The organism is Citrobacter sp. Cpo221, assembly GCF_030332345.1.
Taxonomy (GTDB): Bacteria; Pseudomonadota; Gammaproteobacteria; order Enterobacterales; family Enterobacteriaceae; genus Citrobacter; species Citrobacter portucalensis.
Genome location: NZ_JAOWIA010000049.1, coordinates 1 through 115,343 on the forward strand (window position 1 = coordinate 1; position 115,343 = coordinate 115,343).

Here is a 115,343-nt window from a genome sequence, read left to right on the forward strand (position 1 = left end):
GGAAGGTGCGAACAAGTTCCTGATATGAGATCATCATATTCATCCGGAGCGCATCCCAGAGGGACATCATGAGCCATCAACTCACCTTCGCCGATAGTGAATTCAGCACTAAGCGCCGTCAGACCCGAAAAGAGATTTTCCTCTCCCGCATGGAGCAGATTCTGCCATGGCAGAATATGACCGCTGTCATCGAGCCGTTTTATCCCAAGGCGGGCAATGGCCGACGGCCCTATCCGCTGGAGACCATGCTGCGTATTCACTGCATGCAGCATTGGTACAACCTGAGCGACGGTGCCATGGAAGATGCCCTGTACGAAATCGCCTCCATGCGCCTGTTTGCCCGATTATCCCTGGATAGCGCCCTGCCGGATCGCACCACCATCATGAATTTCCGCCACCTGCTCGAGCAGCATCAACTGGCCCGTCAATTGTTCAAGACCATCAATCGCTGGCTGGCCGAAGCAGGCGTCATGATGACCCAAGGCACTTTGGTGGATGCCACCATCATTGAGGCACCCAGCTCTACCAAGAACAAAGAGCAGCAACGCGATCCGGAGATGCATCAGACCAAGAAAGGCAATCAGTGGCACTTTGGCATGAAGGCCCACATTGGTGTCGATGCCAAGAGTGGCCTGACCCACAGCCTGGTCACCACCGCGGCCAACGAGCATGACCTCAATCAGCTGGGTAATCTGCTTCATGGAGAGGAGCAATTTGTCTCAGCCGATGCCGGCTACCAAGGAGCGCCACAGCGCGAGGAGCTGGCCGAGGTGGATGTGGACTGGCTGATCGCCGAGCGTCCCGGCAGGGTAAAAACCTTGAAGCAGCATCCGCGCAAGAACAAAACGGCCATCAACATCGAATACATGAAAGCCAGCATCCGTGCCAGGGTGGAGCACCCGTTTCGCATCATCAAGCGGCAGTTCGGCTTCGTGAAAGCCAGATACAAGGGGCTGCTGAAAAACGATAACCAACTGGCGATGTTATTCACCCTGGCCAACCTGTTTCGGGTGGACCAAATGATACGTCAGTGGGAGAGATCTCAGTAAAAACCGGAAATAACGCCAGAAATGGTGGAAAAAATAGCCTAAATAGGCTGATTCGATGTGTTTGCGGGAAAAAAATCGGCCCAGATCCGCGAAATTTTAATCAGCGAGTCAGCTTGGGAAGAAATGACCTGCTTATTCGCACCTTCCTTAGGTATTATATGTACTTTTTCCCCTGAATATCCCAACCTGTTGATAGCAATATTTTTATCGCCTTCATTGAGGACGATCAGTTCATCAGTAAAAAACTTCGCAAACCACTCTAAAAAAAGATATAGAAAATATGTTTTTTTAGACGTTGCAGCAGGGAAAGCATATCCATGCACTGTATGGATAACTTTCCGAACACCCGCAAATTTAGCTGCAATACGTCCAAGCACACCAGTTTTTGATGAGTGAGTATGAATTACATCAAAATTCTCTTTGCGTATCAATTTAAATAATGCTAACAGCGCCTTCAGATCCCTGACAATAGAAATCTCACGACAAAATTCTGGAATAGTATAGCAAGGAACATTAATTTCGTTTAACGCATCTGTCAATGGGCCTTCGTTTGCGCACACAAGCGAGTAATCAAAATCCCTCTTCAGGTGCATTATTTCATTAAGGCTGACTCGCTGTACACCACTTAACAATGGAAGTAATTGTACATGCAATATTTTAATTCGTTGTTGCATAAATAACAATACGCTCGACATTTGATAGTATATGAACTGGTAATTAAACCATAGATTCTACATTAGAACTCATCTTTGTATATTGATATCCAATGCTGTGTAATGTTTTGGAGAGAGAAAAGTCTCAATATTCGTTTACGATTATTTACGCCTATATTGTTTCGTTCTTCATGAGACAAGCCTAACGCAGTATTAATCTCATCCAGCAATCGAGATGGATTATTAATAGGTACAAGGAATTGTGTAGACCCCATGACTTCACTAACACCTCCGGCATCGGTTGCAATGACTACCCTGCCACAGGCCATAGCTTCAGCGACAACTAAACCGAATCCCTCCCACGCTGAAGAAAGAACAAAAATATCGCTAGCGGATAACCATCCTTCTACATTTTTTTGTATTCCCAACCAATGAACTCGATCTGATATTCCTAACTGCTGAGAAAGCGATATCAATTCATTTTTAAGCGGCCCCGCTCCAATTATCGCCAATTTTGTTTTATAAGCAGGATCTATTTTGGCGAAAGCATGGAGTAGATTAGGGTAATTTTTTGCAGTTGTTAATCTGCCAATTGCGATTAACAACTGCGTGTCCTCAGATATCCGTAGTTGATTACGTAGCCGCATACGTGAATCAGAAGAAAAGGTAAACCGATTAGTATCGATACCATTATAGACTAAAATCATGCTTTCCCGCTTTGCGGCTTTGGATTGTATGAAAGCTTCAACGGCTTCCTGGCTTACGTTGGTTGAAATATCAGCAAGGCGATCGGTGAGTCGATAAGCTAACATGCGAACTTTTCCACCCTCGTTAGTATTGTGTGCAGTACAAACTAAGCGCGGAATAGACAATGTTAAACGTAATAATCTTGCAAAGATATTAGCATGAACCATATGGCTATGAACAACATCAGGCTTTATTTTTTTTATGAGTTTCCGAGTCTTAATATATGCTTTGATAAATCCAAGAATTGTTTTATCCATACTAAGAGTAATAACCTTTACCTTTTCATTAGGAAAAACCTCTTGAATATTAACAAGTGAAATGATGGTAATGTCATGATTCAAATCAGCCAAAGCATTAGCAAGGCTACATACTTGCATCTCAGCGCCGCCCATTCCTAGCCCAGTAATGATCATAACTATTTTCATTTCATCTTCTCATATATGAAGCACTGAAAAAAACGAATCATCATCTTTATTTTTTTTATAATTTTTGTTTCGCGAAAAAATTGATCTGCATAAAAAACCCGAAAGCTATATGGATATTTTTTCAACTGTTTCTTGAAGGTTTTAGTAAGACCATCATCAAGAAACTCGGCTAAATAAATGACCTTGTTCGCGTTGAATCTAATCTTACTTTCATCCGTTATCTTATTCCAAATATATAATTCAGGAATAAACCTCTCATTTTTATAGAAAGGAAATGGATGTTGTAACATACTCCATTTTTTGAAACAGTAGGCTAAATCAGCTTGAAAAACACCACTTGCTTCAGTTGCATTCAAATAAATTATTGGTTCTTTAAAGTTAGGAGGAACACCCAAAATAGAACCTTCAAATGTTGCTTTTCTAAACCCGACACCAGAGAAAGAGATTTGTGTCTTTTCTGCTTCAACTATCTCAGCTATTAATGAACTTACCGCATCATTAGTTAATGCGTCATCACTATCCACAATAAATATATAATCAAATTGGCACAGTGGCACCCCCGTATTAATAGCACCAGGCTTACCTTTGTTTTGTTGATACAAATAATTAATTCGAATCTTGTTCTCGGAAATAAATGTATCAATTAAAATTCTAGACTCATCAACACTTCCATCATCCACAATTACCCATTCAAAATTCAAGCAATCTTGCGAACATAAAGAATCATATAATCTTTTTAAGGTATATTGTCGGTTGTAGGTCGGTGTCATAATTGAAATCATGCGTCAAACTTCCTTCGCAAAAAAAACTTTATCAAAAGCATTAAAAAGCTATTATTCAATGAAAACCTCCCTCGAATTAAATATTTCAACTGTGTTGACTTATTATTGGCATGACCAAATTTAATAAAACAGCGAAATATTTTTGCTCTTTTTGCGTCTAACCTATTCCCATAAGTTTCAAAAAAAGACTCTTTAACAATAAAATGTTTTTTAGAAAGCAGATAGTTTACTTCAGAATTAATTTTCCCAATTAATTTTTCAATTAGTTTTCCATTAAAACTTTTCATCCCAGTCACAGCCTTCGCGTGCTGGCGGTAAAGCATAAGCTTTTTGGGTAAAAAATAGACTTCACCAAGCGCATGAGCAGCCAAACTGGCAATATCATCATGAAGGTAGATCGCACCCTTATATTCTGATAAAAATTTAACCATTGCTTGGTTAAACATAATAGAACACCCTTGATACCCGCCATTAAAAAAAAGGAACCCACTTAGATCATTTGCATGGTTATGAGATATGCCACTAAAGTCAATGTCCCCGGTTTCATCAGAAAAAGCATACCCGTCAGCATACACAATAGAGGGATTATTGTTATCTGCCAAATTCACACTTTCGGCATATTCAACCATATCACTAATTTTATTTTCAAACCAAATATCATCTTGATCGCAAAAAATGGTATATTCAGAATCAGAATACTTAGCTAATGAAATAAAATTTTTCCCCGGCCCCTGACGAGATATATTGTTATTGACAAAATGAATCCTGGCATCCAAACACTCAAATTCTGTAATAATATCAATAGTGTTATCATTGGAACCATCATCCTGAATGAATAATTTCCATGACTTAAATTTTTGTTGTTGAAGAGAGAGCAATTGATTTCTTAGATGCTCGCCTCCGTTATATGTCGCCATCAATATAGTTACTGTTTTATTTTGCATATTACCGTGAATCGCCATAATAAAAACATAAAAAATAGTTTGATATTATCAGAAAGACTAGCTATTGGATTATTTGCAAAAAAAGAGGATACTTACAGCAAGTACAATATGATAACGAGTTAACTTTACTTCGCCAAAGCACAAATAAATGCAAAAAAACTCCGTATAACATAGCACCTAAATCTACACTATATAAAGAAAAGTCTTGGTAAACAGTTATATAGCATTGTATAACGTTAATTGGAACCGAAACATCAATATAATTGAGAACTGTCAGCATTGCTTCAACTACAGACAGCCCCATTTTATCTGTAACTGCATACAAAAATCTAAAAGTTTATTCCTCTGTACAGCTTCGAAAATTTTCTACAACGACTTCATTTTTTGAACAATAGTACTGTAAATTAGCGTTGAATGAGACGGTTCATCAATGGTTAAAATAAAACATATAGTAGCGTACCATATCAAAAATGTATAAGCTTTGATGGATGGAAATTAATAACATCATTAGAAGTGATTCATTCAATTACGCTTACCAGAAACCATGCGATACAATGCGAAATAAAGGCCAGAACAAATTAATTTTAATATAATTAGAAACACATCTAACTTTAGAAAATACTTCCATAACAGATATATATCATGGCTAACTAGCCCTTCTATTTGATGATGACCATTTTCATCTTATTAAGCTATAGTTATCTATCAAGCTTTCGGTCAATTAGAGACAATAATAAATAATCCACACCCATTCTTATTGTCCAAGCAATGGCTGCACCAATAATGCCGTGGTTTTTTATCAAATAAAATAACATTGCCAGATATGGTACTAATTCAAAAAGATGGATATAGGCCGTAATCCTTGCAAATCCACGCGATTGAATGCTTGCAAAAGGCACCTGAGCCAACGAGTTCAATACAAATCCAACTAGCAAAATAGACAGTACCATTGCTGATAATCCTGCAAACGCGGGTCCCATCCAAAGAGTCATCATCCAATTCCCTGCCACTAGTCCAATTAATAGCAACGGTAAAGTTATTAACAACAACAACAAGGTTACTATTTTTTTACTACGTCTTCTTTCAATTGCGTTGGTTGACGAACTTAACCGAGGGAATATGGCTCGGGCAAATGCTCCGGGGATAATACCTAATCTTGCTACAGCTTCAGATGGTGCTGTATAAAATGCAACAACTGCAGCACCTAGCTGGTTAGAAACGATAAACCTGTCAAAATAAGCCATCAGTGGACTAATGATATTACTGACTGTGATCCAACCTCCAAACATCAATAAACGTTTCAGCGTTGAGCCGCTAAAAAAAAGTTTCGATTGAATTATAATATTCTTACACAGAAAGAAAGCAAAAACCAAACAAAATAACCTTGATATAACCAATCCGATAATAGCGAATTCTAGAGTTGGGTGAATGTAAATAAAAACCACAGGTAATAAAGAAAGCAGTGAGCCAGTGATGGATTTATAAATATTAAGAATACCGAATCTTTCTTCTCCTTCAAGAATGGCTAACCATATCTGTGTCACAAGAAAGATTGGAATTGAAAGTGCTAAAATTTTTAAAGAATTCACAACATGCTGATGTAGAGCAGGACTAATCTTGAGTAGATCAGTAACCGTATCGCTAAAAAAATATAGTACCAGTGTTGCGATGACACCCATTATTATAACCAACAATGATGCCGTAGATATTATTTTCTTTTTTTCTTCCAACTCATCACGAAAAATAGATATTTCTCGGATGACAGCACGGGTTAACCCCACATCAAAAATACTGGCATAGCCTACTATTGCGAGTGCAAGAGTAAATATACCGAACATTTCCGCACCTAATACCCGCCCCAATAGTCCCAAAGCAGGAATAGTGATAATCGCAGGTACAATATACCCAGCAACATTCCAGATGCTATTTTTTATTATACTCATTCAAATAGCTCATTCACCGGAATAGTATTCAGCAGAGAAGCTCCCTCATCCTTAGGTGAGAGTTTCAAATCGACATTAATCGGCCACTGGATGTTGAGGTTAGGATCGTCATATCTGATGGCCCGTTCCGACTGCGATTTATAGTAGTTAGTGGTTTTATACACAAACTCAGCTGTCTCACTCAGCACCAAAAAACCGTGGGCAAATCCTTCAGGGATCCACAGCTGCCGCTTGTTATCAGCAGAAAGAGTGGCCCCAATCCACTGACCAAACGTGGTAGATGATTTACGAATATCGACTGCAATGTCATAGACTTCGCCTTCGATGCAGCGAACAAGTTTACCCTGAGCATATGGGGCTAACTGAAAGTGTAGCCCACGCAATACACCTTTACTAGATTTAGAGTGGTTATCTTGGACAAATTCAACTTTTCGTCCGATGGCATCCTCAAAAATACGTTGATTATAACTTTCGAAAAAGAAGCCACGATTGTCGCTAAATACCTTCGGTTCAAAAATCAATACGTCAGGAATAGCGGTTTTAATCACATTCATTACTTAGTAACCTTTAATCATTTTCAGCAGGTACTGACCATAAATATTTTTAGCGAGAGGGGCCGCCAGTTTTTTGACCTGCCCTGCATCAATAAAGCCTTTACGAAAGGCGATCTCTTCCGGACAGGAGACTTTCAGCCCCTGGCGTTCTTCTATGGTCTGGATAAAATTGCTAGCTTCGATCAGACTTTGATGTGTTCCTGTATCCAACCAAGCGTATCCACGGCCCATAATAGCTACAGATAGATCACCCTGCTCTAGGTAGAGCCGGTTGATATCGGTAATTTCCAATTCGCCTCGGGAAGACGGCTCTAGACACTTAGCCATATCCACTACCCGGTTGTCATAAAAGTAGAGACCTGTCACCGCGTAGTTACTTTTGGGTTCCAAGGGCTTCTCTTCAAGTGATATAGCTGTACCATCGCGATCAAATTCCACGACTCCATAACGCTCGGGATCGTTGACATGATAAGCAAAAACAGTCGCGCCACACTCTTTATTCAAGGCGGCCTCTAGCTGCTTAGGAAGATCATGTCCGTAGAAAATGTTATCACCTAGTACCAAGGCACAGTTATTGTCACCAATAAACTCTTCACCAATAATAAATGCCTGGGCTAGGCCATCCGGCGTCGGTTGTACTTTATACTGTATATTTAGTCCCCACTGGCTACCGTCGCCCAATAACTGTTCAAATCGCGGGGTATCCTGTGGGGTACTAATAATCAAGATGTCACGAATCCCTGCCAGCATCAGCGTGGAAAGCGGATAATAGATCATTGGCTTATCATAGATCGGCAGCAGTTGCTTGCTTACAGCCATAGTGACTGGATAAAGACGAGTTCCTGAGCCGCCAGCTAAAATAATCCCTTTACGCGTTTTCATTTCATCATCTCTTTGTGTACAAAATGCCCGCTCACGGGCATTAAAAAAGTTCAAATCGCCGTTGTCGTGAACAACTCATTCAGCATACGTTTTACACCAACGTCCCACTGCGGTAATACCAGATCAAAGTTATTCTGGAATTTGTCGGAGTTCAGGCGAGAATTTGTTGGGCGGCGCGCGAGTGTAGGATACGCACTGGTCGGCACCGCATTTAAATGGGTTAATGCCAGTTCAATTCCTGCTTTACGAGCTTCGTCGAACACCAGTGCAGCATAGTCATGCCAGGTCGTGGTTCCACCCGCAACCAGGTGGTAGAGTCCAGCCACGTCGGGTTTGTTCATCGCAACACGGATAGCATGCGCCGTACAGTCCGCAAGAAGTTCAGCCCCGGTTGGCGCACCGAACTGGTCGTTAATCACCGAAAGCTCTGCGCGCTCTTTTGCCAGTTTCAGCATCGTTTTCGCAAAATTATTACCTTTACCTGCATACACCCAGCTGGTTCTGAAAATCAAATGGTTGGCGCAGTGCGTCTGAAGCGCCTTTTCTCCCGCCAGTTTGGTTTCACCGTAGACATTAAGCGGCGCTGTAGCGTCCGTTTCGCGCCATGGTGTTTCGCCAGTGCCGGGAAAAACATAGTCCGTGGAGTAATGCACCACCCACGCCCCGATTTCTGCGGCAGCTCTGGCAATTGCCTCCACACTGGTCGCATTAAGCAACCGGGCAAATTCAACTTCGGACTCAGCCTTATCTACTGCCGTATGGGCTGCCGCGTTGACGATAACGTCAGGCCGGATACGGCGTACGGTGTCTGCCACACCTTGTGGATTACTAAAGTCACCACAATAGTCAGTCGAATGTACATCTAACGCAATCAGGTTCCCCAGCGGGGCTAGCGCACGTTGCAATTCCCAACCAACCTGGCCCGTTTTACCAAACAGCAGAATATTCATTACTGGCGTTCTCCGTAATTCTGTTCGATCCACGTCTTGTAGGCGCCGCTTTTCACATTCTCAACCCACTGCGTATTCGAGAGATACCATTCAACGGTCTTACGGATCCCGCTCTCAAAGGTTTCCTGCGGCTTCCACCCCAGTTCATTGCTGATTTTCGCTGCATCAATCGCATAGCGGCGATCGTGTCCTGGGCGGTCGGCTACGTAGGTAAGTTGATCGCGGTAAGAACCTTCTTTTGGCACTATTTCGTCCAACAAGTCGCAGATAGTATGGACCACGTCCAGATTTTTCTTCTCGTTATGGCCACCGATATTGTATGTTTCACCTACAATCCCCTGGGTCACTACGGTGTACAACGCTCGGGCGTGATCTTCGACATAAAGCCAGTCGCGAATCTGGTCGCCTTTGCCATAAATTGGCAATGCTTTACCTTCCAGCGCATTCAGAATCACCAGCGGGATTAGTTTTTCAGGGAAGTGATATGGCCCGTAGTTATTGGAACAGTTGGTGACAATTGTTGGGAAGCCATAGGTGCGCAACCATGCACGAACCAGATGATCGCTTGAGGCCTTTGAAGCAGAATATGGGCTACTCGGCGCATAAGCTGTCTTTTCAGTGAACAGAGGCAACACATTACCGGCAGCCACTTCATCTGGATGTGGCAGGTCGCCGTATACTTCATCTGTGGAGATATGATGGAAACGAAATGCCTGTTTTTTATCTGCATCCAGCTCGTTCCAGTAGCCACGAGCAGCTTCCAGCAGTACATAAGTACCGACGATATTCGTTTCGATAAACGCTGCTGGCCCTGTAATAGAGCGGTCAACATGACTTTCAGCTGCCAGATGCATCACCGCATCCGGTTGATGAGTGGCAAAAATACGCTCCATTGCCGCTTTATCACAGATATCCGCGTGTTCAAAATAATAGCGATTATTTTCGCTGACTTCGGCAAGAGATTCCAGGTTACCGGCGTAGGTTAGTTTATCAACATTAACAACGGTATCCTGAGTATTTTTAATAATATGACGAACTACTGCAGATCCAATGAAACCCGCTCCACCAGTAACTAGTATTTTCACGTTTAATTCCGAATATCGTTTATACGAATACTATTAATATGCTGGCACATAATGCACGTTTCTGGGCATTACGCACGCTACCGCCCCTGGCTTTGCAGCAACCAGAGCACTACTTGAATGATAATGATGTAACTAGCCCCCGCCAGTTAGCGCGAAGCTATCTAAAATTCAAACGCTAATTGTCTTACCAAATGCGACCAGAAACAAGAAAAAATCCAACAAAAAACAGATTAAACCTGGTAGGTTAACTTATTGTAATTCTTTGTTTTTATATGAAAAACGACAGTAACACTCCGCTGCATAAATCATAGGCGGTGGAATGTTAACTGCCGTTATTTTTTCTGGCTTACCGTCACAAAGACCTGTAAATCTCTACTCGCTCAGCAACTTCTCAATGCTCTTACGGAACTTCGGACCTTCCTTCAGGTTACGCAGCCCATACTTAACGAAAGCCTGCATATAGCCCATTTTCTTACCGCAGTCGTAGCTGTCGCCCGTCATCAACATGGCATCAACGGACTGTTTTTTTGCCAGCTCCGCGATGGCATCCGTTAACTGAATACGCCCCCAGGCACCTGGTTCGGTTTTTTCCAGCTCTGTCCAGATATCAGCCGAAAGCACATAGCGCCCTACAGCCATCAGATCGGAATCAAGCGTTTGCGGCTGATCCGGTTTTTCAATGAACTCAACGATACGGCTGACTTTACCTTCGTTGTCCAAAGCCTCTTTGGTTTGAATAACAGAGTATTCAGACAGATCACCTTCCATACGTTTAGCCAGCACCTGACTGCGCCCGGTTTCATTGAAACGTGCCACCATGGCAGCGAGGTTGTAGCGCAACGGATCCGCACTTGCGGTATCCAGAACGACGTCAGGTAATACCACGACAAACGGGTTATCGCCAATGATAGGGCGAGCACAAAGAATGGAATGCCCCAGACCCAGCAACTGAGCCTGACGAACGTTCATGATAGTCACGCCCGGAGGACAGATAGACTGAACCTCGGCTAATAACTGGCGCTTAACACGCTGCTCAAGGAGTGATTCGAGTTCGTAAGAGGTGTCGAAGTGGTTCTCAACTGCATTCTTAGACGCATGAGTCACCAGAACGATTTCTTTGATACCGGCAGCTACAATTTCGTCGACAATGTATTGAATCATCGGCTTGTCTACGATCGGCAGCATCTCTTTAGGGATTGCCTTCGTGGCAGGCAACATGTGCATCCCCAGACCCGCTACCGGAATAACTGCTTTCAAATTAATCATTAAGTCATTCACCTATTCAATTGTTGCTGAATTATAGCTTTTTAGCTTGTTTTAGCCAGTATGAATTACATTACTCCGATGCCGCGTATGTTACGCCGCTTAACTGCGGAATGCAGTAATCTTAATCCCAGGCGGGTACAACTTTTGCCAGGAATGGTCGCAAAGTTACCTCCTCTGCCCCGGCAGTCGAAAATTCACCGCTTCGACATTCACCACCTGATGGTTTACCCGATCGATGTCAACTGAACTTTGCCCGCTTTCGTTTACCGCATGGATATTCGCCAGTGATAACAAGGTATCCTGCTTAGCCATAAACTTGCCGCGCACATCCTGGCGTAGATCGAAGTGCATCTTGAGCGCGGGTCCTGTTGCGGATTGCTGCATCACTCTGATGTTACGTAAAAAAAGGTGCTGCGGTTGGTTGTGCAACTCAAGCGTGGCTCGCTTCATCTCCACGTTGGTGATGGCCACGAACGACGTTGCATTACCTGATGAGATCTGAATGCCGCGTAATTTATATTCAAGTTTTGTGTTATCCAGATGGATATTATTTAACTTAAAGTTCTGCGGAATGGATAAATATCGTCCTTTAATAACACCGTAGCCAATGAGCATACCTGCGCTATTTTCCATATTGATATTATCAATCACGAAATTATCGCATCCATAAATAGCGACCGTCGCATTATCAATGCCCGCTTTCTTACTAAAATCTGGGGTAATATTTCGTGCAGTGATATTACGAATGATAAAATGTTTGCCGTTCTCTACATGGACTAGCTGTCGACAGTCGGTACCGGTGATATTCGCCACGACAAAGTTTTTTACCGCCAGTTCATCGGGATAGGAATTGTCATAGGTACTGCCCGCCAGCCCGATGCCGATGCCCCAGTTCACGTTGCCATTGGTACAGTTAATACGTTCAATGACATGGTCAGAAATGAGGATGTTGCTGTCGTTTATCGCCACATTCCACTCAATGGCATCCCCCTGAAGATCGCTAAAACGGCAGTTTGTAATCTTTACGCCATCCATTCGGTTATGAAAGCCCTGACGCAGGATCCCATAGTTAGCGCGCGTGACGGTAATATCATTGATAACCAGATTGCGCATCAGCCTCGGTGTCTTACCGCCGATATAGACTTGCGTCACTGGCCCGAAACCACTCATGGCAATCCCTTTTATCACGCAATCCGAACCGCGCACATCGAGGGTAACATTCCTCAGGCTCCCGCCCTTCTCACCCACTACCCTGCATCCATCCTGCAGAACAAAGCGACCACGGCCATTGCCGCTGATTCTGCCTTGCAGGTGTAGCGTTTTGCCAGGGGGAATAACGATAGCGGTATTGAGATCCTTGCATTCCAGTTCTTTGGGTACGACTACCGTTTGTCCTTCTTTGAACGCCTGCCGGAATGAAGCGACCCAATCCTTTGGGTTGTAATCCTGAATGTTGACGCTGCCCGATGATTCAAGCGCCCGGACAACGGGAGTATGCAATACGACAAGCGCAGAGCCTGCCGTCAGAAAAGTACGGCGTGAGAGTTTGTTCTCTGACATACAACCTCGACTTACATCGTTTGCAGCAGACTGGCTAACTGTTTATTGATCGCTAACTGATTAAATTCAGTTTCAATTTTTTCGCGCGCACACTGCACAATCGGCTGTACCTGCTCACTGTCGAGCAGGCTAAATGCCGCTAAACGCTCTGCCAGTGCCTGCGCATCGTTTTCTGGTGCCAACCAGCCAGATTTACCCGACTCGACCAGCTCCGGGATCCCGCTGTGAACGGTAGAAATCACCGGAATACCCACCGCCATCGCCTCCATCAGCGCTACCGGGATCCCCTCCATATCGCCGTCTCTTCCGGTGATCGACGGCAGCAAAAATACATCCGCCTGCTCAAGCATCTCCTTTACCTGATGACTGGGCTTAAAGCCGGGCATCTCAATCACGTCATCGAGTTGATATTGCTCGATCAGCGTACGTAAACGACGCTCCCAAGGGCCGATACCCAGAATGCGATAACGAAATGAAACGCCCTGCTCTTTTAACTGACGACAGGCTTCGATGGCGACGTGCAGTCCTTTTTTCTCGGTTAACCGGGCGACAGAGATAATTTCCAGCGGTGCAGCTGGTGCTTTCAGTTGGCGAGGGGTAAAACGCGTCATGTCGATACCCATACGCGAAACCGCGATTTTTTGCGGCGGGCATCCCATGTTTTTTAAACGTCCGGCCCAGAGATTGCTGATGGGTAACATCAAATCTCCACGTTGAAACAGTTGCTGATACTCAGGGGTATAGCGGGTAAGCACATCCCGATGCGAAACATCGACGCCGTGAAAAACCGTGGCGATTTTTCCGCGGATCATCCCAAGCTCACGCAGCTTGGCGGCGGTTACGCCTGCCGGCCCAAAATGAGCAATAAAGACATCTGCCTGAAACGCCTGCGGATTCCCGCCGCAAATAGCCGCCAAAATCAGATTGCGCGCCTCCTCGCCATAGCGTGCAACATTAAGCGCCTTCCAGGTCGCTGCGCGGGTGAGACCGTGCAGAGCCGCCGCGGCCCTATATTTCAGCTTCGCCAGTTTGCTTTCCGGTTCATTGAGCAACCAGCGCGTTTTTTCACCCAGCCGGTAGGTATTAAATGAGGCATGCGTATTTTCAAGATCGCCCTTCTGCAAAGCGACAATCTCCACGTCGTAGCCCATATCGATAAATGCGGTTATCTGATTGAGTACAAAGGTCTCAGAAGAGAGCGGAAATTTAAGCAGGAAAAAGCCAATCTTCATTTTTCCCCCTCAATGCGCGTTAAAACCGACTGCACCATGTGTACCCCGCGTTCGCGTTCGCGTGTCACAGCGTCCCCAAGCCGTATGTTCAGTTCAGGTAACTGTCCGAGGGTATTGGCGACCTTTCCTTCCAGGCTACCATCGAGCAGGTGGCGAATATCGACAGCCATCTCCGGTAACCCCAACTGTTGCATAATCCCTGCCGATTTATGCTCGTAGTTAATGGCGATGGCAGGCGTCATAAAATTCATCGAGATGATGGCCGAGTGCAAGCGAGTACCCACCGTCAGATCGCATGCTCCCAGAATCTTCCCCATCTCCAGATCGTTAAGTTCATCCATCACCACGTGATATCGGGCCGGGTCGTTAACATACTGGCGCAGGTTTAACGCCACCATGCGATCATCTTTGTTGTAACTATCAATACCGGTGCAGGTTGACAGTGCAATCACCTGGTAACCTTCATCGAGGATGCGGTTCACCACCCCGGCAAAGGCTTGCTCATAGGCCTGCTGCGTTGTCCCCAGACGCTTATCAAAAGGGGCCAACTCACGTAATGTAATGGCAACGGTCTTCTGTTTAGCCGCCATATCTAACCAGTGCTGTACCGCATAACCTGGCTCAAAATCCTCATGATGATTGTCGACCAGCCAGGCCGTATCCACGCCTGTTTCAACTTTATCCGTGGTTATTTCGCTGCGCTTCATCAAATCAAGACTTACGGATTCACGTAAAATCAACGCATTACAGTGACCAAACACGTAGTTCGCCAGTTGATTAAACTGCTCATCCTGGAATGGCCCCACGCTGTGACCAATCATGTACAACGGTTTTTTCGCCATAAACGAACACAGGGCATGTTCAAACTGCGGTACGCCATACAGATCGACAAAGAACGATCCGCCGACCTGGATGATGGCGTCATAGCGCGACAGCAGACGAACAAAATCGGTAAAACCCTGGGCGATAGCGATATTGCGCAGATTACCGGAGTCGGTAACACGCGAGAGCAGTACCTGATGCTGATAGCGGCGACGCAGCACTTTCTTCACGCGCCCCATAACACCCGCTGCGTTGTTGTGTTGCTTCATCTGCGAATACAGCGGATCGCCCATCACCGGGCGGTTCAGCAACCATGAGGAGCTCACCGGGTAACGGCTCATAACATCCACTTCAGTCTCAGGACGCAACGCGTTAATGGCATCCAGCAAACCGCGCAGGATCGCGCTATCCCCTCGGTTCCCGCAGGTATGGTTGCCCAAAATTAATAGTTTCATTATGACCTCTTAAAGCGTTGTTCTTATCCTGCACGGAGCAAGGTTTTCATTTTTTCACTGCGACAGAGCTGGCGTTTTATTTCCACCACCAGCGGATGACGCGACAGCACCATCATTAGCGCAAACGCCAGCGCCCCTGCCGCTATCTGGCTCCCCAACAACACGCCCAACGACAGTTGCCCATGCAGCAACACACCCAGCGCATAACTCACCACAAGGGTTGGCAAGGAGAGATACAACGGCAGCCAAAGACTGAGCATGTACTGGCGGTAGCTGGGGCCAAGAACAGGTTTAATCATCACGAAATAGCTGAGGACTGTGTTAATCACCTGGACCAACAAAAAGCCCAGCGTCACGCCAATTGCCCCGGCCAGATGTCCACCGATGAAAATGGCGGGAATAAACAGAAAGGTTTTGAAAACATTGAATTTAAAGCTGATATCGACCCGCGCTTTCGCCATCAAAAGCGATCCTATTGGATTCCCCACCGAGCGCAGCAGCCCAACAATGCACAGCAGTTGCAGGATGGGGATAATGCCGTTCCACTTCTCGCCGAATACCAGCGGCACCACGTTATTCGACACCACCATCAGTCCCAGCAGCGCCGGGAAGTTGATAATCCCAACCACCGACAGCAGCTTGTAAAAATTCACCCGTAGCTTTTCGCTGTCATCCTGGATTTTGGCAAACGCCGGAAACAGCACGCGGGTGATAATCGGGTTCAGTTTGATCGGGGGGACAACCGCCACATTCCAGGCGAGATTGAATCCACCCGCCACGCCAGCTCCCAACGTGCGGGCTAAAACCAGCGTGGAAAGGTTGGTATTGATGTAATTGATAATGCTGTCTGCCGTCAGCCACGCACCAAAACGCAGATTCGACGAAACCGATGCCAGCGAAAAATGCAGCCCCGGACGGTAAATCCGGCGACCAAAATAGCCGAACAGCAGCGTGCGTAGCGAACTGTTCACCAGATACCCGAGAATGGCCGTCAGCGCGAGCGGCCAGAAATGGGCGCTGACTACGGTGAAGGTAAAACCGGCCAGCACCGAACTGGTTTCAATCATGCCAATTTTGTTGAAGGCCAGCTCTTTTTGCATCAGCGCGCGAAACTGCTGCCCGTGTGGTATCACCACAAACGCCAGTGATAAAGTTTTGATGAGCGGTGCCAGTTCTGGGTTGTTGAGCACATGGGCAATCGTCTCGCTCAGCAGAAACATCGCCACGCATACCACGATACCCAGCCCAACGTTGAGCCAGTACAGCGTGGTCAGTTCTAGATAGCCAATCTCTTTGCGCTGAATAATTGAGTTAGCGATACCAAAGTCAGACAGCGTATCGGCCAGCGCGATGATTACCAGCGCCACGGTTAACAACCCGAACTGGTGGTTATCAATAATCCGTGCCAGTACGGTCATCTGGATAAGCCCCAGACCAATGATGATCACCGTGGCAATCGCCGACCACTTTGCGCCGTTCAGCGTTTTTTCTCGTAAGCTCATGTTAATACGCCGCTTTGTTGACAAAGCCTTTGAATACCGTCAGAAAAACAATTTTGATATCGAACCACACGCTCCACTCGCGAATGTATTCGAGGTCAAATTCCACACGTTTTTCCATTTTTTCCAGCGTATCGGTTTCACCCCGCCAGCCGTTGATTTGCGCCCAGCCGGTAATCCCCGGTTTCACCTTATGGCGTAACATGTACCCCTCGATCAGTTGGCGATACTGTTCGTTATGCGCTACCGCATGCGGGCGTGGCCCGACGATAGACATGCCTCCGGTCAGCACGTTAATAAACTGCGGCAGTTCATCGAGCGACGTTCGGCGCAGGAAATTCCCCACAGGGGTAACGCGCGGATCGTTTTGCGTCGCCTGCGTCACCACCGCGTCGTTTTCCATCACTTTCATCGAACGAAACTTCCAGACTTTGATCGGTTTGCCGTCCATGCCATAGCGGGTCTGGCGGAAAATCACCGGTCCTTTGGAGGTCAGTTTTACCAGTAGCGCTATGCCACACAGCACCGGAGAAATAAGCAGCAGGATCAGCGAAGCCAGCACGATATCTTCCGCGCGCTTTAACAGACGATTAATCCCCGAGAGCGGCGTGTCATACAGCGGCACCACCGGTATGCCGTTCATCTCCTCAATTCGTGAATGCAGGATGTTGAAGGTAAAGACATCAGGAATAAGGATCACTGAACAGGTGGTGTCGGCCAGCTCGCGCACCAGTTTTTTTACGCTGGCGCCATCGCTCATCGACATGGCGATATAGACGTTGTGAATGCGTGAGGATTTGGCGTCGTCCACCAGTTGTTGCAGATTACCGGCCCAGTCGCGGGAGTTTTTCCCTGGGATAGGATCGTGATAGACCCCCGCCACTTCAAACCCCAACCACGGTTCATGGCGAAAGCTGTCCAGTAGCATTTGTCCGGCTGGCAGTTCCCCTGCCACCGCCACCCGGCGAGTGTTGTACCCGCGATTGCGCAACCATCCCGCGCCGTAGCGAATAAACGAGCGGCACAACACCAGGCCAACGCTGGATAGCAGATACCACGCCAGCCAGACGGCGAGACGGTTGTCAAAATCGTTATTAAAGGCGATCAGACCTGCGCAAAAAATCAGACTCAGCGTCCAGTTTTGCAGTAACAGCACCAGCTCAGTGGAAATTTTGACACCACGCCAGGAGCGATAAAAATCCGTTATGCCACCGAGCATCTGAAAAACGACCAGCGTGATCAGCGCCACCAGCAGGTGCATGTACAGGAAAGGCAAACCGCTTAATTCGCAGATTACCCACAACCCGCCAAACATGATGGTGATATCTGAAAAGCGTTGCACCATCGAAATTAACGACGCATTGGTTTTGGCGCGTTCGCGCTTTTTTAGATGTGTCATCGTGGTTCCTGTTAGTCACCCTTTGCCCAGCATCGGGCAAAGGAAGCACCAGCATTACTGATTCAGTAACGCCAGAAGAGTGCGCGTTCGCGCTTCCATCAACGGAATATCTCCGCGCGATTCCACGTTCAGGCGCACCACCGGTTCGGTATTGGATGAGCGTAAATTAAAGCGCCAGTCGACAAACGACATGCTGATACCGTCCGTTCTGTCCACCGACAACGCCTCACGGGAAAAATGCTGCTCCACGCGCGCAATCGCCGCCGTCGGCTCTGCCAGCGTACTGTTTATTTCTCCGCTCGCCGGGTAGGCCACCATCCGGCCACGAACCAGTTCGCCCAGCGATTGCCCTTTCAGAGACAGCAGCTCCGCCACCAGCAGCCACGGGATCATTCCGCTGTCGCAATAGGCAAAATCTCGGAAATAGTGGTGCGCGCTCATTTCACCGCCATAAATGGCATCTTCACGGCGCATCCGCTCTTTGATAAACGCGTGCCCGGTTTTAGACATCACCGGTTTACCGCCTGCCGCCGTCACCACATCCACGGTGTTCCAGGACAGGCGTGGGTCGTGGATAATTTTCGCCCCCGGATTCTTCTCCAGAAACGCTTCCGCCAGCAGGCCGACAATGTAGTAGCCTTCAATGAACTGACCTTTTTCATCGAACAGGAAGCAGCGGTCAAAATCACCGTCGAAGGCAATCCCCATATCCGCGCCGTGTTCAATCACTGCATTGCGCGTGTCGGCCCGGCATTCCGGCAGCAGAGGATTGGGAATACCGTTGGGGAAGTTGCCATCCGGCGTGTTGTGGATTTTGATGAACTCGACCGGCACGTCCAGCGCCTTAAAACGGGCTTCAATGGCGTCAACCACCGGACCTGCCGCGCCGTTGCCGGAATTGAGCACCAGCTTCATCGGTTTCAGGTTGGCGGGATTGATGTAACCCAGCAGGTGGTCAATGTAGGCATCACGGGTAGTAATGCGCTGGTAGCGGCCACGTTTTGTCTCATCAACCGCCGGGAAGTCATTGGCTTCCGCCAGGCACTGCACGTCGCGCAGACCGGTATCACCGCTGATGGGCCGTGCCCCTTCCCGCACCAGCTTCATGCCGTTGTAATCCATCGGATTATGGCTGGCGGTCACTTCAATACCGCCGTCAATGCCCAGGTGGAAAGTGGCAAAATAAATCTCTTCGGTGCCCGACATACCAATATCCAGCACATCCACGCCCGAATCCTGCAGTCCTTTCGCCAGCGCCAGCTTCAGCGTCTCACTGGTCAGGCGCACATCGCCGCCGAGGACAATCGTTTTTGGCTTCAGTAGCTCACCGTAAGCGCGGCCAATACGCCATGCGATACCTTCATTCAGCTCTTCGCCCAGCCTGCCACGAATATCGTAGGCTTTAAAACAGGTTAATTTCGTCATGATTTACCCTTCTTCAGGCAACAGTTAGCCCTCTCCTGACTGGAGATTTTTTTCAAAAAATGACTAACCGTTCGTTTGTAGGCCGGATAAGGCGTACACGCCGCCATCCGGCAACGATGATGTTGTGTTAAGCGCGCCCGTATCTGTCCGCAAACCGCACCACATCATCCTCATCGAGATAAGATCCGGAGCGCACTTCAATCAGATCGAGCGGGATTTTCCCCGGGTTCTCCAGGCAATGGGTCGCCCCCAGCGGAATATAGACAGACTCGTTTTCAGCGAGCAGTTTGATATCATCATTGATTGTCACCTTCGCGGTACCAGCCACCACAACCCAGTGTTCAGCCCGGTGATGATGCATCTGCACGGACAATCCCTCTCCGGGTTTAACGGTAATTCGCTTCACCTGGTAACGGTCTCCGGCATCAATAGAGTCGTACTTGCCCCATGGACGATAAACTTCACGGTGAATATGGTGTTCATGGCGTCCGTCAGCTTTAATTTGCTCCACCACTTTTTTGACGTCCTGCACCGCGTTGCGATCGGCTATCAGCACCGCATCTTTGGTCTGCACCACCACCAGATCCTTCACCCCGACGGTCGTCACCAGGCCAGACTCGGCATACACGTAGCTGTTTTCCGTTTTATGGCTAATGACGTCACCATGATGCACATTGCCTTCAGCGGTATGGGCGCTGATTTCCCACAATGATGACCAGGAGCCAACATCGCTCCAGCCTGCGTTCATGGGCATCACCACCGCATCGGCCGTACGTTCCATTACCGCATAGTCCACAGACTCTTCCGGGCAGGCGAGAAACGCCTGTTCATCAACGCGGATAAAATCAAGATCGGGGTCAACCGTACTCATGGCGTTTTCGCAGGCCTCAAGAATGTCGGGGCGATATTTTTTCAGTTCTTCCAGATAGCGCCCGGCCCGGAACAGAAACATGCCGCTGTTCCAGTAGTAGTCGCCGCTCGCCACGTAAGCCTGCGCGGTTTCCAGATTGGGCTTTTCAACAAACTGCGCCACCTGAAAAGCCACGGCGTCAGTATTGGATGGCGAAACCTCGCCGCGACGTATATAACCATAGCCGGTCTCCGGCTGGTCCGGCACGATGCCAAACGTCACCAGCTTACCCGCGCTGGCGTAGGGCGTTGCATTGCGAACCGCCTCGCGAAATGCCTCCTCGTCGGCAATCATGTGATCGGCCGCCAATACCAACAGCAGCGGATCTTCCCCCGGACTTTGACGTTTTGCCGCCAGCGCGGCCAGTGCTATCGCCGGTGCCGTATTGCGCCCGGCGGGTTCGAGAATAATATTCTCAGTCAGCTTGTGCAGTTGTCGTAGCTGTTCCGCCACAATGAAACGGTGTTGTTCATTACAGATAACCACCGGGCTTTCGCACTCCACGCCGTTCAGACGACAAATCGTTGTCTGCAGCATGGTGAAGTCGCCTTTCAGGCACAGGAACTGCTTTGGATACAACACGCGGGACAGAGGCCATAAACGGCTACCCGAGCCACCGGCCATCACCACCGGAAAGAGTTTGCTTTGACTCATCATGTACCCCGAATATCTGCAATAAATTGGCTCAGCACGTTTTCTTTATCCAACGTGCGTTCGGCATACTCACGTGCCACCGTGTTCACTTTTGGCATGGTTAACGCCTGTTGAATCCCGCCAACCAGCGCATTCATTGATTCAGGTTCGACACACACCGCGATGCCTGGGTGAGCGTCACACAGCTGACCCAACTCGGTCTCAGGTTCGGCGGTAATCACCGCGTTACCGCCAACGGCGAGGATATTGGTCAGTTTGGAGGGCAATACGGCATCCGCCGCACCGCGCTTTTGTACCACCAGATGGCAGTCCGCCATCTTGAGCAGCGCAGGCAGCGCGTCATAAGATTGCAGCGGAAAGAACATCACATTGTTCAGGCCGCGTTCACTAGACATACTCTCCAGCCGCGCTTTCCCCCCGCCCTGCCCGACAATCACAAACAGCCAGGGCTGTTCGCTCAACAGGGCCGCTGCGTCGATCACACTCTCCAGCCCTTGCTTTTCACCGATATTGCCTGAGTAGAGAATGATTTTTTTATCATCAGGCAAGCCCAGTTGCTGGAGCAACGCCAGAGCATCGGCATCGTTCACGTCACGAAAACGCGCTACTTCTGACCAGTTCGGAAAGAAAATGACCTTCTGTGCATCAACGCCCTTCTCCTGCGCTTTATTCATCATTGAGCGAGAAATGGTCGAAATATGATCCATATTCAACAGCCCACTGCGCTCAAAGGCGCTGGCCAGTTTTGCCACCGCGCCACGCTTGCCTTTGCCCGCCATGCCAAGCCCCAGCATGGCATCGACTTCGTAATCCTGAATATGCAGCAGCGTGCGCGCCCCGGACAGCTTCGCCAGCAGGCGCATGCCCGGCGTACAAAACAGCGTCGGCACTACCCCAATGATGCGATCCGGCTTCCAGCGGCGCTGCGCCAGCAACGGGAAGAAACTGCTCAGGGCAAAACTGCCTAAATGCAGCACGCGCTTGAGCGTAGAAGGCTGCTCAGGTACATACAGCGGGCAACGCCAGACGATGGCATCGCCTTCTTCACGACGGTAGCGCCAGGATGAGTAGCGACCGTTGACCTTCCACTGCGGATAATAAGGCGGCGCAGTGATCACCCGTACGTCATGCCCCTGTTGCGCCATCCACTCCACCATTTCACCGGTGTATTTACCGATACCGGTCAACTCCGGCGAATAGTTGATGCCATACACAAGGATCTTCATAGCCCGGGTACTCCGGCCTGACTCTTCTCACGGAAGTAAGCCCGGCTGTTGTCGTGCACATGGTCACTGGTCAGAATCTCTTCAATTGCCAGCCAGCGGTACGCGTCATGTTGAACGTCAGGCAGCTGCAGGTCGTTTTCCGATACCCGCAGACGAAATCCCAGCACGATGTAATGCGTTGAGAAATCTTCCCCGGAAAAGTTGTCGTCATAGAAGTGCTGCCAGACCCCGTAAAACTCTGCAGCGGACAGCGGTAAACGTAACCCCAGCTCAGCGTCAGTCAGCCGCTCAAAGGCCGCGCGCAGCGGTTCATCCTTTTGCACCCGACCGCCGGGCACGAACCAGTACCCCTGCGCCGGACGATTGAGGCGCTTGCCAAGCAGAAATTCGCCGTGGGCGTTTTCCACGATCAAATCGATGGAAATCAGCGGAGTTGAACGTACAACGGTGGCAAAATCCTCATGACGTAAAAACATGCTTACCCCCGGTAACGCTGCTGGTTTTCAAGGAACCACTGATATGTACTGGCAAGCCCCGCTTCCAGAGATATCTCGTGATACCAGCCCAACTGATGCAGACGCGTAACGTCGAGCAATTTGCGCGGCGTGCCGTCCGGTTTGCTGGCGTCAAACACCACGCGCCCCTTGTAACCCACAACCTGCGCGATGGTCTGGGCCAGTTCACGGATGGTGCAGTCCACGCCAGTGCCCACGTTGATATGCGACAGCATTGGTTGGGTATATTCCTGCAACACTTCCTGAGCCAGCTCCATCACGTGGATACTGGCCGCCGCCATATCGTCGACATGCAGAAATTCACGCATTGGCGTCCCGCTTCCCCACACCACCACATCCGGCGTATTTTGCTCGCGAGCCTCATGAAAGCGGCGCAGCAGAGCCGGGATCACATGCGAATTACTCGGATGAAAGTTGTCATGCGGTCCGTACAGATTGGTCGGCATCACCGAGCGATAATCACGGCCATACTGCCGGTTATACGATTCGCACAGCTTGATACCGGCAATTTTGGCAATCGCATACGGTTCATTGGTCGGTTCAAGAGTCCCCTGCAACAGTTCACTTTCAGCGATTGGCTGGGTGGCTTGCTTGGGATAAATACAGGATGACCCGAGAAACAACAGTTTATTCACGTTATGCAGATGCGCTGCATGAATAATGTTGCTCTCAATCATCATGTTTTCATAAATAAAATCAGCAGGATAAGTATTGTTTGCCACAATCCCCCCTACTTTTGCCGCCGCCAGATAAACCTGATCAAGGTGTTCAGTGGCGAAGAACGCCTGCACCGCACCGGCGTCCAGCAGATTAAGCTGGTCGCGGGTACGCAGCACCAGCTCTACGTTATTTCGCTGCGACAATTGTCTGACGATGGCGGCCCCCACCATCCCGCGATGGCCCGCCACAAAAATACGTTGTGTCTTCATCCTTAGTACTCCAGCGCGATAGCGACCTCGTAACCGTGCGACTTGAGCAGGGAATGTTTCTTCGCCGCATCAAGATCGTTGGCAACCATTTCCGAGATCATCTGGCGCAGTGTGATTTCCGGTTTCCAGCCCAGTTTTTCATGGGCTTTGGCCGGATCGCCCAGCAGCGTTTCCACCTCAGCCGGACGGAAGTAGCGCGGATCAACGGCAATCATGACATCCCCGGGTTTCACCCCCGGCGCATCGTGTCCGGTCACAGAAACCACGATGCCTTTCTCATTCACGCCCTCACCTTCAAAGCGCAATTTAATCCCCAGCTGAGCGGCCGCCATTTCTACAAACTGGCGCACGGAATACTGCACGCCGGTGGCAATCACGAAATCTTCCGGCTTATCCTGCTGCAGCATCATCCACTGCATCCTGACGTAATCTTTGGCATGCCCCCAATCGCGCAGTGAATCCATGTTGCCCAGGTACAAGCAAGACTCCAGCCCCTGAGCGATGTTGGCGATCGCCCGGGTAATTTTGCGAGTAACAAAGGTTTCGCCGCGGCGCGGAGACTCGTGGTTGAACAGAATGCCGTTACAGGCATACATCCCGTAAGACTCGCGGTAGTTGACGGTTATCCAGTAGGCGTACAGCTTGGCAACGGCATACGGCGAGCGCGGATAGAACGGCGTGCTCTCTTTCTGCGGGATTTCCTGTACCAGACCGTACAGCTCAGAGGTGGACGCCTGATAAAAACGGGTCTTTTTCTCCAGACCAAGGAAGCGGATCGCCTCCAGCAAACGCAAGGTGCCGATCGCATCAACGTCTGCGGTGTATTCCGGTGAATCAAACGACACCGCGACATGGCTCATGGCGCCCAGGTTATAGACCTCATCCGGTTGGACTTCCTGTAAAATACGGGTCAGGTTGGAGGAGTCGGTCAAATCGCCATAGTGCAGATGAAATTTGGGATTGCCTGAATGCGGATCCTGGTAGATGTGGTCCACACGTTCGGTGTTGAATGATGAAGCGCGACGCTTAATACCGTGTACTTCGTACCCTTTTTCCAGCAGGAGTTCTGCCAGGTAAGAACCATCCTGCCCGGTTACGCCAGTAATGAGAGCGACTTTTGACATGTTATAACCTCTTCAGTGATCCCCTCAGGGAGTAACTTTCTCGACGCGTTCGCGCGTGACTACTGCGGGATTTCCCCGACAAATGACATTTGCTGGCAGCGATTTAAATACGCTGCTTCGTGCTCCAACGACGGTGCCATCGCCAATCGTCACGCCAGGCGCGACAAAGACATCTGTCGCCAACCAGCATTTAGCGCCAACCACAATCGGCGTGGCGTTAATATCAAAATGTTGACTGGCATAATCATGACTCCCGGTGCATAAATAACTTTTTTGCGAAATAACCGCGTGGGCGCCAATCGTAATATCACCTAACGTATATAAAACCGCGTCGTCACCCACCCAGGCATAATCTCCCAGGGTTAATTTCCACGGATAAGTAATTCTTACTGAAGGCCGAATGACTACGTTTTTTCCTATTTTTGCGCCAAACATTCGTAATAAAAATGCACGCCAGCGATACATGACCTGTGGAGACCAGCGAAATAATGTTGCTTGCACTGCCCACCATAATTGCACTTTAATAGCGCCACCGCCGCGAAAACCTCCAGGCACTTCAAATCCGCTTAAATCTTGCATACTATGCCCTTACGTTTTCCCATATAAGGTTTTAGTTTTACCAGTTGTGCGCAGACGTAAATATTCTGACAATCCGGTCCAAAAACCTGGCATGTGTAATATCTGGCGCTGTACTTTTTTGGCATCCCGACACAATTCCAGATTATTCGTCGTTGACACTCCGCCCATGGAAAACTCCGATACCAACCCGCTCAGCTTTTTAAAAGCGTAACCGGACTTGTATAATTGGGCTGCCAACGCGTAATCAGACGATATTTTATATTGCAAATCATAATGCCAGACATTCAATCCTGAGAGCGGAAAGAATATCGCCTGATGGCTGGCGGGCAGGCTGTGATAAATATACCAACCTGGTTTTGCCCGGCGCTTAATTTTGTTGCCATTGCCGAAATCCAGCAACGCATCGCCAATGACCATGGTTTGGTCGCTCTGCGTTTTTAACTGGCGGATAAAATGTGCCGCATCCGCATGCAGAATATCCCCGGAGTTGAGGAACAACGCGAACCGCCCGCGCGCCATCGCGATACCTTTGTTCATCGCATCATAGATGCCGTTATCCGGCTCGCTAACAAACCGTAACCGGTGTTCCCCACTGAGCCCTTCAAGAAACGCCGGCGTACCATCCGAGGAGCCGCCATCAACAACAATCCACTCAAAACTGATATCACCCGCTTGCGCCAGATGTGCCAGCGATGCGTGAGTTTTGGCGATCCCTTCCAGATTGCGAAAGGCGACGGTAATGATACTGAGCAGCATGTGAGTTACCTCGCGATATTCAGCGCCTTGCGCAATATAAACGGACACACAATTAAAAACGCGTATTCCGGACTAAATACTGAACCTGTAAAAAACAGTGATAACGGCGTAAAAAGATAAAGCTGCACCCGATAATTCTGATTATCGCCAAACGCATTGATCATCATTTTCATGACCTTCCCCATGTACCATAGGGCTAATATCACCGCGAACCATGAAAAATAAATAATCAGCAGATACAAACCATTGTCTATTGTTTTACCGACATCTGCACCGTTAAAAATTCCGAATGACGCGACGTATTCATAAAGTGAGCCAAATCTCACTACGCCATCAACGTTCAGTAACGAATAACCGACCATCACTAATGGTCCTACGATACGATAATACGATGACGAACCTTCAGTTCCTAAATCACCAAGCCGCGTTGCGATGTACGGAAACGCAAATATCACACCAACTAAAAACACGCTTAATGAGATTATCGCCAGTGGTAGCTTCTTTTTTATCGCATCCTTATTCAGGTACTGGAACGCCCACTCCAGGAGATAAAACAAAATAAACGTCATTACCCCTGAAAACGATCCTGATAATATTATCCCTGCCAGAATCATAGCATCGGATTTAGGTGTTTTGATACCAAACTGTTTGATACTGAGCCAAATTGAGATTAACGCCAGAGCGAAGAATGCCGGTTCAAAATAGAGCGCAGTGGTACGTTTCCCACCAAACTTAATAAAGTTCAGAACATAGCTGTTACTGTAAATAAGATATTTCGAAATAACTTCCATTAAACTGCTGCCGCCGCTGAGAATTATCTGCGCCATTTCAACCGCAGCTAACCCCACCACCAGTCCCACCACCAGCCAGAAAAAACGCAAAATCTTAATATAGTTATGCGGTGAAATGGTTTTGAAGCGAATACTCCACACCATGCCAATAATCACCACGGTATAAACAAACAGCATCGCTGACGTTACGTACTTGCTGGCATCCAGTGATTGACCGAACAGGTAGTTAAACGCCGTCAGCCCGCCCCCCACGCCCAGTGCGATCATTAATTTTTTGATATTGATGCGCTCGACAAACAGCAACAGCAGAACGGGCAAGAACGTGACGATGGTTATCGGGAAGCTCTCGCCAAGCTGGGCAAGTTTGACGTTAACCAGCAGATAAAGCAGCGGTAGCACCAGATAGCTACAGATTCTGATAGAACGAGACATATTCCTCCAGCATCTGTTGCCCACTGTATGCCACCCGACTGCGCTGGCTGAACGCGGTAAGGGACGTGTCAAATACCGCCTGCGCAATGTCTGATTTTTTCAGCTGCACCAGCTGCAATACATCCGCTTCGCTGAACGTTTTGCCGCCTGATTTAGCCAGCACTTCCTGCGCGGCATCGCTGTGTGTAGCAATTACCGGTACGCCGATGGAAAGTGCTTCGCACAGAATCAGCGGGTAGTTATCGACACGGGAGCTGAACACCAGTCCATCCATCTGGTTAAGCGCACTCATCAACGTGCGCTTATCGCTCTCAAAACCGTGGTTGATGACGTTATCTCCCGCAAATGGCGAAAATTTGCCGAAGGTATGCAGCTCAATTTTGTCCCCAAGCGCGGCAATCGCTCGCACCAGTTGTTGACTGGTTTTGCCGTCATAGCGCAGGTCATGAGCCACCACGGCAATTTTCGGCCGACCGCTCTCCGCAGGCATCGCGGGCAGTTCGCCAAGAATGGCTTCAGTTGCCACATCAATGCCATTATTGATAATACGGCAGCGTCCCACACCATACAGGCTGTTGAATGCGTCGGCCACATGTTGACTGGGCGAGATAAACTGGCAACCCAGCGCCAACATGGCGCGAAACATCTGCCGCTTACCGGGCAACTGCTGATGGGCTTTATCGACTTTTACCGGCGGATAGTTGCTGAGCGTTGGGCATTTCTGACAGCCCGTTTTCCAGCCTTCGCAGCCATCGGTAAAGGCACAGCGCCCGGTCACGCTCCAGTGATCGTGCAGCGTCCAGACGAAAGTGATATCCGGTTTATGCGCCTTCACTTTTTGGCAAAAGGTCACCACCTCTTCCAGGTTCAACCAGTAGCTGTGCAACACGTGAAAATGCAGTACCAGCGGGCCGGAGGTGCGGGTAACTTCACGATATAACTTGTTGAGATTGCCAAACATGTCGCGGTTCGCGAAACGAAACAGCGCAATGTTCGCCGCCGACGTCAGGCGCGGCGTATATTTGATAACCTGCGGGAAATTCGCATGACTGGCGCTTTTTTTACCGCCTTTGCCATAGCCATAGACAAATCGCGACGACAGCCCTTTTTCCAGCGACCTCAGATGCAAATCTAACGCCACGCCTGCCGCCCCACCTTCTGCGAGTCGGACATTAAACTGTAATATCTTCATTTTATTACCTTCACCCGTGCCTTCTCACCCACGACCAGCGTATTGTCCGGGACGCTATCCACCACAACGCTCCCGGCGCCAATCGTCACGTTATCGCCAATAGCAACGTCGCCGAGCAGAGTGACATTGGCCCCCAACTCAACGCCGTTACCGATGACCGGACAGGATGGATCGTTGGCACCAAGATTGCCGATAGTGACGCCGTGGCGTAGGGTAAAATCATCCCCCGCCACCACGTGTTTATTGATAACCACCCCATAGCCATGATGGATGGTGAAACGACGACCAATTGATGCAGCAGCCTGAATTTCATAGCCAAACAGGCACTCGGTGATAAAGCGATACATCACCAGCACCGGGGCGGCCCACAGGTTGTTTATGATGTTTTTTTTACGCCAGACGGAGCAAAAATGGGCAATCCGATAGGCCGCCACCATGCAGCAGGGGCGCAGACTCCAACCGTTCGCGCGTAAATCTTCCAGCATAATTAGCGTCCTCGCAGTCCGTCGGCCAGACGCTTACTGTTGCGAACAGAAAGCAGCGTCAGCAGCGTGCGCCAGTTCATCCGTTTGTTGCGGATCTGATAGAGGGTAAACAACTGATATTTCTTGCTGGCCCGGTCAAATTTGCCTTTGTGCTTGCGGTAAAACTGAAAGTAGCCGGAGAATTTATTCGGCGATGAGGTAATACGCATCTCGCCGTGATTCACATGCAGGATCTGCGTCGCCTCTTTGACCTTCCACGGTTTGCCATACGCCACCACCATGCGCAGGAAGATGTCGTAATCCTGCGCCGCTTTCAGCGTGGTATCGAACAGGCATGCTTTAAACCGCCATGCCCAGGTAAATACCTGATTACCAATGATGTTGCGCTTATAAAACCTGCGGCGTGAATAAACGGACTTCGGATAGAGCGGCAGACTGGTCGGCTGCGAATACACTTCTCCCTCACAGACATAGTCATTGGCATACAGAAACGCCCGTGTGACCAGTTGATGCCGATACTGCAGGAACACGCTCAGGCGGTTCGGCGTCCATTCATCATCATCATCAATCCCCGTAATGTATTGCCCGTTGGCCTGCATAATGGCCTGATTACGCACCGCACAGGCCCCGGAGTTGGTGGAATTATGTGTATACGACACGCGCGGATCGTTGAGTTCCTCAACAAACTGCTGCAACTGCTCATATGAGGAAGAGCAATCATCCACAATGATCATCTCCCAGTGAGGGTAGTCCTGGCGCAACACCGATTTAATCGCCCGAATGGCCAGCTGCTGGCGGTTCCAGGTTGGCATATAAATTGAAATTAGCGGGTTTTCTGTCGTCATTTTCGTTTCCGGATAGATACGCTTTTGTAGGCCGGATAAGGCGTTTTTGCCGCATCCGGCAGGGTTGGTGATTTATTTCGCATCCGACGTATATTCGTATTCGTAGTAGCCGTAATCCTGATACCCGCTGGCACGACGGAAGATCGAGTTGAGGATCACCCCTTTCACCTGAATGCCATTTTGCTCGAAGCGACTCAGGCTGGTTTCCACCTCTTTCAGCGTGTTGACCGCATAACGCGCCACCATCAGCGTGGTGCCGACATGACGGCCAACAATCGCCGCATCGGTCACCGCCAGAATTGGTGGAGTGTCAATCAGCACCAGGTCATAGTGCGAGCTGGCCCAGGCAATCAGTTCGCCGAAACGCTCGCTCATCAGCAGCTCGGAAGGATTGGGAGGGATTTGACCGCGAGGGATCAGATCAAAATGCGGAATCGATGTCGGTTTGGCGCTGGATGAGATATCCCCTTTGCCGATGAGGATCTCAGACAGGCCGTTGTCGTTATTGGTCCCCAGCAGTTCGTGGGTATAGCCTTTGCGCATATCGCAGTCGATCAACAGCACGCGTTTATTGGTCTGGCTGATGACTGCCGCCAGGTTGGCGCAGACAAACGTTTTGCCAATCGACGGGCTGACGCCGGTCAGCATCAATACATTGTTACGCGCCTGCATCATGGCAAAGTGCAGGCTGGTACGCAGGCTGCGGACCGCTTCTATGGCGAGATCGGTTGGATTACCCACGGCCAACAGCTGGCTTTGCTTGTAGCGTTTCACACCTTTAATGGTCTGAACGTTATCACGTGCTTTTTGCCATTCGGACAGCGGAATACTGGCATACACGCTGATACCATGCTCTTCCAGTGCCTGCGGGCTTTCAATACCGCGATTAAACAGAGAACGCAGCAGTACGCCCACCACGGAAAGCATCAAACCGAGAATGATACTGCCGAGAATAATCAGCGCCGTTTTCGGCTTCAGTACGCCTGGCTGGGCAATCGCGGGATCGACAATGCGCACATCGCCGACCGTACTGGCCTCGGTAATCTTCAGTTCCTGTTGTTTGTTCAGCAACTGCATATAGACCTGCTGACCGGACTCCACATCACGCGTCAGGCGAACAATTTCCTGCTGTGTTTTCGGCATCGCCGTTACGCGCCCGTTCAGCTTACTTTTCTCATCTTCCAGCGCCTGACGTTTTTCCAGCAGCGTGCGGTACGCCGGATGCGCTTTGGTGAACAGCTTGGAAATCTCCGCTTCTTTAAAGGTCAGTTCATTCAGCTGAGCGTCAATGTTCACCATCGAATCCAGCACCGCTTTGGCTTCCAGCGGCAAATCCACGGAGTCTTTATCCTGACGGAAGGCGTTCAGCTTGTTTTCAGCAACGTCCAGCCGATTACGCACCTCAGGCAGTTGCTTTGCCAGAAACGCCAGACTTTTGGCGGCCTCTTCGGATTTACGTTCCACGTTTTGTTGCAGATAGTTGCGGGTAATACTGTCGAGGATCTGGCGGATTTGCTCGCGGTCTTCGCCGGTAAAGGTCAGGCTTAATACGCCGGTATCTTTGCCTGTTTCCGCTACCATCAGATTATTTTGCAGGGTGTTTATCATGCCCAGCGTGGAGAATTTGCTGACGGTAAATTGGCTCTCCGGGCTGGCATGAATTGCCTCAACCTGCATCGTCACGCCATCGTGTTCCAACACCTTGCCGACTTGCCCCCGGGCGCTAAAACCCCCGTCACTCACCAGTTGATAGCTTGTGTCATTCAGCACATTGAGCGTGAAGGTCTGTTCATTCATTGCCTTTGGCAGCATGAAGGTCGTCACGTTAACCGTTTCGTTCTGACGCCCCATCAGCCGATCCCAGCCCGCGCCAAAAATGGGGAACGTATCTTTGGTAACGGCGATATCAAGGTTGAGATCGTCTACCGTTTTCCCTAATACCAGTCGTGACTGAATGAGCTGAATTTCCGCTTCTGAGGCCGGAGGTTTGTTCGACAACGCCGAGCCAATATCCTGCACCAGTGAATTTCCGGTATTTTGCTCAATTTGCACCAGCGCGTCCGCACTGTAGATGGGTGTGGCGAACAACGTGTAGACCGCGGCACACAATGCAAAAGCCGTGGTAATGCCAAGAACCCACCAGCGGGCTTCCACCACCGTTGCGACCAAACGACCAATATCGATTTCATCATTGCCCGTTACCGGCGCAGCAGACTGTTTTACTTTTTCTGTCATTGTTTTCCCTGCTCTGCGTTCAGTGCCTGAGCCCATTGGCGGGCAGACCGTTCAAGTAATGCGTACACCGCGTCAAACGCATCACGGCTTTTACGATACGGATCGGGAATTTCGCGCTCGCTGTCCCAGTGCCCAAAAAGCATCACTTTGCCGCGCATCTCCGGCACCATTTCACACAGGGCAGAGATATGGCGCTTTTCCATGGTCAGGATCAGGTCATACTCCCGGCACATTCGTCCCGTGATCTGCCGGGCACAATGATTATCCAAGGACAAGTTGTGCGCCTGCGCCACGCTAATGGCGCACGGATCCGCGCCTTTCCCCACCAACGCCCCAAGACCGGCAGAAGAGACCGTTAACGCCGGATGAAATTGCCTTAACAAGCGCTCTGCCGTCGGGGAACGGCAAATGTTCCCCACACAGACAACTAAGATTTTGTTAAACATGATGATTACCAGTTGTGAAGGTCGCTGGCCGTGTCCGTCATATAGCGAACACCGCTAATAGTCGGCAGCAACTGATTGATCAAACGGTTCCAGCGAGCAACCGGCGCGGTAGTGACGTACACCACATCGTATGGCTGAAGTCGGAATGATGTTGCCATCACCAGCGACGTCGCATCGGACATATCAAGCTGATAGATATTGGCGATCTTGCCGTTGTTCCCGCCCTCGCCTTTCAATGGTCGAATAACGAAAATGCCGCTGGCGTTGGAGGTGGTCAGGTCAATACCTTCGGCATTGCCCAGCGCTTCGGTAAGCGTCATGCCGCTGAAGTCCATTTTGAGGGTGCTCTGTTTTTTCACTTCCCCCATTACGAAGACTTTCAGATCGTCATTACGCGGAACAAACAGAATGTCGCCAGGATAGAGCAGACGGTTCTGGCTCAGGTCGCCATTTTGCATCAGCGCTTGCAGTGAAATACGTTGCTCCTGCCCTTTATGAGTCAGCACAACGTTGCGCCAGTCTGCTGCCTCGGTGAGACCACCAGCGGCGTTAATGGCATCGAGAACGGTAAGCGGCACGTTGGTGATGGCCTGCTGGCCGGATTTGTTCACCTGCCCGGAGACATAGGCCTTCTGCGAGCGGAAAGCGGCGATATTAACGTCCACCTGCGGGTCAGCAATGTACTTCGCTAAGCGCCCGGTAATATCACTACGAATCTCTGCCAACGTTTTCCCTACCACGCTGACTTTGCCGATGTAGGGGTAAAACATGGTGCCATCAGGCTGCACCCAGTTGCCGGTATCGCTTGAGCTACGGTACTGCCCGGCTGGCGTGGTGAGTTCAGGATGGTCCCAGACGGTCACATTCAGGACATCCCCCGGGCCGACCCGGTACTGATATCCGGAAATCTCCTGGTCCAGCGACATATTAGGCTGTGCAACATTTGGTCGAGGACGTAATTGTTCGACCAGCCGTGGCGTGAGTGGATAAACATTCACCATGCGATCGATATCAAAATCAGCGTCCTGCTGTTTAATCACATCTTTGCCCATCGTAGACATATTGCTGCCCGGAAGCACGGTACAACCGTTTATCAAGATCACCGATACCAATACTGGCATCAATTTAAGTTTGGATTTCATCATTGATTATTTATCACTTTGGCAGAGTATTTATCACATGCAATCTAAATAGCGACTTCGCCTGTACGTATTTACCTTGCCGTTAATTGAAATGGAATTTAACTGGCATCAATCCTAAAAAAAATGTATTCATCTGCGGTCTCTTGACAGAATAATTTAGGCTTGTTTCAGGCGACCAGACACGCTACCGCCCCTGGCTTCACTAGCTACCAATGCACTGATTAATTTAGATTTTTATCTTCTCCTTTATTTTCATCACTTTTACAGCGTTAACGCATCGGGAATGGCGTCACTGATTGATGAGGAAATATTTATCTTTTGATTATTACCGCAAGAATTGTTGCAGCTATGCGAATATCAGGCAAGATAACAAACCGCCGATACCCGGCTTTTAAGATTAATATTAAGCGTCGGGTTTATATATTTTTAGGATTTTATTGATATTGACAATATTGATATAGAAATATTCCACCTGCGATATTTCCTAAATATGTTTAGATTAATAAAATCATTTCCTGTAGTTACATTAAGGCTATTATCCTGCGTTTGTTCTGATATAACCGACAGAGAAATCCCTTCTCGCCATTGCATTTTTCGCCAGTTTTACCCATGATCGAATTGTGACAATTGTCATACAACTATGGGTATAGCATTTACTATGGAATGGATTGCCGATCCGTCAATCTGGGCCGGACTGGTCACGTTAATCGTGATCGAACTTGTTCTTGGCATTGATAATCTTGTTTTTATTGCCATCCTCGCGGAGAAATTGCCTCCTGCCCAGCGGGATAAGGCGCGTATTACCGGGCTACTGCTGGCGATGGTTATGCGCCTGCTGCTGCTGGCATCAATATCCTGGCTGGTAACGCTGACCACGCCGCTGTTCAGCATTCGCGATCTCAGCTTCAGCGCCCGCGATCTGATCATGCTGTTCGGTGGTTTCTTCCTGCTGTTTAAAGCCACCATGGAGCTCAACGAACGGCTGGAAGGGAAAGACAGCGATAACCCCACCCAGCGTAAAGGCGCTAAGTTCTGGGGGGTGGTCGCGCAGATCGTGGTGCTGGACGCCATCTTCTCTCTGGATTCCGTCATTACCGCTGTTGGCATGGTCGATCACCTGGCGGTGATGATGGCGGCAGTCATTATTGCCATCAGCCTGATGTTGCTGGCCAGCAAGTCGCTGACGCGCTTTGTTAACAGCCATCCAACTATTGTTATTCTGTGTCTGAGCTTCCTGCTGATGATTGGTTTCAGTCTGGTGGCCGAAGGGTTTGGTTTCCATATCCCGAAAGGTTACCTGTACGCGGCCATCGGCTTCTCGGTCATGATCGAAGCATTGAACCAGTTGGCTATTTTTAACCGTCGTCGCTTCCTCTCAGCCAACCATACTCTGCGCCAGCGCACCGCCGAGGCGGTAATGCGACTGCTGAGCGGGCAAAAAGAAGATGCTGAACTGGATGCCGAAACCGCGGCGATGCTGGCGGATCATCATGAAGGTCAAATTTTTGCGCCTCAGGAGCGGCGGATGATTGAACGTGTGCTGAACTTCAATCAGCGTACCGTCAGCAGTATCATGACCTCGCGCCACGATATTGAACATATCGACCTCAATGCGCCCGAAGCAGAAATCCGCGCCTTACTGGAAAAAAACCAGCATACGCGTCTGGTGGTCACTGGCGAAGACGAGCAGGAGGAACTGCTGGGCGTGGTGCATGTCATCGATTTGCTGCAACAGTCTCTGCGCGGCGAGCCGCTCGACCTGCGCGTATTGATTCGCCAGCCGCTGGTGTTCCCAGAAACTCTGCCGCTGCTTCCGGCGCTTGAGCAGTTCCGTAATGCCCGCACGCATTTCGCGTTTGTAGCCGATGAATTTGGTTCCGTCGAAGGGATTGTGACGCTGAGTGATGTGATGGAAACCATCGCCGGCAATCTGCCAAACGAGGTAGAGGAAATCGACGCCCGCCATGATATTCAGAAAAACGCCGATGGTTCGTGGACCGCTAACGGACATATGCCGCTGGAAGACCTGGTGCAGTACGTCCCTATCCCGTTAGACGAAAAGCGTGAGTATCACACCATTGCCGGGCTGTTAATGGAGTATTTGCAGCGCATCCCGAAAACCGGGGAGGAAGTCCAGGTTGGCGACTATCGGCTAAAAACCCTGCAGGTGGAAAATCATCGCGTGCAAAAGGTCCAGCTGATACCGCTACACGGAGAAGAAGAGATGGATTACGAGGTGTAAGTCACGAGCCGGATGGGGCATTAGCCACCATCCGGCAATATGAATCAGAGCTTATCCAGCAACTTTTTAACATCTTTGCCGTTGCGGGAATCTTTATTGCGATCTGCCCAGTCATTCAGACGACGTTTTGCTTCATCCTGCAGATGCTTACGCAAAAGCTGATCAACTTGCAGACTGTAGTTCAGTGATTGCCACTGGCCATAGACCCTGAGAGGAACCGGGGTGGCCTTCAGGAAATTGATCAACTGACTTTCGCCATCCCAACCGCCCAGCACGCGAATGTTAAACAGCGTGTCGCAATTCTGCTTCACCAGATCTAACGTTCCTTTGCCGGTTAGCGCCAACATCGCGGACTCCCCTGCCATGTTATCCAGCGTCACCTCTCCGTTATCCAGCGTCATATCGGTTACAAAATGATCCAACCGGGTCACGTTATCGAGGTTTTGCTGAGATTTAACATCCCCACCGCTGCGTTCTACAGCCTGTTGAATCATCTGCTGGAAGTTCATCCCTTCCATTCGCGTATCGTTCATTTCGACATGAGCCTGCCCTTGCCAGCTATGGCGAAACGCCTGGGCATCAATATCTGAGCCGGAAAAATCCCCTGCCAGCGACAGCTTGCCGGTGAGTGCGATGGGGTAATCAAAGGCCTTCAAAATAGTGCCAATTTCCACACCTTCCAGGCGCGGATGAAAGACCGCTCGCGGTTCTCCCTTTCTGGCATCCAGCGTGCCGGGCAGTGAGATCAGCCCGCCATCACTTTTTCCCTGCAACTGCGCAATGTTCAGTAAGCCGAACCGGTTGTCTATTTTTGCCGAGACATTCTCAAACGCCATTTTTCGCCACAGCACTTTGTCAGCCTGCAAAGCGATGTCTGCCGAAAAACCCTTGAGTCCCTGATACGAAACGGCATCAACCTGGGAAGCAATGACGGGGCGCGCCAGCGTTGACTGACTCTGACCTTGCTGAACGTCACCTTTTGCTGTCGCCGCTGCGTCATGTTGTACGAGCAGGTTATCCAGATTGAGCTGACCAAATTTTAAGTCGACAGCCCATTCCGGTTTTTCCAACAAGGCCACATGTGCTTGCCCAGAGAAAGAAGAGTCATTAGCGGTCAAATTTATCTGGCTAAACGAAAGCTGTTTTTTCTCTTCCAGCCATTGCGCTTGAAGATGTCCCTGACCGTTGATTCCCTGCGGCGGCAGATCGGCCCCCTGCAGTTGCCAGCTTAACTGCGCAATATTCGCAGATAAGTTGTGCGGATAATCGGAGGCATCGACCGTGCCGTTAAAGGATAACGCGAGATCGCGCTGATCGCGGTTCACACGCCCGGAAAAATCAAACGTGCCGCGGTGCTGGCTATCTTGTTCCATCTCCAGACGAATATCACGAACGGTAACTTGTTCGTCGTCTTCATGCTGGAATACCAGAACACTGTCGGCAACCCGCAAACGAGCGATATCAAACGACCACCCTTTGTCTTCCGCCAGATCGGGCAACATATTGTCTTTTGGGGCAACGGGCGCATCTTTACCGCGCACCGCCTCAGTTTGCGGGGTCAGTTGAATCACTGCGCCTTTGAGCATCACCTGCTTCACGCTGAGCTGGTGGCTCAACAGCGGCCATAACGCAACGTCAAGGCGCATATTGTCGGCACGAACCAGAGGTTCGCTGGCACCTTCAGCCGTTAACACCACTCGCCCTGAGAGGATACTCAGTTGCGGCCATACGTGCCAACGCAGGGGGCCATCCAACTGCAGCTGATATCCGCTACGTGCGGCAACCTGCTTGACCATATACGCGCGGAAATCATTCGGATTCACCAACAGTACTAACGCAGAAAAGCCGGCCACCAGCACGACCAGAAGAATCATCAGCGTCGTCAGAAATCGTCTCATGCTATCCCCAATGGACTGAAAAACACTCAGTCTTTATCGATCCGGCTGGCAACGGCGCCCTGCTGGTCGCGATACTTCGCATCCTGACGACGGTTGTATGGTCGCGCTGCCGGACCAGAAAGCGGTTCGAAACTTAACGCGCCAATCGGCATGCCCGGACGCAAAGCCAGGGGTAATTTTCCGGAGTTGTAAAACTCCAGTACGATACAGCCAGACCAGCCCGGATCGATACGGTGTGCGGTGACGTGTACCATCAGTCCCAGACGAGCCAGCGAAGAACGGCCATCTAACCAACCGACGAGATCGGAAGGCAGCGTCACAGATTCAAATGTTACTGCCAGCGCAAGCTCACCCGGATGCAAGAAGAATGCCTCGCCGTCCTTGAGGACGATTTCATCACTCATCACGCGATCCAGCGCGGCACTGACTTCATCTTTCGGTCCGCTCAAATCGATATACGCCGCTGTATGACCGCGGAACGTACGGAATTTGTTGCCAAGACGCACATCTACCGTGGCGCCATTGATTCGCTCGACAGGAGGGCGTGGAGTGATCGACAGGCGACCTTCATCCAACCAGGCTTCAATATCTCGGTCACATAAACGCATGGCACTTTCTCCTTTCGTGCTTCAAACCCTTAATGCCAGGTGCGTTAAGGGTGAACCAGGTTATCACTGAACGGTACACAATTCGCTGAACTTATTCAAAGAACTGACTGATTTTAGCCTTCAGAATATCGATGGCGATGCGGTTTTTACCCCCGCGCGGCACAATGATGTCGGCGTATTGTTTTGAAGGCTCAATAAATTGCAGGAACATTGGGCGGACGGTTTTCTGGTATTGCGCCATCACCGAATCCATTGAACGACCACGTTCATTCACATCGCGCTTGATACGGCGCATCAGACAAATATCCAGCGGCGTATCAACAAAAATAGAAAAGTTCATCTCATCGCGCAAACGCGCATCCGTCAGCAGCAAAATGCCTTCCAGGATGATGACTTTCTTCGGTTCGATATGAATAGTGTCTTGCGTACGCGTGTGCTCAACATAGCTATAAACCGGCAGCTCAATGGCAGAGCCGCGTTTCAGCGTTTGCAGATGTTGAAACAGCAGGCTGTGGTCCATCGCGTTCGGATGGTCGTAGTTGGTTTTTACGCGTTCTTCCATCGACAGATGGCTTTGATCTTTGTAATAGCTGTCTTCGGGAATAACGCCAATATGTTCGTCACCGACTTGTTCACGCAATTCGCGATAAAGAGTACTGGCAATAAGGCTCTTGCCGGAAGCCGATGCGCCGGCAATGCCGATAATGACGCACTGATGGGACTGATCAGTCATAAATTTAGCGACCTGATTAACCTGGATGTAAGGAAGGGCGGCGCCGAAACGCCAAACGCGGCAATTATAGGGATTTCAGCGGCGCGATGCCACCCCAGGCTGCACCAATGCTGTCCCTGTCGCAAATTAAAATGGTCAGATTTAGAACAGCCGCTATATTTATTCACCTGCCTTAGGAATTAATAGCTTGGGAGTGTTAATTTATGAGCAGCTGGCGTATAAATTGTAAATTGTTTGTACTAGCATGATCCCAGATTAAATGTGATGCGTTCGGCATCTCTGCTGGGCGACAACGGCTATTTGGGTAGAGTGGTAATGAGTAAACAATCCCAACATGTTTTAGTTACCTTACCCCATCCTCTACTGCGCCTGGCCAGTTTAGGTCTGGTGGCTTTCATCTTTACGTTGTTTTCGCTGGAACTGTCACGTTACGGCGCACAGCTTGCACCGCTGTGGTTTCCAACCTCTATCATGATGGTGGCTTTTTACCGTCACGCGGGAAAGATGTGGCCAGGGATCGCGCTGGCTTGCTCATTCGGTAGCATCGGCGCCTCTTTACTTTTTTTCCCCGGACAGTCGCTTAATTTCTCCTATACGGTCATTAACATTATTGAGGCTGTTGTTGGCGCAATGTTATTGCGTAAACTGCTGCCCTGGTACAATCCCTTACAAAATTTGAATGACTGGGCGCGCCTGGCATTTGGTAGCGCGGTTGTTCCGCCACTGTTGGGCGGCATATTGATGTGGTTGTTGCTGCCGAAGGACACGTCATTAAATACCTTTCTCATTTGGGTACTGTCAGAATCCATTGGCGCACTGGCGTTGGTGCCGTTAGGTTTACTGTTTAAACCACATTACCTGTTGCGCCATCGCGACCCGCGATTATTGCTTGAGACCCTGATTACCCTGCTGGTGACCTTAACGCTCAGTTGGCTGTCCATGATGTACATTCCATGGCCATTTACCTGCGTTATTGTCCTGCTGATGTGGAGCGCTGTCCGTCTGCCGCGTATGGAGGCGTTTTTAATATTCCTCAGCACCGTGATGATGGTTTCGCTGATGCTGGCTGCCGACCCTTCGCTGCTTTACACCCCGAAACCGAACATGATGACGGACATCCCCTGGTTGCCGTTTTTGATGATCCTGTTGCCCGCTAATATGATGACCATGGTGATGTACGCGTTTCGAGCCGAACGCAAGCACATTTCAGAAAGCGAGTCACGCTTTCGTAACGCCATGGAATATTCCGCGATTGGCATGGCTTTAGTCGGTACCGAGGGGCAATGGTTACAGGCCAATAAAGCCTTGTGCCAGTTTCTGGGCTATAGCCAGGAGGAGTTACGTTCACTGACCTTCCAGCAATTGACCTGGCCGGAAGATTTGAACAACGACATTGAACAGCTGAACATGCTGGCACGCGGAGAGATTAATAGCTATTCCATGGAAAAACGCTATTACACCCGCGCAGGCGACGTCGTCTGGGCGTTGCTGGCGGTTTCGTTAGTGCGTCATAGCGACAATACCCCACTCTACTTTATTGCGCAGGTTGAGGACATTAACGACCTGAAGCATACCGAATGGATCAACAAACGGTTGATGGAGCGCATCACCCTCGCCAATGAAGCCGGGGGGATTGGGATTTGGGAATGGGAACTCCAGCCTGACGTGATCAGCTGGGATAAACGGATGTTCGATCTCTACGAAGTTCCTGCGCATATCAAGCCCAGTTGGCAAGTCTGGTATGAGTGCGTGGTACCCGAAGATCGTGAGTACGCCGAAAATGTGATTCGTGATTCACTGGCCGCACGGGCTCCGTTTAAGCTTGAGTTTCGTATCGCGGTAAAAGATGGCATACGCCATATCCGTTCGTTGGCCAACCGGGTACTGAATAAAGACGGTGAAGTTGAACGCTTGCTTGGTATCAATATGGATATGACCGAAGTCAAGCAGCTTAACGAAGCGCTGTATCAGGAAAAAGAGCGCCTGCACATTACGCTGGATTCAATCGGCGAAGCGGTGATTTGTATTGATGTCGATATGAACGTGACCTTTATGAATCCGGTCGCTGAGAAAATGAGCGGCTGGCAGCAGGACAGTGCCATCGGCATTCCGCTATTGACGGTACTACATATTACTTTTGGCGAGAACGGTCCGCTGATGGAAAATATCTACAGTGCTGACATGTCGCGTACGGCAATCGAACAGGAAGTGGTCCTGCATTGCCGTAACGGCAACAGTTATGACATTCAGTACAGCATCACGTCTCTCAGCACCCTCGACGGCGGCAGCATTGGCTCAGTGTTGGTTATTCAGGACGTCACAGAGTCACGGAAGATGCTCCGCCAGCTTAGCTACAGCGCCTCGCATGATGACCTGACGCAGTTGGCAAACCGGGTCAGTTTCGAAAACCATCTAAAACAATTGCTGCATTCGGTACACGATACGCACCAGCGTCATGTGCTGGTTTTTATCGATTTGGATCGTTTTAAAGCGGTGAACGACAGCGCGGGTCATGCCGCTGGCGATGCCCTGCTGCGTGAACTCTCAGCACTTATGCTCAGCATGTTGCGATCCAGCGATATGCTGGCGCGCCTGGGCGGCGACGAGTTTGGTCTGTTGCTACCGGATTGTAATATTGAAAGCGCCCGCTTTATTTCAGGTCGCGTCATCAGCGCCATTAATGATTACCACTTCATGTGGGAAGGCCGCTTACACCGTATTGGCGCCAGCGCAGGGATTACGCTCATTGATGAGAAAAACCATGTCGCGACCGATGTGATGTCTCAGGCCGATATTGCCTGTTATGCGGCGAAAAACAGTGGGCGTGGACGCGTCTGCGTTTATGAACCGCAGCAAAGCCAGGGTCATGACGCGTGTAGTCAACTGACATTGGATGAGCAAAGACACACCATTATGCACAACCCAATGCTGATGATCGCCAGAGGTGTGGCTTCCCCACGTATACCGGAGACGTTTAGCTTCTGGCTTCTCTCGCTTCGCTTAGGCACCGCTGAAGGTGAAGCCATTGAGGAGCAAGCCTTCCGCGCCGGGCTGGTCGATCCCGCGTTAAGCAAGGCGCTTGACCGTCGGGTATTTAGCGAGTTCTTCCAGAATGCTGCCCCAGCCGTCGCCAACAAGGGTCTCAGTATTGCCCTGCCCCTTTCCGCCGCCGGCCTGCTCAACACAGAACTTATCGATGAGCTGCTGGAGCACTTGCAACACAGTCCACTACCGCCGCGATTGCTGCATCTGACCGTTCCGGCAAGCGTCATCAAAACCAACCCAACGCAGGCGATATCCGCCCTGCATCGACTGCGTCAGTACGGTTGTCGAATTGTGTTAAGTCAGGTTGGTCGCGATTTAGAGCTTTTTGACAACCTGAAATATCACATTGTCGATTACCTGTTGCTCGACAGCGAGCTAAGTGCCAGCGCTCCCGGCAACCTGATCGACGAAATGTGGGTGTCCATTATCCAGGGTCATGCCAAGCGCCTGGACATAAAAACTATCGCCGGCCCGGTGCAGTTGCCACTCATCATGGATACGCTTTCTGGCATCGGTATTGATATGATTTATGGCGATATTATTGCCGATGCCCAACCGCTGGATCTGCTACTGAATACCAGTAATTTCGCCATCAACTGACGGCTGCCAGCCATCCGTATACCAGATATGCAACAGCGCATAGGAGCGCCAGGGTTTCCAGCGCTCTGCATACCGTCGGATCTGGGCCGGTGTCATGCCGGGAAAACGCTGCTTAATCAGATAATCATCCGGCAGAAAAACGTCCTTCGCCTGCCAGCCGCGCAGTGCAAAGTAGTTGGCGGTCCAGCGTCCTATCCCGGGAAACGTTTGTAGCTGCTTAACGCCTTGTTCGATATCGGTAGGGGCTGTTGTCGCGAGCGCTCCCTCAAGCATTGCGCGAGCCAGATGAATCAACGCTTCAGCGCGTTTGAGCGGCATTCCTAACGCTTTCAGGTGCAGCGGATCGGCATTGGCAAGCGCTTCCGGCGTAGGAAAACACACATACTCGGGTGCATCCTCCAGCGCTTCCCCGTAAGCATGCGCCACTTTCGCCGTCAGTTTCGCGGCCATCAATACGCTGACTAACTGCCCTAAAATCGCCCGCACCCCTTGCTCAAACGCATCGACACATCCCGGCAGGCGCAGTCCAGGACGCGCCGCACCGAGGCTACCCAGCGCGGCGATAATTTGCTGCGGGCAACAGCCAAGATCGAACAAGCGCGTTATTTTTGCCAGGCACTCGGAAGCTACCGGCTGTAACCCTGTGCTCAATGTCACGTGTAGCACGTTGGCGTGCAGATCCGGGACAACGCGCACCAGACCACGATGTCCCCCTACGGACAGGCTTCTGACATAATCCAGCTTTCCTACGGTTTCGACACCTTCCACCGCACGGGCGGCAAGAAACCCCAGCATCCAGGGCCAGTCATAAGGCGGTTGCCAGCTCAGCGTGAACATTCAGTTTTCCTTTTTACGCAAACCTACAGCATAAACGGTATTCAATCAGTACGCCTTGCTTTCATATTCCAGTTGTCGGGGCGTCAACTATTCGTTAAAGTCACGCCCCTTCTTCACTGGCATGGGGATTTTTACGGTGTTTATTGGTTTTGACTACGGTACGGCAAACTGTTCAGTGGCCGTTATGCGTGACGGGCAGCCTCACCTGCTCAAAATGGAAAATAACAGCACGCTGCTACCCTCAATGTTGTGCGCACCAACGCGCGAAGCGGTTAGCGAGTGGCTGTATCGCCATCACGACATCCCAACTACGGACGATGAAACGCAGGCGCTGCTTCGCCGCGCGATGCGCTACAACCGCGAAGAAGACATCGACGTTAACGCCAACAGCGTGCAGTTCGGTCTGGCATCGCTGGGTCAGTATATTGAAGACCCGGAAGAGGTGTACTTCGTTAAATCGCCAAAATCATTTTTGGGCGCCAGCGGTCTGAAGCCGCAGCAGGTTGCGCTGTTTGAAGATCTGGTCTGTGCAATGATGCTGCACATTCGCAACCAGGCGCAAAGCCAGCTGCCGGAAGCTATCACTCAGGCCGTGATTGGTCGTCCCATCAACTTCCAGGGATTAGGTGGCGATGACGCCAACACCCAGGCGCAGGGTATTCTTGAACGTGCGGCCAAACGCGCCGGTTTTCAGGATGTCGTCTTCCAGTACGAGCCGGTAGCGGCGGGACTGGATTACGAAGCGACGCTGCAGGAAGAAAAACGCGTGCTAGTGGTAGATATTGGCGGGGGTACGACTGACTGTTCACTGCTGCTGATGGGGCCGCAATGGCATCAGCGTGCCGATCGCGAAAACAGCCTGCTGGGACACAGTGGCTGCCGCGTAGGCGGGAACGATCTGGATATCGCGCTGGCGTTTAAACACCTGATGCCGCTGCTGGGTATGGGCGGTGAGACTGAAAAAGGTATCGCCTTACCGATTCTCCCCTGGTGGAACGCGGTCGCAATCAACGACGTTCCCGCGCAAAGTGATTTCTACAGCAGCGCCAATGGTCGTTTACTGAACGATCTTGTCCGCGACGCGAAAGAAGCCGATAAAGTCGCTTTTCTGCTTAAAGTCTGGCGCGAGCGTCTGAGCTACCGCCTGGTGCGCAGCGCAGAAGAGAGCAAAATCGCACTTTCCGACCAGACAATTGTAACGGCGGCGATACCGTTTATCAGCGACACGCTGGCAACCGATATCAGTCAACACGGACTGGAAGCTGCGCTCAATCAGCCCCTGACGCGTATTCTGGAGCAGGTTCAGCTGGCGCTGGACAACGCGCAGGAAAAACCGGACGTGATTTATCTGACCGGCGGCAGCGCGCGTTCACCGCTGATTAAAAAAGCCCTCGCCCAGCAGCTTCCGGGGATCCCGATCGCGGGTGGCGATGATTTCGGTTCAGTTACCGCCGGACTGGCCCGCTGGGCTGACGTTGTTTTCCGCTAAGCCACTCGCATGGTGAAAAGTGTGCATATTGACATCATCCTTGCTGTGGCTTATTTTCAGGAGTGAGGGTTAGGGAGGGTTTCCCCTCCCCCTGGTGTCTTAGTAAGCCGGTAAGCTAATGACTAAGAGTATCACCAGTATGATGACGTACTTCATCATAACCCTTTCCTTATTTTGGCCCCTTCCTCGGGAGGAGCTTTCCCGTTCCAGCGTCCCGCTGAAATCTCTGGCTTTCCTCCTTTTTGCCTTGTCAGCACTCTATCGCACAATTGCGCATTCGCTATCTTCACCACCGATTGTTGCGTAACGCCTCGCAAAGCCGCGTCAGCATTCAGACGAATCCCGACAGTGTTTCATAATTCCTCCATTTTTCTCCCTTGTTCACTGGCTAAACTAGTATCATTCCGCGAATCGTTTCAGGATGAGAAACTCATAACAATGAAAGGCAGTAATAAATCCCGCTGGGTGATAGCAATCGTGATCGTCGTGGCCGCCGTCGCCGCCATCTGGTTCTGGCAAAGCCGCAGTGCATCCCAGGGAACCGCACCGGGCGCGACCAAACCCGCGCAGCACACGGCGGGGTCAGGACGGCGTGGAATGCGCTCCGGACCGTTGGCTCCCGTGCAGGCTGCCACCGCCACCGAGGAAGCCGTGCCACGCTATCTGACAGGGCTGGGGACCGTTACTGCCGCAAATACCGCCACGGTGCGTAGTCGGGTGGATGGTCAACTCATCGCCTTACACTTTGAGGAAGGACAACAGGTGAAAGCCGGCGACCTGCTGGCAGAGATAGATCCCAGCCAGTTCAAAGTTGCTCTGGCTCAGGCGCAGGGACAACTGGCAAAAGATAAAGCCACGCTGGCGAATGCCCGTCGCGATCTTGCCCGCTATCAACAGTTGGTTAAAACCAATCTGGTCTCCCGCCAGGAACTGGATGCCCAGCAGGCACTGGTCAACGAGACGTTAGGCACAATCAAAGCGGATGAAGCCAGCGTCGCCAGCGCTCAGTTGCAGCTCGACTGGAGTCGGATAACCGCGCCTGTCGATGGTCGTGTCGGCCTGAAACAGGTCGATGTCGGTAACCAAATTTCCAGCGGCGATACCACCGGAATCGTCGTCATTACGCAAACGCATCCCATCGACCTGATATTTACTTTGCCTGAAAACGACATTGCTACCGTGTTGCAGGCACAAAAATCGGGGAGCCAGCTGAAGGTCGAAGCCTGGGACCGAACCAATTCGCAAAAGCTCAGCGAAGGCGTCCTGCTCAGTCTCGACAATCAGATTGATGCCACCACCGGAACAATCAAAGTTAAGGCTCGTTTTTCCAATCAGGATGATGCCTTATTCCCTAACCAGTTCGTTAACGCCCGCATGCTGGTCGACACACAACAAAATGCCGTTGTGATCCCAACTGCCGCCCTGCAGATGGGCAACGAAGGCCACTTTGTCTGGGTACTGAATAGCGATAACAAAGTGAGCAAACATCTGGTGAAACTGGGTATTCAGGATAGCCAAAAAGTGGTGATCGCCGCCGGGCTGTCTGCGGGCGATCGAGTCGTGACCGACGGTATCGATCGTCTGACGGAAGGCGCAAAAGTCGAAGTCGTTGAGGCGCACGACGCCTCTGTTTCCGATGAGAAAACAGCGCCACGCGGATACGGCAAAAAAGGAGCCAACTCCTGATGCAGGTGTTACCTCCGGACAGCACAGGCGGACCATCGCGCCTGTTTATTCTGCGCCCCGTCGCCACCACTCTGCTGATGGTCGCGATTTTGCTTGCCGGTATTATCGGCTATCGCTTCCTGCCAATCGCCGCCTTACCTGAAGTGGATTACCCCACGATTCAGGTCGTTACGCTCTACCCCGGCGCCAGCCCAGACGTCATGACCTCGGCGGTCACCGCACCGCTTGAACGTCAGTTCGGGCAGATGTCTGGCTTAAAACAGATGTCATCACAAAGTTCCGGTGGCGCATCGGTCGTTACGTTACAGTTTCAACTGACGCTCCCGTTGGATGTTGCCGAGCAGGAAGTTCAGGCCGCGATTAACGCCGCCACCAATTTATTACCCAGCGATCTCCCTAACCCTCCGGTCTACAGCAAGGTAAACCCGGCAGATCCGCCGATCATGACACTGGCGGTCACTTCCAGCGCCATGCCGATGACGCAGGTGGAAGATATGGTCGAAACCCGCGTCGCGCAGAAAATCTCTCAGGTATCCGGCGTGGGTCTGGTAACACTTTCCGGAGGGCAACGTCCGGCGGTCCGCGTGAAACTTAACGCTCAGGCCATTGCCGCACTCGGTCTGACCAGTGAAACCATCCGTACGGCCATTACCGGTGCCAACGTCAATTCAGCAAAAGGGAGTCTTGATGGCCCAACGCGTGCCGTTACCCTTTCAGCCAACGACCAGATGCAGTCCGCAGACGAATATCGTCAGCTCATTATTGCCTATAAAAACGGTGCGCCGGTTCGTTTGGGCGATGTCGCCACCGTCGAACAAGGAGCAGAAAACAGCTGGCTGGGCGCATGGGCCAATAAGCAACAAGCTATAGTGATGAATGTTCAGCGCCAACCTGGCGCGAACATCATCTCCACGGCAGACAGTATCCGCCAGATGCTGCCGCAGCTTACCGAAAGCCTGCCCAAATCGGTTAAGGTCAGCGTACTTTCCGATCGTACGACCAATATCCGTGCATCCGTAGCGGATACCCAATTTGAGTTGATGCTGGCGATTGCGCTGGTAGTCATGATTATCTACCTATTTTTGCGCAATATTCCGGCAACCATTATTCCTGCGGTCGCCGTACCGTTATCGTTAATCGGTACTTTCGCGGTGATGGTATTCCTCGATTTCTCCATCAACAACCTGACCCTCATGGCGCTAACCATTGCGACAGGTTTTGTGGTGGATGACGCTATCGTGGTTATCGAGAATATTTCACGCTATATCGAAAAAGGCGAAAAACCGCTGACTGCTGCCCTGAAGGGCGCGGGCGAGATTGGTTTTACCATCATCTCTCTGACATTTTCACTGATCGCCGTACTGATCCCACTGCTGTTTATGGGAGATATCGTAGGTCGATTGTTCCGTGAGTTCGCTGTGACGCTGGCCGTAGCGATTCTGATTTCCGCCGTTGTCTCGCTCACTCTTACGCCGATGATGTGCGCGCGTATGCTGAATCAGGCCTCATTACGTAAGCAAAACCGCTTCTCCCGTGCCTCAGAGCGAATGTTTGATCGCGTTATTGCCGGGTACGGACACTGGCTGGCGAAAGTGCTCAACCATCCGTGGCTCACGCTCAGCGTAGCGCTCGGCACGCTGGCGCTGAGCGTTATGCTATGGGTCTTTATCCCCAAAGGCTTCTTTCCGATCCAGGATAACGGCATTATCCAGGGAACGCTGCAGGCGCCACAGTCCAGCTCATTTGCCAGCATGGCCCAGCGCCAGCGTCAGGTTTCAGATGTCATTCTGAAAGATCCGGCAGTAGAAAGCCTGACCGCTTTTGTCGGTGTGGACGGCACTAATACGGCATTGAACAGCGCGCGCTTACAAATCAACCTTAAGCCGCTGGATGAACGCGACGATCGGGTGCAGAAAGTGATTGCGCGCCTACAGGACGCGGTTGACAGAGTTCCCGGCGTTGACCTTTATCTTCAGCCCACTCAGGACCTGACGATTGATACTCAGGTCAGCCGGACGCAATATCAGTTCACGCTGCAAGCGACATCCCTTGATGCCCTCAGCACCTGGGTTCCACAACTGATAGCAAAACTAAATCAGCTACCGCAACTGTCCGATGTCAGTAGCGACTGGCAGGACAAAGGGCTGGTGGCGTATGTGAACGTCAATCGCGACAGCGCCAGCCGTTTGGGCATCAGCATGTCAGATGTCGACAACGCCCTGTACAACGCTTTCGGCCAGCGACTGATTTCAACCATCTACACCCAGGCCAATCAGTATCGCGTGGTGTTAGAACATGACACCAACAATACACCGGGGCTTGCGGCACTGGATACAATACGTCTGACCAGTAGCGACGGTGGCATAGTACCGCTCAGCGCGATCGCCAGTATTGAACAACGTTTTGCTCCGCTGTCGATTAACCACCTCGATCAGTTCCCGGTCACCACCATCTCGTTCAACGTGCCAGACGAACATTCGCTGGGTGATGCGGTACAGGCCATTCTGGATACCGAAAAAACGCTTAACTTGCCCGCAAATATTACCACCCAGTTCCAGGGCAGTACGCTCGCTTTCCAGGCCGCGCTGGGAAATACCATCTGGTTGATTGTGGCTGCGGTTGTCGCGATGTATATCGTCCTCGGCGTGCTGTATGAGAGCTTTATTCACCCAATTACCATTCTCTCCACGCTGCCGACGGCGGGCGTCGGGGCGCTGCTGGCGTTAATGATTGCCGGCAGCGAACTGGACGTCATCGCGATTATCGGCATTATTTTGCTCATCGGTATCGTTAAGAAAAACGCCATCATGATGATCGACTTTGCCCTTGCCGCGGAGCGCGAACAGGGAATGTCACCACGCGATGCCATTTTCCAGGCTTGTCTGCTGCGTTTTCGCCCGATCCTGATGACTACACTGGCGGCACTGCTCGGCGCGTTGCCGCTGATGTTGAGTACCGGCGTGGGCGCAGAGTTACGTCGCCCATTAGGTATTGGCATGGTCGGTGGGCTGCTGGTGAGTCAGGTATTAACCCTGTTTACCACCCCGGTGATTTATCTGCTGTTTGACCGTCTGTCGTTGTACGTGAAAAGCCGCTTCCCGCGTCAGGAAGAGGAAGCGTAAATGAAATTTTTCGCGCTTTTCATTCATCGTCCAGTGGCGACCATTCTCATTTCGGTAGCCATCACCCTGTGCGGCATACTCGGATTTCGTCTGCTGCCGGTCGCTCCGCTGCCGCAGGTGGATTTTCCGGTGATCATGGTCAGCGCATCGTTACCGGGTGCCTCACCCGAAACGATGGCGTCCTCGGTCGCAACTCCGCTGGAGCGCTCGCTGGGGCGCATTGCGGGCGTGAACGAAATGACATCAAGCAGTTCACTTGGCAGTACACGTATTATTCTCGAATTCAAATTCGACCGTGACATCAATGGCGCGGCGCGGGACGTTCAGGCCGCGATTAACGCCGCGCAAAATCTGCTACCCAGCGGGATGCCGAGCCGACCAACATATCGCAAAGCCAACCCTTCCGATGCGCCAATCATGATCCTGACGCTAACATCGGACACGTACTCGCAAGGTGAATTGTACGATTTCGCATCAACCCAGCTGGCGCAGACCATCGCTCAAATCGACGGCGTGGGCGACGTGGACGTTGGAGGCAGCTCACTGCCTGCCGTGCGTGTAGGGCTTAATCCGCAGGCGCTGTTTAACCAGGGTGTGTCACTGGATGACGTGCGTAGCGCAATTGACAACGCCAACGTGCGTAAGCCGCAGGGTGCTATCGAGAATGATACTCACCGCTGGCAGGTCCAAACCAACGATGAGCTGAAAACCGCCGCCGAATACCAGCCGATCATCATCCACTACAATAACGGCGCGGCGGTGCGACTGGGCGACGTTGCGTCTGTAACCGACTCGGTGCAGGACGTACGCAACGCGGGGATGACCAATGCCAAACCGGCCATTCTGTTGATGATCCGCAAGCTACCGGAAGCCAATATCATTCAGACGGTAGACAGCATTCGCGCCAAATTACCGGAGCTACAAACGCTGGTACCGGCCGCCATCGATCTGCAAATCGCCCAGGACCGCTCGCCGACCATTCGCGCTTCACTGGAGGAAGTCGAACAGACGCTGATTATCTCCGTGGCGCTTGTTATCCTGGTGGTCTTTGTTTTCCTGCGCTCCGGGCGTGCGACGCTGATCCCCGCGGTAGCAGTCCCGGTCTCGCTGATCGGTACCTTTGCCGCCATGTATCTGTGCGGATTCAGCCTGAACAACCTGTCGTTGATGGCGTTAACCATTGCCACGGGATTTGTCGTCGATGACGCCATCGTGGTGCTGGAAAATATTGCCCGCCACCTGGAAGCAGGAATGAAGCCTCTCCAGGCAGCGTTACAGGGTACGCGCGAAGTGGGATTCACCGTGCTCTCCATGAGTCTGTCGCTGGTGGCGGTGTTCCTGCCACTGCTATTAATGGGCGGATTGCCTGGGCGCTTGCTGCGCGAATTTGCCGTCACGCTGTCGGTTGCTATCGGTATCTCGCTGCTGGTGTCGCTGACATTAACGCCAATGATGTGCGGCTGGATGCTCAAATCTAGCTCCCCGCGCGAACAGTCTCGCAAACGGGGTTTTGGTCGTGTGCTGGTGGCGCTGCAACAGAGTTACGGCACCTCGCTTAAATGGGTGCTGCACCATACGCGGCTGGTAGGCGTGGTGTTGCTTGGCACCATTGCGCTGAATATCTGGCTTTATATTTCCATCCCCAAAACCTTCTTCCCGGAGCAGGATACGGGTGTATTGATGGGTGGGATCCAGGCCGACCAGAGCATCTCATTTCAGGCCATGCGCGGAAAACTGCAGGACTTTATGAAGATCATCCGCGACGACCCAGCGGTGAATAACGTCACCGGTTTTACCGGTGGTTCGCGGGTTAACAGCGGGATGATGTTTATTACCCTCAAGCCACGCGATGAACGCCGTGAAACCGCTCAGCAGGTGATCGACCGCCTGCGCGTCGCGCTTTCAAAAGAGCCAGGTGCGAATCTGTTTTTAATGGCGGTGCAAGATATTCGCGTTGGTGGACGCCAGGCCAACGCCAGCTATCAATACACATTGCTGTCCGACGATCTCGCGGCGCTGCGTGAGTGGGAACCGAAGATCCGTAAGGCGCTTGCCGCCCTGCCCCAACTGGCAGACGTTAACTCCGATCAGCAGGACAATGGCGCGGAGATGAATCTGATTTACGATCGCGACACCATGTCTCGTCTGGGGATCGACGTGGCAGCCGCCAACAGCCTGTTGAATAATGCTTTCGGACAACGACAGATCTCAACCATCTATCAGCCGATGAACCAGTACAAAGTGGTGATGGAGGTCGATCGACGTTACACCGAGGACATCAGCGCACTGGACAAAATGTTCGTCATCAACAATAACGGTAAAGCGATCCCGTTATCATACTTTGCCAAATGGCAGCCGGCGAATGCGCCACTGTCTGTGAACCATCAGGGCTTGTCTGCCGCCTCAACCGTGTCGTTTAACCTGCCGACAGGTTCTTCACTGTCAGAAGCGACAGAGGCCATCAACAGAACCATGACCCAGCTCGGCGTCCCTTCCACGGTTCGCGGTAGCTTTGCCGGTACCGCACAGGTATTTCAGGACACGATGAATTCGCAGGTGATCCTGATTATCGCCGCCATCGCCACGGTCTATATCGTGCTGGGTATGCTGTATGAAAGCTATGTCCATCCGCTGACCATCCTCTCCACGCTACCTTCGGCTGGCGTCGGGGCGTTGCTGGCGCTGGAACTGTTCAATGCCCCGTTCAGCCTAATCGCCCTGATAGGGATCATGCTATTAATTGGCATTGTGAAGAAAAACGCCATCATGATGGTCGATTTTGCGCTGGAAGCTCAGAGAAACGGCAAGCTACAGCCGGAAGAAGCTATTTTCCAGGCCTGCCTGTTGCGCTTTCGCCCAATAATGATGACCACGCTGGCGGCGTTGTTTGGCGCGTTGCCGTTGGTGTTATCCGCAGGGGATGGCTCTGAACTGCGTCAGCCCTTGGGGATAACCATTGTCGGTGGGCTGGTCGTGAGCCAACTCCTGACGCTGTACACCACGCCCGTGGTCTATCTCTTTTTCGACCGTCTGCGTCTGCGTTTTTCGCGTAAAAACAGCAAACCGGTAGCAGAGTTATGACAGAACTTCCCGACAGCACCCGCTGGCAACTTTGGATTGTGGCATTTGGCTTTTTTATGCAGTCATTGGATACCACTATCGTTAACACCGCGCTTCCCTCGATGGCGGCAAGCCTCGGGGAAAGCCCGTTACACATGCATATGGTCATTGTGTCATATGTTTTAACTGTTGCCGTGATGCTGCCCGCCAGCGGATGGCTGGCGGACAAAGTTGGCGTGCGTAATATCTTCTTCACCGCCATCATCCTGTTTACGCTTGGCTCGCTGTTTTGCGCCGGGTCCAGCACGCTCAACGAGCTGGTGATGGCGCGCGTCTTACAAGGCGTTGGCGGCGCGATGATGGTGCCAGTCGGCAGGCTAACGGTGATGAAAATCGTCCCGCGTGAGCAATATATGGCGGCAATGACGTTTGTCACTTTACCCGGTCAAATCGGCCCGCTGCTGGGCCCAGCGTTAGGCGGGATTCTGGTTGAATACGCCTCCTGGCACTGGATATTTTTGATTAACATTCCGGTAGGCATTGTCGGCGCAATAGCGACGTTAATGCTGATGCCCAACTACACCATGCAAACCCGACGTTTCGACCTCTCAGGGTTCGCGATGCTGGCGGTCGGCATGGCGGTACTGACGCTGGCGCTCGATGGCAGCAAAGGAACCGGCCTCTCCAGTATCACGCTGGCGGCGCTGGTTATCTGCGGGGTATTGGCTATTGCGCTGTATCTGAAACACGCCCATCGTAATCCGCGTGCACTATTCAGCCTGAATCTGTTTCGCACACCAACCTTCTCGCTAGGTCTGTTCGGCAGTTTTGCCGGACGCATCGGCAGCGGCATGTTGCCGTTTATGACACCGGTGTTTTTACAGATTGGCCTCGGTTTTTCACCTTTTCATGCCGGGCTGATGATGATCCCGATGGTGCTGGGCAGTATGGGCATGAAGCGCATTGTGGTGCAGGTCGTGAACCGCTTTGGTTACCGTCGTGTGCTGATTACCACTACGCTTGGCCTTTCGCTGGTCAGTCTGTTGCTAATGACCACGGCACTGCTGGGCTGGTATTACGCCCTGCCCTTCGTGCTGTTTTTACAAGGAATGGTCAACTCAACGCGTTTTTCATCCATGAACACGCTTACGTTAAAAGATCTGCCTGACGATCTGGCCAGCAGCGGTAACAGCCTGCTGTCTATGATCATGCAGCTATCGATGAGTATTGGTGTGACCATCGCAGGCCTGCTGCTGGGCATATTCGGCCAACAGCATATCGCCATCGACAGCGGAAGTACGCATACCGTCTTTATGTATACCTGGCTGTGCATCGCCTTCATTATTGCGCTGCCCGCCATTATTTTTGCCCGCGTGCCGAACGACACGCAAACCAACGCGGTGATTTCACGGCGCAAAAGGAGCACCTGATGAAGTTCTGGCGGCCCGGTATCACCGGCAAACTGTTTCTGGCAATTTTCGCCACCTGCATTGTGTTGCTGATCAGCATGCACTGGGCCGTACGCATTAGCTTCGAACGTGGTTTTATTGACTATATCAAGCACGGCAACGAGCAGCGGCTGCAAATGCTCAGCGACGCATTAAGCGAGCAGTACGAGCAGCACGGCAACTGGAGATTCTTACGCAATAACGATCGTTTTGTTTTCCAGATCCTGCGCTCTTTTGAACACGATAACGACGATGATAAACCGGGCCCAGGCATGCCGCCACACGGCTGGCGTACACAGTTTTGGGTTGTCGACCAAAATGCCCGCGTGCTGGTCGGCCCGCGCGGCCCAGTTCCTCGCGACGGCATGCGCCATCCCATACGCGTTAACGGTAGCGAAGTGGGCGCCGTGATCGCCTCTCCTGTAGAACGCTTAACGCGGAATACGGATATCAATTTCGACATGCAGCAAAGACGATCCAGTTGGCTTATCGTTGCGCTCTCCACGATCCTGGCCGCGCTGGCGACGTTTACGCTGGCGCGCAGCCTGCTGGCCCCGGTTAAGCGGTTGGTGGAAGGCACGCACAAACTGGCAGCGGGCGATTTCACCACTCGCGTTACGCCAACCAGTACGGATGAGCTGGGCAAGCTGGCGCAGGACTTCAACCAGCTCGCCAGTACGTTGGAAAAAAACCAGCAGATGCGTCGTGACTTTATGGCCGATATTTCTCACGAACTGCGTACGCCGTTGGCGGTGTTGCGCGGTGAACTGGAGGCCATTCAGGATGGCGTACGCCAGTTTACCCCTGACTCCGTTGCCTCGTTGCAGGCTGAAGTCGGTACGCTCACCAAACTGGTTGACGACCTTCATCAGCTCTCCATGTCAGATGAAGGCGCGCTGGCCTATCAGAAAACATCGCTGGACCTCATCCCCCTATTGGAAGTGGCAAGCGGCGCATTTCGTGAACGCTTCGCCAGCCGTGGATTGACCATACAGCTTTCGCTCCCCGACAGCATGACGGTATTTGGTGACAGGGATCGTCTGATGCAGCTGTTCAACAACCTGCTGGAAAACAGTCTGCGCTACACCGATAGCGGTGGCGGGTTGCATATCAGCGCCGAACAACGCGAACGCATGGTGTTATTAACCTTCGCAGATTCCGCTCCTGGCGTAAGTGACGAGCAGTTACAGAAGCTGTTTGAACGATTTTATCGCACCGAAGGCTCGCGCAACCGCGCCAGCGGAGGTTCCGGGTTGGGGCTGGCGATTTGCGTCAATATCGTACAGGCGCATAATGGTCTGATTCGTGCCGCCCATTCGCCTTTTGGTGGGGTTAGCATTACAGTAGAGTTACCGCTGGAACGCGATTTACAGAGAGATGTATGACTGAGTTACCCATTGATGAAAACACACCGCGTATTCTGATCGTGGAAGATGAGCCTAAGCTGGGGCAACTGCTGATCGACTACCTGCGGGCAGCGAGCTATGCCCCTACGCTGATCAACCACGGCGACCTTGTTCTGCCTTACGTGCGCCAAACGCCGCCCGATCTGATCTTGTTGGATCTGATGCTGCCCGGTACCGACGGTCTGACTCTGTGTCGGGAAATCCGCCGCTTCTCAGAAGTCCCCATCATGATGGTAACCGCTAAAATCGAAGAGATTGATCGCCTGCTGGGGCTGGAGATCGGTGCTGATGATTATATTTGTAAACCTTACAGCCCGCGTGAAGTTGTCGCGCGCGTAAAAACGATCCTGCGCCGATGCAAACCGCAGCGCGAACTGCAACAAATGGATGCAGAAAGCCCGCTTATCGTCGATGAAGGCCGTTTTCAGGCCTCCTGGCGTGGGAAGATGCTCGATTTAACGCCCGCCGAATTCCGCTTACTTAAAACGTTGTCACATGAGCCGGGAAAAGTGTTCTCCCGTGAACAGTTGCTCAATCATCTCTATGACGATTACCGCGTCGTTACCGACCGCACCATCGACAGCCATATTAAGAACCTGCGACGCAAGCTGGAGTCGCTGGATGCCGAGCAGTCGTTTATCCGCGCGGTCTATGGCGTGGGGTATCGCTGGGAAGCCGACGCCTGCCGAATTGCTTAAACTCTCCTGCCCTTCAGGGCTCCGTGAGCCCTGGTAACTAGCAACTCTCCAAATATCGCTCATACTGTTTCTGACAATACTGTCGTCAATAACTGTTTGATATAAAACTTTTAATCAAGGAGTTCATATGGCTGGTTGGTTTGAATTAAGTAAGAGTAGCGATGATCAGTACCGCTTTGTTCTTAAAGCTGGGAACGGGGAAATAATCCTTACCAGTGAGCTTTACACTACAAAAGGCGCTGCAGAAAAAGGGATCGCATCTGTCCAGGCTAACAGCCCTCTGGATGAGCGTTATGAGAAAAAAACAGCGGCTAATGGCAAATTACATTTCAACCTGAAAGCTGCAAACCACCAGATTATTGGTAGCAGTCAACTGTATGCGAATGAACAGTCACGCGAGACCGGTATTGCTTCAGTTAAGACCAATGGTGCCAGTCAGACGATAAAAGATAAGACCTGATAATTACTCGCTCAGCCGGGTAACGCAACGCTGTCGCCCGGCGTTTTTCTTTACCTGACTTCCTCGCAGCGCTACAATGCCCGCCCTTAATATGGGGGCACTCCCCTAACCGCCTCATTGAGTGAGGCGAGTCTGACCTGTCATCAGAACGAGAAAATTATGTTTAAACCGGAACTCCTTTCCCCGGCGGGAACGCTGAAAAACATGCGTTACGCTTTCGCCTATGGCGCAGACGCTGTGTATGCGGGCCAACCGCGTTACTCACTGCGCGTACGCAACAACGAATTCAACCACGAAAACCTGCAGCTCGGCATTAATGAAGCTCATGAACTGGGTAAAAAATTCTATGTGGTGGTTAACATTGCCCCACACAATGCCAAGCTGAAGACCTTCATTCGTGATCTGAAACCGGTGGTGGAAATGGGGCCGGATGCACTGATCATGTCAGACCCTGGTCTGATTATGCTGGTGCGCGAAAACTTCCCTGACATGGACATTCACCTTTCAGTACAGGCTAACGCCGTAAACTGGGCGACGGTGAAATTCTGGAAGCAGATGGGGCTGACCCGCGTGATCCTCTCCCGCGAGCTGTCGCTGGAAGAAATCGAAGAGATCCGCACTCAGGTGCCGGATATGGAGCTTGAGATCTTCGTTCACGGTGCGCTGTGTATGGCCTACTCCGGCCGTTGCCTGCTTTCTGGCTATATCAACAAACGTGACCCTAACCAAGGTACCTGCACCAATGCCTGCCGCTGGGAATACAACGTGCAGGAAGGCAAAGAAGACGTGGTGGGCAATATCGTGCATAAGTACGAGCCTATCCCGGTACAAAACGTTGAGCCTACGCTGGGTATTGGCGCACCGACAGACAAAGTCTTTATGATCGAAGAAGCCCAGCGCCCGGGCGAGTACATGACCGCGTTCGAAGACGAACACGGCACTTACATCATGAATTCGAAGGATTTGCGTGCCATTGCCCACGTTGAACGTCTGACGCAGATGGGTGTGCATTCCCTGAAGATCGAAGGCCGCACCAAGTCATACTATTACTGTGCACGTACCGCGCAGGTCTATCGTAAAGCCATTGATGATGCCGCAGCCGGTAAACCGTTCGACCCGCAACTGCTGGAAACGCTGGAAGGTCTGGCGCATCGTGGTTACACCGAAGGATTCCTGCGCCGCCATACGCATGACGACTATCAGAACTACGAATACGGCTTCTCAGTTTCCGAGCGTCAGCAGTTTGTCGGCGAGTTTACCGGCGAACGGAAAGGTGAACTGGCAGCCGTACTGGTGAAAAACAAATTCACCGTCGGCGACAGCCTGGAGCTGATGACCCCACAGGGCAACATCAACTTTACCCTCGAACAGATGGAAAACGCGAAAGGCGAAGCGATGCCGGTTGCGCCGGGCGATGGTTACACCGTGTGGATGCCTGTACCGGAGGATATCGATCTGAATTATGCATTGTTGATGCGTAATTTTACCGGTGAGTCCACGCGCGACCCGCATGCTAAGTAGTTAATTACGGTTATTTTTCAGCGTTCGGAAGATTCTTAGAAATCGATCACATACCGTTTCGTTCATTAAGGGTATTATCCCCTCCGCTGAAAAACATAACCCATAAATGCTAGCTGTACCAGGAACCACCTCCTTAGCCTGCGTAATCTCCCTTACGCAGGCTTATTTTTTGCCTGCCGTTTAAACTCCTCTAAATATCCCAATTCAAATCACTTTTATCAGGCGAAAAAAAACCGGGCATTACGCCCGGCTGATTAGGTGATTAAAGATTAATGTGCAGCTTCTGGCTTGTGCTTTTGCGCACTCTGGAAACCATAAGTCAGCTCATTTTTCTCTTTATCCAGCGCAACGGTCACCTGGCCACCATCCACCAGCGAACCGAACAGCAGTTCGTTAGCCAATGGTTTTTTCAGGTTATCCTGGACAACACGCGTCATTGGACGTGCGCCCATTGCGCGGTCATAGCCTTTCTCTGCCAGCCAGTCACGTGCTTCCTGGCTCACTTCCAGAGAGACACCTTTCTGATCCAGCTGAACCTGAAGCTCGACGATAAACTTATCAACAACCTGATGAATCACCTCGGTAGAGAGATGATCAAACCAGATAATGTTGTCGAGGCGGTTACGGAATTCCGGCGTAAACACTTTTTTGATTTCGCCCATTGCATCAGTACTATTGTCCTGATGAATCAACCCAATCGATTTACGCTCAGTTTCACGCACACCGGCGTTGGTGGTCATGACCAGCACCACATTGCGGAAATCCGCTTTACGCCCGTTATTGTCGGTCAGCGTGCCGTTATCCATCACCTGCAACAGCAGGTTAAAGACATCCGGGTGTGCTTTTTCGATTTCATCCAGCAGCAGTACCGCATGCGGATGCTTAATAACAGCATCGGTCAGCAAACCGCCCTGGTCGAAACCGACATACCCCGGAGGCGCACCAATCAGGCGGCTGACGGTGTGGCGTTCCATATATTCGGACATATCAAAACGCAGCAGTTCAATGCCGAGTGCTTTGGACAACTGCACCGTGACTTCGGTCTTACCGACGCCAGTTGGTCCGGCAAACAGGAACGAACCGACCGGTTTATGCTCGTGTCCCAGACCGGCACGGCTCATTTTGATCGCTTCAGTCAGCGCCTCAATGGCTTTATCTTGTCCGAATACCAGCATTTTCAGACGGTTGCCCAGGTTTTTCAGCGTGTCGCGATCGCTCTGCGAAACGCTCTTCTCCGGGATCCGCGCAATGCGGGCCACAACGGACTCGATATCCGCCACGTTGACGGTTTTCTTGCGCTTGCTGACCGGCATCAGACGCGCACGCGCGCCCGCCTCATCAATCACGTCAATCGCTTTATCCGGCAGATGACGATCGTTAATGTATTTCACCGCCAGTTCGACCGCTGCACGCACCGCTTTGGCGGTATAGCGGACGTCATGGTGCGCTTCGTATTTCGGCTTCAGACCGTTGATGATCTGCACGGTCTCTTCTACCGATGGCTCAGTGACATCGATTTTCTGGAAACGGCGCGCTAAGGCACGATCCTTTTCAAAGATATTGCTGAATTCCTGATAGGTTGTGGACCCTATCACACGAATCTTCCCGCTGGAGAGCAGCGGCTTGATCAGGTTAGCCGCATCCACCTGGCCGCCCGATGCCGCACCCGCACCGATAATGGTGTGGATCTCATCGATAAACAGAATGCTGTTAGTATCCTGTTCCAGCTGTTTCAACAGCGCCTTAAAGCGTTTTTCAAAATCACCGCGATATTTGGTGCCTGCCAGCAGCGAGCCGATATCCAGGGAGTAAAGAGTACAATCAGCCATAATTTCAGGCACATCACCCTGGACGATACGCCAGGCGAGACCTTCGGCAATGGCGGTTTTACCGACACCAGACTCTCCCACCAGCAGCGGGTTGTTTTTTCTGCGACGGCACAGTACCTGAATGGCGCGCTCCAGCTCTTTGTCCCGGCCAATGAGCGGATCAATTCCGCCCACTCGGGCAAGCTGGTTAAGGTTAGTCGTGAAGTTTTCCATACGGTCCTCCCCGCCAGCTTGCTCTTCGTTATTTGGCTGATTCCCAGAGTCAGAAGACTGGCTGGGTTCGTCTTTGCGCGTGCCATGAGAAATAAAATTCACCACATCAAGACGACTTACTTCATGCTTACGCAGCAGATAAGCCGCCTGAGATTCCTGCTCGCTGAAGATAGCGACCAGCACATTTGCGCCGGTAACTTCATTGCGCCCGGAGGACTGAACATGAAAGACCGCGCGTTGCAGTACACGCTGAAAACTCAACGTTGGCTGCGTGTCGCGCTCTTCCTCACTGGCAGGCAATACAGGTGTGGTCTGTTCAATGAAGGCTTCGAGTTCCTGACGGAGCGCCACCAGATCCACAGAACACGCTTCCAGCGCTTCGCGGGCCGATGGGTTACTGAGCAACGCCAGTAACAAGTGCTCGACGGTCATAAACTCATGTCGGTGCTCGCGCGCTCTGGCGAAAGCCATGTTTAAACTGAGTTCCAGTTCTTGATTGAGCATAGGCACCTCCCCCAATGTTTATGCCTGCATTCAGGCTTTTTCCAGCGTACACAGCAACGGATGCTCGTTCTCCCTCGCATATTTGTTCACCATCGCTACTTTGGTTTCAGCCACTTCGGCAGTGAACACACCGCAGATAGCTTTACCTTGATAGTGAACTGCAAGCATCAGTTGCGTTGCACGTTCTACATCATAAGAAAAGAATTTTTGTAACACGTCAATAACAAACTCCATCGGAGTGTAATCATCATTGACTAATATCACTTTATACATAGATGGCGGTTTTAGCGCGTCGCGCAATTTGTCTTCCGCCAGCAGATCGAAATCCAGCCAGTCGTTCGTCTTACCCATTGTCAGTCGTCATCTTCAGTTACGGTTTCCGGCAGAAAATCTTGCCGCTGACAAGCAGCCTATGCGCACAATCAATCTACCTCAAGTATTAGATAACTATCATCTATTAGTGCCATCCGCGACATCTGTCACATAACCGACAATAGCGTTAACTGCTTCAAATTTTGATGCATTTTTACCCTATTCCGTCTGTATGGCGCTTGACGCCCCGCCTGATTTCTCTAAATTGTAGTTTCGAGAGTTGGCGAGGTTTTGAACAGCCCCCACTCCGCCACCGGTTCATTCCATCTTACTTATATAAGATTTACGAAGGATGTCGAAGTATGGAAACGGGTACTGTTAAGTGGTTCAACAACGCCAAAGGGTTTGGTTTCATTTGCCCCGAAGGCGGCGGCGAAGATATTTTCGCCCATTACTCCACCATTCAGATGGATGGTTACAGAACGCTAAAAGCCGGACAGTCTGTCCAGTTTGATGTCCACCAGGGGCCAAAAGGCAATCATGCCAGTGTCATCGTGCCTGTCATTGAAGCAGAAGCTGTCGCATAGCTCTTCTGTCTCATTGTGTACATCCCGCAGTCAAAATGCCAGCCCTTGCGGCTGGCATTTTTATCTCTGTGGCATTATTCCCGCGCCAGAGCATCTACCGGATCCAGACGTGCCGCATTCCGCGCCGGTAGCCAGCCAAACAACACCCCGGTTGCAGTCGAACACAGGAAAGCCGTCAACAGCGCGACGGGTGAAAATCCAATTTCCCAGCCCGGCAGAAATAGCTGTAGCGTAAAGGCGATCAGCATCGACAGGCTAATGCCCAACGCGCCGCCAACCAGACACACCAACACTGCTTCAATTAAGAACTGTTGCAGCACGTCACTGGCGCGAGCGCCAACCGCCATACGAATGCCAATCTCACGCGTTCGTTCGGTTACCGAAACCAGCATAATATTCATCACGCCAATCCCACCGACCACCAGCGAAATCACCGCCACCAGCGTCAGGAAGAGTTGTAATGTACGTGTGGTCTTTTCGGCGGTTTTCAAGATACCGTCCATATTCCAGGTGAAGAAATCCTTCTTACCGTGGCGCAACGTCAACAGTCGGGTCAGTTGCTGTTCGGCTTGGGCACTGTCAAAACCATCCTTCACCCGCACGGTGATCGAGTTCAGCCACGACTGTCCCATTATGCGCCCGGACATAGTGCTGTAAGGCAGCCAGACACGCAGGATCTTGCTACTGCCAAACATCGACTGTTTCTCTTCTGCAACACCAATCACCGTGGCAGGCATATTCCCCACCAGCACGACCTCGCCAACAACTTTCGCTTTGTTGGGGAACAACTGACGACGGGTATTGCTGTCGAGCACCACCACCTGAGCACGCCCCGCCAGTTGCTCGGCGTTAAAGGTGGTCCCTTCGCTAAATGTCATGCCGTAGACGTTGAAATAGTCGCCGCTAACGCCATTAGCACTGGCAGCAACATCGATGTTGCCATAGCGTAACCGCAGGTTCTTCGACACTGCAGGCGTTACTGAACTGACCCAGGGCTGCTTCTGTAGCGCCGTCAAATCGTCATACTTCAACGCCTGTTGATATTGCGGATCGTCGTCGCCGAAATCTTTGCCTGGATAGATATCAATGGTGTTAGTACCAATAGCGCGAATATCTGCCAGTACCAGCTGTTTAGCCGCATCGCCTACCACCACAATCGACACCACCGAAGCAATACCGATGATGATCCCAAGCATGGTCAGAAGCGTTCGCATTTTATTCGCGGCCATTGCCAGCCAGGCCATGGTAAGCGCTTCACGAAAACCGCTGACAAATTGGCTCCAGCCGGATGCCGTTTTCACCGTTGGCTCCGCGATATCGCGTCCGCCAGAGGGTTTCTGTGGCGGTGGATTGCGCACAATCTCGCCGTCACGAATTTCAATGACCCGTTCGGCCTGCGCGGCGACCTGGCTGTCGTGAGTAACGATAATTACCGTATGCCCGCGATCGCGCAGCTGATGCAAAATCGCCATCACCTCTTCGCCGGAATGGCTATCCAGTGCACCGGTGGGTTCGTCGGCAAGAATAACCTGCCCCCCGTTCATCAGCGCACGCGCGATACTGACCCGCTGCTGCTGACCACCGGAAAGCTGGGAAGGTTGATAGTCAACCCGGTCACCCAACCCCAGCCGCTGGAGTAATTCCTGCGCACGCGCCAGGCGCTGCTTACGTTCAGTGCCAGCGTAGACCGCGGGTACCTCAACGTTTTGTGCGGCGGTTAAATGCGACAGCAGGTGATAGCGCTGGAAGATAAAACCAAAATGCTCACGACGGAGTTGCGCTAGCGCATCGCTATCCAGCGTAGAGACATCGCGTCCGGCAACGCGATACGTACCGCTGGTTGGCTTATCCAGACAGCCGAGAATGTTCATCAGCGTCGATTTACCCGAACCCGACGCCCCGACAATCGCCACCATTTCCCCGGCCTGAATGCTCAAGGATACGTCCTTCAACACCTCAACCTGGCCTTCACCTGACGGATAGCTGCGGCGGATATGGCTCAGCTCAAGCAATGCTGTCATTTTGCAGCTCCAGCGTTGCCCTCACCGGTAATGACTTCATCCCCCTCTTCCAGCCCTTTCACGATCTCCACATCGGTGTCATTACGCGCGCCGATAACCACTTCACGTTCGCGGGTTTCGCCGTTACGCAGCAGCCTGACGTTATAACGATTATTGCCAATAGGATCGCCCAGAGCCGACAGCGGGATGGTCAGGACATTTTTGACATCCGTGAGCTGGATATGGACCTGCGCGGTCATATCCAGACGCAGGATCCCTTTCGGGTTTGGAACTTCGAAGCGGGCATAGTAGAAAATCGCATCATTCACTTTCTCTGGCGTCGGAAGAACATCTTTGAGTTTACCTTCATAGCGTGTTTGCGGATCGCCCAGCACGGTAAACCAGGCCTTTTGCCCTGGATGCAGGTGAATTACATCAGCCTCAGAAACCTGCGCTTTTACCAGCATGGTGCTCATATCCGCCAGCGTCAGAATATTAGGGGCCTGCTGGGCGGCAATAACGGTTTGCCCTTGCAGCGTAGTAATTTGCGTTACTTCGCCAGCCATTGGCGCAACGATGCGGGTGTAATCAAGGTTGGTTTTTGCCGTATCGAGTGAGGCCTGATTACGTTTAATTTGCGCGTCAATTGTGCCAATTTGCGCCTGTTTGACCGCCATTTCGGTGGCCGCCGTGTCGAGATCCTGCTGTGAAACAGCCTGGGTTTTCGCCAGCTGTTGTTGGCGGGAAAGAGTAACCCGCGCCAGCTTCCACTCAGCTTCGGCTTGTAAACGCTGGGCGCGCAATTCCATCAGCGTTGCTTCAACCTCTTTGATTTGGTTTTGCGCCTGTTCAGGATCGATAACGCCGAGCAACTGATCCTTTTTTACTTTATCGCCAATCGCAACCGACAGCGTTTTTAACTGCCCGCTGACCTGCGCCCCGACGTCAACTTTACGCAGCGCATCCAGCTTACCGGTAGCCAACACGCTTTGCTGCAGATCGCCAGGACGAACAATTAATGTTTGATACTGAGGTAAAGGCGCATTAAGCGTTCGCCAAAGTGCAATTACCGCCACAATAAGGATGATGGCGAACAGAAAATAGCGTTTTTTGATTTTTCCCTTGAGCTTCATAAATGTCCCAATTCCCCCAATACGTCCACCAGAGTGGAGTGCTAAACATCAACGTTAAATAAATCGCCGTTGAAAAGCGCAAGAATAACAGAGTTATTGATGAATGGTTAAGATCCGCTGTGCTGAAATTAGTACAAGGGTATCAATCGGATTTATATTATGAGCCAGCTAACTGAAAGCACTTTTCATTCTTCAAAACCAGTTACAAGTTTTAGCCTCTTTTGTAGCCTGATGACCGGACATTGGCGCCCCGGACAATTTTGGCATCAGCGTAGCTTTCGTCGTAAGTTTTTGTTGCGCTCAGCGCTTATGCCGCGATTAACGCGTGAATGGATGACCGAGTTGGCGCAATGGCCTGACCTTGATAGCATACTTGCACGCCAGCCACGATTGCCGGTTCGTTTGCATCGCGCCTATCTCGCGAAAAATCTTGACCACAAAACGAAACTGGATGCCGTGCGTTATCATTACAATGCTATCCGTAGCTTTTTTTCAGCCACTGAATTTAAGAATTATTTAAGTGAAGATGGATTACAACTAGCACAAATTGAGGGAAAAAATAGCGAAGTATTTAGCGTAATAATGACTTCATTCATCATACTGGATAAAGAAGGTGAAAGCACCATTCTGGTACGCAATTGCACTGGCGAGACTTTAGCGGAAATGACGTTTACGCTGTGCAATTATGAAGGGAGCAGTACACTGTTTATTGGCGGGTTACAGGGAGGCAGCCGATTACTGCCACATGAAGAAATTCAAAAAGCGACCAAATCATGCCATGGGATTTTCCCAAAACGTATTGTGATGGAAGCCATTTGCTGTTTTGCGGAACAATTAAATATCGAACAAATTCTGGCTGTAAGCAATGAACAGCATATTTTTCGCAGCCCGCGCTACGACGATAAAAACAAGGTAATCCTTTCCGACTACAACACTTTTTGGGAGTCGGTTGGCGGTGAGTGTGACAGCAACGGGTACTATCATATTCCGCGCACGCTGGCGCGAAAAAGCGAGGCGGATATTGCGAGCAAAAAACGCGCAGAATACCGCCGCCGCTATCAGCTACTGGACAGCATCCATTCGCAGCTGTCGTCGATGTTTCGCCACTAATCCGCTCTGCCGCGTGCCAGCCACAGCACGCGGGAAAACATTTTTCGCAGCAGCGTTGGCACCGCATCAACGCCCCGCCGCCCGGCTTCCATCGCTACCTCGATCGCCAGATCCGGTTTTGACGACCGATGAATCGCCTTGGAGATTATTTTGCGCATATTCATAGGCACGTTCTCCGGAATTTGCGCCACCCGGTGAAAGACGTCAGCAAACCCCTGGCGATACATAAAGTGTTCCATATCCAGTGCGGGGAGCATGGTCAAATGCTCGCGCTCTTCCTCTCTGTCGTCATTCAATAAGCTACGTACCGTGGCCGCGTACTTTTTCCCGGCTTCATCTCCATCGACCAGCACATGCCACTCTATTCCCATCCGGCGGGCGAATTTAACCAGCGGCTTAAGACCGGACTGGGCAAATTCAATGACTTTAATCCCTTCCGCATCAAAGTGGTGTCCGCACTGGCGGGCCAGTTCGTTAATCACCCAGGTTTCCGTTTCACCTTCCACCAGCAGCCAGCAGCGGGCAAACAACGATGACGCACGATTAAAACGAATATGAAATGCGATTCGCCGACCGTCTTCTGCACTGATCCCACCCGGTCCCAGCCGCCAGGCGGCGACGCGGGATGATTCACGCACCAGACGAACAACATGTTCAACAGGCGTAAGGGACAGCAGCTCACCGGAGTTGGTGGTCGCCACTCGCTGCAGAGGCAGTAAATTCAACAAGTGCCAGGCCACCGACAGCATGATCGGATGTAAACGCGTTTCTGGATCTTCCACCAGCAATAAAGGTCGGGCGTCTTTATCCAGCCTTAGCGTGCCTTTGGCCTGCAACAAGGTCGAAAACAGGCCCAACAGAATAACCCGGTGCGTACGTCCGCCGGGTTTATCAATCATGCGGTTAATAATGTCCAGATAGCGCCAGCTCCGTTGTTCGTTATTGGAGCGACGGCGCATCAGACGGTAGCGGGACTGGCCAGCCCCCTGCTCGGAAAAATAGTGCTCCAACAGCTGTACCATGGCCGATAAACCCTGACGGATCTGCCCGTCTGTCAGGTTTTGCGGCCGGGTAGCCAGCTCACGCGCCAGAAAATCCAGTTGGCGGGCGGTGACTTCGACATCCGCCGAATCTGGCACCGTACCGTTGCGGATCCGTCGCATAAATCGCGCGTCACGCAGACGCAGTACCGGCATCAGGCGCACGAGGTGTCGCGCCTGATCGTTAATGTCATCGAGAGGTAATGGATGGCCGTCGCCGTCAAGAAAACTGCGCAAGGTCAGAACGCTACCGTCATCCGCACACTCGCCTTCCAGGCGATAAAAAATGCGGTGATAGCCATCCTGGCACGGCGTCCAGCTGGCTTCCAGAGGACGATAGCGACGCACCCGGTGACGACCTGGTTGGGATTCACGAAACGTCAGGATAATGTGCAGGTGGTGTTCCCGGCCCTGTATATCACCCGGCGGGAACCAGAAATCCTCGCGGACAAAATGATACAGGTCTGACTCCGGCGACAGCAGCAGGGTCAAGGCATCCAGCAGACTGGATTTACCCCACGCGTTCTCCCCAATCAGCACGTTGCTCTGCTCCAGCATCAACGACAGACGGTTAATACCACGAAATCCAACAATCTCAACGCGTTCGAGAATCATATAGCCTCCGGAAATGCTAACTTTTTCCTTCAAGTTATCAGGAGTATAACGGCAAGCGGGCGCTCAGGACACCCGGTATGATCAGGAGGTTAGTAGCAGAAATTGAAAAATATAAGAATATTCTTCTTATGTTTTCCTCGGAATATTATTTCAGAACTCAATCATCACCTTTTCCTAATTGAACTATGCTTCATTCATCCAATATTCATAAAGGAATAACAACATATTGCCTTAAATCAAATTTTTTCATCAATTTAACTGGCGAAGGGATGATGTTTTTTTCTAAAATACCCGCTCTTTCATCATCGTCCCTTTTTAGCGATGAATTACCGGGCAAGGAACTCGAACCCGGAACTTTTAATTGAGGTGGTTATGTTCAGGAAATTAGCAGCTGAATTCTTCGGTACGTTTTGGCTCGTCTTTGGCGGGTGCGGTAGCGCAATACTGGCCGCAGCATTCCCGGAGTTGGGTATTGGATTTGCCGGTGTCGCGCTGGCATTCGGCCTGACAGTATTAACCATGGCATTCGCTGTGGGTCATATTTCCGGTGGACACTTTAACCCAGCGGTAACCTTCGGTTTATGGGCTGGCGGTCGCTTCCCGGCAAAAGACGTTATTGGTTACGTTATTGCTCAGGTTGTGGGCGGTATTGTTGCAGCTGCGGCCCTGTATCTTATTGCCAGCGGTAAAGCTGGTTTTGATGCAACGGCCAGTGGTTTTGCTTCGAACGGCTTTGGTGAACATTCACCAGGCGGTTATTCCATGCTTTCTGCCGTCGTCATTGAAATTATTCTGACCGCAGGTTTCTTATTAGTGATCCACGGCGCGACCGATAAACATGCTCCGGCAGGTTTTGCACCTATCGCAATTGGTCTGGCGTTAACACTGATTCACTTGATCAGTATTCCGGTCACCAACACTTCCGTAAACCCGGCACGTAGTACCGCAGTCGCCATCTTCCAGGGCGGCTGGGCACTGCAACAATTGTGGTTCTTCTGGGTTATGCCGATCATCGGTGGGGTACTCGGCGGTCTTATTTACCGCACTCTGCTGGAAAAACGCGATTAATCGCTAACAAAAAGACCTGACTATTGTCAGGTCTTTTTTCTCCACGCTATATTTCCTTTTATTTGCAACTTTACTCCTCTCTTTGCATTGAGTAGTGTGTGCTAGCGCATTTCGTCTTACTTCTCAGCAAGGATCTGATTTTCATGTTTTCAGGGCTGTTAATCATTCTGGTTCCCCTTATTGTGGGCTACCTTATTCCGCTCCGGCACAGGACTGCATTACAACTTATCAATCGCCTGTTAAGCTGGATCGTCTACCTTATTCTCTTTTTTATGGGTATTAGCCTGGCGTTTCTGGATAATCTCGCCAGCAACCTGTTAGCCATTCTTCATTATTCTGCGGTCAGCGTGACAGTCATTATACTGTGTAATATTGCGGCGCTGTTCTGGCTGGAGCGTTCGCTGCCCTGGAGACACAACCACAAGCAAGAAAAGCTCCCCTCGCGAATTGCAATGGCGCTTGAGTCGCTTCAGCTTTGCGGCGTCGTCGTCGTCGGTTTCCTGCTCGGCCTCACTGGGCTTCCCATTCTGCAGCATGCCACCGAAGCCAGCGAATATACGTTAATCTTTTTACTGTTCCTGGTGGGGATTCAACTGCGCAACAGCGGCATGACCTTAAAGCAAATTGTGCTAAACCGTCGGGGGATGATCGTGGCCGTCGTCGTCGTCGCCAGTTCGATGCTGGCGGGGGTTATCAATGCCTTGATCCTCGGTCTGCCGCTGAAAACCGCGCTGGCGATGGCATCGGGTTTTGGCTGGTATTCCCTGTCCGGTATTCTGTTAACCGAATCGTTCGGGCCCGTAATTGGTAGTGCCGCCTTCTTTAACGACCTGGCCCGTGAGCTGATCGCCATTATGTTGATTCCAGGAATGGTGGGCCGCAGCCGCTCTACCGCGCTGGGATTATGCGGCGCGACATCAATGGATTTCACCCTGCCCGTTTTACAACGCAGCGGCGGTCTGGAAATGGTCCCGGCAGCCATCGTCCACGGCTTTATTCTGAGTCTTTTAGTGCCTCTGCTGATGGCGTTTTTCTCCGCCTGACGCCCGGGCAAATACCTCTCTGGCGGTAGTCAGCTACCGCCAAAATTGCGCTAAATCAATCTCCCTGCAAGTAGTAGCAGAAATCCCTTTTATCCCTACGCGCACAGGCATAACCTTAAACATGTATATTAAATATAACTTTAAAAGGTGTGACCATGTTTTGTGTGCAATGTGAACAAACCATCCGTACTCCGGCAGGAAACGGCTGCTCTTACGCGCAGGGTATGTGCGGTAAAACGGCTGAAACCTCCGATTTGCAGGATCTGCTGATTGCTTCCCTACAAGGTCTGTCTGCATGGGCTGTTAAAGCACGTGAATACGGCATCATCGACCATGAGGTTGATAACTTTGCTCCGCGTGCGTTCTTCTCCACGCTGACTAACGTTAACTTCGATTCCCCGCGTATTGTTGGCTATGCCCGTGAAGCTATCGCCATGCGCGACGCCCTGAAAGCGCAATGCCTGAACATCGATGCGAATGCGGCGGTCGCCAACCCAATGGCCGATCTGCAACTGGTCAGCGACGATCTGGGCGACCTGCAACGTCAGGCCGCTGAATTTACCCCGAACAAAGACAAAGCAACCATCGGCGAGAACATTCTCGGCCTGCGCCTGCTGTGTCTGTACGGCCTGAAAGGTGCGGCAGCTTACATGGAGCACGCGCACGTTCTTGGTCAGTACGACAACGATATCTATGCTCAGTACCACAAAATCATGGCGTGGCTGGGTACCTGGCCTTCCGATATGAACGCTCTGTTGGAGTGTTCAATGGAAATCGGCCAGATGAACTTCAAAGTAATGAGCATTCTGGATGCCGGTGAAACCACCAAATACGGTCACCCGACCCCGACCCAGGTCAACGTAAAAGCAACCGAAGGTAAGTGCATCCTGATCTCCGGTCACGACCTGAAAGATCTGTACAACCTGCTGGAGCAGACCGAAGGTACCGGTGTTAACGTCTATACCCACGGTGAAATGCTGCCGGCACACGGCTACCCGGAACTGCGTAAGTTCAAACACCTGATCGGTAACTACGGCAGCGGTTGGCAGAACCAGCAGGTAGAGTTTGCCCGCTTCCCAGGTCCGATCGTCATGACCTCTAACTGCATCATCGACCCGACCGTTGGCGCGTACGACGACCGTATCTGGACCCGTAGCATCGTCGGTTGGCCGGGTGTCAGCCACCTCGAAGGCGACAACTTCGGTCCGGTTATCGCTCAGGCACAGCAGATGGCTGGCTTCCCGTACAGCGAAATCCCGCACCTGATCACCGTAGGTTTCGGTCGTCAGACCCTGCTGGGCGCTGCTGATACCCTGATCGACCTGGTGAGCCGCGAAAAACTGCGTCACATATTCCTGGTTGGCGGTTGTGACGGTGCACGTGGTGAACGTAACTACTTCACCGACTTCGCCACCAGCGTGCCGGATGACTGCCTGATCCTGACCCTTGCTTGCGGTAAATACCGTTTCAACAAACTGGAGTTCGGCGATATCGAAGGTCTGCCGCGTCTGGTGGATGCCGGTCAGTGTAACGATGCTTACTCTGCCATCATCCTGGCGGTAACCCTGGCTGAGAAACTGGGCTGTGGCGTGAACGATCTGCCGCTGTCTCTGGTGCTCTCCTGGTTCGAACAGAAAGCGATTGTTATTCTGCTGACCCTGCTGTCTCTGGGCGTGAAAAACATCGTCACTGGCCCGACTGCACCTGGTTTCTTCACACCGGATCTGCTGGCAGTTCTCAACGAGAAATTTGGTCTGCGTTCCGTGACCACCGTTGAAGAAGACATGAAGCAACTGCTGAGCGCGTAAGGAGTAAAGAATGACAATGCCAACTCATCAGTGCCCATGGCGGATGCAGGTTCACCACATCCATCAGGAAACGCCGGATGTATGGACAATTTCGTTGCTGTGCCACGATTATTATCCTTACCGCGCCGGGCAGTATGCACTGGTCAGCGTACGTAATTCAGCGGATACGCTGCGTGCTTACACCATTTCTTCAACGCCGGGCGTTAGCGAGTACATCACGTTGACCATCCGCCGGATTGACGATGGCGCAGGTTCACAGTGGCTAACCCGCGACGTGAAGCGCGGCGACTATATCTGGCTGTCGGATGCAATGGGTGAGTTCACCTGTGAAGATAAAGCGGAAGACAAGTTCCTGATGCTGGCCGCCGGCTGTGGTGTCACGCCAATCATGTCAATGCGTCGCTGGTTGGCAAAGTACCGCCCACAAGCGGATGTACAGGTAATCTTTAACGTTCGCTCGCCGCAAGATGTCATTTTTGCCGACGAGTGGCGCGAATATCCGGTGACATTAGTTGCTGAAAACAATGCCACAGAAGGTTTTGTTTCCGGCCGACTGACGACTGAACTGCTGAAAAGCGTACCGGATCTGACCTCGCGTACCGTGATGACCTGTGGCCCGGCACCGTATATGGATCTGGTCGAGAAAGAAGTCAAAGCGCTGGGCGTGACGCGCTTCTTTAAGGAGCAGTTCTTCACACCTGTTGCCGAAGCCGCCACCAGCGGTCTGAAGTTTACCAAGCTACAGCCGGCGAAAGAGTTCTACGCGCCGGTGGGCAGTACGCTGCTGGATGCGCTGGAAAGCAACAAGGTTCCGGTTGTCGCCGCATGCCGTGCAGGCGTTTGCGGCTGCTGCAAAACCAAAGTGGTTGACGGTAACTACACGGTCAGCAGCACCATGACGCTGACCGACGCAGAAATCGCTGAAGGTTATGTGCTGGCTTGTTCCTGTCATCCGCAGGGTGATTTAGTGCTGGCGTAATTGGCCGGTATCTGATGTACAAAAGGCTGCCTGGCTGTACCGGGTGGCCTTTTTTTATGCTGTCAGGCGTTGAAAAATTCTGATGTTTTCACTCTCCCCGCAAATTATCGACCACACTTACCCTGCGCAGATTAAACATAATCCCCGACTAGCACGTCGAACTTTCTACAAGGATCCCCATGAAAAAAGTGGCTATTGTCGGCGTCGGTCCCACCGGGATTTATACGTTTCATGCCCTGGTTGAGCGCGGTGAACCGCTGGAAATAGAGCTTTACGAGCAAGCTGAAGAGGCGGGCGTTGGCATGCCTTACAATAGCAACAACAACGCAGACCACATGCTGGCAAATATAGCCAGCATTGAGATCCCGCCGATCTATATCAGTTATCTGACGTGGCTTCAGAATCAAAGTGATGACTATCTGGCCCAGTTTCAGATTGAACGCGCGTCTTTGCATGAGCGGCAATTTTTACCCCGCGTGATCCTCGGCGACTATTATCGCGATCGTTTCTTAGCCATTGTCGAGAAAGCGCAACAAGCCGGTTTCACGATTCGCGTACATGAATCAAGCGAAGTCACCGACCTGCGAGCAGACCCGAATGGGGTTTCTTTGTGGATCAACCACGCGTCACAGCCCGTTGAGGTGGATTTCGCCGCTATCGCCACTGGTCATCTGTGGCCTGAAACGGATGCTCAGGCACGCAAATTTTTCCCCAGTCCGTGGACCGGTCTGATGGACGCGCAGATTGGTGCTTGCCGGGTAGGGATTCTGGGCACCTCGTTAAGTGCTATCGACGCCGCGATGGCTGTGGCCAGTCAGCATGGCACCTTCACTACCAATACCGACCATTCACTGCAATTCACACCTAAATCCGACAGTCAAAACCTGAAACTGACCCTGATGTCGCGCAGCGGGGTACTGCCTGAAGCGGATTTTTACTGCCCCCTTCCGTATGAATCGCTGAATATCGCGACGCCAGAAGCGATTGAAGATGCCATTGCCCATGGCCAAAACGGATTACTGGATCGCATCTTTCAGCTTATGGCGCAACAACTGCAAGACGCAGCGCCAGGCTGGTGCCAACAGGTGGCGCTTGCGACGCTTAACGCCGACACGTTCCCCGAAGTCTATTTCGCCGACAGGCTCAGACATGACCCTTTTGACTGGGCAAGACGTAACCTGGTAGAAGTTGAGCGCAACAAGCAAAAACAACATACCGTCGCCTGGCGCTATACCTTGCTGCGCCTGCACGAGATTATTGAGGAGATAGTCCCTCATCTTGATACCCGCGACGAAAAACGTTTCAGGTGCGGACTGGCGCGGGTATTTATTGATAACTATGCGGCAATCCCGTCAGAGTCAGTTCGCCGAATGCTGGCGCTGCACGAAGCCGGGCTGATTGAGATCCTCGCGCTTGGCACAGATTATGAGCGTATGAATGAACAGGAAATGACGGTAATTTCCCACCACGGTCAGCGCAGCGAATTTGATGTGTTTATTGACGCCCGAGGACAACGGGCATTGCAGAGCAAAGATATCCCATTCCCAACGCTACGCGATCAACTGCTGGCCTGTGGCGATGAGATCCCGGATGTCGGCGAAGATTACACGCTGCAAGCGCCGGAAAACGCCCGCAATCGCATCGCTTTTGGCGGGCTGCCGTGGTTGATGCACGATCGTCCGTTTATTCAGGGATTAGTGGTCAGCGCTGAAATAGGCGCCGCGATGGCAAGGGCATTGACGCAGCGAGCGCTGAGACGTCGGCACAAACTATGGAACAGTGACGACATAGATTAGCGACAGATTGAACGACGAGGCGGAGCAATGCTACGCTTTCCCGCCTCGGTATTGACTCTCAGATGGTAACTATCGCCAGGCTGAATTTCCGGCAACGGAGTAACGCCCCGCCCCCAAAAACGCCACGGCCAGCGCGCCGATGAAGAAATAAACCAGACTTTCAATCGCCCATGCACCGGTTTTATCCAGTGTCCAGGTTTCGCCCATCCCGACCATCAGCCATGCCACAACCATCGTAAACGCCAGCCCCAACGCCGCCGGACGCGTCAGGATGCCAAGAATAATCAGGCACGGTGCCACGACCTCTCCCAACAGAACGCCATACGCAATAAAGCCAGGGAAACCTTTCGCGATCAACATACCGCTGATGCCATCAATACCCGCAAAGAGTTTATGCAGCCCATGAAACAGCATCAGCCCACCGACGGCAAAGCGTAACAATAACTTGCCAAAATCTTCGTGAGTCAATACTCGGTTAACTGAATTTAATAGTTTTATAACCATTTGAATTTATTCCTTGTTTCACCATGTCCAATAACAAACTACGCTTAATACAGGTTAAATGAAACCTGCCGGAAATAAGGGGGAAATGAGAAGCATAACTATTATCTTCATCTAAACTTGTAACCGGTATCACATTAGAGGAGAAGGAAAACCATGAAACAAACGGTTGCCGCTTTTATTGCTAAAACACTCGAACAGGCTGGCGTAAAACGCATTTGGGGTGTAACGGGTGACTCGCTAAATGGTCTGAGTGACAGTCTGAATCGTATGGGAACAATTGACTGGATGCCAACCCGTCATGAAGAGGTTGCAGCCTTCGCCGCGGGCGCTGAAGCGCAGTTAACGGGCGAGCTGGCTGTCTGTGCAGGCTCGTGTGGGCCAGGCAACCTGCACCTGATTAATGGGCTGTTTGATTGTCACCGTAACCACGTTCCGGTACTGGCAATCGCCGCACATATTCCCTCCAGTGAAATAGGCAGCGGTTATTTTCAGGAGACCCACCCGCAAGAGTTGTTCCGTGAATGTAGCCACTATTGCGAGCTGGTTTCCAGCCCAGAACAGATCCCACAGGTGCTGGCAATTGCCATGCGTAAGGCGGTGCTCAACCGTGGCGTTTCCGTGGTGGTTTTACCTGGTGATGTGGCGCTAAAGCCTGCGCCTGAAAGCGCCACCACGCACTGGTATCATGCGCCGCTCCCGGTGGTGACTCCACAAGAAGAAGAGCTGAAAAAACTGGCGGAACTGCTGCGCTACTCCAGCAATATCGCCCTGATGTGCGGTAGTGGCTGCGCCGGTGCGCATAAAGAACTGGTTGAGTTTGCGGCTAAAATCAAAGCGCCGATTGTTCACGCCCTGCGTGGTAAAGAGCATGTTGAGTACGATAACCCCTATGACGTGGGAATGACCGGGCTGATTGGCTTTTCATCCGGCTTCCATACCATGATGAATGCCGACACACTTATCCTGCTTGGCACCCAGTTCCCCTATCGCCCGTTCTACCCCACCGACGCCAAAATTATTCAGATTGATATCAATCCGGCGAGCATTGGCGCGCACAGTAAAGTTGATATGGCGCTGGTAGGCGATATTAAATCCACTCTCCGTGCCCTACTGCCGCTGGTGGAGGAAAAAACCGAGCGGCAGTTCCTGGACAAAGCGCTGGAGCACTATCGCGAGGCGCGCAAAGGGCTGGATGATTTAGCCAAACCCAGCGATAAAGCCATTCACCCGCAGTATCTGGCGCAGCAGATCAGCCACTTTGCCGCTGACGATGCCATCTTTACCTGCGACGTTGGCACGCCAACGGTGTGGGCAGCACGCTATCTGAAAATGAACGGCAAACGTCGCCTGCTCGGATCGTTTAACCACGGGTCGATGGCGAATGCCATGCCGCAGGCACTCGGCGCACAAGCCACAGAACCAGGACGCCAGGTTGTGGCAATGTGCGGTGACGGCGGCTTTAGCATGCTGATGGGAGACTTTCTGTCGGTTGTCCAGATGAAGCTGCCGGTGAAGATTATTGTCTTCAACAACAGCGTGCTGGGATTTGTCGCAATGGAGATGAAAGCGGGCGGTTATCTGACCGACGGCACCGAACTGCACGACACCAACTTCGCGCGTATTGCCGAAGCCTGCGGCATTACAGGCATTCGCGTGGAAAAATCCTCAGAGGTTGATGAAGCGCTACAAAGGGCGATGTCGATTGACGGCCCGGTGCTGGTCGATGTGGTCGTGGCGAAAGAAGAGCTGGCGATCCCGCCGCAGATCAAACTCGAACAGGCCAAAGGTTTTAGCCTGTATATGCTGCGCGCAATCATCAGCGGACGCGGTGATGAAGTGATCGAACTGGCGAAAACGAACTGGCTCAGGTAAAACATCCTTATTAAATCACACACAAAATCATTCATGAGGCATCTAGGCGGCTAGCCCGAAAATCCCCAGGAGCATAGGTATACTATGTGACTGGGGTTTAAGGGTGCGGCCAACGCCGAAGCAGCTTGAAGGATGAAGTGTAATAAGGAGACACCATGATTGATTTACGCAGTGATACCGTCACCCGGCCGAGTCGCGCCATGCTGGAAGAGATGATGGCAGCCCCGGTCGGGGATGACGTGTATGGAGACGACCCTACCGTTAACGCCCTCCAGCAATACGCCGCAGAGCTTTCTGGTAAAGAAGCTGCTATTTTCTTACCTACCGGTACTCAGGCTAACCTGGTGGCGCTGCTCAGCCATTGTCAGCGTGGCGAAGAGTACATTGCCGGTCAGCGCGCACATAACTATCTCTACGAAGCAGGTGGCGCAGCGGTGCTCGGTAGCATTCAACCGCAGCCTATCGACGCCGCACCGGATGGCTCCCTGCCGCTGGACAAAGTGGCTGCAAAAATCAAAGTGGACGATATCCATTTTGCCCGCACCCGCTTGCTCAGCCTGGAAAATACCCACAACGGCAAAGTGCTGCCGCGCGCGTATCTGAAAGACGCCTGGGAATTCACCCGCGAGCGTAATCTTGCCCTGCACGTCGACGGCGCACGTATTTTTAACGCCATCGTCGCCTACGGCTGTGAACTTAAAGATGTCACGCAATACTGTGATTCGTTCACCATTTGCCTCTCCAAAGGCCTCGGCACCCCCGTTGGTTCACTGCTGGTCGGCAGCCACGAGTACATCAAACGCGCTATTCGCTGGCGCAAAATGACCGGCGGCGGAATGCGTCAGGCCGGTATTCTGGCAGCAGCCGGACTGTATGCGCTGAAAAATAACGTGGCGCGTTTGCAGGAAGACCATGACAACGCCGCCTGGATGGCGGAGCAGCTGCGCGAAGCAGGGGCGGACGTCATGCGCCACGACACAAATATGCTGTTTGTTCGCGTTGGCGAAGAGCACGCTGCCGCGCTGGGAGAATATATGAAAGCGCAAGGCGTGCTGATTAACGCCTCCCCAATTGTGCGCCTGGTGATGCACCTGGACGTATCGCGTGAACAACTTGCTGAAGTCGTCGCCCACTGGCGCGCTTTTTTAACCCAATAAGGAGATGGGCGTGCCGCAACGGATTTTGGTTCTTGGCGCCAGTGGCTACATTGGTCAGCATTTGGTACAGGCGCTCAGTCAGCAAGGGCATCAGGTGTTGGCTGCGGCACGTCGCATTGAACGGCTGGAAAAGCAGCAACTGCCCAATGTCAGTTGCCACAAGGTCGATTTGAATTGGCCAGAAAACCTCACCCCGCTGCTGACGGGTGTTGATACGGTTTATTATCTGGTTCATGGTATGGGCGAAGGCGGTGATTTTATCGCCCACGAACGTCAGGTGGCGATGAACGTGCGCGATGCGCTGCGTAATACGCCAGTTAAACAGCTTATTTTCCTGAGCTCATTGCAGGCTCCCCGGCATGAACAATCCGATCATCTGCGTGCGCGACAGATAACCGCAGACACCCTGCGCGAGTCAGGCGTGCCAATGACGGAATTGCGCGCGGGCATTATCGTGGGAGCGGGTTCCGCTGCCTTTGAAGTCATGCGCGATATGGTTTACAACCTGCCGGTTCTCACCCCTCCACGCTGGGTACGCTCGCGTACCACACCTATCGCGCTGGAGAATTTAATGTACTACCTGGTGGCGTTGCTGGATCATCCCACACAGCATCACCGCGTCCTCGAAGCCGCCGGGCCGCAGGTGTTGAGCTATCAGGAACAGTTCGAGCATTTTATGGCGGTCAGCGGTAAACATCGCCTGCTCATCCCCATCCCCTTCCCTACCCGCTGGATTTCGGTCTGGTTTTTGAACGTCATTACGTCAGTGCCGCCGACCACGGCCAAAGCGCTGATCCAGGGCTTAAAACACGACCTGCTGGCTGATGACACCGAATTACGTGCGCTGATCCCGCAAAAGCTGATTGCCTTTGATGACGCGGTGCGCAGCACCTTGAAGGAAGAAGAGAAGCTGGTCAACTCCAGCGACTGGGGTTACGACGCACAGGCGTTTGCCCGCTGGCGTCCAGAATATGGCTATTTTGCTAAACAAGCTGGCTTTAGCGTTGAAACCTCCGCCAGCAAAAAGGCTCTGTGGCAGGTTGTGAATCGACTCGGCGGCAAAGAAGGCTATTTCTTTGGCAATATTCTATGGAAGACGCGCGCGGCGTTGGACCTGCTGGTCGGCCATAAGCTGGCAAAAGGTCGTCCCAAACACCCACTATTGCAAGTTGGCGATACCGTTGATAGCTGGAAAGTCATCATCGTTGAGCCGGAGAAACAGCTGACGCTGCTGTTTGGGATGAAAGCGCCGGGACTGGGTCGCCTGAGCTTCACACTGGAAGATAAAGGTGACCACCGACGCATTGATGTACGCGCGTGGTGGCATCCGCACGGTATGCCTGGCCTCTTCTACTGGCTGTTGATGATCCCCGCCCACCTGTTCATTTTCAGGGGGATGGCGAAGCGTATAGCCAAACTTGCAGAACAAATCACAGACTAATGATAAAAAGAGCCTGTATTCTTTCATGTTTCCCATTGCATACAGGCGTATTTCACGGAAGAATGCGCACGACGTTTTTTAAACACAGTGGATTGATATGAAGGTACTGGTTACCGGAGCCACCAGCGGCTTGGGCCGAAACGCGGTTGAGTTTTTATGCAGCAAAGGCGTCAGCGTCAGAGCCACCGGTCGCAACGAAGCGATGGGCAAGCTGCTGGAGAAAATGGGCGCAGAGTTTGTGCATGCGGATTTGACCGAGCTGGTCTCTTCGCAAGCAAAAGTGATGCTTGCCGGCATTGACACACTGTGGCACTGCTCCAGTTTCACCTCTCCATGGGGAACTCAGGAAGCTTTTGATCTGGCCAACGTTCGTGCTACCCGCCGTCTGGGCGAGTGGGCCGTAGCCTGGGGCGTACGTAACTTTATTCATATCTCCTCTCCGTCGCTGTATTTTGATTATCACCATCATCGCGATATCAAAGAAGACTTCCGTCCCCATCGCTTCGCCAATGAATTCGCCCGCAGCAAAGCGGCTGGAGAAGAGGTGATTGCGCTGCTCGCCCAGGCCAATCCGCAGACTCGCTTTACTGTCTTGCGCCCGCAAAGCTTGTTCGGACCTCACGATAAAGTCTTTATTCCCCGCCTCGCCCATATGATGTACCACTACGGCAGTATCCTGTTGCCGCACGGCGGGAGTGCGCTGGTGGATATGACCTATTACGAGAACGCAGTTCACGCGATGTGGCTGGCGAGTCAGGAAGCCTGCGATAAGCTGCCGTCGGGTCGTGCGTACAATATAACCAACGGTGAACATCGCACCCTGCGCAGTATTGTGCAGAAACTTATCGACGAGCTGAATATTGACTGCCGTATCCGCTCCGTGCCCTACCCGATGCTGGACATGATTGCCCGCAGCATGGAGCGCTTAGGCAATAAATCGGCGAAAGAGCCAAAGCTTACGCATTACGGCGTTTCGAAGCTAAATTTTGACTTTACGCTGGATACCAGCCGCGCTCAGGAAGAGTTAGGTTATCAGCCCGTTGTGACGCTGGATGAAGGGATTGAGCGTACCGCGGCCTGGCTGCGCGACCACGGTAAGCTGCCGCGTTAGGCTGATATCCATTGCAGGGTGGCGGCACAAGCGCCACAAATACCTGCCAAATTAACCGTAGGCCTGATAAGCGAAGCGCCATCAGGCATTGGTGTCTGCGTTAACCCTGCCCGTATTTCTCCAGTAACGCTTCGGCAATCGCCTGCGTTTCCGCGTCCGCCACGCCATTCCACAACGTCGGGCGGAAGTGCATCTGGAACGCCATAATCACCCGCTGCTGTTCACGCGGCGTCATCTCGGGTTTTACCTCATAGCCATAGCGTGACAGTAGATCGAGCAATGACGCGGTTTCTACCGGCGTATGGGGCGCTCGTCCGGCGAGATAAAATGCCACACGCTGAGCATCCGGCCATGCGCCAATGCCCTGAACGGCCAGTGCTTGCCACGGAAACAGCGGACCGGGATCGTCCTTACGCTGCGGCGCAATGTCTGCATGAGCCACCACGTTTTGCGGTTTTATGTCGTAGCGGGCGATGATATCTTTCGCCAATGGGACTAACGCCTGAATCTGCGCGGGCTCAAACGGCGCAAAATACTTGCTGCCCGCTGATTTTTGCCAGCCGCGGTTTTCCAGCTCAATGCCAATTGAGGTATCGTTAATACGCGTAGCGCCGCGCCAGAAGCTAATCCCCGCATGCCAGGCCAGATCTTTTTCCGGCACCAGTTGCCAGATACGCGGCTTACCATGGTAAAGCGGCGGCACTGCTGGGATCAAATAGTGCGAACTGACGTTTTTATCGGTCAGCGTAGCCAGAGAAGAGTCAAAATCATCGGCCGTGTAATGGATAACCAGCACTTTAATGCGCGGATAAGCAGCCTGTGCCTGTCGGCGGGTATCTAACTGATACCCGTCTTTGTCGACAATCCCTTTTTCGCCAGCACATCCCACCAGCAACAGCGTAAATGCCAGCAGACACAACAGACGTTTCATCGGCGAGTTTTCACCGCGGTACCGCTGACGCTCACCATCAGCATGCTACCGTCTTTGCCTACGGTTTCGTAATCGATATCGATACCGACCACCGCATCAGCACCCAGCGCTTTCGCCTGTTCGCCCAGCTCCTGAAAAGCAATTTCACGCGCTTTACGCAGCTCTTTTTCATACGCACCGGAGCGACCACCGACAATATCGCGAATGCCGGCGAAGAAATCGCGGAAGATATTCGCGCCTAAAATGGCTTCACCGGTAACAACACCGCAGTATTCCACGATGCTCTGTCCTTCCAGCGTAGGGGTTGTCGAAAACTGCATGGTTAATCTCCTTTTTGCGCTAAGAGCACGATCTCAAAAGCATTATCGAACCGATCCACTATCATTGAAAGGATATATTCTATCAACGTAGAACACTAATCGTAGAAAGCTAATAAGGAAATCATTATGCGCTACTCGAAACTCTCTCTGCTGGTTCCCTGTGCACTTCTTCTCAGCGCCTGTACTACCGTGACGCCGGTCTATAAAGATAACGGCACACGTAGTGGTTCATGCATAGAAGGTGGGCCAGACAGCGTGGCTCAACAATTCTATGATTACCGTATTCAGCATCGAAACAATGACATTACCGCCCTTCGTCCGTACCTGAGCGACAATCTGGCTAAACTGCTGACCGACGCCAGCCGCGATAATGCACACCGCGACCTGTTTAACAGCGATCCGTTCTCCAGTCGCGCTACGTTACCAGACAGCGCCAGTGTCGCTAGCGCATCGACTATTCCGAATAGTGATGCACGCAACATTCCACTGCGCGTAGAGCTGAAACAGGGTGACCAAAGCTGGCGTGATGAAGTGCTGATGATCCGTGAAGGTCAGTGCTGGGTCGTTGATGATGTACGCTATCTGGGCGGCAGCGTACACGCGCCAGCCGGGACGTTGCGCCAGTCTGTCGAAAACCGCTAACCGCCCCATTCACCCGCTTAAATCATAACCCCCATAAATTGTCTGGCATTCTGCATAGAATGCCGACAATTATTCTTACCCACTGGTGACCTCGCTATTTTGTGCTATGTTTAGAGAAGAATGCGGTTTGCATTTAACTTTTAACGCATAAATATTGCATAACTATTCTGTCAAAGGTAGTATCTGCGGCTTCAATAGCTATCAGACTGCCAGTATCGAGTGTCAATGAGTATTCAATTAAACGGCATTAACTGCTTCTACGGCGCACATCAGGCGCTGTTCGATATCACGCTGGATTGCCCTCAGGGTGAAACACTGGTGTTACTTGGCCCAAGTGGAGCCGGGAAAAGCTCGCTGCTGCGCGTACTCAACCTGCTTGAGATGCCGCGCTCGGGCACGCTCTCTATTGCGGGCAACCGTTTCGACTTCACGAAGACCCCGTCAGATAAAGCCATTCGGGATCTGCGTCAGAACGTGGGCATGGTCTTTCAGCAATATAATCTCTGGCCGCATCTCACGGTGGTGCAGAACCTGATTGAAGCGCCCTGCCGCGTACTGGGTCTGACAAAAGAGCAAGCGATGGCGCGCGCCGAGAAACTGCTGGAACGTCTGCGCCTCAAGCCTTACAGCGATCGTTACCCATTACATCTTTCCGGTGGCCAGCAACAGCGTGTAGCCATTGCCCGCGCGTTGATGATGGAGCCGCAGGTGCTGCTGTTTGATGAACCGACCGCCGCGCTTGACCCGGAAATTACCGCCCAAATCGTCAGCATCATTCGCGAACTGGCGGAAACCAATATTACTCAGGTGATCGTCACCCACGAAGTGGAAGTTGCACGTAAAACGGCCAGTCGTGTGGTGTATATGGAAAACGGTCACATCGTCGAGTTTGGGGATGCGAGCTGCTTTGCCAACCCGCAAACCGAAGCGTTTAAAAACTATCTTTCTCACTAAGATTCGGGACAATACAATGAAAAAAGTTCTGATTGCCGCGCTAATCGCAGGTTTTAGTCTTTCCGCTACCGCAGCCCAAACCATTCGTTTCGCCACCGAAGCGTCTTATCCTCCGTTTGAATCTATCGATGCGAATAACAAGATCGTAGGTTTTGACGTTGATCTGGCAAACGCGCTGTGTAAAGAGATTGACGCTACTTGTACCTTCACCAATCAGGCCTTCGACAGCCTGATTCCGAGCCTGAAATTCCGTCGTTTTGACGCGGTGATGGCCGGTATGGACATCACGCCTGAGCGTGAAAAACAGGTGCTGTTCACCACCCCTTACTACGACAACTCTGCGCTGTTTGTGGGCCAGCAGGGTAAATACACCAGCATCGACCAGCTGAAAGGTAAAAAAGTCGGCGTTCAAAACGGTACCACGCACCAGAAATTCATCATGGATAAACATCCGGAAGTGACCACTGTGCCGTATGACAGCTACCAGAATGCCAAACTCGATCTGCAAAACGGTCGTATTGACGGCGTCTTTGGTGATACCGCAGTAGTAACCGAGTGGCTGAAAGACAATCCTAAGCTTGCCGCGGTTGGTGACAAAGTCACGGATAAAGATTACTTCGGTACAGGTCTGGGCATCGCGGTACGCCAGGGCAATACCGAGCTGCAGCAGAAATTTAACGCTGCGCTGGAAAAAGTGAAGAAAGATGGGACTTACGAGACCATCTACAACAAATGGTTCCAGAAGTAATATTTGATGAATGAATTTTTTCCTTTAGCAAGCGCCGCCGGGATGACCGTCGGCCTTGCCGTTTGTGCGCTGATCATTGGCCTTGCACTCGCCATGTTTTTTGCCGTCTGGGAGTCAGTAAAATGGCGCCCGGTGGCATGGGCGGGCTCGGCCCTGGTCACCATCCTGCGCGGTCTGCCAGAAATCCTGGTGGTTCTGTTTATCTATTTCGGTTCCTCACAATTGCTGCTGACGCTGGCCGATGGCTTTACGATCAATCTCGGGTTTGTACAAATCCCGGTTCAGATGCAGATCGAAAACTTCGACGTCAGCCCGTTCCTGTGCGGTGTCATTGCACTGTCATTATTGTACGCCGCTTACGCGTCGCAAACGCTGCGTGGCGCGCTGAAGGCCGTGCCACTCGGACAATGGGAATCAGGTCAGGCGTTGGGTTTGTCTAAAGCCGCGATCTTCTTTCGTCTGGTGATGCCGCAGATGTGGCGTCATGCCTTACCGGGACTGGGTAACCAGTGGCTGGTATTGCTGAAAGATACCGCGCTGGTCAGCCTTATCAGCGTGAACGATCTGATGTTGCAAACCAAGAGTATTGCCACCCGCACCCAGGAGCCGTTTACCTGGTACATTGTGGCGGCCGCTATTTACCTGGTGATTACGCTGGTGAGTCAGTACATTCTCAAACGCATTGACCTGCGCACGACACGTTTTGAGCGGAGACCAGGCTGATGCTTGAGTATTTACCTGAATTGTTGAAAGGGCTGCATACCAGCCTGACGCTGACGGTCGCCTCCATCGTGGTTGCTCTGGTGCTGGCGCTAATCTTCACCGTCATCCTGACGCTGAAAACGCCGGTGCTGGTGTGGCTGGTACGCGCGTATATCACGCTGTTTACCGGTACACCGCTGCTGGTGCAAATCTTCCTGATCTACTACGGACCTGGACAGTTTCCGGCATTGCAAGAATATCCGGTACTGTGGCATCTGCTCTCTGAACCCTGGTTATGCGCCTTAATTGCGCTGTCGTTAAACAGTGCGGCCTACACTACGCAACTGTTCTACGGCGCTATTCGTGCAATCCCGGAAGGCCAGTGGCAGTCCTGCGGAGCGTTAGGGATGAGCAAAAAGGATACGCTGGCGATTCTGTTGCCGTATGCCTTTAAACGCGCCCTCTCCTCGTATTCCAACGAAGTGGTGCTGGTATTTAAAAGTACCTCACTGGCTTACACTATCACGCTGATGGAAGTCATGGGCTATAGCCAGCTGCTGTACGGTCGTACTTATGACGTTATGGTCTTCGGTGCCGCGGGTGTGATTTACCTGATCGTCAACGGCTTGCTGACGCTGATGATGCGCTTAATCGAACGTAAAGCGCTGGCGTTTGAACACCGGAATTAAGCATATGCCTGATGGCGCTACGCTTATCAGGCCTACGGTTCATGCACCTTTTGTAGGCCGGATAAGGTGCTAGCACCGCCATCCGGCAAATGTGCATAAGTAAAAAACATAAAGACGGACAACAACCTAAATTGTCCGTCTTTTTTCATACCAATAAAAATACTTAATCATTTTTATTGCATATAAATTCATTAAATGGCATTGTTACTCCACGCCGCAGACACGGTAATAATCATAAGATTGACAGACGGGAGTTCCACCATGAAAAAGTTAGTACTGGCCGCATTACTTGCTACTTTCGCCGCTGGCGCCTCAGCTGCTGATAAAATTAGTTTCGGTGTATCAGCCACATATCCGCCATTTGAATCACTGGACGCAAGCAATAAAATTGTCGGTTTTGACATCGACCTGGCAACGGCGCTGTGCAAACAAATGCAGGCAGAATGTACTTTCACCAATCACGCTTTCGACAGCCTGATCCCCGCGCTGAAATTCAAGAAATATGATGCGGTAATTTCCGGAATGGATATCACACCTGAGCGTAGCAAGCAGGTTGCATTTACTCAGCCTTACTATGCCAACTCCGCGCTGGTGATTGCGAAAAAAGACACCTATAAAACCTTTGCCGACCTGAAAGGTAAGCGCATCGGTATGGAAAACGGCACCACCCATCAGAAATACCTGCAGGATAAACATCCTGAGGTGAAAACTGTGGCCTATGATAGCTATCAGAATGCGATTATCGACCTGAAAAATGGCCGTATTGATGGCGTATTTGGCGATACTGCAGTGGTTAACGAATGGCTGAAAACCAACCCGCAGTTAGGCGTCGCCACTGACAAAGTAACCGATCCGCAATATTTCGGTACTGGCCTTGGCATCGCGGTTCGCCCGGATAACAAAGCCCTGCTGGAAAAACTGAACAGCGCGCTGGCGGCCATCAAAGCTGACGGCACGTACCAGAAAATCAGCGACCAATGGTTCCCGCAGTAACGTCTGCTCAATCTGAAAAGCCGCGCTCTGCGGCTTTTTTTATCTCTTCGCCTGCGCTTTCAGTCAGTTCTTACGCCATAAATGCTTTCCTGGCATACACTTGTTAAAACGAAAAAAGTGAGGCAAACGGATGATAGCGTTCCCTGCCAGTTTACTGATCCTCAATGGAAAAAGTGCTGATAATCTCCCCCTGCGTGATGCCATTGCGAAGCTTCGCGATGAAGGCGTGGAAATCCATGTTCGCGTGACCTGGGAAAAAGGCGATGCCCAACGCTACGTTGATGAAGCTCGTCAGCTAGGCGTTGCTACGGTGATAGCCGGCGGCGGTGACGGCACCATCAACGAAGTCTCGACGGCGCTGATTCAGTCGCAGGGCGGCAATATTCCGGCGCTGGGTATTTTACCGTTGGGAACGGCGAATGACTTTGCCACCAGCGTTGGTATACCCGATGACCTTGATAAGGCGTTAAAGCTGGCTATCGCTGCAAATGCGACTGCAATCGATATGGTACAGGTCAACGATAAAACCTGTTTTATCAACATGGCGACCGGCGGGTTTGGCACTCGCATCACCACCGAAACGCCGGAAAAACTCAAGGCCGCATTGGGCGGTGTATCGTATTTTATTCACGGATTAATGCGCATGGATACGCTCAAGCCCGACATCTGTGACATTCGTGGAGAAGATTTTCACTGGCAGGGTAAGGCGCTGGTGATTGGTATCGGTAATGGTCGCCAGGCCGGTGGTGGGCAACAGCTTTGCCCGACGGCGCTGATCAACGACGGCCTGCTGCAACTGCGCATTTTTACCGGCGAGGAACTACTGCCAGGACTGCTTTCGGCGTTAACGCAATCCGAAGATAACCCTAACATTATTGACGGCGCATCGTCATGGTTTGATATCCGCGCCCCACACGAAATTACCTTTAATCTCGATGGCGAACCGCTCAGCGGACAAGAGTTTCATATTGAAATCCTGCCCGCTGCGCTACGTTGCAGACTGCCGCCGGGTTGTCCGCTGTTGCGCTAACCCAACGACAATCCGAGGGATCAGGCAATAGTGACTTTGCTGTCCAGATAAACGTCCTGTACGGCGTTAATCAACTTAACGCCGTCGGCCATGGTTTTCTTGAACGCTTTACGTCCCAGAATCAACCCCATGCCGCCCGCACGTTTGTTAATCACCGCTGTACGCACTGCATCGCTCAGGTCGGTGTCGCCGCCGGCCGCCCCGCCAGAGTTAATTAATCCGGCGCGCCCCATATAACAGTTCGCCAGTTGATAACGCACCAGGTCAATTGGATTCTCACTGGTCAACTTGGTGTAAACGCGATCGTCGGTGTAGCCAAAATTAACCGCTTTATACCCGCCGTTATTTTCCGCCATTTTCTGCTTAACGATATCCGCTCCGATAGTGGCAGCCAGATGGTTAGCCTGCCCGGTAAGATCGGCGGAAACATGGTAATCCACGCCATCTTTTTTAAACGCGGAGTTACGCAGATACGCCCACAGCACGGTAACCATACCCAACTCATGGGCGCGCTCAAACGCTGCTGAAATCTCTTCAATCTGGCGGCGAGATTCCTCAGAACCGAAATAGATGGTTGCCCCTACCGCAACCGCGCCCATATTAAACGCCTGCTCTACGCTGGCATACAGCGTCTGGTCAAAGGTATTCGGATAGCTCAGCGTTTCGTTGTGGTTAATTTTGACCAGGAACGGAATGCGGTGCGCGTAGCGACGGGAAACAGAAGCCAGCACGCCATAGGTCGATGCCACGCAGTTGCATCCTGCTTCGATAGCCAATTCCACAATATTCTTCGGATCAAAGTACAGCGGGTTAGCGGCAAACGAAGCCCCAGCAGAATGCTCTACCCCCTGATCCACCGGTAGGATCGACAGATACCCTGTCCCGGCAAGTCGCCCCGTGTTATACAGCGTCTGCATATTACGCAGCACGGCAGGCGGCCGATTGTTATCCACCATTACGCGATCGACGTAATCATGTCCAGGCAGGTAAAGTTGGTCAGAAGGAATGGTCATACAACGATGCTGTAAAAGGCTGTCGGCATCTTTGCCAAGCAACTGCGCAATATCAGTCATAGCTATGCTCCCGTAAGTTCCGGTTTAAAACCGGAATATGGATTGTCCTGACCCGCCTTTTTGCGGGCAGCATTAAGCCTGGTACCGACTGCGCTTTTTTTCCATCTTTAGCGCACTTTTCAGCAACTTCTGCTGGCTCGATTCAGGAAAAAATAATGTTAAGACGGTCAAAGTTTAATCTCAAAGGTATTTTAAAGGTATTATTGAATGGTACTATCAGCGCGTACCTTACCTGTCATGAAGGATTTAAAGATGAAAACTACAGTTAAGCTGTCGTTCATGATGTTTGTAGAGTGGTTTATCTGGGGCGCCTGGTTTGTACCACTGTGGCTGTGGCTGAGTAAAAGTGGCTTTAGTGCCGGAGAGATAGGCTGGTCCTACGCCTGCACCGCCATTGCGGCGATCCTGTCGCCCATTCTGGTCGGTTCAATCACTGATCGTTTTTTCTCCGCGCAAAAAGTACTGGCGGTGTTGATGTTCGTCGGCGCTATTCTGATGTACTTCGCCGCCCAGCAAACCACCTTCAGCGGATTCTTCCCGCTGTTACTGGCCTATTCGTTGACCTATATGCCGACGATTGCGCTGACCAACAGTATTGCTTTTGCCAACGTACCGGATGTTGAACGTGATTTCCCGCGCATCCGCGTGATGGGCACCATTGGCTGGATTGCCTCCGGTTTGGCCTGCGGTTTCTTACCGCAAATGCTTGGCTATAACGACATCTCACCCACCAATATTCCCCTGCTTATCACTGCCGGAAGCTCCGCATTGTTAGGTGTTTTTGCCTTCTTTTTACCGGATACGCCGCCAAAAAGTACCGGCAAAATGGATTTCAAAGTTATGCTGGGTCTGGATGCGCTGATCCTGCTGCGCGATAAGAACTTCCTCGTCTTCTTCTTTTGCTCTTTCCTGTTTGCGATGCCACTGGCGTTCTATTACATCTTCGCCAACGGCTATCTGACAGAAGTCGGAATGAAAAACTCCACCGGCTGGATGACGCTGGGCCAGTTCTCTGAAATCTTCTTCATGCTGGCGCTACCGTTTTTCACCAAACGCTTTGGTATTAAAAAGGTGTTGTTGCTTGGTCTTATTACTGCGGCGATCCGCTACGGATTTTTCGTTTACGGCGGTGCGGAAGAATATTTCACTTACGCCCTGCTGTTTCTCGGCATTCTGCTGCACGGCGTCAGTTACGACTTCTATTACGTCACGGCTTACATCTATGTCGATAAAAAAGCGCCGGTCCACATGCGCACCGCAGCGCAAGGGCTTATCACCCTCTGCTGTCAGGGATTCGGCAGCCTGCTCGGGTACCGTCTGGGCGGCGTGATGATGGAAAAAATGTTTGCTTATCAGGAGTCCGTGAATGGTCTCACCTTTAACTGGGCTGGCATGTGGGGATTTGGCGCGGTCATGATTGCCATCATTGCCGTGTTGTTCATGATTTTCTTTCGCGAATCAGACAAAGAAATCACCGCCATTAAGGTGGACGATCGCGATATAGCGTTGAAACAAGGGGAAGTAAAATGAAAGCAGAACGTATTCTCGGTGCTCTTTATGGGCAGGCGTTAGGGGATGCGATGGGCATGCCGTCGGAACTGTGGCCAAGAACCCGGGTAAAAGCACACTTCGGTTGGATCGACCGTTTTTTGCCCGGCCCTGCGGAAAATAATGCCGCCTGCTATTTTAACCAAGCGGAGTTCACTGATGACACGTCCATGGCACTGTGTCTGGCAGATGCCCTGCTTGAGTGCGACGGCGAAATTGTGCCTGACGTTATTGGTCGCAATATTCTGGCCTGGGCCGAGCAGTTTGATGCCTTTAATAAAAACGTGCTCGGCCCGACCTCGAAAATTGCGTTGAAAGCTATTCGTGACGGTAAACCGGTCGCCGAACTGGAAAACAACGGCGTGACCAATGGCGCGGCAATGCGCGTTTCCCCGCTGGGATGCCTGCTGCCCGCTCGCAATCTTGATGCCTTTATCGATGATGTGGCATTGGCCTCCAGCCCGACGCATAAATCGGATCTGGCTATCGCGGGAGCCGTTGTCGTCGCGTGGGCGGTATCGCGCGCCATCGACGGAGGGACATGGCCGGAGATTGTCGACGCGCTACCTGCCATTGCCCTGCATGCGCAGCAAAAACGAATCACTACCTTTAGCGCATCGCTTTGTGCACGCCTTGAACTGGCGCTGAAAATCGTGCGTAACGCCGATGGCGTCGAGTCCGCCAGCGAGCAGCTGTATCAGGTTGTAGGTGCCGGAACCAGCACCATTGAGTCCGTGCCTTGCGCCATCGCCATGGTTGAACTGGCGCAGACCGATCCTAACCGCTGCGCCATTCTGTGCGCGAACCTCGGCGGCGATACCGACACCATCGGGGCGATGGCAACCGCCATTTGTGGTGCATTACACGGCGTGAGCGCGATCAACCCAGCATTGAAGCAGGAGTTGGATGCGGTTAATCAGTTGGACTTTACCCGCTACGCCAGTGGGTTAATGCGACTGCGTGAGCAGCGGGAGGCGCTATGAGCAACACGCATCTGCAACAACTTCTCTCGCAGTTACGTACACAGCGGCCAGTAACGGTGGTGGGTGCGGCGGTGATTGATGTCATTGCCGATGCGTATGCCCTCCCCTGGCGCGGCTGTGACATCGAGCTCAAGCAGCAAGGTGTTAACGTTGGCGGCTGCGCACTCAATATCGCCGTCACGCTTAAGCGTTTAGGTATCGATGCCTGCAATGCTCTACCGCTGGGTCAGGGAGTGTGGGCCGACATTATCCGCAACCGGATGGCAAAAGAGGGACTGCACAGCCGGATCGACAATGCCGAAGGCGATAACGGCTGGTGTCTGGCGCTGGTGGAGCCGGATGGCGAGCGTACCTTTATGTCTTTTAGCGGCGTTGAGAATCAGTGGAATGCCGCCTGGCTGGCACAGCTGGATATCCCGCGTCATAGCCTGGTGTATCTTTCGGGTTATCAGCTGGCGTCCCCGTGCGGTGAATTGCTGGTGCAATGGCTGGAAGGTCTGGAAGAGGTGACACCGTTTATCGATTTTGGCCCGCGCATCGGCGACATTCCTGAGCCTTTACTGGCAAGAATTATGGCCTGCCGTCCGCTGGTGTCACTTAATCGTCAGGAGGCGGAAATTGCTGCCGAGCGGTTTGCATTGAGTCAGGATGTGGAAGGTTTTGGCGCAGAATGGGTGCAGCGTTTCACCGCACCGGTGGTCGTGCGTCACGATAAAGACGGCGCATGGTATTTCAGCGCACAGACATCCGGCTGCGTACCAGCATTTGCAACGGCGGTCATTGATACCATTGGCGCAGGTGACAGCCACGCTGGCGGCATGCTGGCTGGGCTGGCGGCTGGCTGGACGCTGGCCGACTCAGTGCTGTTAGGTAACGCGGTGGCGTCCTGGGTAGTTGGGCATCGCGGCGGCGATTGCGCCCCGTCGCGCGAGGAACTACTCCTCGCACACAAAGACGTATAGATCGCTACGACAGTAACTGATGCTGTATTCAATAGGCCGTTGCTGCTGGTCAAGCGCTACCTGCTTGATCACCAGTACCGGCACTTTGCTATCCATTTGAATGTGCGCCTGGAACTCTGCGTCAGGCATTCTGGCGCTAACGCGTGAGCGCGTGCGCTGTGGGAAAATATGCTGGCTACGAAAATAGTCATACAGCGAAACACCGATGGCATCCACATCATGAATTAGGTGTGCGGGTACCCAGGACTCTTCAATAGAAACAGCGTCTTCGTCAACGTAACGAATGCGTTTGAGCAAGAAGACATCACTCCCCACGGCGACAGCCAACTGCTGGGCCACCTCTTCCGGGCAAGGCACAATGCGCTTGTTGACCCACAGCGTATCCGGTTTTTTACCGCGCAACACCACCTGCTGAGAAAAACCGCGCGCTTCTTTAAGCGAATACTCGAAGATATTATTAATTTGCGTTCCATAACCGCGGGCACGTGTTACTACACCTTCTTCTTCCAGGGCCTGCATCGCCTTGCGTACCGTAATCCGAGAAACGCCGGTCAACTGGCTGAGGTCGCGCTCGCCGGGCAGGATATTGCCGTGCTCCAGGATCCCACTGCGCACAGCATTCTTCACCGTCTGCGCAAATTTCATATACAGCGGCGTGTTATCCGCCGCTGAAATACGTTCATTCAGTTGTGCGATAAGCTGGGTATGCGCTTGTTCCATTTATCTTTTTCCTGGCCGCCGTTTCTGCAGCCAGTATACCCATTACCACCACGCGTGGAAATGATGGACCGGACCGATTCCTTCGCCAACTTCCAGCGTGTCGGCCTGTGCCAGCGCCGCTGAAAGCCACAGTTTGGCTTCCTGTACGGTATCGGCCCAGTTGTTATGGCGCGGACGCAGGGCTGCCAACGCCGCCGATAGCGTACAACCGGTGCCATGGGTATTTTTGGTCATCACCCTTGGTGCGGTAAAACGCTGCTCACCATCGCGAGTAAAGAGCCAGTCGGGGCTTTGTGCATCATCCAGATGACCGCCCTTCATCAACACCGCCTCGCAGCCCAACGCCCGTAGCGCCCTTCCCTGCTCTAACATCTCCTGCTCAGTCTGCGCATGCGATGCCCCGAGCAACGCCGCCGCTTCCGGTAAATTAGGGGTGATAATCGAAACCTGCGGCAGCAAACGGGTACGCAGCGTTTCTACCGCCGAGGGAGACAGCAACGGATCGCCGCTTTTCGCCAACATCACCGTGTCCAGCACCACATTTTGTACCCGATGGCGACGTAAACGTTCGGCGACAGCTTCGACAATGTCCGTCTCCGCCAACATACCGATTTTAGTCGTATCAATACGCACATCACTCAACACCGAATCCAGCTGCGCGGCGACAAAATCAGGTTCAATACGATACACCGACTGCACCCCGCGCGTATTTTGCGCCACCAACGCCGTGATAACCGAACAGCCGTAAGCACCCAGCGCCGAGAAGGTTTTTAAATCAGCCTGAATACCCGCGCCACCGCTTGGGTCGGTTCCGGCGATCGTTAATGCGTTAATCCGTTTCATGCTTGCTCCTGGCGTTCAGGTTATAGAGGGCGTCGAGAAATGCCGGGACAAAGCTGCCCGGTCCGTTTGATTGCTCGGTGGCGATTTGCCCGGCCTGTTTCATCCAACTACAGGCGGAGGCGACGTTATCAAGTCGGTCACCACACAAGGCACAACTGGCCGCAACAACCGCTGAAAGAGCACATCCGGTGCCCACCACGCGAGTCATCAACGGGTCACCACCGTCAACGCGGACGGTACGCTGACCATCGGTGACGTAATCCACTTCGCCGGTAACAACGACAATGGTCCCAACCTGACGAGCCAGCGCCTGCGCTGCCGGAAGCGCAGCGACAGCCGTATCGGTTGTATCCACGCCGCGTCCACCACCGTTCATGCCGGCCAGAGCAAGTATTTCCGAAGCGTTGCCACGAATAGCAGCAGGCTGTAGTGACAATAATTCCAGGCAGAAGCGGCGGCGAAACTCAAGCGCACCTACGGCAACGGGATCGAGCGTCCACGGGGTTTTAGCATGATGAGCCTGCTTAACTGCGGCACGCATCGCCGCGGCCCGTTCCCGAGTTAAGGTGCCGACATTAACCAGCAATGCACAGGCAATAGCGGCGAATTGGCTGGCTTCCTCAGGCTCGATCACCATCGCAGGCGATGCGCCCAGCGCCAGTAATGTATTGGCAGTAAAGCTTTGCACGACCTCATTGGTCATACAGTGTGTGAGCGGGGATAAGGTTCTAAATTGGTGCAAAGTGTGAGCCGCGAGTGCGCGGCTGTGCAGGTCAGGCTGCATGGTTCAGCTCCTGCCCGCGCGAAGAAGGGACACGAGCAGTGTCAGACTTCCCTACGCTGGCATTATCCAGATCAGGTGGTACGGGTATTTCTCAGCCTTCACCAGAAGGGCACCCCGAGTCGTTGAAACACAAACGTAATATGCTGGTTTCAGTAACAGGATACTGCCTGTGCTTAACGATGTAAATTGGCGCACTCCCCACTCCCGCAGTGAAACTACTGGTCAAGGTTGCTGCAATTCTGTACTTTCATTTACACTTTTTACGAAATGACTGGAGTGATCACAAAATAGTGCTTGTCAGACATCCGGTATGCCAGGAATGATACATGACTGATTTTGATGACCCGAAGAGGTAGAGAGGATGGGTATGAAGAATAAAATGTTGCTGGGTGCACTTCTGCTTGCAAGCAGCGTCGTCTGGGCCGCACCAGCTGCAACAGCTGCCCCCACCGGTATCGATAAGTATGAACTGAGCAGCTTTATTGCTGACTTCACCCATTTCAAACCCGGTGACAAGGTTCCACCACTGTATCTCACCGAAGAATACACCATTAAACAGTGGAATCTGCGCAACCTGCCCGCGCCGACGGCAGGCACCCACTGGACCTACATGGGCGGCGCATATGTGCTGGTCAACGATGCCGATGCTAAGATCATTAAAGCCTACGACGGCGAGATTTTTTATCATCGGTAAAAAAACGCACCCAGTATAGTTGGGTGCGTAAATTTCTTGCTTTACTTACTTTTTAATTATAGTCAATAACGACCTTTACCCGACTCATTGTTTCTCCCGCAGTGACTTTCCCTGCATACGTTCTGGTGCGGGCGTAAATATTGATTGGTACTATATTCGCTTTCACATCGCCAGATCGATACAGGTTACTTCTGCCATAACCAATACTCGTTGAACCGTCCATTGATAACTGAAATCCTACCGACCCTGCGCTATTCGCCGCAGTACCATAATCGTTGGTCAGGGTCATTGAATCCTCCGCCAATGGACTCATCGGTTCAAAATAAAATAACAGATTATCAGGTGTAAACTTCAGATTCCCAGCCCCACTGGCCTGACAGGTGAATATTACCGGGTGAAGCTCAAATTTTTTCTTATCAAGATCATTAATATTTATCCTTCCCAGATCAATTTCCTGATTACCAAAATAGCAGGTTGTGATATCGACCATAATCGTGACATTTAAATTATAATTTAATTTTTTTGAACTACAGTTATTCTCATTTCCCTGACAGTATTCAAGGCTCAACTCAGTAACGAGAGGGATCGTCGCACCAGGGGCGATGATCGTTGCGGCCCCGCGGTCTGGGGCCTCAACAATTGAATAGTTCAGAACTAAACCCGCCATATCAAAAAAATCTGACAATGTATACTTTGCTTTATTTGCAACAATATCCTTTGCTTGATAACTCACAGAAAAGGAAACAATGTAATATTTACTGCCTACCTTAAAAGCATATTCACTGCTATGCAAGATGGCCATTGCGGCCTTCAACCATGCCTTCTCCTGTGACTTACAGTCCAGTACAACAGTGCCATCCTGGCCAGAAGCAAAAACACCACCATCAAGTACACCGGACATCGCATCTGGGGTGAAAGAATATGCTCCCGTAATATTTGGTGGAGGAACAAAATCACATTTATCAGCCTGTGCCCAAAAAGAGCATAATGTTAATACCGTTAACAGTATCCATCTCATCATCATTATCCTTTTACTGGCATGAGTATGTCTTACTGGCATCAATTTCCTGATTGAAGGAGATTGTGCAGTAACGTCCTTGTTGTTTATCAATGGCAACTTTGATTTTTGCAGGCACGTCATTAGTACGAATAAACAACATACTGCCTTGCCCAACCAGACCAATGTTTTCGCCCTGTTCGCTTTCGACCTCATAACCAAAGGTTAATGGTGATCCATCCGAGCGCAATGCTTTAAAGTACCAGGGTTTACGCTGGTCGGTATCAAATTGCGCTTTGACCACTGCCCCACGATATGGAGCAACACTTTTACGGTTACCCTGTAATTCTGTTTCGCTATTGGTATTAGAGACATCCAGTGTCAGCATATTCTCACGGTATGCACTCATACCATCATATACCACCGTACCTTTACTGTTTGTCTCCCGATATTTCTGCCCATTGATATAAGCGCCTTCAAGTCCGGGGGCGTCTACGATGGCGAAAGTCTCAGAAAGGTGGTTTGCCAGGTTTATACCGCCAGCCCATGCCACAATCCCACCGGAGATACTGCCACTGCTTTGTTTATATTTTGTGGATTGACTATAACTACCGTTAACCGTTGCAACAGGAGCACGCCACGTCACATTTGCCCCTGCGCTGGTTTCGCTGTCTTGTCGTTGATGGCTCAGGTTTACACCATAGTTAAATTGATCGCGATCGCCTGCGATCCCACTAATACCGGTATTATTTGATGCAAAACCATCATCATCAAATGTGGTCGAGTTAGAGAGATATACCTGTCGCCGTGGCGAGGATATACCATCTCCCCAGTTAAAGGGTATGGAGATAAAGATGTTGAAACGTTTATCTTCATTATGATCTTCATCGTAGGTTTGGCTAGCTGAAAGCGTATAGCTAATCCGTTGCCAACTATTGGTGTAGCTCAGTTGATAATCTTTATTACTACCGCTACGTCCCCAGTAGTCACGCCATAATGTGCTTAATGATACGGATCCCCACCCCTCAGGAAGCGATTGATTGATGTTGGCTGTAAAACTGTTTTTACGACCGAAATCATACTGATAATAATCAGCAATATCGTAGACATCATTTTCATCACGATGATAACTGTTTTTATTATTCGCCCATACGTGATCGTTAAATGTACGATAGTCACGAGAAGAATATCGGTATGCCGCTAAACCAAATCGCGTCCCTGTCTGCGTAAGATATTTATTCCACGCAACCTGGTAACTCTGGTCATCAAAAACGTCACCATTATCCTGTTTACTATGTGACTGCGTGGCGTCAAAAGAAACAGCGCCAATGCGCGTATTCCAGCCTGTTCCCAGCGTAAAGGCATTATAGTTATCCCCTAGCATTGTGCCGCCATACAGCGTTAATAGATTATTAAAGCCATACTGATAACTGGCCTGAACGAAATCACTTTGGTTGCTGGCACCTTCAATATGGCTGCGACCCGCGACAAAATCATACTTTGACACGCCAGGCTGCAACATATTGGGTACGGAGGAATAAGGAACCAGATAGGTCGTAACCGTTCCATCCGCTTCCTTTACACTCACGTCAAGATCTGCGCCCCCACCAGCTAACTGTAAATCAGCAATCGAGAAGGGGCCCGGCGGTACCTCTTTTTGATAGACAACAAAACCATTTTGTTCAATAGTGACAAGGGCATTACTTTGTGCAATCCCTTGAACTAACGGCGTAAAATTCTGTTTTGAGTTTGGGAGCATCTGCATATCACGATATAAGCGTACCCCGCGAAACCGCACGGTATCAAAAATATCTGATGATGTGTACATATCGCCCGCGCGCAATGTGCCCAAAATTTCCGGGATCCCGCGCTCCAAATAGAGAGTATTACTCTTCCACTCACCATTACTATCATCAGTCTTATTGTAACTGGCATCAGAATGTAGTTGCCAACCTAATAAATTCAATCCGCTATTAAAACGAGCAAAAGTATTTTTACTGTTACCGGAGTCTTTATAATCGCTATAGTATTGGCTCACATAATAGGACGTATACAGCGCATTAATCCCCCGATCCCAGTTTTCAGGCTCGACGTAACCGTATTCAAGTTCATTGACGAAAGCCTGCGGGACATTGAGATCAAGGCGAAATCGGCTCACATCAAAAGTCGCCCCCCCCCCTGAAGTGCAGTTTTTAAAGGTACACATTGTGCATCTTTATCGACTTTAATCCCTTCAGACTTAATCCCAAGACGATGAACGAGATCCCACGTCAAACACGTGTCATCAGGTTCATCTTTGACATTCAATTCATATTTCCCACGCCATTGGTTGTTAAGATAAATATCTAGATCATAGGTTCCGGAAATCGGTTTTTCACCATCAAATCTAAAGTCACTGACCTTTTCACCCTTTAATCCCCCCATCATAAAATGGGTATCAAATGTTTCTTCTTCAGCAAATAGTTGACCCGAGAACAACAGAAAAAATATCGCGGAAGCAAGTGGAGTTATCCTTAACATGGCCACACCTCATATTATTTAACTCTGATCGTATCGCTAACATAATTACCGCGATCATCAATAATAGTCACAACATACTGATTGCTGCCATTGTTTCTCAGTTGGAGAAGTTGACTGGATAATGGTGGCAATAAAATAGTTTTACCATTTAACTGAACTTTGTTCGCTTCAATCTTGGGGATGGTAATCCAGTTCGCAGTAGCATTATTTAAATTTAACCCGCCATTGCCGCGAGAAAAACTTAACTTTTTAATGCTATTTTGTGTGACCGACTCAATACCCTTAGGTCGGTACAGCATTTTTAATCTGTTCTGCATGGCAAATTTTAGCGTATTCTTCCCATCTTGATTATTTGTATTTGGGGGTATATCCAGCACATTAAAATAAAAAAGACTTTCTTTATCATTTGGTAAGTTATTGGCGATTTTTTTGATTTTTATTTGCTGACCTGAATTACCTTTAACACGGATAACCGGCGGAGTCAGCAAAAATGGTACATCTATTTTTTCCGGAGGTAATGTAGTATCGCCATCATCAATCCAGGATTGTACCAGTGATGCCCTGGTACTCTCATTCATCAACTGAACGACAATTTCTTTTTGATCAGCCGGATAAATAACACGGGTGCCATAAATCACGATATCAGCGTGTGCCGGGAGCGTCAGTGCTATCAGGCCTGAAAGTAAAATCCGTTTCATAATACACTACCTTATTGATAGCGCTATATTGTCGAGTCATCCCGACAATATAGCCATTTAGAATTAATCAGTTTCAACAGTAAATTTTATCGTAGATTTTACATCGCCAGCTTTAACAACCTGAGCCAGTCGCGCCCATCGCGCATCAAATTTCAAGGTGTACTTGACACCTTCATTTCCAATGGACTCACCTTTCAACTCGCTAACATCCACAACCTGGTCGTTCTTGTTGATATTAACGAAACTCGTGGCGGTGTTATAAAAATCAACAGCGAACCCTACGCCGGTAGTATCGCCACCATCATCCTGTAATAATCCCGGATATTCCGAGAATTTAGTTGGTGAAAAGGTAATATTTTTCAACTCTACCGTAGACGGACAAATAATTTCAATTGAATCTGCATCGGTATTCCACACTTTTGTACTGCTAACAGCGCCGATACCAATTTTATACACATCAGAAGTTGAAATTGTACCCATGTCAATAATTGCAGAGTCACCACCATTGGAATTAAAATGACAAGATGACCCTTCTACTGTCGCTTGAATGATTAACTGTCCCTCATCAGTAATTTCAGCAGCATGTGCCATACCGACAGATAAAAATGGTAACATCGCCAAAGAAATAATGGATCTTTTCATAGGTCATTCCTTATTAATTTTAATAAACACATCCTTTTAACAACTTCGAAATCAAAATGTCACGAGAATAATTTTGACGCAATGTGAAATGATGTTTTATTTGATTTAACGCAAATTTCACTAAGCATTATTTAAGCATAAGATAATACTTATTTAAGTAATTCACGATAATAATAAATAACGGAAAGTAAATGTAATAGAAGGGAAAATTAAAGAGGCGGCAGTATTACGCTGGGTAAAACTGCCGTTTGACAAGATTCATTCTGAGGTCATTAATCGTAGGTATTGAGCACTATTTGCCGTGTCGTATCACCCGGTAACATCACACGTTGCGTATTGACACCCCGGTAGTTTGGTTTGTCGCTTCCAACCGTCAATCGAACCGCATCTGCCTGGCAATCATTTTGAGGCTCGCCACCTGTCATATCGATATGGCAGGTGGACTCAACAACATGCCCGATGATTGTTAACTTTCCATCGATTGTATCAGAAGCCAAAGCCTGCAAACTCATTCCATAAGCCAGAGTAATAACTCCCAAGAATAAACTTTTCTTCATTGTGTTCATTATTCCTGTAATGGTTGGGAAACAGCGTACAAGCCGCCTGCACTGAGTATTATCAGTTAACTCCCCTATTTGAACCAATTGAAATTGTAGATTAATGGGATAGATTTGATCAATTGTAATGATGCATTGAGGTGATTTATTCGGAAAAAGGCATGAATTATAAACGCAGAATGAACAATGTCGTAAGATTTTTAAATTTAATATATTCACCGCATCAATAACATATTGATGCGGTGAATATATGTAACGCAATAAATTACACCGCGCGGAAGGCAATCTCGCCCGGAATAACCTCTCCCTGCCAGTAGAGCTGTGCAGCCACTCGTCCTGCCAGATCGCGGTAAATAGCAGTAAATTCGCTATCAGGACGGCTAATCACCGTCGGCGTACCACGATCGAGGTCCTCACGCAGAGAAATATGCAGCGGCATCTGTCCCAGCAGTTGAGTGTGATACTGCTCGGCCAACTTCTGTGCCCCACCGGTACCGAAGATCGGTTCATGGTGACCGCAGTTGCTGCAAATATGCATACTCATATTCTCAACAACACCCAGTACCGGCACTTCGACTTTTTCGAACATCACGATGCCCTTTTTCGCATCGATCAGCGCGATATCCTGCGGCGTAGTGACAACAACCGCGCCCGTTACCGGAATGTTCTGCGCCAGCGTCAGCTGGATGTCACCGGTGCCCGGCGGCATATCCAGTACCAGATAATCAAGATCCGGCCATAAAGTTTCCTGCAACATCTGCAGCAGCGCTTTGCTGGCCATCGGGCCGCGCCATACCATCGCGTTATCGTCAGTGACCAGATAACCAATGGAGTTCGTTGCCAGACCATGAGACATGATCGGTGCCATGTGGGTACCATCTGGCGAGGTTGGACGCTGGTTTTCCGCGCCAAGCATTGTCGGGATAGACGGACCATAAATATCGGCGTCCAGAATCCCTACCTTCGCCCCTTCTGCAGCCAGCGCCAGCGCCAGGTTCACGGCGGTAGAGGATTTACCCACGCCACCTTTACCTGAACTGACGGCGATGATGTTTTTCACACCATTAATACCCGGCTGGTTTTTCACGCGTTTCAGCGTCGCGATGTTATGCGACAGTTTCCAGTCGATCGCTTTCGCACCGGTAATACGCAGCAGATCGGCGCTACATTGCTCTTTTAAGTCCTCAAACGCGCTATGCCAGACAAACGGCATGACCAGCTCAACGTGCAACGTGTCATCCATCCAGGCGACGTGGTGCAACGCTTTAAGCGTCGTCAGATTATGCTTCAGGGTTGAATGCTGAAAATTCGCCAGCGTCCCGGCAACCATGGCGCGCAGGGTCTCTGGTGATTTGGCCTGGGATTGTGCGTTCATCCCGACTCCTTTTTGTTGTTCTGAAAATACGATAGTCACCAGGTAGTTTACTCCAACCGCAACAATTATTCATTTACGGATAAATGCCCTTATCGCTTGGCGCAGTAATTACCATTTTGGTACTATCAAAGCCCTTTTCACTACAAAAGAAGTAATTGCCCACTATGACTCAAGTCGCGAAGAAAATTCTGGTAACGTGCGCGCTGCCGTACGCCAACGGCTCAATCCACCTCGGCCATATGCTGGAGCACATCCAGGCTGATGTCTGGGTCCGTTACCAGCGAATGCGCGGCCACCAGGTTAACTTCATCTGCGCGGACGACGCACACGGTACGCCAATCATGCTGAAAGCACAGCAGCTTGGGATCACGCCAGAGCAGATGATCGGTGAAATGAGTCAGGAGCATCAGACTGATTTTGCAGGTTTTGACATCAGCTACGACAACTACCACTCGACGCACAGCGAAGAGAACCGTGAGTTGTCTGAGCTGATTTATACTCGCCTGAAGGAGAACGGTTTTATTAAGAACCGCACAATCTCCCAGCTTTACGATCCGGAAAAAGGCATGTTCTTGCCGGACCGTTTCGTTAAAGGCACCTGCCCGAAATGTAAGTCTCCGGATCAGTACGGCGATAACTGTGAAGTCTGCGGCGCAACCTACAGCCCGACCGAACTTATCGAGCCGAAATCCGTCGTGTCTGGCGCAACGCCGGTGATGCGTGACTCCGAACACTTCTTCTTTGATCTGCCGTCATTCAGCGAAATGCTGCAGGCGTGGACACGCAGCGGCGCGTTACAGGAGCAGGTCGCCAACAAAATGCAGGAATGGTTCGAATCCGGCCTGCAACAGTGGGATATCTCTCGCGATTCCCCGTACTTCGGTTTTGAAATCCCGAATGCGCCTGGCAAGTACTTCTATGTCTGGCTGGACGCGCCAATTGGCTATATGGGTTCATTCAAAAACCTGTGCGATAAGCGCGGTGACACCACCAGTTTTGACGAATACTGGAAGAAAGATTCCGACGCCGAGCTGTATCACTTCATCGGTAAAGATATCGTTTACTTCCACAGCCTGTTCTGGCCTGCCATGCTGGAAGGCAGCAACTTCCGTAAGCCGACCAACCTGTTTGTACACGGTTATGTGACGGTGAACGGCGCGAAGATGTCCAAATCTCGCGGCACCTTCATTAAGGCCAGCACCTGGCTGAAGCACTTCGATGCCGACAGCCTGCGCTACTACTACACCGCGAAGCTTTCTTCACGTATTGATGACATCGACCTGAACCTGGAAGACTTTGTCCAGCGCGTTAACGCCGATATCGTCAACAAAGTAGTCAACCTGGCATCCCGTAACGCCGGCTTTATTGCTAAGCGTTTTGACGGCGTTCTGGCGGCTGAGCTGGCCGACCCGGCGCTGTATAAAACCTTCACCGACGCCGCAGCGGTGATTGGCGAAGCATGGGAAAGCCGCGAATTTGGTAAAGCGATCCGTGAAATCATGGCGCTAGCCGACGTGGCAAACCGCTACGTTGACGAACAGGCACCGTGGGTCGTGGCTAAACAGGAAGGCCGCGATGCCGACCTGCAGGCGATCTGCTCTATGGGTATCAACCTGTTCCGCGTGCTGATGACCTACCTGAAACCGGTTCTGCCAACGCTTGCTGAACGTGTTGAAGCTTTCCTGAACAGCGAACTGAGCTGGGATGCCATTGAGCAGCCACTGCTCGGCCACAAGGTCAACACCTTTAAAGCGCTCTACAATCGTATCGACATGAAACAAGTTGAAGCGCTGGTTGAAGCGTCGAAAGAAGAAGTGAAAGCAGCAGCTGCACCGGTTACCGGCCCGCTGGCTGATGACCCGATTCAGGAAACCATCACCTTTGACGATTTCGCCAAAGTTGACCTGCGCGTAGCGCTGATTGAAAACGCCGAGTTCGTGGAAGGTTCCGACAAACTGCTGCGTCTGACGCTGGATCTCGGTGGTGAGAAACGTAACGTCTTCTCTGGTATTCGTTCTGCGTATCCAGATCCGCAGGTCCTGATTGGCCGCCAGACCATTATGGTTGCCAACCTGGCTCCTCGTAAGATGCGCTTCGGCATTTCCGAAGGGATGGTGATGGCCGCAGGTCCTGGCGGGAAAGATATCTTCCTGTTAAGCCCGGATGAAGGTGCAAAACCAGGCCAACAGGTGAAGTAAATCAAACATCTCAAGCGCTGCAACTGCAGCGCTTTTTTTTGCTACGCAAGTGCTTCCTCTAATCTCAACCCCTGCTCCATTTTCGGACTGCTTCGTTGTTAATATTAGATTTATTCTATACTGCTCTGGTATCAAGGTAGTCTGAGCTCACCAGATTCGTGGACGTTATTATTTAACATCCGATATTCATGAAATGGAGTTTTACATGAAAGCGTTACAAAAATTATTTTTTCTCGCCGTGGCATCGATTGTGGTTTTTTCCCTGGCGGGATGTGGTGATGAAGAAGAGACAAAAACATTCAATGCCAACCTTAATGGTTCTGATATCACCGTCTCTTACACCTATAAAGGTGATAAAGTCCTGAAGCAAATCTCCGAAAGTAAAATTAGCTATGCGTCAGTCGGTGCCAGCAATAAAGAGGAGGCAGCAAAAGTATTCGACGCATTAAGCGCCAAATATCAAAACATTACTGGCATAGAAGAAAAACTCACCTATTCAGATACCTACGCGCAAGAAAATGTCACTATCGATATGGAAAAAGTTGATATAAAAGCGTTGCAGGCTATTTCAGGGATGAAGCTATCTGAAAACGCCGATAAAAACATCAGCATGAAGCAAATGCAAACGGTAATGGAATCGGCGGGTTTTAAAGAAGTGAAGTAAACCATCGGCGACCCGATGTTAATCGGCGTCGCCCATTTTTTCTTTATGGCTTCGCGTTATGTACCCGTGATGTCAAACCACGCAGAAAATAACGCAGGAACTGATCGCCGCATTCGCGATAGTTCTTATGATCAGGTGCACGCATCATGGCGGTAATTTCCGGCATCGACACACGGAATTTCTGCTCGGTCATAATAGCCAGAATATCGTCGGTTTTCAGCGAAAAAGCGATACGCAGCTTTTTCAGCACCGTATTGTTATTAACACGACGCTCCAGCGCCAGTTCCGGTGCAGAATCATCTTTACCACGCAGATGATAAATCAGGCCGTTTAAAAAACCGGAGAGAATGATATCCGGGCAACGAACAAACCCTGCCTCATCTTCTTTTGTCATCCAGGTATCGAAACCTGCGGAGGTGGATTCCATGTCAGCGAGCGCAAGAATACGCACCATGTCGTTATTGTTCGCTTTTAGGGTGTAGCGCAGGCTACGAAGAATATCGTTACTTAGCATAGAGCCTTCAACTGTCGGTGATGCAATGGCGCGCAGTGTATCAGTTTTACAGTCCAATCGCCTCTTTTAGACTTTTAAGATAACGACGACTCACCGGAACGGTCAGTCCGTTACGCAAAATCAGTTCCGCCTGACCGTTGTCTTCCAGACGGATCTCCTGCAATTGCGCCATATTCACCAGATATTGCCGATGACAACGCAGCAGAGGAGTACGGCTCTCCAGCGTCCTGAGCGTCAACTCAGTGAAGCCTTCTTTACCATCGCTGCTCGTCACATACACACCACTCATGCGACTGCTGATAAACGCCACATCATCCATTTGCAGCAAATAAATCCGACTATGGCCGCTGCACGGAATAAACTTCAGTGCCTGCTGATTTTCTGGCAGCAGTGATACATCCTGCTTGGTGCGCTCCTGACGCAAACGGATCAGCGTTTTTTCCAGCCGTGTTTCTTCAATCGGCTTGAGCAGATAATCAAACGCATGTTCTTCGAAGGCTTTCACCGCATACTCATCAAAGGCGGTCAGAAAAACAATGTATGGACGATGCTCAGGATCAAGCATACCAACCATTTCCAGGCCGCTGATTCGCGGCATCTGAATATCAAGGAACAGAACATCCGGACGTAATTTATGCACCGCGCCAATGGCTTCCACCGCATTCGAACATTCACCGACAATCTCGATGTCGCTTTGCTCTTGCAACAGGATCCGCAGATTCTCCCGGGCTAACGGTTCGTCATCGACAATCAGCACTTTGATCATGCCAGTTCCTCCAGAGGAAGTCGTAAAGTGATTCGGGTAAAGCGGTCAGGTTCACACGCTACGCTGATGCCAAAATCATCGCCAAACCGCTCGCGCAGTCGTTTATCGACCAGATTCATACCCAGTCCACTGGCTTCTGAGGTTGGCTGATACAGCCCAGCATTGTCTTCAATATCCAGCATCAGATATTGCCCTTCGCGACGGGCGGTAATCGATACTTCACCGGTATCCAGTAACTGAGAAGTGCCGTGTTTGATGGCATTCTCCACGATGGGCTGCAGAGTAAAGGCGGGTAATTGCTGATGCGAAAGTTCTTCTGGCACCGTCAAGGTCACCTGAAGACGCGACTGGAATCGTGCCTTTTCAATTTGCAGATAAGCATTAACGTGTTCAATTTCATCGGCCAGCGTCACAATTTCCGACGGGCGTTTTAAATTTTTACGAAAGAACGTCGACAGATACTGCACCAGTTGGCTGGCCTGCTCGCTATCGCGTCGGATCACAGCTTTGATGGTGTTAAGTGCATTAAACAGAAAATGGGGATTGACCTGGGCGTGCAGGAGTTTTATTTCCGACTGCGTGAGCATCGCTTTTTGCCGCTCATACTGCCCGGCCAGAATCTGTGCCGAAAGCAGTTGGGCGATCCCTTCCCCCAGCGTACGGTTGATCGAACTAAAGAGGCGGTTTTTGGCTTCATACAGTTTGATGGTCCCCATTACCCGCTGGTTTTCACCTCGCAGAGGGATCACCAGCGTCGAGCCTAATTTGCATTGCGGGTGCAAAGAGCAACGGTAAGGAACTTCATTCCCATCGGCATACACCACCTCTCCGGTTTCAATCGCGCGTTGGGTATATGACGATGAAATAGGTTTTCCGGGTAGATGGTGATCGTCACCAATACCGGTAAATGCCAGCAGTTTCTCACGATCGGTAATCGCCACCGCACCGATATCCAGCTCTTCATACAGCACCTGAGCAACCTTCATGCTGTTAACCTCGTTGAACCCCTGGCGTAAAATACCTTCCGTTGAGGCGGCAACTTTGAGTGCTGTGGCGGAAAAAGCGGAGGTATATTTTTCAAACATCGCCCGTTTATCGAGCAAAATACGCATAAACAAGGCGGCGCCCACGGTATTGGTTACCATCATAGGTGCGGCAATATTGCTGACCAACCGAAACGCATCGTCAAACGGACGGGCAATTAATAAGATGATCAGCATCTGCACCAGTTCGGCGACAAAGGTAATCGCCCCCGCAGTCAGCGGACTAAAGACTTTATCGGTACGACCACGACGGGTGAGCACGCTGTGCACCAGCCCGCCGAGCAACCCTTCCACAATGGTCGAGATCATGCAGCTAAGCGCTGTCATCCCACCCATAGAATAACGATGCAAACCGCCGGTAAGACCAACTAAGCCACCGACCACCGGGCCGCCAAGCAGCCCGCCCATCACCGCGCCAATAGCGCGAGTGTTAGCAATAGAGTCATCGATATGCAGCCCGAAATAGGTGCCTAAAATGCAGAAAATGGAAAAAGTAACATAGCAAAGCAGTTTATGCGGGAGTCGGATAGTCACCTGCATCAGCGGGATAAACAAACGCGTTTTGCTCATGAGCCACGCGATAACGAGGAACACACACATCTGCTGAAGCAGCAGCAACACCAGATTAAACTCGTACATACCCGCCAACCACACATCACTTAAAAGCGCGTAACATACATGGGCTGCGTGTAACTTTCTTTGAAGTGTTGCAAAAAAAGACGAATTTGTGAGAATGATCACTCGAAAGCGCGAGCATGGTTACAAATTCACCCATTCATAGATCAAAAAACAGACAAAACTACCTGGTTCGCAAAAGAGCGTCTAAAGTAAAACTGGGACCTCGCGAGCAAGAGTGAGACGACGATGGCGCTTTACACAATAGGTGAAGTGGCTTTGCTTTGTGATATCAACCCTGTCACTTTACGCGCGTGGCAGAGGCGTTACGGATTACTTAAACCGCAGCGGACAGACGGCGGGCATCGCCTGTTTAACGATGCGGATATTGACCGGATCCGCGAGATAAAACGCTGGATAAACAACGGTGTCCAGGTAAGTAAGGTTAAAATGTTGCTCAGCAATGAGAGCATTGATGTGCATAACGGTTGGCGTGAACAACAAGAGACGCTGTTGAGCTATTTGCAAAGTAATAATCTGCATAGCCTCAGACTATGGATCAAAGAGCGTGGCCAGGATTATCCCGCACAAACGCTCAACACTCATTTGTTCATTCCGTTACGCCGACGTCTGCAATGCCAACAGCCGATCCTGCAGGCGTTACTGGGGATCCTTGACGGCGTACTGATCAACTACATCGCGATTTGTCTGGCCTCAGCACGTAAGAAACAGGGGAAAGATGCTCTGGTGGTTGGCTGGAACATTCAGGATACGACCCGCTTATGGCTGGAAGGTTGGGTCGCCAGCCAGCAGGGATGGCGCATTGACGTCCTTGCCCATTCGCTGAACCAACTGCGACCGGAGCTGTTTGAAGGTCGCACCTTGCTTGTCTGGTGCGGCGAAAACCAAACACCCGCTCAGCAGCAACAGCTGAATGAATGGCGCGCGTTAGGTCACGATATTTATCCACTCGGTATTTAGAGCCTGGCCCATTAGGGCTATTTTGCTTGCCATCTCGAACCAGGGCAGTGCTCAGACAACACTCAGAGAGTTTTGAACGCCCTTTAGGGCGGCCCGGAGGGTGAGCGTAGCGAATAATCCTCACGTACTACGTGTACGCTCCGGTTCTTCCGCGCTGGCCGTGTTCAAACTGTCTGCGCCAATAACACCTACTGAGATAGGCTCTTAATATTCTATTAACAAACGTGTACAATCCTTGAATTCACATAAGGAGTGCATAATGAGCGCAGCTAAAATCGGTGTCATTACCCTCTTCCTGCTGATGGCCATCGGCGGTATCGGCGGTGTCATGCTGGCAGGTTATACCTTTATTTTACGTGCCGGGTAAGATGTCTCGCTAATTTCTCAAACCCGCGGTCAACAATTACCGCCGCCAGCGCGACCAGCAGCGCCCCCTGAATCACATAGGCGGTATTGAACCCACTCAGCCCGATAATAATCGGCGTACCCAGCGTGTTCGCCCCAACGGTTGAGGCGATGGTTGCGGTGCCGATATTAATAATCACCGACGTGCGAATCCCGGCCAGAATCACCGGGGCCGCCAGCGGCAACTCGACTTTACGCAGCCGCTGCCCCTGACTCATGCCCATTCCGCTGGCAATATCCATCACGCTGGGTGAAATTCCGCCGAGTCCCGCCAGCGTTGCCTGCAAGATCGGTAATACGCCATACAGGATCAACGCGATAATTGCCGGTTCAGGACCAAATCCCATCACCGGTACGGCGATCGCCAGCACAGCAACTGGCGGAAAGGTCTGTCCCACGGCGGCGATGGTTTCCACCATGGGCCTGAATTCCGCGCCCCAGGGCCGGGTTACCGCTATACCGGCCCCGGTGCCAATAAGTACGGCAATCAGGCTTGAAATCCCCACCAGGCCAAAATGGCTCAGTGCCAGCACCGCAAAACTTTCCTGCTGATACACGGGACGCGGTAGCGCCGGAAATAGCGCACTGAACAAGGCCTGACTATGAGGCAACCCAACTAACAGGACCAGAAACAGGACAATAAGCCATAACAACGGATCAGCAAGACGTTTCACGGGTCGGCATCTCGGAAAGCAAATCACGAAAATGAAGCGTCCCGCAGGACACCCCCTGCAGGGTCACGACCGGCAAGACGTCGCAACCGCGCGCTACGAACACCGACAACGCATCACGCAGCGTCATTTCATCTACCAACGGTTCACCGGCGGTGTGTTCACCGCGACGGATAAAATCCCCTACCATGCGAAGCGACAACAGACGTACGCCCAGTTCACTACGGCCAAAGAATGTTTGCACGAATTCGTTCGCCGGTGCAGTCAGCATCGACAGCGGCGTGCCTTGCTGTACTACCTTTCCTGCATCCATCAGAACCAGATGCTCCGCCAGCCTTAGCGCCTCGTCGATATCATGCGTCACCAGCACAATGGTACGCCCGAGCAGACGATGAATACGCGTCATCTCCTGCTGCAGCGCACCGCGGGTGACCGGATCCAGCGCGCCAAAAGGCTCATCCATCAGCAGTACCTGCGGATCTGCCGCCAAGGCTCGCGCCACGCCGACCCGCTGCTGTTGCCCGCCAGACAGCTGATGCGGATAACGATGGCGCAAACTTTCCTCAAGACCCAGCAGCGCCATCAGTTCGTCTGTTCGGTCATCAATACGTGAACGCGACCACTTTTGTAGCTGCGGCACCGTGGCGATGTTCTGCGCGACGGTCCAGTGGGGAAACAAGCCAATAGACTGAATCGCGTATCCCATGCGCCGCCTTAACTCCAGCACCGGCAGGCTGCGGATCTCTTCCCCGGCAAAGCGAATCTGTCCGCTGTCATGTTCAACCAGCCGATTGATCATTTTCAGCGTGGTGGATTTCCCGGAACCTGACGTGCCAATTAACACCGAAAAGCTGCCCTCCCCCAACCGCAGATTAAGGTCGTCAACGGCTGTTTGCTGACCATAGGTTTTACTGACATGGCGAAATTCAATCATTGTTTGTTACCTTCAACAGCGCGAGCCCTAAATCAAACAGCGCATCAATCAATACCGCCAGTACCACAACCGGGATCACGCCCAGCAACACTAAATCGACGGCGCTACTGAGCAATCCCTGAAAGACCAGCGCGCCAAATCCCCCTGCGCCAATCAGCGCGGCAATCACCGCCATTCCCACCGTTTGCACCATCACCACCCGCAAACTGCGCAAGAAGACCGGCAGCGCCAGTGGAAACTGCACCGAGACAAATCGCTGGAAAGTGCTCATCCCCATCGCTCGGGCGCTTTCCAGCACATCGCGTGGAACCTGATGCAATCCAGCTACTACGCCGCGCACCAGCGGTAACAGCGCATACAGCACCAACGCAATAAGCGCAGGCGTCAGGCCGGTTCCGGCGACGCCGAGTGAACCCAGCAAGGGAAAGTGCTTCACCAACCCGGCAAGGGGCGCAATTAACAGGCCAAACAGCGCGACGGAGGGAATGGTTTGGATGATATTCAGTACCGCAAATACCGGTCCCTGACGGGCGACAGAGAAAGCACACCAGATGCCCAGCGGCACGCCAATCACGAGTGCGGGCACCACGGTAGCGAACAAAATTGTCAGATGTTGTGCCAGGGCGTCGTTGAAGACATCCTGACGGTTGGCATATTCTTTTAGCAGGGAAAGATCGTTAAACGTGCCGGAGAACAAAAGCACCAGCGGAAAAATAAACATTTGCGCGTGCAAAAGCCAGCGCCATGACGCCTGTTCGGTGATGCGACGAATGGCGTCACTGGCGGCCAGCAGCATCAGTCCTAGCCCCAACCAGAACCCGCTGCCCAGGCTGGTTCTGGCCAGTGGACTTCCCGTCTTGGCCAGATACGTTGCCGTTGTTCCTGCGGTTACCAGCGCTGCTATAACCAGCAACTGGCTAATAACAAGCGTCAATATATTGCCGGGCTTTCCCGGTACAAAGCACAGAAGAAACAGCAGCAAACAGGCTACTGCCAATCCCCACGCCATGTCGGGCCGGATATCCCAGAGTTGGCGCCCCTCACCAGAGACCAGGCGATTAGGCGCATAGCTAATGAAAGGCAGCGCTGCCGCCGCGAAGGTAAGAAGTACCAGTAACAACAGCACCCGATTAACTGAAATCTTTGACAAAACACCCACCTGCTGCAAACTCCGTTACTTCACCCATCCTTTTTGCTTCAGGTAGTCTGCTGCAACTTTTTTCGCATCCAGCCCCTCCACGGCAATACTGGCATTCAGCTGCTGCAACGTTTTTTCATCCAGGCTGGCAAAAACCGGTTGTAGCCATTCTCCCATTTGCGGGTAGTCTTTCAGCACCGATTCACGCACAACGGGTGCTGGCGCATAAATGGGCTGGACACCTTTTGGATCGCTTAAAGTTTGCAGACCGAGCGCCGCAACCGGGCCATCGGTGCCATAAGCCATCGCCGCATTGACGCCAGAAGTCTGCTGCGCCGCCGCTTTAATCGTCACCGCGGTATCCCCTCCTGCCAGCGACAACAGCTGGTTTTGATTCAGTTTGAAATCATAGGCTTTTTCAAACGCAGGCAGCGCGTCAGCCCGCTCGATAAATTCAGCAGAGGCGGCAAGTTTGAACGTTCCCCCGTCTTTCAGGTAACGGCCTAAATCAGCAAGGGACTCAAGCTTGTTCTTTTGCGCGATATCCTGGCGTACTGCAATGGTCCAGGTATTGTTGGCAGGAGCAGGCGTTAGCCAGACCAGCTTATTTTGCTCTGCGTCCAGCTTTTTCACTTTCTCGAATCCGGCCTGCGCATTTTTCCACGCGGGATCATTTTCATCTTTAAAAAAGAATGCGCCATTACCGGTATATTCCGGATAAATATCCAGCTCACCGGAGGTGATTGCCCCACGCACCACTGGGGTGGTACCCAGCTGTACTTTATTGACGGTTTTCACGCCATGGCTTTCGAGCACCTGCAAAATAATGTTGCCGAGCAGCGCCCCTTCGGTATCGATTTTTGAACCGACCGTGACGGGTGACGCGGCCTGTAAGGGCAGGCTTATCGCGGCTAACAGCGCCAGCGAACCCACCGATACTTTTGAGATTATCATGCTGTACTCCTCATCCTTTTGCGGCCCTTTTCAGAGACTTGAGGAAAAAGCATAGTCGAAAAATCAAGCCTTAACCTGGCTATTGGGTGGTAACGCTGAGAGTTATTAGCGGTAAGGCGATAATAAAATAAAAAAAATCCGGCAAACCCAATATGAATTTGCCGGGTGATACGATTTAGTCGGCCTGATAAGCATTGCGCCATCAGGCCTGCTGCATGAATTTACTCGTCAATTAAAGCAGTTCGAATTCGCCCTGCTTCACTCTGGCGGAATCCACACCGATAAAGACGTTAAACTTGCCAGGCTCTGCATCGTATTTCATCTGCTGATTCCAGAATTTGAGCGCTTCAATATCAATCGGGAAGCTGACGGTCTGGGTTTCACCTGGCTTAAGATTCACTTTTTCAAAACCTTTCAGCTGTTTTACCGGACGACTCATGGAGGCGGTCACATCCTGTAAATACATCTGAATCACCGTTGCACCTTCGCGCTTGCCGGTGTTGGTCACCTGCACGCTGGCCGTCACGGTTCCGTCACGCTTCATCGTCGGAGAAGAGAGCTTCACATCAGAAACCGTAAACGTGGTGTAGCTCAGGCCATAACCAAAGGGATACAACGGACCATTGGCTTCATCAAAGTAGCGCGACGTGTACTTGTTCGGCTTATCGGCGTTATACGGACGACCGGTATTGAGATGGCTGTAATAGACCGGAATCTGTCCAACAGAGCGCGGGAAAGACATCGGCAGCTTGCCTGACGGATTGTAATCACCAAACAGCACATCGGCGATGGCGTTACCGCCTTCCGTCCCGGCAAACCAGGTTTCGAGGATCGCATCGGCTTGTTGATCTTCCTTAACCAGCGCCAGCGGACGACCGTTCATCAACACCAGAACCAGAGGTTTACCCGTGGCTTTCAGCGCAGCAATCAGGTCACGCTGACTTTGCGGAATGGTGATATCGGTGCGGCTGGATGCTTCATGCGCCATGCCCTGCGCTTCACCGACTACCGCGACAACCACATCTGATTGCTTCGCGGCGTTAACGGCTTCATCGATCATCGCCTGCGGCGAACGCGGGTCAACCTTCACCGCTTCTTCATACAGGTTGAGGAAATCAACAATGCCTTTGTCGTTGGTGATATTCGCCCCTTTGGCGTACAGTACTTTGCCCTGATCGCCGACGGCGTTTTTAATCCCCGTCAGTACCGTTACCGACTGATCGGCAACACCAGCGGCGGACCAACTGCCCATCACATCACGCTTGCTGTCGGCCAGCGGACCGACAACCGCCACGGTGGCGGATTTTTTCAGCGGCAACGTTTCCAGACGGTTTTTCAGCAGCACCAGGCTTTCGCGTGCCACTTCACGCGCCTCTTTGCGATGCAAACGGCTTTCTGCGTTGGTGTCCTGTGGGTCAGATTCTTTGGCTCCCAGATGGCTGTACGGATCGTTAAACAGCCCCATATCATATTTCACGTTCAGCACGTGGCGCGCGGCGTCGTCCAGCTCCGCCATCGTCACTTTGCCGGATTTAATCAAGCCCGGCAGATATTTGCTGTAATACTCATCGCTCATACTCATGTTGATGCCGGACTTGATCGCCACACGCACCGCATCTTCAGGATCGGAGGCGGTACCGTGCTTAATCAGTTCCTTAATCGCGCCGTGATCGGAAACGGTAATCCCCTTAAAGCCCCATTCATCTCGCAGCACGTCTTTTAACAGCCAGGCGTCTGAGGTTGCAGGCGTACCGTTTAGCGAATTAAGACCCACCATCACCGCACCGCTACCGGCGTCCAGCCCGGCTTTATACGGTGGCATATAGTCGTTGAACAGACGCTGTGGGCTCATATCGACGGTGTTATATTCCTTGCCACCTTCAACCGCGCCATAGGCGGCGAAGTGCTTGACGCTGGTCATCACCGAATAGCGATCCGCCGGGCTTTTCCCCTGCATCGCTTCCACCATGGTTTTACCCATCGTAGCCGTTAAATACGTGTCTTCACCAAAGCCTTCCGAGGCACGGCCCCAGCGTGGATCGCGAGAGACATCGACCATTGGCGCCCAGGTCATATTCAGACCATCATCAGCGGCTTCATACGCAGAAATACGGCCAACGGTTCTGACCGCATCGAGATTAAAAGAG

General features: G+C 51.3%; 98 protein-coding genes, 1 pseudogene and 1 riboswitch (1 of these 100 running past the window's edge). Of the genes and pseudogenes, 38 read left to right on the forward strand and 61 right to left on the reverse strand.

Annotation, left to right across the window (positions count from 1 at the left end):
• Positions 1–68: 68 nt before the first annotated feature.
• Positions 69–1,049 (forward strand): IS5-like element ISKpn26 family transposase, encoded by a 981-nt coding sequence (locus OGY72_RS09995; RefSeq protein WP_000019450.1) that lies wholly within the window; start codon positions 69–71, stop codon positions 1,047–1,049.
• Between the two features lie 38 nt (positions 1,050–1,087).
• Here OGY72_RS09995 and OGY72_RS10000 read toward each other — a convergent pair whose 3' ends face one another.
• From OGY72_RS10000 to OGY72_RS10145, 30 genes are all read right to left on the reverse strand, one after another.
• Positions 1,088–1,723: a glycosyltransferase gene (locus OGY72_RS10000; protein ID WP_286547720.1), complete on the reverse strand. Its 636-nt coding sequence runs from the start codon at positions 1,721–1,723 to the stop codon at positions 1,088–1,090.
• Positions 1,724–1,785: 62 nt separating this feature from the next.
• On the reverse strand, positions 1,786–2,874 hold the full coding sequence (locus OGY72_RS10005) for a glycosyltransferase (RefSeq protein WP_257661848.1): 1,089 nt from the start codon (positions 2,872–2,874) through the stop codon (positions 1,786–1,788).
• The gene (locus OGY72_RS10010; RefSeq protein ID WP_286547722.1) at positions 2,871–3,656 is read right to left on the reverse strand and encodes a glycosyltransferase family A protein; all 786 of its coding nucleotides are present in this window, start codon (positions 3,654–3,656) and stop codon (positions 2,871–2,873) included. The genes OGY72_RS10005 and OGY72_RS10010 overlap by 4 nt, the downstream gene beginning before the upstream one ends.
• Positions 3,653–4,618: a glycosyltransferase gene (locus OGY72_RS10015; RefSeq protein ID WP_286547723.1), complete on the reverse strand. Its 966-nt coding sequence runs from the start codon at positions 4,616–4,618 to the stop codon at positions 3,653–3,655. The genes OGY72_RS10010 and OGY72_RS10015 overlap by 4 nt, the downstream gene beginning before the upstream one ends.
• 680 nt (positions 4,619–5,298) lie before the next feature.
• Positions 5,299–6,543, reverse strand: coding sequence for a flippase (locus OGY72_RS10020; protein WP_286547724.1), 1,245 nt, complete (start codon positions 6,541–6,543; stop codon positions 5,299–5,301).
• Positions 6,540–7,097: a dTDP-4-dehydrorhamnose 3,5-epimerase gene (gene rfbC / locus OGY72_RS10025; protein WP_257661844.1), complete on the reverse strand. Its 558-nt coding sequence runs from the start codon at positions 7,095–7,097 to the stop codon at positions 6,540–6,542. Before rfbC ends, OGY72_RS10020 begins: the two co-directional genes overlap by 4 nt.
• A 3-nt stretch (positions 7,098–7,100) precedes the next feature.
• Positions 7,101–7,979 carry a glucose-1-phosphate thymidylyltransferase RfbA gene (rfbA, locus tag OGY72_RS10030; RefSeq protein ID WP_286547725.1) on the reverse strand — a complete coding sequence of 293 codons (879 nt, stop codon included), beginning with the start codon at positions 7,977–7,979 and terminating at the stop codon, positions 7,101–7,103.
• A gap of 50 nt (positions 7,980–8,029) precedes the next feature.
• On the reverse strand, positions 8,030–8,929 hold the full coding sequence (gene rfbD / locus OGY72_RS10035; protein WP_286547726.1) for a dTDP-4-dehydrorhamnose reductase: 900 nt from the start codon (positions 8,927–8,929) through the stop codon (positions 8,030–8,032).
• Positions 8,929–10,014, reverse strand: coding sequence for a dTDP-glucose 4,6-dehydratase (rfbB, locus tag OGY72_RS10040; RefSeq protein ID WP_149384326.1), 1,086 nt, complete (start codon positions 10,012–10,014; stop codon positions 8,929–8,931). The genes rfbD and rfbB overlap by 1 nt, the downstream gene beginning before the upstream one ends.
• A 372-nt stretch (positions 10,015–10,386) precedes the next feature.
• Positions 10,387–11,280 carry a GalU regulator GalF gene (gene galF, locus OGY72_RS10045; protein WP_286547727.1) on the reverse strand — a complete coding sequence of 298 codons (894 nt, stop codon included), beginning with the start codon at positions 11,278–11,280 and terminating at the stop codon, positions 10,387–10,389.
• Positions 11,281–11,445: 165 nt separating this feature from the next.
• Positions 11,446–12,840, reverse strand: a complete 1,395-nt coding sequence (gene wcaM, locus OGY72_RS10050; protein ID WP_286547728.1) for a colanic acid biosynthesis protein WcaM — start codon at positions 12,838–12,840, stop codon at positions 11,446–11,448.
• An 11-nt stretch (positions 12,841–12,851) separates the two neighbouring features.
• The gene (gene wcaL, locus OGY72_RS10055) at positions 12,852–14,072 is read right to left on the reverse strand and encodes a colanic acid biosynthesis glycosyltransferase WcaL (protein WP_286547729.1); all 1,221 of its coding nucleotides are present in this window, start codon (positions 14,070–14,072) and stop codon (positions 12,852–12,854) included.
• On the reverse strand, positions 14,069–15,349 hold the full coding sequence (wcaK, locus tag OGY72_RS10060; RefSeq protein WP_286547730.1) for a colanic acid biosynthesis pyruvyl transferase WcaK: 1,281 nt from the start codon (positions 15,347–15,349) through the stop codon (positions 14,069–14,071). The genes wcaL and wcaK overlap by 4 nt, the downstream gene beginning before the upstream one ends.
• A 23-nt stretch (positions 15,350–15,372) precedes the next feature.
• Positions 15,373–16,851, reverse strand: coding sequence for a colanic acid undecaprenyl disphosphate flippase WzxC (wzxC, locus tag OGY72_RS10065; protein WP_148361779.1), 1,479 nt, complete (start codon positions 16,849–16,851; stop codon positions 15,373–15,375).
• 1 nt (position 16,852) lies between these two features.
• Positions 16,853–18,247 (reverse strand): undecaprenyl-phosphate glucose phosphotransferase, encoded by a 1,395-nt coding sequence (gene wcaJ, locus OGY72_RS10070; RefSeq protein WP_286547731.1) that lies wholly within the window; start codon positions 18,245–18,247, stop codon positions 16,853–16,855.
• Positions 18,248–18,301: 54 nt separating this feature from the next.
• Positions 18,302–19,672: a colanic acid biosynthesis phosphomannomutase CpsG gene (gene cpsG, locus OGY72_RS10075; protein WP_286547732.1), complete on the reverse strand. Its 1,371-nt coding sequence runs from the start codon at positions 19,670–19,672 to the stop codon at positions 18,302–18,304.
• A 127-nt stretch (positions 19,673–19,799) separates the two neighbouring features.
• Positions 19,800–21,236: a mannose-1-phosphate guanyltransferase gene (cpsB, locus tag OGY72_RS10080; RefSeq protein WP_286547733.1), complete on the reverse strand. Its 1,437-nt coding sequence runs from the start codon at positions 21,234–21,236 to the stop codon at positions 19,800–19,802.
• On the reverse strand, positions 21,236–22,462 hold the full coding sequence (gene wcaI / locus OGY72_RS10085) for a colanic acid biosynthesis fucosyltransferase WcaI (RefSeq protein WP_286547734.1): 1,227 nt from the start codon (positions 22,460–22,462) through the stop codon (positions 21,236–21,238). Before wcaI ends, cpsB begins: the two co-directional genes overlap by 1 nt.
• Positions 22,459–22,938, reverse strand: a complete 480-nt coding sequence (locus OGY72_RS10090) for a GDP-mannose mannosyl hydrolase (protein WP_126317718.1) — start codon at positions 22,936–22,938, stop codon at positions 22,459–22,461. Before OGY72_RS10090 ends, wcaI begins: the two co-directional genes overlap by 4 nt.
• A gap of 2 nt (positions 22,939–22,940) precedes the next feature.
• The gene (gene fcl / locus OGY72_RS10095; RefSeq protein ID WP_125112558.1) at positions 22,941–23,906 is read right to left on the reverse strand and encodes a GDP-L-fucose synthase; all 966 of its coding nucleotides are present in this window, start codon (positions 23,904–23,906) and stop codon (positions 22,941–22,943) included.
• A gap of 2 nt (positions 23,907–23,908) precedes the next feature.
• Entirely contained in the window at positions 23,909–25,030 is a 1,122-nt protein-coding gene (gmd, locus tag OGY72_RS10100) for a GDP-mannose 4,6-dehydratase (RefSeq protein WP_003036748.1), read from the reverse strand.
• 24 nt (positions 25,031–25,054) lie between these two features.
• A complete protein-coding gene (wcaF, locus tag OGY72_RS10105) occupies positions 25,055–25,609 on the reverse strand; it encodes a colanic acid biosynthesis acetyltransferase WcaF (protein ID WP_003834258.1) in 555 nt (184 codons plus the stop codon).
• 9 nt (positions 25,610–25,618) lie between these two features.
• Positions 25,619–26,365, reverse strand: a complete 747-nt coding sequence (gene wcaE / locus OGY72_RS10110; protein WP_149281544.1) for a colanic acid biosynthesis glycosyltransferase WcaE — start codon at positions 26,363–26,365, stop codon at positions 25,619–25,621.
• A gap of 5 nt (positions 26,366–26,370) precedes the next feature.
• Positions 26,371–27,588, reverse strand: coding sequence for a colanic acid polymerase WcaD (gene wcaD, locus OGY72_RS10115; protein WP_020996654.1), 1,218 nt, complete (start codon positions 27,586–27,588; stop codon positions 26,371–26,373).
• Positions 27,563–28,780, reverse strand: coding sequence for a colanic acid biosynthesis glycosyltransferase WcaC (wcaC, locus tag OGY72_RS10120; protein ID WP_069219545.1), 1,218 nt, complete (start codon positions 28,778–28,780; stop codon positions 27,563–27,565). Before wcaC ends, wcaD begins: the two co-directional genes overlap by 26 nt.
• Entirely contained in the window at positions 28,777–29,265 is a 489-nt protein-coding gene (gene wcaB, locus OGY72_RS10125) for a colanic acid biosynthesis acetyltransferase WcaB (protein ID WP_069219544.1), read from the reverse strand. Before wcaB ends, wcaC begins: the two co-directional genes overlap by 4 nt.
• Positions 29,266–29,267: 2 nt before the next feature.
• Positions 29,268–30,110: a colanic acid biosynthesis glycosyltransferase WcaA gene (gene wcaA, locus OGY72_RS10130; protein ID WP_000206145.1), complete on the reverse strand. Its 843-nt coding sequence runs from the start codon at positions 30,108–30,110 to the stop codon at positions 29,268–29,270.
• Between the two features lie 72 nt (positions 30,111–30,182).
• Entirely contained in the window at positions 30,183–32,345 is a 2,163-nt protein-coding gene (gene wzc, locus OGY72_RS10135; RefSeq protein ID WP_286547735.1) for a tyrosine-protein kinase Wzc, read from the reverse strand.
• Positions 32,342–32,791, reverse strand: coding sequence for a low molecular weight protein-tyrosine-phosphatase Wzb (gene wzb, locus OGY72_RS10140; protein WP_148361772.1), 450 nt, complete (start codon positions 32,789–32,791; stop codon positions 32,342–32,344). The genes wzc and wzb overlap by 4 nt, the downstream gene beginning before the upstream one ends.
• A gap of 5 nt (positions 32,792–32,796) precedes the next feature.
• Positions 32,797–33,936 carry a polysaccharide export protein gene (locus tag OGY72_RS10145; protein WP_003834266.1) on the reverse strand — a complete coding sequence of 380 codons (1,140 nt, stop codon included), beginning with the start codon at positions 33,934–33,936 and terminating at the stop codon, positions 32,797–32,799.
• Positions 33,937–34,591: 655 nt separating this feature from the next.
• Here OGY72_RS10145 and OGY72_RS10150 point away from each other — a divergent pair.
• On the forward strand, positions 34,592–36,175 hold the full coding sequence (locus OGY72_RS10150; protein ID WP_032934495.1) for a TerC family protein: 1,584 nt from the start codon (positions 34,592–34,594) through the stop codon (positions 36,173–36,175).
• 44 nt (positions 36,176–36,219) lie between these two features.
• Here the strand turns inward: OGY72_RS10150 and asmA are convergent, their stop codons facing one another.
• The 3 genes from asmA to udk form a co-directional block, all read right to left on the reverse strand.
• Positions 36,220–38,073 (reverse strand): outer membrane assembly protein AsmA, encoded by a 1,854-nt coding sequence (gene asmA / locus OGY72_RS10155; protein ID WP_286547736.1) that lies wholly within the window; start codon positions 38,071–38,073, stop codon positions 36,220–36,222.
• A gap of 26 nt (positions 38,074–38,099) precedes the next feature.
• Positions 38,100–38,681, reverse strand: coding sequence for a dCTP deaminase (gene dcd, locus OGY72_RS10160; protein ID WP_003834269.1), 582 nt, complete (start codon positions 38,679–38,681; stop codon positions 38,100–38,102).
• A 91-nt stretch (positions 38,682–38,772) separates the two neighbouring features.
• Entirely contained in the window at positions 38,773–39,414 is a 642-nt protein-coding gene (gene udk / locus OGY72_RS10165) for a uridine kinase (RefSeq protein WP_003036776.1), read from the reverse strand.
• A gap of 315 nt (positions 39,415–39,729) precedes the next feature.
• On the opposite strand from udk, the gene OGY72_RS10170 reads away from it, so the two are divergent.
• Positions 39,730–43,059 (forward strand): diguanylate cyclase, encoded by a 3,330-nt coding sequence (locus OGY72_RS10170; RefSeq protein ID WP_286547737.1) that lies wholly within the window; start codon positions 39,730–39,732, stop codon positions 43,057–43,059.
• Here the strand turns inward: OGY72_RS10170 and alkA are convergent.
• The gene (gene alkA / locus OGY72_RS10175) at positions 43,027–43,896 is read right to left on the reverse strand and encodes a DNA-3-methyladenine glycosylase 2 (protein WP_003834271.1); all 870 of its coding nucleotides are present in this window, start codon (positions 43,894–43,896) and stop codon (positions 43,027–43,029) included. The genes OGY72_RS10170 and alkA overlap by 33 nt on opposite strands.
• A gap of 136 nt (positions 43,897–44,032) precedes the next feature.
• Between alkA and yegD the strand changes: the two genes are divergently transcribed.
• The gene (yegD, locus tag OGY72_RS10180) at positions 44,033–45,385 is read left to right on the forward strand and encodes a molecular chaperone (protein WP_286547738.1); all 1,353 of its coding nucleotides are present in this window, start codon (positions 44,033–44,035) and stop codon (positions 45,383–45,385) included.
• A gap of 99 nt (positions 45,386–45,484) precedes the next feature.
• Here the strand turns inward: yegD and OGY72_RS10185 are convergent, their stop codons facing one another.
• Complete coding sequence (locus tag OGY72_RS10185) at positions 45,485–45,544, reverse strand: type I toxin-antitoxin system Ibs family toxin (protein ID WP_106672390.1); 60 nt, start codon at positions 45,542–45,544, stop codon at positions 45,485–45,487.
• A gap of 279 nt (positions 45,545–45,823) precedes the next feature.
• On the opposite strand from OGY72_RS10185, the gene OGY72_RS10190 reads away from it, so the two are divergent.
• The 8 genes from OGY72_RS10190 to trhP all read left to right on the forward strand — a co-directional run bounded on the left by OGY72_RS10190 (position 45,824) and on the right by trhP (position 58,786).
• Positions 45,824–47,071 (forward strand): MdtA/MuxA family multidrug efflux RND transporter periplasmic adaptor subunit, encoded by a 1,248-nt coding sequence (locus tag OGY72_RS10190; RefSeq protein ID WP_286547739.1) that lies wholly within the window; start codon positions 45,824–45,826, stop codon positions 47,069–47,071.
• On the forward strand, positions 47,071–50,193 hold the full coding sequence (locus OGY72_RS10195; protein WP_286547740.1) for an MdtB/MuxB family multidrug efflux RND transporter permease subunit: 3,123 nt from the start codon (positions 47,071–47,073) through the stop codon (positions 50,191–50,193). Before OGY72_RS10190 ends, OGY72_RS10195 begins: the two co-directional genes overlap by 1 nt.
• Positions 50,194–53,274 (forward strand): multidrug efflux RND transporter permease subunit MdtC, encoded by a 3,081-nt coding sequence (gene mdtC / locus OGY72_RS10200; RefSeq protein WP_286547741.1) that lies wholly within the window; start codon positions 50,194–50,196, stop codon positions 53,272–53,274.
• Positions 53,271–54,683: an MFS transporter gene (locus tag OGY72_RS10205; RefSeq protein WP_174771348.1), complete on the forward strand. Its 1,413-nt coding sequence runs from the start codon at positions 53,271–53,273 to the stop codon at positions 54,681–54,683. Before mdtC ends, OGY72_RS10205 begins: the two co-directional genes overlap by 4 nt.
• Positions 54,683–56,086, forward strand: coding sequence for an envelope stress sensor histidine kinase BaeS (baeS, locus tag OGY72_RS10210; RefSeq protein ID WP_003834277.1), 1,404 nt, complete (start codon positions 54,683–54,685; stop codon positions 56,084–56,086). The genes OGY72_RS10205 and baeS overlap by 1 nt, the downstream gene beginning before the upstream one ends.
• Positions 56,083–56,805, forward strand: coding sequence for an envelope stress response regulator BaeR (gene baeR, locus OGY72_RS10215; protein ID WP_003834278.1), 723 nt, complete (start codon positions 56,083–56,085; stop codon positions 56,803–56,805). Before baeS ends, baeR begins: the two co-directional genes overlap by 4 nt.
• A 127-nt stretch (positions 56,806–56,932) precedes the next feature.
• Positions 56,933–57,265, forward strand: a complete 333-nt coding sequence (locus OGY72_RS10220; protein ID WP_003834279.1) for a YegP family protein — start codon at positions 56,933–56,935, stop codon at positions 57,263–57,265.
• 159 nt (positions 57,266–57,424) lie between these two features.
• A complete protein-coding gene (gene trhP, locus OGY72_RS10225) occupies positions 57,425–58,786 on the forward strand; it encodes a prephenate-dependent tRNA uridine(34) hydroxylase TrhP (protein ID WP_003834280.1) in 1,362 nt (453 codons plus the stop codon).
• A gap of 269 nt (positions 58,787–59,055) precedes the next feature.
• On the opposite strand, the gene clpA is transcribed toward trhP, so the two are convergent.
• Together clpA and clpS are read right to left on the reverse strand one after the other, a co-directional pair.
• A complete protein-coding gene (gene clpA / locus OGY72_RS10230; protein WP_003036804.1) occupies positions 59,056–61,332 on the reverse strand; it encodes an ATP-dependent Clp protease ATP-binding subunit ClpA in 2,277 nt (758 codons plus the stop codon).
• Positions 61,333–61,362: 30 nt separating this feature from the next.
• Entirely contained in the window at positions 61,363–61,683 is a 321-nt protein-coding gene (gene clpS / locus OGY72_RS10235) for an ATP-dependent Clp protease adapter ClpS (protein ID WP_003036810.1), read from the reverse strand.
• Positions 61,684–62,006: 323 nt separating this feature from the next.
• Between clpS and cspD the strand changes: the two genes are divergently transcribed.
• Positions 62,007–62,231 (forward strand): cold shock-like protein CspD, encoded by a 225-nt coding sequence (gene cspD / locus OGY72_RS10240; RefSeq protein WP_003036813.1) that lies wholly within the window; start codon positions 62,007–62,009, stop codon positions 62,229–62,231.
• Positions 62,232–62,305: 74 nt separating this feature from the next.
• On the opposite strand, the gene macB is transcribed toward cspD, so the two are convergent.
• Together macB and macA are read right to left on the reverse strand one after the other, a co-directional pair.
• Positions 62,306–64,252, reverse strand: a complete 1,947-nt coding sequence (macB, locus tag OGY72_RS10245; RefSeq protein ID WP_048215946.1) for a macrolide ABC transporter ATP-binding protein/permease MacB — start codon at positions 64,250–64,252, stop codon at positions 62,306–62,308.
• The gene (gene macA / locus OGY72_RS10250; RefSeq protein WP_148361767.1) at positions 64,249–65,364 is read right to left on the reverse strand and encodes a macrolide transporter subunit MacA; all 1,116 of its coding nucleotides are present in this window, start codon (positions 65,362–65,364) and stop codon (positions 64,249–64,251) included. The genes macB and macA overlap by 4 nt, the downstream gene beginning before the upstream one ends.
• Before the next feature lie 159 nt (positions 65,365–65,523).
• Here macA and OGY72_RS10255 point away from each other — a divergent pair, with 159 nt between their 5' ends.
• A complete protein-coding gene (locus tag OGY72_RS10255; RefSeq protein ID WP_003834290.1) occupies positions 65,524–66,474 on the forward strand; it encodes a VirK/YbjX family protein in 951 nt (316 codons plus the stop codon).
• On the opposite strand, the gene OGY72_RS10260 is transcribed toward OGY72_RS10255, so the two are convergent.
• On the reverse strand, positions 66,471–68,129 hold the full coding sequence (locus OGY72_RS10260; protein WP_003834292.1) for an ATP-dependent endonuclease: 1,659 nt from the start codon (positions 68,127–68,129) through the stop codon (positions 66,471–66,473). The genes OGY72_RS10255 and OGY72_RS10260 overlap by 4 nt on opposite strands.
• A 372-nt stretch (positions 68,130–68,501) precedes the next feature.
• Between OGY72_RS10260 and aqpZ the strand changes: the two genes are divergently transcribed.
• From aqpZ to OGY72_RS10285, 5 genes are all read left to right on the forward strand, one after another.
• Positions 68,502–69,197: an aquaporin Z gene (gene aqpZ, locus OGY72_RS10265; RefSeq protein WP_003834293.1), complete on the forward strand. Its 696-nt coding sequence runs from the start codon at positions 68,502–68,504 to the stop codon at positions 69,195–69,197.
• 143 nt (positions 69,198–69,340) lie between these two features.
• Positions 69,341–70,240: a LysO family transporter gene (locus OGY72_RS10270; RefSeq protein WP_003834295.1), complete on the forward strand. Its 900-nt coding sequence runs from the start codon at positions 69,341–69,343 to the stop codon at positions 70,238–70,240.
• A 155-nt stretch (positions 70,241–70,395) separates the two neighbouring features.
• Complete coding sequence (gene hcp, locus OGY72_RS10275; RefSeq protein WP_079937585.1) at positions 70,396–72,048, forward strand: hydroxylamine reductase; 1,653 nt, start codon at positions 70,396–70,398, stop codon at positions 72,046–72,048.
• 10 nt (positions 72,049–72,058) lie between these two features.
• Positions 72,059–73,027 (forward strand): NADH oxidoreductase, encoded by a 969-nt coding sequence (gene hcr / locus OGY72_RS10280; RefSeq protein WP_003834299.1) that lies wholly within the window; start codon positions 72,059–72,061, stop codon positions 73,025–73,027.
• A gap of 179 nt (positions 73,028–73,206) precedes the next feature.
• On the forward strand, positions 73,207–74,823 hold the full coding sequence (locus tag OGY72_RS10285; RefSeq protein WP_148361765.1) for an FAD-NAD(P)-binding protein: 1,617 nt from the start codon (positions 73,207–73,209) through the stop codon (positions 74,821–74,823).
• A gap of 69 nt (positions 74,824–74,892) precedes the next feature.
• On the opposite strand, the gene OGY72_RS10290 is transcribed toward OGY72_RS10285, so the two are convergent.
• Positions 74,893–75,327 carry a DoxX family protein gene (locus OGY72_RS10290; RefSeq protein ID WP_003834302.1) on the reverse strand — a complete coding sequence of 145 codons (435 nt, stop codon included), beginning with the start codon at positions 75,325–75,327 and terminating at the stop codon, positions 74,893–74,895.
• A 153-nt stretch (positions 75,328–75,480) separates the two neighbouring features.
• On the opposite strand from OGY72_RS10290, the gene poxB reads away from it, so the two are divergent.
• From poxB to OGY72_RS10310, 4 genes are all read left to right on the forward strand, one after another.
• Positions 75,481–77,199 carry a ubiquinone-dependent pyruvate dehydrogenase gene (poxB, locus tag OGY72_RS10295; protein WP_286547742.1) on the forward strand — a complete coding sequence of 573 codons (1,719 nt, stop codon included), beginning with the start codon at positions 75,481–75,483 and terminating at the stop codon, positions 77,197–77,199.
• 155 nt (positions 77,200–77,354) lie between these two features.
• A complete protein-coding gene (ltaE, locus tag OGY72_RS10300) occupies positions 77,355–78,356 on the forward strand; it encodes a low-specificity L-threonine aldolase (RefSeq protein WP_286547743.1) in 1,002 nt (333 codons plus the stop codon).
• A 10-nt stretch (positions 78,357–78,366) separates the two neighbouring features.
• Positions 78,367–79,797, forward strand: a complete 1,431-nt coding sequence (locus tag OGY72_RS10305; RefSeq protein ID WP_126317705.1) for an SDR family oxidoreductase — start codon at positions 78,367–78,369, stop codon at positions 79,795–79,797.
• 97 nt (positions 79,798–79,894) lie between these two features.
• Entirely contained in the window at positions 79,895–80,908 is a 1,014-nt protein-coding gene (locus OGY72_RS10310; protein ID WP_003834312.1) for a 3-beta-hydroxysteroid dehydrogenase, read from the forward strand.
• A gap of 100 nt (positions 80,909–81,008) precedes the next feature.
• On the opposite strand, the gene OGY72_RS10315 is transcribed toward OGY72_RS10310, so the two are convergent.
• Both OGY72_RS10315 and OGY72_RS10320 read right to left on the reverse strand, forming a co-directional pair.
• Positions 81,009–81,839 carry an N-acetylmuramoyl-L-alanine amidase gene (locus OGY72_RS10315; protein ID WP_003834315.1) on the reverse strand — a complete coding sequence of 277 codons (831 nt, stop codon included), beginning with the start codon at positions 81,837–81,839 and terminating at the stop codon, positions 81,009–81,011.
• Complete coding sequence (locus OGY72_RS10320; RefSeq protein WP_001160725.1) at positions 81,836–82,159, reverse strand: heavy metal-binding domain-containing protein; 324 nt, start codon at positions 82,157–82,159, stop codon at positions 81,836–81,838. The genes OGY72_RS10315 and OGY72_RS10320 overlap by 4 nt, the downstream gene beginning before the upstream one ends.
• A 126-nt stretch (positions 82,160–82,285) precedes the next feature.
• On the opposite strand from OGY72_RS10320, the gene OGY72_RS10325 reads away from it, so the two are divergent.
• The 7 genes from OGY72_RS10325 to yegS all read left to right on the forward strand — a co-directional run bounded on the left by OGY72_RS10325 (position 82,286) and on the right by yegS (position 87,917).
• Positions 82,286–82,801, forward strand: a complete 516-nt coding sequence (locus OGY72_RS10325; protein WP_003834409.1) for a lipoprotein — start codon at positions 82,286–82,288, stop codon at positions 82,799–82,801.
• Between the two features lie 225 nt (positions 82,802–83,026).
• Entirely contained in the window at positions 83,027–83,755 is a 729-nt protein-coding gene (gene artP / locus OGY72_RS10330; protein ID WP_003027295.1) for an arginine ABC transporter ATP-binding protein ArtP, read from the forward strand.
• A 16-nt stretch (positions 83,756–83,771) separates the two neighbouring features.
• A complete protein-coding gene (artI, locus tag OGY72_RS10335) occupies positions 83,772–84,503 on the forward strand; it encodes an arginine ABC transporter substrate-binding protein ArtI (RefSeq protein WP_003027298.1) in 732 nt (243 codons plus the stop codon).
• 6 nt (positions 84,504–84,509) lie between these two features.
• Positions 84,510–85,226 carry an arginine ABC transporter permease ArtQ gene (gene artQ, locus OGY72_RS10340; RefSeq protein WP_198579336.1) on the forward strand — a complete coding sequence of 239 codons (717 nt, stop codon included), beginning with the start codon at positions 84,510–84,512 and terminating at the stop codon, positions 85,224–85,226.
• Positions 85,226–85,894, forward strand: a complete 669-nt coding sequence (artM, locus tag OGY72_RS10345; RefSeq protein ID WP_003840185.1) for an arginine ABC transporter permease ArtM — start codon at positions 85,226–85,228, stop codon at positions 85,892–85,894. Before artQ ends, artM begins: the two co-directional genes overlap by 1 nt.
• A gap of 261 nt (positions 85,895–86,155) precedes the next feature.
• Positions 86,156–86,887: an arginine ABC transporter substrate-binding protein ArtJ gene (gene artJ, locus OGY72_RS10350; RefSeq protein ID WP_003027308.1), complete on the forward strand. Its 732-nt coding sequence runs from the start codon at positions 86,156–86,158 to the stop codon at positions 86,885–86,887.
• Between the two features lie 130 nt (positions 86,888–87,017).
• The gene (yegS, locus tag OGY72_RS10355; RefSeq protein WP_048215937.1) at positions 87,018–87,917 is read left to right on the forward strand and encodes a lipid kinase YegS; all 900 of its coding nucleotides are present in this window, start codon (positions 87,018–87,020) and stop codon (positions 87,915–87,917) included.
• Positions 87,918–87,937: 20 nt separating this feature from the next.
• On the opposite strand, the gene fbaB is transcribed toward yegS, so the two are convergent.
• Positions 87,938–88,990: a class I fructose-bisphosphate aldolase gene (gene fbaB, locus OGY72_RS10360; protein WP_003834421.1), complete on the reverse strand. Its 1,053-nt coding sequence runs from the start codon at positions 88,988–88,990 to the stop codon at positions 87,938–87,940.
• A 252-nt stretch (positions 88,991–89,242) separates the two neighbouring features.
• Between fbaB and OGY72_RS10365 the strand changes: the two genes are divergently transcribed.
• From OGY72_RS10365 to OGY72_RS10375, 3 genes are read left to right on the forward strand one after another with little or no spacing between them, the layout of a single operon-like run.
• Positions 89,243–90,520 carry a nucleoside permease gene (locus tag OGY72_RS10365; protein ID WP_286547744.1) on the forward strand — a complete coding sequence of 426 codons (1,278 nt, stop codon included), beginning with the start codon at positions 89,243–89,245 and terminating at the stop codon, positions 90,518–90,520.
• Complete coding sequence (locus tag OGY72_RS10370; protein WP_193134211.1) at positions 90,517–91,521, forward strand: ADP-ribosylglycohydrolase family protein; 1,005 nt, start codon at positions 90,517–90,519, stop codon at positions 91,519–91,521. The genes OGY72_RS10365 and OGY72_RS10370 overlap by 4 nt, the downstream gene beginning before the upstream one ends.
• On the forward strand, positions 91,518–92,483 hold the full coding sequence (locus OGY72_RS10375; RefSeq protein ID WP_164562598.1) for a PfkB family carbohydrate kinase: 966 nt from the start codon (positions 91,518–91,520) through the stop codon (positions 92,481–92,483). Before OGY72_RS10370 ends, OGY72_RS10375 begins: the two co-directional genes overlap by 4 nt.
• On the opposite strand, the gene OGY72_RS10380 is transcribed toward OGY72_RS10375, so the two are convergent.
• From OGY72_RS10380 to thiM, 3 genes are read right to left on the reverse strand one after another with little or no spacing between them, the layout of a single operon-like run.
• On the reverse strand, positions 92,457–93,203 hold the full coding sequence (locus OGY72_RS10380; protein ID WP_125112576.1) for a GntR family transcriptional regulator: 747 nt from the start codon (positions 93,201–93,203) through the stop codon (positions 92,457–92,459). The two genes, OGY72_RS10375 and OGY72_RS10380, sit on opposite strands and share 27 nt — an antisense overlap.
• Before the next feature lie 42 nt (positions 93,204–93,245).
• Complete coding sequence (gene thiD, locus OGY72_RS10385; RefSeq protein WP_003844369.1) at positions 93,246–94,046, reverse strand: bifunctional hydroxymethylpyrimidine kinase/phosphomethylpyrimidine kinase; 801 nt, start codon at positions 94,044–94,046, stop codon at positions 93,246–93,248.
• Positions 94,033–94,830 carry a hydroxyethylthiazole kinase gene (thiM, locus tag OGY72_RS10390; RefSeq protein ID WP_286547745.1) on the reverse strand — a complete coding sequence of 266 codons (798 nt, stop codon included), beginning with the start codon at positions 94,828–94,830 and terminating at the stop codon, positions 94,033–94,035. The genes thiD and thiM overlap by 14 nt, the downstream gene beginning before the upstream one ends.
• Before the next feature lie 31 nt (positions 94,831–94,861).
• Positions 94,862–94,957: riboswitch (TPP riboswitch) on the reverse strand.
• 234 nt (positions 94,958–95,191) lie between these two features.
• Between thiM and OGY72_RS10395 the strand changes: the two genes are divergently transcribed.
• Positions 95,192–95,524, forward strand: a complete 333-nt coding sequence (locus OGY72_RS10395; protein ID WP_003834436.1) for an RcnB family protein — start codon at positions 95,192–95,194, stop codon at positions 95,522–95,524.
• 52 nt (positions 95,525–95,576) lie between these two features.
• Here OGY72_RS10395 and OGY72_RS10400 read toward each other — a convergent pair whose 3' ends face one another.
• From OGY72_RS10400 to apbC, 6 genes and pseudogenes are all read right to left on the reverse strand, one after another.
• Positions 95,577–96,584 (reverse strand): fimbrial protein, encoded by a 1,008-nt coding sequence (locus tag OGY72_RS10400; protein ID WP_131820873.1) that lies wholly within the window; start codon positions 96,582–96,584, stop codon positions 95,577–95,579.
• A pseudogene (locus OGY72_RS10405) lies at positions 96,556–99,041 on the reverse strand (fimbrial biogenesis outer membrane usher protein). The gene OGY72_RS10400 and the pseudogene OGY72_RS10405 overlap by 29 nt, the downstream one beginning before the upstream one ends.
• 14 nt (positions 99,042–99,055) lie before the next feature.
• A complete protein-coding gene (locus OGY72_RS10410; protein ID WP_048215930.1) occupies positions 99,056–99,739 on the reverse strand; it encodes a fimbria/pilus periplasmic chaperone in 684 nt (227 codons plus the stop codon).
• Positions 99,740–99,802: 63 nt separating this feature from the next.
• The gene (locus OGY72_RS10415) at positions 99,803–100,381 is read right to left on the reverse strand and encodes a fimbrial protein (protein WP_148361756.1); all 579 of its coding nucleotides are present in this window, start codon (positions 100,379–100,381) and stop codon (positions 99,803–99,805) included.
• A 272-nt stretch (positions 100,382–100,653) separates the two neighbouring features.
• The gene (locus tag OGY72_RS10420; RefSeq protein ID WP_048215929.1) at positions 100,654–100,938 is read right to left on the reverse strand and encodes a DUF2574 family protein; all 285 of its coding nucleotides are present in this window, start codon (positions 100,936–100,938) and stop codon (positions 100,654–100,656) included.
• A gap of 265 nt (positions 100,939–101,203) precedes the next feature.
• Positions 101,204–102,313, reverse strand: coding sequence for an iron-sulfur cluster carrier protein ApbC (gene apbC / locus OGY72_RS10425; RefSeq protein ID WP_148361754.1), 1,110 nt, complete (start codon positions 102,311–102,313; stop codon positions 101,204–101,206).
• A gap of 164 nt (positions 102,314–102,477) precedes the next feature.
• Here apbC and metG point away from each other — a divergent pair, with 164 nt between their 5' ends.
• Together metG and OGY72_RS10435 are read left to right on the forward strand one after the other, a co-directional pair.
• Positions 102,478–104,511 (forward strand): methionine--tRNA ligase, encoded by a 2,034-nt coding sequence (gene metG, locus OGY72_RS10430; RefSeq protein ID WP_003834451.1) that lies wholly within the window; start codon positions 102,478–102,480, stop codon positions 104,509–104,511.
• Positions 104,512–104,716: 205 nt separating this feature from the next.
• A complete protein-coding gene (locus OGY72_RS10435) occupies positions 104,717–105,175 on the forward strand; it encodes a YehR family lipoprotein (protein ID WP_126317696.1) in 459 nt (152 codons plus the stop codon).
• A gap of 43 nt (positions 105,176–105,218) precedes the next feature.
• On the opposite strand, the gene OGY72_RS10440 is transcribed toward OGY72_RS10435, so the two are convergent.
• The 3 genes from OGY72_RS10440 to OGY72_RS10450 are packed head-to-tail and all read right to left on the reverse strand — an operon-like array spanning position 105,219 to position 108,137.
• Positions 105,219–105,689, reverse strand: coding sequence for a YehS family protein (locus tag OGY72_RS10440; protein ID WP_003834454.1), 471 nt, complete (start codon positions 105,687–105,689; stop codon positions 105,219–105,221).
• 46 nt (positions 105,690–105,735) lie between these two features.
• Positions 105,736–106,455 carry a two-component system response regulator BtsR gene (btsR, locus tag OGY72_RS10445; protein WP_003834456.1) on the reverse strand — a complete coding sequence of 240 codons (720 nt, stop codon included), beginning with the start codon at positions 106,453–106,455 and terminating at the stop codon, positions 105,736–105,738.
• Positions 106,452–108,137 carry a sensor histidine kinase gene (locus OGY72_RS10450; protein ID WP_003834458.1) on the reverse strand — a complete coding sequence of 562 codons (1,686 nt, stop codon included), beginning with the start codon at positions 108,135–108,137 and terminating at the stop codon, positions 106,452–106,454. Before OGY72_RS10450 ends, btsR begins: the two co-directional genes overlap by 4 nt.
• 225 nt (positions 108,138–108,362) lie before the next feature.
• Here OGY72_RS10450 and mlrA point away from each other — a divergent pair, with 225 nt between their 5' ends.
• Positions 108,363–109,094 (forward strand): HTH-type transcriptional regulator MlrA, encoded by a 732-nt coding sequence (mlrA, locus tag OGY72_RS10455; RefSeq protein ID WP_003027351.1) that lies wholly within the window; start codon positions 108,363–108,365, stop codon positions 109,092–109,094.
• 259 nt (positions 109,095–109,353) lie between these two features.
• A complete protein-coding gene (locus OGY72_RS10460) occupies positions 109,354–109,461 on the forward strand; it encodes a protein YohO (protein WP_003027354.1) in 108 nt (35 codons plus the stop codon).
• Here the strand turns inward: OGY72_RS10460 and OGY72_RS10465 are convergent.
• From OGY72_RS10465 to bglX, 5 genes are all read right to left on the reverse strand, one after another.
• Complete coding sequence (locus OGY72_RS10465; RefSeq protein ID WP_003834464.1) at positions 109,442–110,173, reverse strand: ABC transporter permease; 732 nt, start codon at positions 110,171–110,173, stop codon at positions 109,442–109,444. The genes OGY72_RS10460 and OGY72_RS10465 overlap by 20 nt on opposite strands.
• The gene (locus OGY72_RS10470) at positions 110,157–111,104 is read right to left on the reverse strand and encodes an ABC transporter ATP-binding protein (RefSeq protein ID WP_149281512.1); all 948 of its coding nucleotides are present in this window, start codon (positions 111,102–111,104) and stop codon (positions 110,157–110,159) included. Before OGY72_RS10470 ends, OGY72_RS10465 begins: the two co-directional genes overlap by 17 nt.
• Entirely contained in the window at positions 111,097–112,263 is a 1,167-nt protein-coding gene (locus OGY72_RS10475; RefSeq protein ID WP_274605767.1) for an ABC transporter permease, read from the reverse strand. The genes OGY72_RS10470 and OGY72_RS10475 overlap by 8 nt, the downstream gene beginning before the upstream one ends.
• Before the next feature lie 15 nt (positions 112,264–112,278).
• On the reverse strand, positions 112,279–113,196 hold the full coding sequence (osmF, locus tag OGY72_RS10480; RefSeq protein WP_063940510.1) for a glycine betaine ABC transporter substrate-binding protein OsmF: 918 nt from the start codon (positions 113,194–113,196) through the stop codon (positions 112,279–112,281).
• Positions 113,197–113,428: 232 nt separating this feature from the next.
• Positions 113,429–115,343, reverse strand: the 3' portion of a protein-coding gene (gene bglX, locus OGY72_RS10485; RefSeq protein ID WP_003834471.1) for a beta-glucosidase BglX. It continues 383 nt past the right edge of the window; 1,915 of the gene's 2,298 nt are visible here — the last part of the coding sequence; its start codon lies off the right edge, out of view; it ends in the stop codon at positions 113,429–113,431.

Excerpts from the sequence above, each read along its gene's own strand:
- OGY72_RS09995 (WP_000019450.1), top strand. The coding sequence starts at position 69 with ATGAGCCATCAACTCACCTTCGCCGATAGTGAATTCAGCACTAAGCGC.
- OGY72_RS10000 (WP_286547720.1), bottom strand. The coding sequence starts at position 1,723 with ATGCAACAACGAATTAAAATATTGCATGTACAATTACTTCCATTGTTA.
- OGY72_RS10005 (WP_257661848.1), bottom strand. The coding sequence starts at position 2,874 with ATGAAAATAGTTATGATCATTACTGGGCTAGGAATGGGCGGCGCTGAG.
- OGY72_RS10010 (WP_286547722.1), bottom strand. The coding sequence starts at position 3,656 with ATGATTTCAATTATGACACCGACCTACAACCGACAATATACCTTAAAA.
- OGY72_RS10015 (WP_286547723.1), bottom strand. The coding sequence starts at position 4,618 with ATGGCGATTCACGGTAATATGCAAAATAAAACAGTAACTATATTGATG.
- OGY72_RS10020 (WP_286547724.1), bottom strand. The coding sequence starts at position 6,543 with ATGAGTATAATAAAAAATAGCATCTGGAATGTTGCTGGGTATATTGTA.
- rfbC (WP_257661844.1), bottom strand. The coding sequence starts at position 7,097 with ATGAATGTGATTAAAACCGCTATTCCTGACGTATTGATTTTTGAACCG.
- rfbA (WP_286547725.1), bottom strand. The coding sequence starts at position 7,979 with ATGAAAACGCGTAAAGGGATTATTTTAGCTGGCGGCTCAGGAACTCGT.
- rfbD (WP_286547726.1), bottom strand. The coding sequence starts at position 8,929 with ATGAATATTCTGCTGTTTGGTAAAACGGGCCAGGTTGGTTGGGAATTG.
- galF (WP_286547727.1), bottom strand. The coding sequence starts at position 11,280 with ATGATTAATTTGAAAGCAGTTATTCCGGTAGCGGGTCTGGGGATGCAC.
- wcaM (WP_286547728.1), bottom strand. The coding sequence starts at position 12,840 with ATGTCAGAGAACAAACTCTCACGCCGTACTTTTCTGACGGCAGGCTCT.
- wcaL (WP_286547729.1), bottom strand. The coding sequence starts at position 14,072 with ATGAAGATTGGCTTTTTCCTGCTTAAATTTCCGCTCTCTTCTGAGACC.
- wcaK (WP_286547730.1), bottom strand. The coding sequence starts at position 15,349 with ATGAAACTATTAATTTTGGGCAACCATACCTGCGGGAACCGAGGGGAT.
- wzxC (WP_148361779.1), bottom strand. The coding sequence starts at position 16,851 with ATGAGCTTACGAGAAAAAACGCTGAACGGCGCAAAGTGGTCGGCGATT.
- wcaJ (WP_286547731.1), bottom strand. The coding sequence starts at position 18,247 with ATGACACATCTAAAAAAGCGCGAACGCGCCAAAACCAATGCGTCGTTA.
- cpsG (WP_286547732.1), bottom strand. The coding sequence starts at position 19,672 with ATGACGAAATTAACCTGTTTTAAAGCCTACGATATTCGTGGCAGGCTG.
- cpsB (WP_286547733.1), bottom strand. The coding sequence starts at position 21,236 with ATGAGTCAAAGCAAACTCTTTCCGGTGGTGATGGCCGGTGGCTCGGGT.
- wcaI (WP_286547734.1), bottom strand. The coding sequence starts at position 22,462 with ATGAAGATCCTTGTGTATGGCATCAACTATTCGCCGGAGTTGACCGGT.
- OGY72_RS10090 (WP_126317718.1), bottom strand. The coding sequence starts at position 22,938 with ATGTTTTTACGTCATGAGGATTTTGCCACCGTTGTACGTTCAACTCCG.
- fcl (WP_125112558.1), bottom strand. The coding sequence starts at position 23,906 with ATGAAGACACAACGTATTTTTGTGGCGGGCCATCGCGGGATGGTGGGG.
- gmd (WP_003036748.1), bottom strand. The coding sequence starts at position 25,030 with ATGTCAAAAGTCGCTCTCATTACTGGCGTAACCGGGCAGGATGGTTCT.
- wcaF (WP_003834258.1), bottom strand. The coding sequence starts at position 25,609 with ATGCAAGATTTAAGCGGATTTGAAGTGCCTGGAGGTTTTCGCGGCGGT.
- wcaE (WP_149281544.1), bottom strand. The coding sequence starts at position 26,365 with ATGCTGCTCAGTATCATTACCGTCGCCTTTCGCAATCTGGAAGGGATC.
- wcaD (WP_020996654.1), bottom strand. The coding sequence starts at position 27,588 with ATGTCTCGTTCTATCAGAATCTGTAGCTATCTGGTGCTACCGCTGCTT.
- wcaC (WP_069219545.1), bottom strand. The coding sequence starts at position 28,780 with ATGAAGATATTACAGTTTAATGTCCGACTCGCAGAAGGTGGGGCGGCA.
- wcaB (WP_069219544.1), bottom strand. The coding sequence starts at position 29,265 with ATGCTGGAAGATTTACGCGCGAACGGTTGGAGTCTGCGCCCCTGCTGC.
- wcaA (WP_000206145.1), bottom strand. The coding sequence starts at position 30,110 with ATGACGACAGAAAACCCGCTAATTTCAATTTATATGCCAACCTGGAAC.
- wzc (WP_286547735.1), bottom strand. The coding sequence starts at position 32,345 with ATGACAGAAAAAGTAAAACAGTCTGCTGCGCCGGTAACGGGCAATGAT.
- wzb (WP_148361772.1), bottom strand. The coding sequence starts at position 32,791 with ATGTTTAACAAAATCTTAGTTGTCTGTGTGGGGAACATTTGCCGTTCC.
- OGY72_RS10145 (WP_003834266.1), bottom strand. The coding sequence starts at position 33,936 with ATGATGAAATCCAAACTTAAATTGATGCCAGTATTGGTATCGGTGATC.
- OGY72_RS10150 (WP_032934495.1), top strand. The coding sequence starts at position 34,592 with ATGGAATGGATTGCCGATCCGTCAATCTGGGCCGGACTGGTCACGTTA.
- asmA (WP_286547736.1), bottom strand. The coding sequence starts at position 38,073 with ATGAGACGATTTCTGACGACGCTGATGATTCTTCTGGTCGTGCTGGTG.
- dcd (WP_003834269.1), bottom strand. The coding sequence starts at position 38,681 with ATGCGTTTATGTGACCGAGATATTGAAGCCTGGTTGGATGAAGGTCGC.
- udk (WP_003036776.1), bottom strand. The coding sequence starts at position 39,414 with ATGACTGATCAGTCCCATCAGTGCGTCATTATCGGCATTGCCGGCGCA.
- OGY72_RS10170 (WP_286547737.1), top strand. The coding sequence starts at position 39,730 with ATGAGTAAACAATCCCAACATGTTTTAGTTACCTTACCCCATCCTCTA.
- alkA (WP_003834271.1), bottom strand. The coding sequence starts at position 43,896 with ATGTTCACGCTGAGCTGGCAACCGCCTTATGACTGGCCCTGGATGCTG.
- OGY72_RS10190 (WP_286547739.1), top strand. The coding sequence starts at position 45,824 with ATGAAAGGCAGTAATAAATCCCGCTGGGTGATAGCAATCGTGATCGTC.
- OGY72_RS10195 (WP_286547740.1), top strand. The coding sequence starts at position 47,071 with ATGCAGGTGTTACCTCCGGACAGCACAGGCGGACCATCGCGCCTGTTT.
- mdtC (WP_286547741.1), top strand. The coding sequence starts at position 50,194 with ATGAAATTTTTCGCGCTTTTCATTCATCGTCCAGTGGCGACCATTCTC.
- OGY72_RS10205 (WP_174771348.1), top strand. The coding sequence starts at position 53,271 with ATGACAGAACTTCCCGACAGCACCCGCTGGCAACTTTGGATTGTGGCA.
- baeS (WP_003834277.1), top strand. The coding sequence starts at position 54,683 with ATGAAGTTCTGGCGGCCCGGTATCACCGGCAAACTGTTTCTGGCAATT.
- baeR (WP_003834278.1), top strand. The coding sequence starts at position 56,083 with ATGACTGAGTTACCCATTGATGAAAACACACCGCGTATTCTGATCGTG.
- OGY72_RS10220 (WP_003834279.1), top strand. The coding sequence starts at position 56,933 with ATGGCTGGTTGGTTTGAATTAAGTAAGAGTAGCGATGATCAGTACCGC.
- trhP (WP_003834280.1), top strand. The coding sequence starts at position 57,425 with ATGTTTAAACCGGAACTCCTTTCCCCGGCGGGAACGCTGAAAAACATG.
- clpA (WP_003036804.1), bottom strand. The coding sequence starts at position 61,332 with ATGCTCAATCAAGAACTGGAACTCAGTTTAAACATGGCTTTCGCCAGA.
- clpS (WP_003036810.1), bottom strand. The coding sequence starts at position 61,683 with ATGGGTAAGACGAACGACTGGCTGGATTTCGATCTGCTGGCGGAAGAC.
- cspD (WP_003036813.1), top strand. The coding sequence starts at position 62,007 with ATGGAAACGGGTACTGTTAAGTGGTTCAACAACGCCAAAGGGTTTGGT.
- macB (WP_048215946.1), bottom strand. The coding sequence starts at position 64,252 with ATGACAGCATTGCTTGAGCTGAGCCATATCCGCCGCAGCTATCCGTCA.
- macA (WP_148361767.1), bottom strand. The coding sequence starts at position 65,364 with ATGAAGCTCAAGGGAAAAATCAAAAAACGCTATTTTCTGTTCGCCATC.
- OGY72_RS10255 (WP_003834290.1), top strand. The coding sequence starts at position 65,524 with ATGAGCCAGCTAACTGAAAGCACTTTTCATTCTTCAAAACCAGTTACA.
- OGY72_RS10260 (WP_003834292.1), bottom strand. The coding sequence starts at position 68,129 with ATGATTCTCGAACGCGTTGAGATTGTTGGATTTCGTGGTATTAACCGT.
- aqpZ (WP_003834293.1), top strand. The coding sequence starts at position 68,502 with ATGTTCAGGAAATTAGCAGCTGAATTCTTCGGTACGTTTTGGCTCGTC.
- OGY72_RS10270 (WP_003834295.1), top strand. The coding sequence starts at position 69,341 with ATGTTTTCAGGGCTGTTAATCATTCTGGTTCCCCTTATTGTGGGCTAC.
- hcp (WP_079937585.1), top strand. The coding sequence starts at position 70,396 with ATGTTTTGTGTGCAATGTGAACAAACCATCCGTACTCCGGCAGGAAAC.
- hcr (WP_003834299.1), top strand. The coding sequence starts at position 72,059 with ATGACAATGCCAACTCATCAGTGCCCATGGCGGATGCAGGTTCACCAC.
- OGY72_RS10285 (WP_148361765.1), top strand. The coding sequence starts at position 73,207 with ATGAAAAAAGTGGCTATTGTCGGCGTCGGTCCCACCGGGATTTATACG.
- OGY72_RS10290 (WP_003834302.1), bottom strand. The coding sequence starts at position 75,327 with ATGGTTATAAAACTATTAAATTCAGTTAACCGAGTATTGACTCACGAA.
- poxB (WP_286547742.1), top strand. The coding sequence starts at position 75,481 with ATGAAACAAACGGTTGCCGCTTTTATTGCTAAAACACTCGAACAGGCT.
- ltaE (WP_286547743.1), top strand. The coding sequence starts at position 77,355 with ATGATTGATTTACGCAGTGATACCGTCACCCGGCCGAGTCGCGCCATG.
- OGY72_RS10310 (WP_003834312.1), top strand. The coding sequence starts at position 79,895 with ATGAAGGTACTGGTTACCGGAGCCACCAGCGGCTTGGGCCGAAACGCG.
- OGY72_RS10315 (WP_003834315.1), bottom strand. The coding sequence starts at position 81,839 with ATGAAACGTCTGTTGTGTCTGCTGGCATTTACGCTGTTGCTGGTGGGA.
- OGY72_RS10320 (WP_001160725.1), bottom strand. The coding sequence starts at position 82,159 with ATGCAGTTTTCGACAACCCCTACGCTGGAAGGACAGAGCATCGTGGAA.
- OGY72_RS10325 (WP_003834409.1), top strand. The coding sequence starts at position 82,286 with ATGCGCTACTCGAAACTCTCTCTGCTGGTTCCCTGTGCACTTCTTCTC.
- artP (WP_003027295.1), top strand. The coding sequence starts at position 83,027 with ATGAGTATTCAATTAAACGGCATTAACTGCTTCTACGGCGCACATCAG.
- artI (WP_003027298.1), top strand. The coding sequence starts at position 83,772 with ATGAAAAAAGTTCTGATTGCCGCGCTAATCGCAGGTTTTAGTCTTTCC.
- artQ (WP_198579336.1), top strand. The coding sequence starts at position 84,510 with ATGAATGAATTTTTTCCTTTAGCAAGCGCCGCCGGGATGACCGTCGGC.
- artM (WP_003840185.1), top strand. The coding sequence starts at position 85,226 with ATGCTTGAGTATTTACCTGAATTGTTGAAAGGGCTGCATACCAGCCTG.
- artJ (WP_003027308.1), top strand. The coding sequence starts at position 86,156 with ATGAAAAAGTTAGTACTGGCCGCATTACTTGCTACTTTCGCCGCTGGC.
- yegS (WP_048215937.1), top strand. The coding sequence starts at position 87,018 with ATGATAGCGTTCCCTGCCAGTTTACTGATCCTCAATGGAAAAAGTGCT.
- fbaB (WP_003834421.1), bottom strand. The coding sequence starts at position 88,990 with ATGACTGATATTGCGCAGTTGCTTGGCAAAGATGCCGACAGCCTTTTA.
- OGY72_RS10365 (WP_286547744.1), top strand. The coding sequence starts at position 89,243 with ATGAAAACTACAGTTAAGCTGTCGTTCATGATGTTTGTAGAGTGGTTT.
- OGY72_RS10370 (WP_193134211.1), top strand. The coding sequence starts at position 90,517 with ATGAAAGCAGAACGTATTCTCGGTGCTCTTTATGGGCAGGCGTTAGGG.
- OGY72_RS10375 (WP_164562598.1), top strand. The coding sequence starts at position 91,518 with ATGAGCAACACGCATCTGCAACAACTTCTCTCGCAGTTACGTACACAG.
- OGY72_RS10380 (WP_125112576.1), bottom strand. The coding sequence starts at position 93,203 with ATGGAACAAGCGCATACCCAGCTTATCGCACAACTGAATGAACGTATT.
- thiD (WP_003844369.1), bottom strand. The coding sequence starts at position 94,046 with ATGAAACGGATTAACGCATTAACGATCGCCGGAACCGACCCAAGCGGT.
- thiM (WP_286547745.1), bottom strand. The coding sequence starts at position 94,830 with ATGCAGCCTGACCTGCACAGCCGCGCACTCGCGGCTCACACTTTGCAC.
- OGY72_RS10395 (WP_003834436.1), top strand. The coding sequence starts at position 95,192 with ATGGGTATGAAGAATAAAATGTTGCTGGGTGCACTTCTGCTTGCAAGC.
- OGY72_RS10400 (WP_131820873.1), bottom strand. The coding sequence starts at position 96,584 with ATGCCAGTAAGACATACTCATGCCAGTAAAAGGATAATGATGATGAGA.
- OGY72_RS10410 (WP_048215930.1), bottom strand. The coding sequence starts at position 99,739 with ATGAAACGGATTTTACTTTCAGGCCTGATAGCACTGACGCTCCCGGCA.
- OGY72_RS10415 (WP_148361756.1), bottom strand. The coding sequence starts at position 100,381 with ATGAAAAGATCCATTATTTCTTTGGCGATGTTACCATTTTTATCTGTC.
- OGY72_RS10420 (WP_048215929.1), bottom strand. The coding sequence starts at position 100,938 with ATGAAGAAAAGTTTATTCTTGGGAGTTATTACTCTGGCTTATGGAATG.
- apbC (WP_148361754.1), bottom strand. The coding sequence starts at position 102,313 with ATGAACGCACAATCCCAGGCCAAATCACCAGAGACCCTGCGCGCCATG.
- metG (WP_003834451.1), top strand. The coding sequence starts at position 102,478 with ATGACTCAAGTCGCGAAGAAAATTCTGGTAACGTGCGCGCTGCCGTAC.
- OGY72_RS10435 (WP_126317696.1), top strand. The coding sequence starts at position 104,717 with ATGAAAGCGTTACAAAAATTATTTTTTCTCGCCGTGGCATCGATTGTG.
- OGY72_RS10440 (WP_003834454.1), bottom strand. The coding sequence starts at position 105,689 with ATGCTAAGTAACGATATTCTTCGTAGCCTGCGCTACACCCTAAAAGCG.
- btsR (WP_003834456.1), bottom strand. The coding sequence starts at position 106,455 with ATGATCAAAGTGCTGATTGTCGATGACGAACCGTTAGCCCGGGAGAAT.
- OGY72_RS10450 (WP_003834458.1), bottom strand. The coding sequence starts at position 108,137 with ATGTACGAGTTTAATCTGGTGTTGCTGCTGCTTCAGCAGATGTGTGTG.
- mlrA (WP_003027351.1), top strand. The coding sequence starts at position 108,363 with ATGGCGCTTTACACAATAGGTGAAGTGGCTTTGCTTTGTGATATCAAC.
- OGY72_RS10460 (WP_003027354.1), top strand. The coding sequence starts at position 109,354 with ATGAGCGCAGCTAAAATCGGTGTCATTACCCTCTTCCTGCTGATGGCC.
- OGY72_RS10470 (WP_149281512.1), bottom strand. The coding sequence starts at position 111,104 with ATGATTGAATTTCGCCATGTCAGTAAAACCTATGGTCAGCAAACAGCC.
- osmF (WP_063940510.1), bottom strand. The coding sequence starts at position 113,196 with ATGATAATCTCAAAAGTATCGGTGGGTTCGCTGGCGCTGTTAGCCGCG.